The 115,343-nt window shown below is 55.9% G+C and carries 91 protein-coding genes and 1 tRNA gene (1 of these 92 running past the window's edge); 44 read left to right on the forward strand and 48 right to left on the reverse strand.

Annotated elements, in window-relative coordinates; all coding sequences use genetic code 11:
- The 7 genes from VH413_05650 to VH413_05680 form a co-directional block, all read left to right on the forward strand.
- On the forward strand, nt 1-275 hold a 275-nt coding region (locus VH413_05650), incomplete at its 5' end, for a hypothetical protein (protein HEX3798168.1).
- A complete protein-coding gene (locus VH413_05655; GenBank protein ID HEX3798169.1) occupies nt 196-1,197 on the forward strand; it encodes a sugar-binding protein in 1,002 nt (333 codons plus the stop codon). The genes VH413_05650 and VH413_05655, both read left to right, overlap by 80 nt.
- Before the next feature lie 137 nt (nt 1,198-1,334).
- Nucleotides 1,335-2,279: an ABC transporter permease gene (locus VH413_05660; GenBank protein ID HEX3798170.1), complete on the forward strand. Its 945-nt coding sequence runs from the start codon at nt 1,335-1,337 to the stop codon at nt 2,277-2,279.
- Between the two features lie 321 nt (nt 2,280-2,600).
- The gene (locus tag VH413_05665) at nt 2,601-4,025 is read left to right on the forward strand and encodes a HEAT repeat domain-containing protein (GenBank protein HEX3798171.1); all 1,425 of its coding nucleotides are present in this window, start codon (nt 2,601-2,603) and stop codon (nt 4,023-4,025) included.
- The gene (locus VH413_05670; GenBank protein HEX3798172.1) at nt 4,025-5,173 is read left to right on the forward strand and encodes a response regulator; all 1,149 of its coding nucleotides are present in this window, start codon (nt 4,025-4,027) and stop codon (nt 5,171-5,173) included. Before VH413_05665 ends, VH413_05670 begins: the two co-directional genes overlap by 1 nt.
- A 7-nt stretch (nt 5,174-5,180) precedes the next feature.
- Complete coding sequence (locus VH413_05675) at nt 5,181-5,537, forward strand: hypothetical protein (protein ID HEX3798173.1); 357 nt, start codon at nt 5,181-5,183, stop codon at nt 5,535-5,537.
- A gap of 18 nt (nt 5,538-5,555) precedes the next feature.
- On the forward strand, nt 5,556-6,251 hold the full coding sequence (locus VH413_05680; GenBank protein HEX3798174.1) for a hypothetical protein: 696 nt from the start codon (nt 5,556-5,558) through the stop codon (nt 6,249-6,251).
- A gap of 264 nt (nt 6,252-6,515) precedes the next feature.
- On the opposite strand, the gene VH413_05685 is transcribed toward VH413_05680, so the two are convergent.
- The 7 genes from VH413_05685 to VH413_05715 form a co-directional block, all read right to left on the reverse strand.
- Nucleotides 6,516-7,151: an urease accessory UreF family protein gene (locus VH413_05685; GenBank protein HEX3798175.1), complete on the reverse strand. Its 636-nt coding sequence runs from the start codon at nt 7,149-7,151 to the stop codon at nt 6,516-6,518.
- A 243-nt stretch (nt 7,152-7,394) separates the two neighbouring features.
- The gene (locus tag VH413_05690) at nt 7,395-8,093 is read right to left on the reverse strand and encodes a DUF1361 domain-containing protein (GenBank protein HEX3798176.1); all 699 of its coding nucleotides are present in this window, start codon (nt 8,091-8,093) and stop codon (nt 7,395-7,397) included.
- Nucleotides 8,094-8,134: 41 nt separating this feature from the next.
- Nucleotides 8,135-8,860, reverse strand: a complete 726-nt coding sequence (locus VH413_05695) for a ferritin-like domain-containing protein (protein ID HEX3798177.1) — start codon at nt 8,858-8,860, stop codon at nt 8,135-8,137.
- A complete protein-coding gene (gene ispH / locus VH413_05700; protein ID HEX3798178.1) occupies nt 8,857-9,735 on the reverse strand; it encodes a 4-hydroxy-3-methylbut-2-enyl diphosphate reductase in 879 nt (292 codons plus the stop codon). Before ispH ends, VH413_05695 begins: the two co-directional genes overlap by 4 nt.
- Nucleotides 9,736-9,791: 56 nt before the next feature.
- On the reverse strand, nt 9,792-10,103 hold the full coding sequence (locus VH413_05705) for a transcriptional regulator (GenBank protein HEX3798179.1): 312 nt from the start codon (nt 10,101-10,103) through the stop codon (nt 9,792-9,794).
- Nucleotides 10,100-10,732, reverse strand: a complete 633-nt coding sequence (locus VH413_05710; GenBank protein HEX3798180.1) for a hypothetical protein — start codon at nt 10,730-10,732, stop codon at nt 10,100-10,102. Before VH413_05710 ends, VH413_05705 begins: the two co-directional genes overlap by 4 nt.
- Before the next feature lie 63 nt (nt 10,733-10,795).
- A complete protein-coding gene (locus VH413_05715; GenBank protein ID HEX3798181.1) occupies nt 10,796-11,185 on the reverse strand; it encodes a hypothetical protein in 390 nt (129 codons plus the stop codon).
- Between VH413_05715 and VH413_05720 the strand changes: the two genes are divergently transcribed.
- Both VH413_05720 and VH413_05725 read left to right on the forward strand, forming a co-directional pair.
- Nucleotides 11,172-11,432, forward strand: coding sequence for a hypothetical protein (locus tag VH413_05720; GenBank protein HEX3798182.1), 261 nt, complete (start codon nt 11,172-11,174; stop codon nt 11,430-11,432). The two genes, VH413_05715 and VH413_05720, sit on opposite strands and share 14 nt — an antisense overlap.
- Nucleotides 11,425-11,970 (forward strand): GNAT family N-acetyltransferase, encoded by a 546-nt coding sequence (locus VH413_05725; GenBank protein ID HEX3798183.1) that lies wholly within the window; start codon nt 11,425-11,427, stop codon nt 11,968-11,970. The genes VH413_05720 and VH413_05725 overlap by 8 nt, the downstream gene beginning before the upstream one ends.
- Here the strand turns inward: VH413_05725 and VH413_05730 are convergent.
- Nucleotides 11,967-12,386, reverse strand: a complete 420-nt coding sequence (locus tag VH413_05730; GenBank protein ID HEX3798184.1) for a hypothetical protein — start codon at nt 12,384-12,386, stop codon at nt 11,967-11,969. The genes VH413_05725 and VH413_05730 overlap by 4 nt on opposite strands.
- A gap of 94 nt (nt 12,387-12,480) precedes the next feature.
- On the opposite strand from VH413_05730, the gene VH413_05735 reads away from it, so the two are divergent.
- A complete protein-coding gene (locus tag VH413_05735; protein HEX3798185.1) occupies nt 12,481-13,011 on the forward strand; it encodes a hypothetical protein in 531 nt (176 codons plus the stop codon).
- Nucleotides 13,012-13,015: 4 nt separating this feature from the next.
- Nucleotides 13,016-14,302, forward strand: a complete 1,287-nt coding sequence (locus VH413_05740; GenBank protein HEX3798186.1) for an AMP-binding protein — start codon at nt 13,016-13,018, stop codon at nt 14,300-14,302.
- A gap of 83 nt (nt 14,303-14,385) precedes the next feature.
- On the opposite strand, the gene VH413_05745 is transcribed toward VH413_05740, so the two are convergent.
- The 6 genes from VH413_05745 to VH413_05770 all read right to left on the reverse strand — a co-directional run bounded on the left by VH413_05745 (nt 14,386) and on the right by VH413_05770 (nt 21,205).
- A complete protein-coding gene (locus tag VH413_05745; protein ID HEX3798187.1) occupies nt 14,386-15,690 on the reverse strand; it encodes a glycosyltransferase in 1,305 nt (434 codons plus the stop codon).
- 67 nt (nt 15,691-15,757) lie between these two features.
- Nucleotides 15,758-17,038, reverse strand: coding sequence for an NAD(P)/FAD-dependent oxidoreductase (locus VH413_05750; protein ID HEX3798188.1), 1,281 nt, complete (start codon nt 17,036-17,038; stop codon nt 15,758-15,760).
- Nucleotides 17,039-17,617: a hypothetical protein gene (locus VH413_05755; protein HEX3798189.1), complete on the reverse strand. Its 579-nt coding sequence runs from the start codon at nt 17,615-17,617 to the stop codon at nt 17,039-17,041.
- Entirely contained in the window at nt 17,610-18,956 is a 1,347-nt protein-coding gene (locus VH413_05760; GenBank protein HEX3798190.1) for a coproporphyrinogen-III oxidase family protein, read from the reverse strand. The genes VH413_05755 and VH413_05760 overlap by 8 nt, the downstream gene beginning before the upstream one ends.
- A gap of 9 nt (nt 18,957-18,965) precedes the next feature.
- Entirely contained in the window at nt 18,966-20,069 is a 1,104-nt protein-coding gene (locus VH413_05765; protein ID HEX3798191.1) for a PQQ-binding-like beta-propeller repeat protein, read from the reverse strand.
- Between the two features lie 215 nt (nt 20,070-20,284).
- Entirely contained in the window at nt 20,285-21,205 is a 921-nt protein-coding gene (locus tag VH413_05770) for a prepilin-type N-terminal cleavage/methylation domain-containing protein (GenBank protein HEX3798192.1), read from the reverse strand.
- Between the two features lie 266 nt (nt 21,206-21,471).
- On the opposite strand from VH413_05770, the gene VH413_05775 reads away from it, so the two are divergent.
- Entirely contained in the window at nt 21,472-23,799 is a 2,328-nt protein-coding gene (locus VH413_05775; GenBank protein ID HEX3798193.1) for a tetratricopeptide repeat protein, read from the forward strand.
- A gap of 86 nt (nt 23,800-23,885) precedes the next feature.
- On the opposite strand, the gene VH413_05780 is transcribed toward VH413_05775, so the two are convergent.
- Together VH413_05780 and VH413_05785 are read right to left on the reverse strand one after the other, a co-directional pair.
- Nucleotides 23,886-24,869, reverse strand: a complete 984-nt coding sequence (locus VH413_05780) for a helix-turn-helix domain-containing protein (protein HEX3798194.1) — start codon at nt 24,867-24,869, stop codon at nt 23,886-23,888.
- 250 nt (nt 24,870-25,119) lie between these two features.
- On the reverse strand, nt 25,120-25,932 hold the full coding sequence (locus VH413_05785) for a prepilin-type N-terminal cleavage/methylation domain-containing protein (protein HEX3798195.1): 813 nt from the start codon (nt 25,930-25,932) through the stop codon (nt 25,120-25,122).
- A gap of 181 nt (nt 25,933-26,113) precedes the next feature.
- Here VH413_05785 and VH413_05790 point away from each other — a divergent pair, with 181 nt between their 5' ends.
- From VH413_05790 to VH413_05800, 3 genes are all read left to right on the forward strand, one after another.
- On the forward strand, nt 26,114-26,347 hold the full coding sequence (locus tag VH413_05790; protein HEX3798196.1) for a hypothetical protein: 234 nt from the start codon (nt 26,114-26,116) through the stop codon (nt 26,345-26,347).
- Nucleotides 26,348-26,352: 5 nt separating this feature from the next.
- A complete protein-coding gene (locus tag VH413_05795; protein HEX3798197.1) occupies nt 26,353-30,486 on the forward strand; it encodes a DNRLRE domain-containing protein in 4,134 nt (1,377 codons plus the stop codon).
- 199 nt (nt 30,487-30,685) lie between these two features.
- On the forward strand, nt 30,686-32,269 hold the full coding sequence (locus VH413_05800; GenBank protein HEX3798198.1) for a hypothetical protein: 1,584 nt from the start codon (nt 30,686-30,688) through the stop codon (nt 32,267-32,269).
- 58 nt (nt 32,270-32,327) lie between these two features.
- Here the strand turns inward: VH413_05800 and VH413_05805 are convergent, their stop codons facing one another.
- The 3 genes from VH413_05805 to VH413_05815 all read right to left on the reverse strand — a co-directional run bounded on the left by VH413_05805 (nt 32,328) and on the right by VH413_05815 (nt 38,720).
- Nucleotides 32,328-34,883, reverse strand: coding sequence for a beta-L-arabinofuranosidase domain-containing protein (locus VH413_05805; GenBank protein HEX3798199.1), 2,556 nt, complete (start codon nt 34,881-34,883; stop codon nt 32,328-32,330).
- A 2-nt stretch (nt 34,884-34,885) separates the two neighbouring features.
- On the reverse strand, nt 34,886-37,465 hold the full coding sequence (locus tag VH413_05810) for a DUF4965 domain-containing protein (protein ID HEX3798200.1): 2,580 nt from the start codon (nt 37,463-37,465) through the stop codon (nt 34,886-34,888).
- 319 nt (nt 37,466-37,784) lie between these two features.
- The gene (locus VH413_05815; GenBank protein ID HEX3798201.1) at nt 37,785-38,720 is read right to left on the reverse strand and encodes a hypothetical protein; all 936 of its coding nucleotides are present in this window, start codon (nt 38,718-38,720) and stop codon (nt 37,785-37,787) included.
- A gap of 184 nt (nt 38,721-38,904) precedes the next feature.
- Between VH413_05815 and VH413_05820 the strand changes: the two genes are divergently transcribed.
- Nucleotides 38,905-39,969, forward strand: coding sequence for a PA0069 family radical SAM protein (locus tag VH413_05820; GenBank protein HEX3798202.1), 1,065 nt, complete (start codon nt 38,905-38,907; stop codon nt 39,967-39,969).
- Between the two features lie 133 nt (nt 39,970-40,102).
- Here VH413_05820 and VH413_05825 read toward each other — a convergent pair whose 3' ends face one another.
- The 3 genes from VH413_05825 to proC form a co-directional block, all read right to left on the reverse strand.
- Nucleotides 40,103-41,158 (reverse strand): low specificity L-threonine aldolase, encoded by a 1,056-nt coding sequence (locus VH413_05825; protein ID HEX3798203.1) that lies wholly within the window; start codon nt 41,156-41,158, stop codon nt 40,103-40,105.
- 159 nt (nt 41,159-41,317) lie between these two features.
- Entirely contained in the window at nt 41,318-42,643 is a 1,326-nt protein-coding gene (locus VH413_05830) for an AI-2E family transporter (GenBank protein HEX3798204.1), read from the reverse strand.
- 110 nt (nt 42,644-42,753) lie between these two features.
- Nucleotides 42,754-43,566: a pyrroline-5-carboxylate reductase gene (gene proC / locus VH413_05835; GenBank protein ID HEX3798205.1), complete on the reverse strand. Its 813-nt coding sequence runs from the start codon at nt 43,564-43,566 to the stop codon at nt 42,754-42,756.
- 367 nt (nt 43,567-43,933) lie between these two features.
- On the opposite strand from proC, the gene VH413_05840 reads away from it, so the two are divergent.
- The 8 genes from VH413_05840 (at nt 43,934) to VH413_05875 (ending at nt 53,133) form a co-directional block, all read left to right on the forward strand.
- Nucleotides 43,934-44,806 (forward strand): phosphate ABC transporter substrate-binding protein, encoded by an 873-nt coding sequence (locus VH413_05840; protein HEX3798206.1) that lies wholly within the window; start codon nt 43,934-43,936, stop codon nt 44,804-44,806.
- 100 nt (nt 44,807-44,906) lie between these two features.
- A complete protein-coding gene (gene pstC / locus VH413_05845; protein HEX3798207.1) occupies nt 44,907-46,076 on the forward strand; it encodes a phosphate ABC transporter permease subunit PstC in 1,170 nt (389 codons plus the stop codon).
- Nucleotides 46,073-47,041, forward strand: a complete 969-nt coding sequence (gene pstA, locus VH413_05850) for a phosphate ABC transporter permease PstA (GenBank protein ID HEX3798208.1) — start codon at nt 46,073-46,075, stop codon at nt 47,039-47,041. The genes pstC and pstA overlap by 4 nt, the downstream gene beginning before the upstream one ends.
- Nucleotides 47,038-47,877 carry a phosphate ABC transporter ATP-binding protein PstB gene (gene pstB, locus VH413_05855; protein ID HEX3798209.1) on the forward strand — a complete coding sequence of 280 codons (840 nt, stop codon included), beginning with the start codon at nt 47,038-47,040 and terminating at the stop codon, nt 47,875-47,877. The genes pstA and pstB overlap by 4 nt, the downstream gene beginning before the upstream one ends.
- Nucleotides 47,878-47,916: 39 nt before the next feature.
- Entirely contained in the window at nt 47,917-48,594 is a 678-nt protein-coding gene (gene phoU, locus VH413_05860) for a phosphate signaling complex protein PhoU (protein ID HEX3798210.1), read from the forward strand.
- A gap of 121 nt (nt 48,595-48,715) precedes the next feature.
- Entirely contained in the window at nt 48,716-49,114 is a 399-nt protein-coding gene (locus tag VH413_05865; GenBank protein ID HEX3798211.1) for a hypothetical protein, read from the forward strand.
- Between the two features lie 30 nt (nt 49,115-49,144).
- Nucleotides 49,145-49,417: a hypothetical protein gene (locus tag VH413_05870; protein ID HEX3798212.1), complete on the forward strand. Its 273-nt coding sequence runs from the start codon at nt 49,145-49,147 to the stop codon at nt 49,415-49,417.
- A gap of 65 nt (nt 49,418-49,482) precedes the next feature.
- On the forward strand, nt 49,483-53,133 hold the full coding sequence (locus VH413_05875; protein ID HEX3798213.1) for a DNA polymerase III subunit alpha: 3,651 nt from the start codon (nt 49,483-49,485) through the stop codon (nt 53,131-53,133).
- A gap of 99 nt (nt 53,134-53,232) precedes the next feature.
- Here VH413_05875 and VH413_05880 read toward each other — a convergent pair whose 3' ends face one another.
- Both VH413_05880 and VH413_05885 read right to left on the reverse strand, forming a co-directional pair.
- On the reverse strand, nt 53,233-54,018 hold the full coding sequence (locus VH413_05880) for a dienelactone hydrolase family protein (GenBank protein ID HEX3798214.1): 786 nt from the start codon (nt 54,016-54,018) through the stop codon (nt 53,233-53,235).
- Between the two features lie 179 nt (nt 54,019-54,197).
- Nucleotides 54,198-55,085 carry a dihydropteroate synthase gene (locus VH413_05885; GenBank protein HEX3798215.1) on the reverse strand — a complete coding sequence of 296 codons (888 nt, stop codon included), beginning with the start codon at nt 55,083-55,085 and terminating at the stop codon, nt 54,198-54,200.
- Nucleotides 55,086-55,330: 245 nt separating this feature from the next.
- Here VH413_05885 and VH413_05890 point away from each other — a divergent pair, with 245 nt between their 5' ends.
- Nucleotides 55,331-56,515, forward strand: coding sequence for a M20 family metallopeptidase (locus tag VH413_05890; protein HEX3798216.1), 1,185 nt, complete (start codon nt 55,331-55,333; stop codon nt 56,513-56,515).
- A gap of 24 nt (nt 56,516-56,539) precedes the next feature.
- Nucleotides 56,540-57,847, forward strand: a complete 1,308-nt coding sequence (locus VH413_05895) for a hypothetical protein (protein ID HEX3798217.1) — start codon at nt 56,540-56,542, stop codon at nt 57,845-57,847.
- A 27-nt stretch (nt 57,848-57,874) separates the two neighbouring features.
- Here the strand turns inward: VH413_05895 and VH413_05900 are convergent, their stop codons facing one another.
- Nucleotides 57,875-58,984: an aminopeptidase gene (locus tag VH413_05900; GenBank protein HEX3798218.1), complete on the reverse strand. Its 1,110-nt coding sequence runs from the start codon at nt 58,982-58,984 to the stop codon at nt 57,875-57,877.
- A gap of 175 nt (nt 58,985-59,159) precedes the next feature.
- On the opposite strand from VH413_05900, the gene VH413_05905 reads away from it, so the two are divergent.
- The 4 genes from VH413_05905 to VH413_05920 all read left to right on the forward strand — a co-directional run bounded on the left by VH413_05905 (nt 59,160) and on the right by VH413_05920 (nt 64,538).
- Nucleotides 59,160-60,020 (forward strand): TIM barrel protein, encoded by an 861-nt coding sequence (locus VH413_05905; GenBank protein HEX3798219.1) that lies wholly within the window; start codon nt 59,160-59,162, stop codon nt 60,018-60,020.
- A gap of 87 nt (nt 60,021-60,107) precedes the next feature.
- On the forward strand, nt 60,108-61,541 hold the full coding sequence (locus tag VH413_05910) for a glycoside hydrolase family 71/99-like protein (protein ID HEX3798220.1): 1,434 nt from the start codon (nt 60,108-60,110) through the stop codon (nt 61,539-61,541).
- Between the two features lie 71 nt (nt 61,542-61,612).
- On the forward strand, nt 61,613-63,187 hold the full coding sequence (locus VH413_05915; protein ID HEX3798221.1) for an alpha/beta hydrolase: 1,575 nt from the start codon (nt 61,613-61,615) through the stop codon (nt 63,185-63,187).
- 94 nt (nt 63,188-63,281) lie between these two features.
- On the forward strand, nt 63,282-64,538 hold the full coding sequence (locus tag VH413_05920; protein ID HEX3798222.1) for a hypothetical protein: 1,257 nt from the start codon (nt 63,282-63,284) through the stop codon (nt 64,536-64,538).
- 37 nt (nt 64,539-64,575) lie between these two features.
- On the opposite strand, the gene VH413_05925 is transcribed toward VH413_05920, so the two are convergent.
- The 3 genes from VH413_05925 to VH413_05935 form a co-directional block, all read right to left on the reverse strand.
- Entirely contained in the window at nt 64,576-65,622 is a 1,047-nt protein-coding gene (locus VH413_05925; GenBank protein HEX3798223.1) for an RNA polymerase sigma factor RpoD/SigA, read from the reverse strand.
- A 57-nt stretch (nt 65,623-65,679) separates the two neighbouring features.
- The gene (locus VH413_05930) at nt 65,680-65,895 is read right to left on the reverse strand and encodes a hypothetical protein (GenBank protein HEX3798224.1); all 216 of its coding nucleotides are present in this window, start codon (nt 65,893-65,895) and stop codon (nt 65,680-65,682) included.
- Between the two features lie 296 nt (nt 65,896-66,191).
- Nucleotides 66,192-67,265, reverse strand: coding sequence for a putative zinc-binding peptidase (locus VH413_05935; GenBank protein HEX3798225.1), 1,074 nt, complete (start codon nt 67,263-67,265; stop codon nt 66,192-66,194).
- Between the two features lie 328 nt (nt 67,266-67,593).
- Between VH413_05935 and VH413_05940 the strand changes: the two genes are divergently transcribed.
- Both VH413_05940 and VH413_05945 read left to right on the forward strand, forming a co-directional pair.
- On the forward strand, nt 67,594-67,749 hold the full coding sequence (locus VH413_05940) for a DUF3309 domain-containing protein (GenBank protein HEX3798226.1): 156 nt from the start codon (nt 67,594-67,596) through the stop codon (nt 67,747-67,749).
- A gap of 137 nt (nt 67,750-67,886) precedes the next feature.
- Nucleotides 67,887-68,432: a hypothetical protein gene (locus VH413_05945; protein HEX3798227.1), complete on the forward strand. Its 546-nt coding sequence runs from the start codon at nt 67,887-67,889 to the stop codon at nt 68,430-68,432.
- A 385-nt stretch (nt 68,433-68,817) separates the two neighbouring features.
- Here the strand turns inward: VH413_05945 and VH413_05950 are convergent, their stop codons facing one another.
- Nucleotides 68,818-69,465 carry a hypothetical protein gene (locus tag VH413_05950; GenBank protein ID HEX3798228.1) on the reverse strand — a complete coding sequence of 216 codons (648 nt, stop codon included), beginning with the start codon at nt 69,463-69,465 and terminating at the stop codon, nt 68,818-68,820.
- Nucleotides 69,466-70,033: 568 nt separating this feature from the next.
- Here VH413_05950 and VH413_05955 point away from each other — a divergent pair.
- Both VH413_05955 and VH413_05960 read left to right on the forward strand, forming a co-directional pair.
- Nucleotides 70,034-70,684 carry a hypothetical protein gene (locus VH413_05955; protein HEX3798229.1) on the forward strand — a complete coding sequence of 217 codons (651 nt, stop codon included), beginning with the start codon at nt 70,034-70,036 and terminating at the stop codon, nt 70,682-70,684.
- 39 nt (nt 70,685-70,723) lie between these two features.
- Nucleotides 70,724-73,009, forward strand: coding sequence for a hypothetical protein (locus tag VH413_05960; protein HEX3798230.1), 2,286 nt, complete (start codon nt 70,724-70,726; stop codon nt 73,007-73,009).
- Between the two features lie 25 nt (nt 73,010-73,034).
- On the opposite strand, the gene VH413_05965 is transcribed toward VH413_05960, so the two are convergent.
- The 3 genes from VH413_05965 to VH413_05975 all read right to left on the reverse strand — a co-directional run bounded on the left by VH413_05965 (nt 73,035) and on the right by VH413_05975 (nt 77,301).
- A complete protein-coding gene (locus VH413_05965; GenBank protein ID HEX3798231.1) occupies nt 73,035-74,174 on the reverse strand; it encodes a DUF748 domain-containing protein in 1,140 nt (379 codons plus the stop codon).
- A gap of 150 nt (nt 74,175-74,324) precedes the next feature.
- On the reverse strand, nt 74,325-75,455 hold the full coding sequence (locus VH413_05970; GenBank protein HEX3798232.1) for an AI-2E family transporter: 1,131 nt from the start codon (nt 75,453-75,455) through the stop codon (nt 74,325-74,327).
- A 163-nt stretch (nt 75,456-75,618) separates the two neighbouring features.
- Nucleotides 75,619-77,301, reverse strand: coding sequence for an AarF/UbiB family protein (locus VH413_05975; GenBank protein ID HEX3798233.1), 1,683 nt, complete (start codon nt 77,299-77,301; stop codon nt 75,619-75,621).
- Between the two features lie 305 nt (nt 77,302-77,606).
- Here VH413_05975 and VH413_05980 point away from each other — a divergent pair, with 305 nt between their 5' ends.
- Nucleotides 77,607-77,927 (forward strand): BON domain-containing protein, encoded by a 321-nt coding sequence (locus VH413_05980; protein HEX3798234.1) that lies wholly within the window; start codon nt 77,607-77,609, stop codon nt 77,925-77,927.
- A gap of 176 nt (nt 77,928-78,103) precedes the next feature.
- Nucleotides 78,104-78,997 (forward strand): serine hydrolase, encoded by an 894-nt coding sequence (locus VH413_05985; GenBank protein ID HEX3798235.1) that lies wholly within the window; start codon nt 78,104-78,106, stop codon nt 78,995-78,997.
- 37 nt (nt 78,998-79,034) lie between these two features.
- Here VH413_05985 and speD read toward each other — a convergent pair whose 3' ends face one another.
- The 7 genes from speD to VH413_06020 form a co-directional block, all read right to left on the reverse strand.
- Nucleotides 79,035-79,409 (reverse strand): adenosylmethionine decarboxylase, encoded by a 375-nt coding sequence (gene speD, locus VH413_05990; GenBank protein ID HEX3798236.1) that lies wholly within the window; start codon nt 79,407-79,409, stop codon nt 79,035-79,037.
- Nucleotides 79,410-79,413: 4 nt separating this feature from the next.
- Nucleotides 79,414-81,072, reverse strand: a complete 1,659-nt coding sequence (locus tag VH413_05995; GenBank protein HEX3798237.1) for an NAD(P)-binding protein — start codon at nt 81,070-81,072, stop codon at nt 79,414-79,416.
- The gene (locus VH413_06000) at nt 81,073-82,584 is read right to left on the reverse strand and encodes a polyamine aminopropyltransferase (GenBank protein ID HEX3798238.1); all 1,512 of its coding nucleotides are present in this window, start codon (nt 82,582-82,584) and stop codon (nt 81,073-81,075) included.
- Nucleotides 82,585-82,588: 4 nt separating this feature from the next.
- Entirely contained in the window at nt 82,589-82,735 is a 147-nt protein-coding gene (locus tag VH413_06005) for a hypothetical protein (GenBank protein HEX3798239.1), read from the reverse strand.
- 3 nt (nt 82,736-82,738) lie between these two features.
- Complete coding sequence (locus tag VH413_06010) at nt 82,739-84,682, reverse strand: DUF4178 domain-containing protein (GenBank protein HEX3798240.1); 1,944 nt, start codon at nt 84,680-84,682, stop codon at nt 82,739-82,741.
- A 169-nt stretch (nt 84,683-84,851) separates the two neighbouring features.
- Complete coding sequence (locus tag VH413_06015; GenBank protein HEX3798241.1) at nt 84,852-85,553, reverse strand: DUF899 domain-containing protein; 702 nt, start codon at nt 85,551-85,553, stop codon at nt 84,852-84,854.
- A gap of 120 nt (nt 85,554-85,673) precedes the next feature.
- Nucleotides 85,674-85,750, reverse strand: a tRNA-Arg gene (locus VH413_06020).
- 219 nt (nt 85,751-85,969) lie between these two features.
- Between VH413_06020 and VH413_06025 the strand changes: the two genes are divergently transcribed.
- Nucleotides 85,970-87,088 (forward strand): alpha/beta hydrolase-fold protein, encoded by a 1,119-nt coding sequence (locus VH413_06025; GenBank protein HEX3798242.1) that lies wholly within the window; start codon nt 85,970-85,972, stop codon nt 87,086-87,088.
- Between the two features lie 81 nt (nt 87,089-87,169).
- Here the strand turns inward: VH413_06025 and VH413_06030 are convergent, their stop codons facing one another.
- The 3 genes from VH413_06030 to VH413_06040 form a co-directional block, all read right to left on the reverse strand.
- Complete coding sequence (locus tag VH413_06030; protein HEX3798243.1) at nt 87,170-88,030, reverse strand: prepilin-type N-terminal cleavage/methylation domain-containing protein; 861 nt, start codon at nt 88,028-88,030, stop codon at nt 87,170-87,172.
- A 73-nt stretch (nt 88,031-88,103) separates the two neighbouring features.
- Nucleotides 88,104-92,381: a LamG-like jellyroll fold domain-containing protein gene (locus VH413_06035; protein ID HEX3798244.1), complete on the reverse strand. Its 4,278-nt coding sequence runs from the start codon at nt 92,379-92,381 to the stop codon at nt 88,104-88,106.
- Nucleotides 92,382-92,748: 367 nt separating this feature from the next.
- Nucleotides 92,749-95,124, reverse strand: coding sequence for a tetratricopeptide repeat protein (locus tag VH413_06040; protein ID HEX3798245.1), 2,376 nt, complete (start codon nt 95,122-95,124; stop codon nt 92,749-92,751).
- A gap of 274 nt (nt 95,125-95,398) precedes the next feature.
- Here VH413_06040 and VH413_06045 point away from each other — a divergent pair, with 274 nt between their 5' ends.
- The 5 genes from VH413_06045 to VH413_06065 all read left to right on the forward strand — a co-directional run bounded on the left by VH413_06045 (nt 95,399) and on the right by VH413_06065 (nt 104,767).
- Complete coding sequence (locus VH413_06045) at nt 95,399-98,476, forward strand: two-component regulator propeller domain-containing protein (protein ID HEX3798246.1); 3,078 nt, start codon at nt 95,399-95,401, stop codon at nt 98,474-98,476.
- Entirely contained in the window at nt 98,473-99,105 is a 633-nt protein-coding gene (locus tag VH413_06050) for a response regulator transcription factor (GenBank protein ID HEX3798247.1), read from the forward strand. Before VH413_06045 ends, VH413_06050 begins: the two co-directional genes overlap by 4 nt.
- Before the next feature lie 4 nt (nt 99,106-99,109).
- Nucleotides 99,110-101,440 carry a glycoside hydrolase family 2 TIM barrel-domain containing protein gene (locus VH413_06055; protein ID HEX3798248.1) on the forward strand — a complete coding sequence of 777 codons (2,331 nt, stop codon included), beginning with the start codon at nt 99,110-99,112 and terminating at the stop codon, nt 101,438-101,440.
- Between the two features lie 319 nt (nt 101,441-101,759).
- A complete protein-coding gene (locus tag VH413_06060) occupies nt 101,760-102,530 on the forward strand; it encodes an enoyl-ACP reductase (GenBank protein HEX3798249.1) in 771 nt (256 codons plus the stop codon).
- 449 nt (nt 102,531-102,979) lie between these two features.
- Nucleotides 102,980-104,767: a gamma-glutamyltransferase family protein gene (locus tag VH413_06065; GenBank protein ID HEX3798250.1), complete on the forward strand. Its 1,788-nt coding sequence runs from the start codon at nt 102,980-102,982 to the stop codon at nt 104,765-104,767.
- Nucleotides 104,768-104,810: 43 nt separating this feature from the next.
- Here VH413_06065 and VH413_06070 read toward each other — a convergent pair whose 3' ends face one another.
- Together VH413_06070 and VH413_06075 are read right to left on the reverse strand one after the other, a co-directional pair.
- Nucleotides 104,811-105,548, reverse strand: coding sequence for a class I SAM-dependent methyltransferase (locus VH413_06070; GenBank protein ID HEX3798251.1), 738 nt, complete (start codon nt 105,546-105,548; stop codon nt 104,811-104,813).
- On the reverse strand, nt 105,545-106,939 hold the full coding sequence (locus tag VH413_06075; GenBank protein ID HEX3798252.1) for a glycosyltransferase: 1,395 nt from the start codon (nt 106,937-106,939) through the stop codon (nt 105,545-105,547). Before VH413_06075 ends, VH413_06070 begins: the two co-directional genes overlap by 4 nt.
- An 86-nt stretch (nt 106,940-107,025) precedes the next feature.
- Here VH413_06075 and VH413_06080 point away from each other — a divergent pair, with 86 nt between their 5' ends.
- Complete coding sequence (locus tag VH413_06080) at nt 107,026-109,317, forward strand: hypothetical protein (protein HEX3798253.1); 2,292 nt, start codon at nt 107,026-107,028, stop codon at nt 109,315-109,317.
- Nucleotides 109,314-111,602, forward strand: a complete 2,289-nt coding sequence (locus VH413_06085; GenBank protein ID HEX3798254.1) for a hypothetical protein — start codon at nt 109,314-109,316, stop codon at nt 111,600-111,602. Before VH413_06080 ends, VH413_06085 begins: the two co-directional genes overlap by 4 nt.
- Nucleotide 111,603: 1 nt before the next feature.
- Here the strand turns inward: VH413_06085 and VH413_06090 are convergent, their stop codons facing one another.
- From VH413_06090 to ilvB, 4 genes are all read right to left on the reverse strand, one after another.
- Nucleotides 111,604-112,032 carry a biopolymer transporter ExbD gene (locus VH413_06090; GenBank protein ID HEX3798255.1) on the reverse strand — a complete coding sequence of 143 codons (429 nt, stop codon included), beginning with the start codon at nt 112,030-112,032 and terminating at the stop codon, nt 111,604-111,606.
- 3 nt (nt 112,033-112,035) lie between these two features.
- Complete coding sequence (locus VH413_06095; protein HEX3798256.1) at nt 112,036-112,632, reverse strand: MotA/TolQ/ExbB proton channel family protein; 597 nt, start codon at nt 112,630-112,632, stop codon at nt 112,036-112,038.
- Between the two features lie 45 nt (nt 112,633-112,677).
- Complete coding sequence (locus VH413_06100; GenBank protein HEX3798257.1) at nt 112,678-113,694, reverse strand: hypothetical protein; 1,017 nt, start codon at nt 113,692-113,694, stop codon at nt 112,678-112,680.
- 228 nt (nt 113,695-113,922) lie between these two features.
- Nucleotides 113,923-115,343, reverse strand: partial view of a biosynthetic-type acetolactate synthase large subunit gene (ilvB, locus tag VH413_06105; protein HEX3798258.1) — the 3' portion only. Its footprint extends 448 nt past the window's final position; the window shows 1,421 of its 1,869 coding nt (coding positions 449-1,869); the start codon falls outside the window, past its right edge; its stop codon occupies nt 113,923-113,925.

Raw genomic sequence — 115,343 nt, forward strand, 5'->3', positions numbered from 1 at the left:
TAATAGACCGCCGCTACAGGTGGAAATATTTCACGCTTCAGGAACTTTCCGCTTTTTTCCAATTGGTGTTTGTTCCATGTTCAATCCGTGGCTATGAATTTTTTCGCCGCGTCTCGGCGTCTTCCGCCAGGAATTGCGTTGGAATGAAGTTTACTACGGCGCCAAGTTCTGAAAATAATTCACGAACCAAAAATCATGAAAACAAAATCTCTCAAGTTCGCATTTGCATCGCTGTGCCTCGCCGTGTTGCTGCCGGGGTGCGGGCAAAAGAATGATCAGGCCTCGGTGCCGTCCAGCAGCGCTGCTCCGGCGGCGGGGAAAAAATTGAAGCTCGCCTTTGTATCGAACAGTGCCGCGGAGTTCTGGACGATTGCCCGAAGCGGTTGCAACGATGCGGCGGCTGAATTGGGAAATGTGGAGGTGGATTTTCGCATTCCTTCCGCGGCGACGGCGGCGGAGCAACAGCAGATCCTGGACGATTTGCTGGCGCGCGGTGAAGATGGAATTGCGTTGAGCCCGGTGGACCCGAAAAACCAGACCGAGTTGCTGAACAAGGTGGCGAGCCAGGCGTTGCTCGTGACGGCGGACAGCGACGCGCCCGACAGCAAGCGCGTGTGCTACATCGGCACGGACAACACCGCCGCCGGCACGGAAGCGGGCAAGTTGATCAAAGAAGCATTGCCGCAGGGTGGAAAAATAATGTTGTTCGTCGGCACGCTCGACGCCCAAAACGCGAAGGACCGTTCGCAGGGAATTCGCGATGCGCTGGCCGGTTCGGGTATCACGATTATTGATGTGCGCACCGACGATGCCGATACCGTGCGCGCGCAAAAGAATGCCGAGGACACGCTGGTGAAATATCCCGACGTGGCCTGCCTGGTGGGATTGTGGAGTTACAATGGCCCGGCGATTTTGAACGCGGTCAAAGGCGCGGGAAAAAGCGGCCAGGTAAAAATCGTGTGCTTCGATTCGGACGCGCAAACGCTCGCGGGCGTCGCGGCGGGAGATATATATGGAACCGTCGTGCAACAGCCGTACGAATTCGGCAAGCAAGCCATTACGCGCATGGCGAAAAGTCTGCGCGGAGATAAAGACGCCTTCCCGGCGGGTGGAAAATTAATCATCCCCACGATCAGCATCAAGAAAGACAATGTCGCCGACTTTCAGGCGAAGATGCAGAAGCTGTTGGGGAAGTGAGCGAGTTTAAACCGCGGAGGCGCGGAGACGCGGAGTTCGGAAAAAGAGAGCGCGGGATTTTTCCGAATAAGTTTTTCTTGTTTCCTCCGCGCCTCGCGCCTCCGTGGTTAAATACTGATTTGAAAATCGAGAAGTGAATGAAAAAAGAGCTGGGTATTTTTATTTTGCTGGTGGTGTTGTGCGGCGTGACGGCCGGGATGAATCCGCGATTTTTGTCGGCGGCGAATTTGTCCAACATGGCGAACATCATCGGCATGTTCGGCATTTTCAGCATCGGCACGGGCCTGGTGATCATTACCGGCGGGATTGATCTTTCAGTCGGCTCGATGGTGGCGTTGCTGGGCGTGTTGCTCTCGATGGCGTTGGTGGAATGGCATTGGGCGTGGCCGGTCGCAGCGGGGTTTGTTATTTTGGTGGCAATCATCCTCGGAAGCCTGCACGGATTTTTGATCACGCGGTTCAACATGCAGCCGTTCATCGTGACCTTGTGCGGGTTGCTCATCTATCGCGGTGCAGCACGGTTTATCGCGCATGATTCGACGAAAGGTTTTGACGGGACAGGTTTTGAAACTTTGCACGACCTTGCGCATGGAAAATTATTTGGCGTGCCCGCGCCGTTCATTATGCTGCTGGCTGTCGCGGTCATCATGTGGCTGGTGCTGCATCGTTCCGTGTATGGGCGTTATCTGATGGCGGTCGGCGGCAATGAAGTCGCGGCGCGGTTCTCGGGCATCAACACGCGCTGGGTCATCGCGAGCAGTTATATCATCGCGGGATTGCTGACGGGCGTATCGAGCGTGCTCTTCGCGTTTTATTCGATGTCCGTAGCGCCGTCGAACGCGGGAAATTTTTATGAACTTTACGGCATCGCGGCGGCGGTGCTCGGCGGGTGCAGCTTGCTCGGCGGTGAAGGCTCGATCATCGGCATCGTCATCGGCACGGCGCTGCTGCAAGTGCTACAAAACCTGGTGAACCTGCTGGGCATTGATAGCTCGCTCAACTTCGCGGTGATGGGTGCGGTGGTGTTGCTCGGCGTATTGACGGATCAGGTGGTCAAGGCGCGGGCCGCGCGGCGGGGGTAGGAAAAGTTTTCAATTCAGGTTTCAAGTTTTCAGTCCGGAGGCGGAGTTTGGAAAGCGCGTGGATCTTTTTCCGAACTAAAAATTTCAAACTGAACACTTGGAACTTTCCCTGGGCACATGAGTTGCTTTGTAGGAGTCGTTCGCGATAGGGCGATTTTAAGGCGACTGGATGGTCACGAAGTTGAGCGGGGCGCGAACTAAAGCCTTAATTGGCAGATATTTATTTAAAACTTGAGCGGATTTTCGTTCGCAGGGCGTTTCGTGCCTTGGGTGAATCCGAGTCAGGAAACTGTCAACTTATGTGGCATTGAAGCGCGAAACATGTTGTGGTGGAAATTACATCGGCTGAAGTCCAAGGACGCGAAAACACGCCGGCGCACCATTGAAGAAATGGTCGCAAGCGAGGATTCTTCAGTCGTTGAACCCATTCTCGAAGCGTTGCAGGATGAGGAGCCGGAGGTGCGCATCGCCGCCGCGAAGGGTCTCGGAACTCTCTCCGACGAACGCGCGGTCAAGCCGCTCATCGCTTCTTTGCGCGATCGCAATCCCGAGGTTCGCGCGGCGGCCATCACGTCGCTTCGGCAACTCGGCGATCCACGCGCGATCAACGGCATCGTTTCCACGTTGGAAGATGGCGACCACAGTGTGCGCTGGCAGGCGGCGGGCGCGTTGAACACTTTGGGTTGGCGTCCCGGCAATAACACCGAAATCATGTTGCGCTCGGTGGCGATGGGCCAGCATGAGAATGCGGCCACCGCCGGTCCGGCTGCGGTGGAAATTTTGGCGAAGGCTTTGCAGGACCCGACCTCTCCGCGACGCCACGCCGCGGCCTCCGCTCTCGGCAAGACCGGCGATCCGCGCGCGGTGAAGCATTTGGAAATTGCCTTGCGTGACGAAGACAGTCATGTGCGCGTGGCGGCGGTCGAGGCACTTTCGCAACTGGGCAATCTTCAATCCGGTTCGGCGCTGCTCACGCTGCTGCGCGACCGCAATCATCTCGTGCGTTCGGCGGCCGTCGAAGCGCTTGGCCGCATGGGCGATGCGCGCGTCGTCGAAGCCATCGCCGACGGTTTGTTGCACGACGAATCGTGGGACGTCCGTAAACTTTCCGTTGAAACGCTGGGCCGAATTCGCGACGAGCGCGCCACACAGTTGTTATGGAAAGCGCTCAAGGATGCCGACCATGACGTGCGGCAAACAGCGGCGCATTCGCTGGGGCAAATTCCCGATTCGCGCAGCATCGGGCCGCTCGTGCTCGCATTGAAGGATGAAAACAGCGCCGTGCGGCAGGCGGCGAAGGGCGCGCTGCGGCAGATTGACCGGCAATGGGAAATTTCCCCAGGCGCGCAAAGCGTGATGGCTGAACTCGAGGCCGCCGTCAACGACAAGGAATATTGGGTGGCGCAATCCGCCGCCGACACGCTCGCGAAAATCAACGACGTGCGCCAGAAATTGCTGGATGCCGACGCCGTGATTGACCCGATGAAACAACGGCTCGCCCAGGGCGCGGCGATTCTTGCGGACACGTTGAATGATTTTGATCGCGATCTTCGCCAGGCGTCGGCGGAGGCGCTGGGACGGCTCAATGATTTTGCCGCCATCCCGCCGCTGGTGGCCGCGCTGGAAGATTCCGACATGTGGGTCGGTCGCGCAGCGGCGTTTGCGCTGAATCATTTGAACTGGGTTCCCGCGCCTGAAGATGTGCAACGCATCGAACGATTAAAATCCCTCATGCTTCGCCACTGATGTCCCTCTCACCCGCCAACGTAAAAAAAGTTTTGTTCGTGGACGACAATCTCCAGTTCCTGGAGATGATCGAGCGGCTCATGGGCAACTGGAGCCAGGGCGAATGGCAAATTTTTCTCGCGCAAAATGCCGGCAAGGCGCTGATCATTTTACAGGAGCAGGCGATTGACCTGGCCGTGATTGATGTGCAAATGCCCGTGGTGGACGGCATTCAATTTCTCGCGCTCATCAATCGCAAATATCCCGCGGTGCAGAAAGTCACCTTGAGCGCGTACGCCGATGATGCCTCGCGCGCTGCTTGCCTGGCCCATGGCGCGGAATTGTTTCTGGAAAAACCGCGCGATCCGTCCGACTTGGAAATTATTTTCGCGACGTTGCGCGAACTGGCGCGGCACAAGCCGACCATCAGTGGTTTTCGCGGCGTGTTGCGGCAAGTCAGCTTGCAGGACGTGATCCAGATGGAATGTTTGAATCGCAATTCCTCCATCTTGCAGGTCAACGCCGGGCAATGGCAGGGCGAAATTTTCATCAAGGACGGCTCGATCATCCACGCGCACGCGGGCGACCGGAATGGCGAAGCGGGCTTGAACAAAATCCTTGGGCTCAAGGGCGGCGAGTTCAATCTGCGTCCCTTCACCGAGCCGCCGATCCAGACGATTGATGGCTCATGGGAATTTCTTTTGATGGAAGCTGCCCGCGCGCGCGACGAGGAAAGCGAAAACGAAATTCCCGAGGCGCCGCCGAGCGTGGCCGACCTTCCGCCCGCGCCGGCCATCATGCCCAAGCCCGCGCCGCCGCTGCGTCCGCCGGTCAACGTCGTTGCACCCGCGAAACCGATTGTGCCGTCCGCGCCCGTGGTTTCATTGCCCGCGCCGGCGGAGAATCGTCCCGCCCGCATTGACGAGATGGTGGTTTGTTCGGCCCGCGGCGAAGTGCTTTACGAATGGCAATGCGCGAATGCCGGCGACCGCGTGAGTTTTCTCGAATTTCTTTCGCGTAAATCGCTGCAACTCGGAGAGGGCCTGGGCCTCGGCGTATTCGACCGGCTCGAAATCGAAGGCGATAGCTCGCGCGTCGTAGCGCAACTTAAAAAAGATCGCGGCGTCTTCGTGCGTGCCACGAAAACCGCGCCGCGCAGCATCGAATAATTTTTCCATGCAAGAACAAGTTCACAACTGGCTCAGCGAAAAAACGAAGATCTCCGGCGTGCTCGCCTGCGGCATCCGCGCGCCCGACCGCAAAACCTTCACGCGCAGCCTGACGCCGCAGTTCACGCAAATGGCGCTCGAAAATGCCTGCCGCTGCCTGAGCGATACCTTTCAAGTGCTGGGCTCAAATCGTTTTCCCGTCCGCCTCGTGCGCTGGGTTTATGAGAATTATTTTTTCTACGGTTTCATGCGGCCCGATGGCCATTGCTTCGCGCTGCTGACGCGCCGCAACGCCGCCCAACCCGCGCTGCAACAACACGATCTTGAAACCATCGTCAGTGAATTCCACGCGCTCGAAACCTGACGGACGAATCCATTTGCTATGAACGAAACCCAACCTTCGGTGACGCCGCTGTCCTCGCTGGAAATTTCCGGCGCGATTTGCGCGCGGGTGATCCATGACCTGACGAACCTGCTCGCGGGCATCCTCGGCAATGCCGAATACGCGCAGAGCGCGGACGCGAACCCGGCCAATTTGCAGAAGGCGCTTCAGGCGATCACGGTGTCGGCGAATTCCGCCGGGAAACTGCTCGGCCAATGTTTGCCGTTGCAGCATATCATTTCGCGCTCGGCGTTTCCGTATCCCGTGACGGAACTGGCGGCGGACCTTGCCGAGGCGGCCTGCCTCGCGCCCGGCTGGCACGTCAATGCGCCGCCGCCGCTCGCGGGTGATGTTTCAGTTCAACCGCGCTGGCTCACCGCCGCCATCTGGCAACTCGCGCGCGAGGCGGAAGTCACTTCGGGCGAAATTGATTTCATCTGCGGACCGGCGGTTTTTCCCGTCGTGTGGTCGGGCGCTGGCGCTAGCGGGCAGCCTAAACAACTTTTTCAGATCACCTTGAGTTACCGCTCGGACCATCAGCTTCTGCAAAACAACGTGCCGGTGAGTCCGGAAAAATTTGCGCTCCTCGCGGCGCAGGAAATCATCCGCCGTTCCAAAGGCCAGATCCACTCGCGCCCCAAACCTCCCGGACGCCAGGAAATTTCGATTCTGATTCCAGTGGCGCAAGGTTTTTGAGAGCGCGAAAGAGCGCCCGCCAAGTCCCACAGAGCCAACAAATATTTTACAGCCCGGCAGGGCGGAGTTGCCGCTCCGCCGTCCGAAGTCCCGCAGGGACGGCAGATATTAGCCCAGCAATTTATTGCTGGGTTTTAAGTTATCTCCAATCAAGTCCCGTAAGGGACGAAAGAAATTCCCGTAATCATTCCGGCTCACGCACTAAAATATTCGTTCGCTTCTTTCGTTCCTGCGGGACTTCGGCCACGCGACGGAAAGAATGGATTAAGCGAGGAGGGAGTCCGCGAATAAGGATTCAATAGTCGCGGGAATGGTGGCGGAAAAACCGTTGAGAATTTGATTCGATTCCGTTTGTGAAAGTGCGAGCGTGCGCGCGGCGGAATCAATGAAGCCGCGGGTGATTTGATTGGCGTAAGCGCAGAGTCCCTGGCGCAACGGCAGGGAAAAAACGGAAAGCGTCAAACCATAGACGAGTGTGTGCCAGCCATTGGCTTCGCCTTGCTCGACGGCGGCGAGGTAACGCTGCACGAGGCGATGGTCACGCAACGGACGAAGCCGCAGCAACTGATTTTGCCCGGCGCGCCGACTCGCGTGCGAGAAATTTTGGAGGAGCGATTCGCCGGCGATCTGGCGGTCGTAGGCGATCAGTTCGCGGAGTTCGTTGCGCGCGGCGTGGTTAAAGGCGCGTTGAATCGCGGGAAGTTCGAGCGGCCGCAAAATTTTCGCATGATAATTTTGCAGGAAGGATTGCAGGTCCGCCGCGGCGTGGAGTTGAGAAAGTGAGGCGAGCGCGTCCGTGAGCGAAGCCAGGCCATCCGTCGAGCCAAGCTGCTCGATCAGCGGCGCGAGGTCACCGAGTAATTCCGCCGTTGCCGGCGCGATTTGAGTTTGATGCGACATGTTTTACGGCTAAATCTTTTCCCGCATTTATCACCCTTTAACGCTGCCCCGCTTCATGCCGGAATGCCAGCAGTAAAAATGCCAACGGAGGGATTAATAGCTTGCTTTTAATGGATTTTTGCGGCTATTCTGCGGTGCATCCTCTCGCCGAATTTCTCCAATGCAGATCGGTGATTTTATCCTGTGAAGATTTTCGGCCGCTCACTTTTTGACGTGGCTGACTTCGGCGTTCCGCTCAATAAATTACGGCTCGATTTTTTGCGAACGCAACACCGGCAAATGCGTCAGCGCGTAGAGCATCAGATAGCCGAGCAGCACGAAGGTGGCAAAAAGCGCGGGGAATAGAACGAAGGCGGGATTGGCGCGCGGGTGCGCGGCGAGGCGGCCGATGGAATAGCAAAGGCCAATCGGGTGCACGACGACATCCCAACTGTTCCAGCGGAGGACGCGCCCCAGGTAAATTCCAAAACCGCTGGCAGCCGCCGTGGCGACGATGAAGAGCCAGCTTGCCGCGCGGCCGAGACGTTCGGCCACGATGGATTGCATGAGATAAAGCGAAATGAAACCGACCAAAAATCCGGTGAACGCAAACAACAGCACGAGGCACAAGTCCGCCCAGAACGCGCCGCCAAAACGTGATCGGACGTGAATCAGATCTGTGAAGATATACGGTGCATTCGGAAAAAAGAGCAGCCACAACGACGCGAAACTAAAAAATTTCCACGAGCGCCAGCCGCCGCGCTGATGATGCCGGTGTGCGACGCTCGCGAACAATAACGGCAGCCAGGCGAGGAACAAATTCCAAGGCAGATACAAATAATCCCAATCATGAGACCAACGGATCCGGCACGCGGTGAGCGCCGCGCCGGCAAAGGAAACTAGCAGCAGCGCCATCAATGGCACCGCCGGGATGGGTGATGAAAGTGACCTCCGATCATTCATAAAATCAAACTAACAGAGAAGAAAAATTTCGCACGTATTTTTTAGATCGCGGGGCGGGCGAACACGGGCGTTGGCGCATAGCTGAAAATAGCGGCGGAAACTTCGTCGAAGATCAAGCCGCAGTCCCACCAGAATTTCGCGGATGAAACGCCCGCCGCGCGGAGGAGTCCGCGATGGTCCCACATGACGACGAGACAGGACGCGCGAAAAAGCATTCGCCAAATCGCGCGGTGCAGCACGCGCGAGAGAATGGACATTTCAGCCAAGGCGCGGTGCAGGAATTCGACGTGGAAGGCCACGTGCCCTTCTTCATCATGCATGATCTGGGCGCATACGGCGCGGATGACGGCGTCGGTCGCGCCATCATGGGCGGCGCGGAAAAATCGTTTCGCGATCATCTCGGGCATGAGGAGCACGAGCAATTCCTGGTTCAAGCCGAACAGTCGGCGCAGCAAAATAAAACAGGCGTCGCTCCAATGATGCGTCAGCAGACGCGCGCCGAGGCGGCGAAGAATTTCCGCCATGAGCCGCGCGTGCTCTTGTTCCTCCTTGATGAATAAATCAATGCTCGCGATGTAAACGGGGTCGTTGGTGGTGGCGGCTTGTTTGCGCAGGTGGCGGCCTTCGCCCGATTCACCGACCTGAAAGCGCTGAAGCGAATGGATAAGTGGCGCGCGGGCGGCGGGCTCGACGTTGACGCCGCGTTCCCACGGAATGTCGAGGCGATGCTCGCGATTGTGTTCAAAATATTTCAGCCACTTTTTCATAAGATGGTTTCAAGTTGTGGTGGATTTTTCGTGAGGACTTGGGCAGAGAAATTTTTCAGCCACTGTTCGACTTCATCCACGGTCGCATCCGGTGTGGAAGTGCCCGCGGTGAGGCCGGCAAGCTGCGCATCCGTGAACCATTCCGCACGGAGATCGTGCGCGTTTTTCACATGGTGGACACGCAAGCAATAACGGCGGCAAGTAGCGACAAGTTCGCGGGTGTTATTGCTTTGCGCGCCGCCGATGACGATGACGACCTCGCATCGGCGCGCGAGTTCGACGGCGGCGTTTTGGCGTTGCTTGGTGGGGCGGCAAACAGTGTCAATGAACCGCACTTCGGAATCAGGAAAACGCTCGCGAATTTGCGCGACAAGTTTCTCGACTTTGTTCTGCGGTTGGGTGGTTTGCGCGGCGACGCCGAGGCGCGGATGCTCACCAAGTTTTGCGAGATCGTTTTCGTCGAGAATTACATCGAAGTTATCCAGATCACCGGTGAGACCGCGCACTTCGACGTGGTCGCGCTGGCCAATGATCACCGGGTGGAAGCCGCTGGCCGCGAGTTGCAGGATGGCATCGTGGGCGAATCGGACGAGCGGGCAAGTGGCTTCGAGCACGTTCAAACCGCGGCGATGCAATCGTTCAACCGCGCGTTGCGAGGCTCCGTGAGCGGTGATGAGAACATTTGCGGTCGCGATGTCCTCGTCGAACGATTGGAGACGAACACCTTGCGCGCGCAAATCGGCGAGGACGGTTTCATTGTGGACGAGATCACCGAGAATGGTCAGCGGCGCGGCGGCGTTTTCGCGCAGGGCAAGCGCAATGGCATCGCGCACCCCAAAACACATTCCGAGATGTTCAGCTTTAATAACTCGCATACATTATACTTTGTATCACAAAGTAACAGACCAGCCGGTTTGATTTTCGTTCAAAATCATTTCGAGGGCTTGTTTTGCTTGACGATTTTTTCGAGGAGATTGATGTAGGCGGTGAAGGCTTTGTGGCCTTCGGAAGTGAGCGAGCAGGTGGTGAGCGGGCGCTTATTTTGATACGACTTTGCCACGGAGATATAACCGGCTTCCTGCAAGGTGCGGATGTGCGTGGTGAGGTTGCCGTCGGTCATGGAGAGCGTGTCACGCAACTCGGTGAAGGACAGTTCCGGTGACGCGGCAAGCAGCGACATGATGCCGAGGCGGCCTTGCTCGTGGATGATCCGATCAAGATTGAGAAACGGTTCGAGATTCACGCTGCGCTCTTCCGCGGTTCGGTGAAGTATAAATAAATACCGCAGGCAAGATGGGTTGCGCCGAAAATAACGCCCATGAAAAAATGAGATGAAATATTAGTCCCACTTGATTGAGTAATGAGAAAATGAATGAACAAAAGCAAGCCTTCGCCGAGAAAACCCCAGCCCAGCAAACGAATTCCACGCGGCATAAAGAACCCCGCCGAATGCAGGGCGAGTCCGTAGAGGACGGTCCAAATCAGGACGACCGGTTCCGCAATTTCTTCCGAATCCGAAGTTGAGGCAGTGGCCAAGGTGGTTAATCCCACGATCAACCCAACGAGTAACGCGGGTGCCATGGCTTGCGCCACACGCCGCGTGGGCGGCGACCAAAATTTTTCGCCGTGCCGCGATGCCTGGCGTCGCACAAGCAAGAGAGAGCCGGCCAGCGCAAACACACCGACGAGCATCCAATAAAGAGAGAAATAACTGAGATTCTCGAGTTTGAGCAAGCGGCCCACAACGGCGGCAATAATGCCGACGCCGCCGACGAAGGTGGAAATTGGAGCGAGCGCGCGGCGATAAAGCGCCGAGCGTTCCATGAGGGTGCGAATTGTTTCGAGGTTTTGGGCAGCCCAATTTGTTTCCATGAGGACACTTTGTAAGACAAAGTAGTTTTGTCAAGGCAGGACTTTGGATGCGGGTTTTCAGTTTCAAGTGCCAAGTTTCAGTGAGGAATGGCGGAGATAACACGAAAGCTGATTTTTGGGGTTAATGAGAAGTGATGGGTGAGCGGGTGGGCATTGAACTTTCACGTTTTTCGATTGCGGTTGACGGGAGCTTGCATCTGGGCGAGTTTGGCGGCGAAAGGAACGTGACCCATGAATGGAATCTTTTTGCTGCCAATCTTTTTCGGGGTTGTATTTTTTGCGCTGTTCGCCGGCATATTCGTATTCATTGTTTACAGCACAGCGAAAACACGCGCGTTCAAGCGTCTTCATGAATTGCGGCGCGCGGAATATTTGACGGCGTTTGATCCGAATGATCCCGAGAACTTGCATCATCCGGGCAACGCAATGAACCACGGTCATGGCCAGCATCATCCTGGCCTGGTGGTGGTTGATGTTTCCGCACCGGATTTATCTTCGCCACCGCATCAATCGCATCAGCCGCATCACCATCATCATTCGCCCGATTTTTCGCACTCGCATCATCCACATCATCACCAAGACATGCCGCCCGCCGCGCCGCCGCCAAGTTTTGATGGCGGAGGGCATCATCACGGCGGGGACATGGGTGGCGGGCATCATCATTGATTGCGCGAAAGCGGTTCATGAAAATTGTGGCTAGCGGAAATTCCATGTGCTTGCGAGTGGCGCGGGCGGAAGACGTGCCCGCGCTGGAAGAATTGATTCCGATTTCCGTGCGGGCATTGCAAGCGGCGTATTATTCAAAGGAGCAGATGGACGCGGCCATCGGGCCGATCTTCGGCGTGGATCAGCAACTCATCGCGGACGGAACTTATTTTATCGTCGAGGACGCGGGGGAAGTCATCGGTTGCGGTGGTTGGAGCAAGCGCAAATCTCTTTGCGGAAGCGGACCCGCTGGTGAAAGTACGGCGACGGAATTGAGTTCCGTTCACGACGCGGCGCGGGTACGCGCGTTTTTTGTGCACCCAAATTGGGCGCGACGCGGCGTGGGAAGCTTGATTATGAAAGCGTGTGAAAGCGCAATCAGGGCGGCGGGTTTTCGGCGGGTGGAAATTTTAGCGACGCTGGCGGGCGAGCCATTGTATGCGTCGTTCGGTTACGTCGTGGCGGACCGGTATGAGCTTAAATTATCCAATGGGCTTGCCCTGCCGGTCGTAAGCATGGCGAAGAAATTTTAATATCCCGAGGGCGCGGGAAATTGCTGCCAATCCTTGGCCACGCCATTGACGAACACCACTTGTGCGCGCACGTAAGTGATCGGGGTATAGGAGTCATACATGCGAAAGCGTCCCCAGGAACGCGTGTCCTGAATATAGCTGCCTTGATAAATCCAAGTGACAGATTCGCCGGCAGAATTGCCACCGGAAAGAACCTGGCTGGGTTTGCCCCATGCGATCATCACGCCGTCCATGCTCATTCCGACCTTGACCTGACCGGCATCAACCGCGGCGCGCATCTCGGGAGTGAGAGCATCGTAAGCGGCAGGACGGGCTTGTTTGCGCGCGGCGATGGTATTTTGCGTGGCGCAACCGGCGGCAAACAAGGACGCGACCGCGAGCAGCACGGAAATTTTCAAGTGAAGAAAGCGTTGCATAAAAGCGTCAATCAATAATCACGTTGGACACGCTTTGAGCTTAGTCCGATAAACCCTTGCTGTAAAGTGAGGCAAACGCTAGAGTCGAAAATATATGAAATGGCTAGTTTACGCACTGATGACGGTTGTCGCCTGGGGGTTGTATGGCATTTTTCTTCATAGCGGCCAGGTGGGAATGGCAGATAAAAACAACGCGCTTTATAAATCATTTTTGTTCGTCGGGCTGGCGTATTTTTTGACGGCGGTGCTCGCGCCGCTGGCGATGTTGAAGGCCAATGGTGCGACGTGGGTTTTCCCAATGCAAGGGATGAAGTGGTCGCTCTTGGCGGGAATCGTCGGCGCGGTGGGGGCATTTTGCGTGCTGCTGGCGTTTGCGAACGGCGGCAAACCGGGCGTGGTGATGTCCATCGTGTTCGGCGGCGCGCCCATTATTAATGCGATCGTGGCAATCGGGATGAATCCGCCGGAAGATGGCTGGGGCGCGATTCCGTTTCAATTTTACGTCGGTATCTTGCTGGTGGCAGTGGGCGCGGTGATGGTGACTTATTACAAACCCGCGATGGCGCGCCATGCGCCGGTTCCGGTTGCGGCGCAAAGCCCGATAACTCCGGCGAAAGCCGATTGACCGCGTGGCCGGCGGTCTTCATCCCGCGCGTGCGGAAATCCGGGCCGGCCAGCTTGAGGAACTTCGCTCGCTCGTGGCGGAATTATTTCCGGGCAATTCCTTTTACGCGAAAAAATTAAATGCGGTGGGCGTGACCTTCGACGTCGCATCGCTGGAAGATTTTTCCCAGCGCTTTCCCTTCACCACCAAGTCCGAACTCGTCGAAGATCAACTCGCCCATCCGCCGTATGGCACGGGGTTGACTTATCCGCTGAGCCATTACACACGATTTCACCAGACGAGCGGCACGATGGGCACGCCGTTGCGCTGGCTGGACACGGCGGATAGCTGGGAGTGGATGCTTGAGAGTTGGGGAGAAGTTTTTCGCGCGGCGGGAGTGACGGCGAGCGACCGGATTTATTTTGCGTTCACGTTCGGGCCGTTCATTGGGTTTTGGATGGCGTTCGAGGCGGGCTCGCGGCTGGGGGCGTTATGTTTGCCGGGCGGGGGATTGAGCAGTGCGGCGCGGCTGCGAATGATCGTGGACAATCAGGCGACGGTTTTGTGCTGCACGCCGACTTATGCGATCCGCCTGGCGGAAGTCGCGGCGGAAGAAAAAATTGACCTGAGCCGCAGCAAAGTCAAAACGATCATCGTCGCGGGCGAGCCGGGCGGAAGCCTGCCTTCGGTGCGGGGACGAATGGAAAAATTGTGGAACGGCGCGCGGGTGTTCGATCATCACGGGATGACGGAGGTTGGGCCGGTGACGTTTGAATGCCCGCAGCGACCGGGAGTTTTGCACGTCATCGAGAAAGCGTATTACGCGGAGATCATCGAGCCGGGCACGGGAAAAGCGGCGGCGCCGGGCACGGCGGGGGAATTGGTTTTGACGACGTTGGGACGGACGGGCTCGCCGCTGCTGCGGTATCGAACGGGCGATTTGGTAAAGGCGGATGCGCAGCCTTGTGTATGCGGACGAAATGATCTGGCGTTGGTCGGCGGGATTTTGGGCCGCACGGATGACATGGTGGTGGTGCGGGGGGTGAATGTGTATCCGAGCGCGATGGAGGAGATCATTCGCGCGACGGATGGCGTGCTGGAATATCGCGTGCATGTGAGCACGGTGCAGGCATTGACGGAATTAAGTTTGGAAATCGAGCCGCGGCTGGATTGCGCGGACACGGCGGATTTGAAGCAGCGATTGGAAAAATATTTTCAGACCAATCTTGCGTTGCGGATTCCGGTGAGGACGGTGGCGAGCGGGTCATTGCCGCGATTTGAAATGAAGGCGCGGCGGTGGGTGCGGGACTGATGGAAGTGCGGAATGCGGAGTGCGGAGGGTGGAATTGATGAGGCAGCGGCGGGGGTTTTGAGCGTAGGAGATGGGGTTACGGGTTAATAGGTTAAGGCTCCTCGCGTGGTTGTGACTTCTTCATAGGCGCGCAGGACTTCGGCGGCCATGAATTCTGAATTGAATTTTTCAAGCACGGCTTTGCGGCCGGTCGCGCCGAGTTCGCGGGCGCGCGTGGAATCAAGGAGCAGCGGTTCGAGGGCATCAGCCAGGGCGCAGGGATCGCCGGGTTCGCACAAAACACCGCCACCAGTGGCTTCGATGAGTTCGGGAAATGCGGCGTGGCGCGGTTGCACGATGGGCACGCCGCTCGCCAGCGCTTCGATGACGTAAAGGCCGAAGGCTTCACCATAAAGCGCGGGCACGGAAAAAACCGATAGTGAACGGAAGAACGCGAGCTTCTCTTCGCGACTGACGTTGGGGGAAAATTCGACGTCGTCCAAAAAAACTTTTGCGCGGAGACGATCGCGCAGGGAATTGACGAAGGGTTGATCCGCCGGGCCGCAACCGCCGCCGATTTTCAATTTGAGATTGGGGATGCGATGGCGCTCTTTCAAAATGATGAAGGCTTCGACGAGTGTATCCAAACCTTTCTCGCGGCACATGCGCGCGAAAAAACCGAGCGTGGGATTCGCGGGCGCGGGCGCGGCTTCGTAGCCGCTGAGATTGATGCCATCGTGAATGACGCGCACGCGGCTCGCGGGCAGGCGGAGGCGCTCGCTCATGCGGTCGCCGAAATAACGCGAGGGCGGGATGAACAGGTCAATGTCTTTGCAACGCCCGGCGAGGGTTTGCCAGGTGAGCGCGCGATGAGAATCGGGAAGCGCGTCGAGAAAATAATCTTCGCCCTGCAACACACACGCGATGGGCGCGCCGAGTTCGGATTTGAGGCGGCGAGCCATGCCGGCTAGCAGGGCGTTGGAGAGGCAAATGATGTCGGGCCGGGGTTGCGTTTTGAGAAAGGCGATGAGTTGTTCGAGCTCGCGCGCTTGATGGCCTTGCTCGCCGCGAATCATGGAGAGTGTGAGGTCGCCGAGATCGGTAGCGCGGGTTTTGGCGGCGCGACCAGCGGCAAATTTCAGCAATGCGGGCGAATTAAAAAGGTTGTGAAGCCACGCGGGCGCGTTGCGAAAGAGCGCGGATTTTTGTTCGAGATAAACGGTGATGCCGTTGAAAAAAATGGGCAGGCCGCGCGTTTCATCGGCTTCATCGAGCGTGAGCGGGAGATAGAGGGGAATCATCGTCACGTCGTGGCCGCGGCGGCGGAGCGAGTGGACGAGGGCGTTATCGCGGAAACAATTTCCGCAATACATGGCCCCGGCGCCGGGAGTGATCTGGACGATGTTCATTATGCGCGCGTCCGGCGGTCATAGACCGCCGCTACAGTTTATGAAGTCATCGGCCTGTGCCCGTCAATTAAGCTTTCGCCAGTTCTTCGGAATGCGTCAGCGGCTGGCCAACGGGGAGATCGTCGGGGAGCGGGACGAATTCGGAAACCCATTTCCACAGTTGGCTGAAATCCTTGTTCACGTCGCCGGAGAGGCAATCGGTGATTTCGCCGGCGGCGTCGGGATATTTTTTGATGACTCTGCCGAAGGAAAAATCGGGATTATAAAATGCGTAAACCAATTTGCGCATGTTTTCGACACCCTGACGTAAAGTCGCCGCGTAATTGGAAAAGATTTCCGGCGAAAAATCCTGCGTGACGAATGCCTGATGAACGGCATCCGCCGCCATGACACCGCTCTTGAGCGCGAGCATGACGCCGGACGAAAACACGGGATCGAGAAACGCAAAAGCGTCGCCGACGAGGAGCAAGCCTTCCGTGGCGCAATGTTTGGCGTGGTACGAATATTCGCTGGTGAGATAATAATTTCCGGTGGATAGGCCGTGCGAGAGATGTTCCTTGATCCAAAGATTTTCCTCGATCTCGCGTTTGAAAATTTCCTCGGGCGCTTTCACGCCGCCGCGCGTCAGATATTTTCCTTCCGCCACGACGCCGACGCTGATCATGTCGTTGTGCTGCGGAATATACCAGAACCAGCCTTTTTCAGGAACGTAGGCCACAGTCGTCGCGCCTTCGTCAACGCCGGCATCGCGTTTCGCGCCTTTATAGTAAGTCCACACCGCGATCTTGTTGAGGTAAGGATCGGGGACGCGCCAACCGTTGCGCACGGTGGAAAAAGCTTCTTTGCCCGAACAATCGAGCGTGATGGTAGCATGATAATCCTTCGTCTCGCCGTCTTTGCTGACGGTGCGAACGCCAATGACGCGCTCGCCATCGCGCAGCAATTCCTTCACGGTGATTTCCTCTTTGACCTCAGTGCCCTTGGCGCGCGTATTGTCGAGCAGCATCTGGTCGAACTCGGAGCGTAGCACCTGCCAGGTTTGCGCGATGCTTTCGCGGTCGTAACGGTTGAAAAAATAAAATGGCAAACTCGCGCGACCCGAGGGTGAGACGAATTGGACGCTGTATTTTTTAACGAACGCAGATTTTTTCATGCGGCCGATGAGGCCAAGGCGTTCCAGCGGCTGGTAAGTGAAAGGCAGCAGCGATTCGCCGATGTGATAGCGCGGAAATTTTTCGCGTTCCAGCAGGAGCACGCGATGGCCTTGTTCAGAAAGCAACGCGGAAGCGGAAGAACCGGCGGGACCACCGCCGATCACGATGACGTCGTAGCTATTTTTAGGTTTCATTTATTTTTCAAGATGAGTGGGGAGAATTTCGACGATTTCCGCGAGTGATTGTTGCTCAGGATTATAAAGCGTGTTGCGGCGGCCAAAGAGCACCTGAGCGCCAGTGAGTTCGAGAACCTGGTTGATCAATTTGTCCGAGGCGAGACGCAGGTAGGCGCGCGGGCGGCTGGTGTGGGGAATTTTATATTTGTGCAGGATGTGGCCGAGCGGCAGGCGCTCGGTGAGAATTTGTTCGCGAGCCTCGGGCGTGAAGCGGTCGAGATTGATTTTGATGGCGCCAAATTCAACGGGCTGATTCTTGCGGTCGAGGCGGAGGACGACTTCACGGAAATAGGCGTCGTCCTTGCGGCGGCGGCCGAGCACTTGGAGATGAATGGCCGAGCGATGAAATTTTTCGAGCGTCGGCGTCATATCGTGCTGATGAACCAGCAGGGAGCGATACGGCTCGGGCATGGCGTGGCCGTCAATCTCGGTGAGCGGCGGAAGCGTCTGCCCGGCGGCGGCATAAAATTCATCGAGCGGATGGACGACAGAACCGGAGCGCGGCTCCGGCACGACGGTGAAAATTTTTTCAGGCATAGCGGACATTTTTGTGCTGGGGCAGGAAAAATTCGTGGAGCAAGCGGTCCACCTGGAGCAGGCCTTCGCGATTCAGGCGGATGGCATCGCCGTCAATGGTGAGGAAGCCCCAGTCTTTCAAAGTTTGGAGCGGCACGGCGAAGCGTTCGGCGGGATCGGGTCCGAATTTCTTTTTGAAATAATCGCGGCTAAGGTGGCCGAGCTTGAGTTGGAGGACAAATTCACGGATGAGACGCTCATCATCGTTCGGCGTGAGCGCGCGGTGAATGGGCAATTCGCCGGCCTGAACGCGCGCGACGTAGGGATCGAAGTCGTGATGGTTCTGATAATGCGTGCCGTTGATGTGGCCGAACGACGCGACGCCGAGCGAGAGCAGATCCGCGCCCGCCCACAGACGATCGCGATAAATAAATTTGGTGCGCTGGGGATTTTTGACGGCGGTGTAGGCGCTGGTGATCGTGTAGCCGACTTTTTCGAGTTCGTTGAAGGCGTAGTTGACCCAACCGCGCTTCGTTTCCCAATCCGCCACGGGCGCGACGAGTTTGCCCTCGGCTTTCATCTGTTTATAGATGGTGGTGTTGTAAGGAATTTCCATTTCGTAAATCGTGACGCTGTCCGGCGACATGGCGATAGTTTTGCGGATGCAATCCTGCCAGTTGGCTTCAGTCTCCTCGACCATGCCGGCGATGAGATCAATATTGATTTGCGGAAAATCCAGTTCGCGCGCGTAACCGTAAGCACGGGCGATTTCCTTGCTGTGATGCGCGCGGCCATTGATTTCGAGAATATGATCGTCGAAATTTTCCACGCCCAAACTGAGGCGCGTGACGCCGAGTTCGCGAATGGCTTTCAACTTATGATCGGTCAGCGTGCCGGGTTCGGCTTCAAAGGCGACTTCTTCAATATCATCCCATGGCAGGAGCGCTTTCATGCCGCCAAAAAGATGTTTGAGCTGGTCAACCGAAAGATACGAAGGCGTGCCGCCGCCAAAATAAACGAAGTTCGGTTTGCGGCCGCGAATGGCGGGCTTGTTGGCGTAGATGGCGAGTTCCTTCAGCGTGGCGTCAATGTAAGCCTTGATCGCGGCGGAATCTTTATCGGTGTAAACGCGAAAGTAACAGAAGTGACAACGCTTGCGGCAAAAAGGAATGTGCAGATAGATACCGAGCGGGTTGCCGGGACGCGACGGGCGTTCCAGCGCGGCATAGAGATCGCCAACATCTTCCTGTTTCCAGAACGAAAACGGTGGGTAATTGGAGACGAAATAATTGCCGACGGTGGTTTGTTTTTCCAGCGGCGGAGCGGTGACGGGCGGCGGTGTGGGAGTGGTGGTGCTCATGGTAAAATATCAGTTGGACGACACGGGAGTTGATTTCGATTCACTGGCGGCGCCGAAAGCGTAGATGTTGCCGTCATCAGAGCCGATGATGAGTTTGCCGTCAGCGATGGCGGGCGAACTGCCGACGGCCTGGCCGATTTCGTAAGACCAAAGTTCTTTGCCATCGGCGATTGACACGATGTAGAGGCGGCCATCGTCGGAACCGACGGTGACTTTATCGCCGCAGACGACGGGTGAACTGTCCACTTTGCCGCGCGTGGCGAAGGACCAGATATTCGAGCCGTTGGCGCGGTTCACGCAGTGCAGTTGTTTGTCGCGTCCGCCAAAAAATACGCGTTCACCCGTCACTGCGGGCGAGGAAAAATAGGGAAAATCGCGGTCGTGAAAGGCCCAGATTTTTTTCCCAGTGGCGAGGTCAATACATTGGAACTCGTTTTCGTAATGGCCGAAGTAAGCGCGGTCATCCACCAGCGCGAGCGAGCCGGCCACGTAAGCGCCGGCTTCGATTTGCTTGAGTTCCGTGCCGTTCGTCAAGCTGATGACGTGCAACATGGCGTCACACCCGCCGAACGCGGTGATGCCCGCGGCAACGGCGGGGGAGCCATTGATGTAATTGCCGCTTTCGTAAGTCCACACGGGTTTGCCGGTCGCGCGATTGACGCAGTGCAACTTGAAATCGTAACTGCCGACGAGGACGCAATTCGTTCCGTTAGACGTAACGTAATTGGGCGCGCCGAGGATTTTATCGCCGGTCTCGTATTTCCACGCGAGCGCGCCGGTCTTGGCGTCGAGGGCGTAAAGCATGTCATCGGCGGAACCGGCGAAGACTTTGCCTTCGAGCACGAGCGGGGAGGAATCAACCGGACCGCGTGTGGTGTAGGCCCAGGATTTGTGGCCGTCGGCGAGATTGAGGCAGTAGATATTGCTGTCGCCCGAGCCGATGAAAACCTGGTGATTGACGATGGCGGCGGAGGAACGAACGGGCCCAGCGGTTTTGAAAGTCCAGAGCAGTTGCGGATGATCAGGCAGCGAGCCGGGAGCGACGCCGTTAAGAGCGGGACCGCCACGGAACATCGGCCAGTCCCCGGCAGCCTGGGCGGCCAGAGCAGTCAAAATCAGAAGCCCGGCAACTGGATAAACCACATTCACACAACGGCTTGATTGAACGCGGAGTGAATATGGCGGAGAAAAAGGCGGTTGGCAACAGGATAATACTTATACGTATTATTGAGGGTATTTAAATAACTGTGGGAAGGTAAGTCAGGGCGGAAAACGAAACGGACGGCTGTTTGGCCGTCCGCGTGTAAAAGGAGTTGGAGAATTTGAGACTACGGATTGATGTCGCGATTCGGATTCCACCAGATGTCGGGGTTAAGCAGTTCATTTCGACTATCTGGGGTGGGATGGCTGTTATAGACGTAATCATATCTGAAATGAGCTGAATGGCCGTCAAGAAAAGCGATATTTCCGCCAATCGAATGACGTTGGGAAAAGTAAGTCCAACGCACGGAGGGCATCAACCCATTTGCATCCGCATTGCCGCCGTTAGCGGTAGTATAAGCTTCGGTTTCTGGATTGGTCGCCTGTTCGGTTATCATGACCTGAGCTGAGGGGAAACGAATGTCTCCCATTTTTGGCATTGCCGGATAAGTAAAGTCATTGCCAATGACACCGTTTTTAATGCCGCTTTTGAGTTTGAGATCCAGATCAAACGCATAAGAGAAAAATCCGAATGAGGCCCCGGTAGGAAGCCAGTTGGCGGCGTTCTTGGGAGCGGTAGCGGTAGGGCAGAGCCAGATCTTTCCAATTCCATTACCGGGGTAAGGATACTTCAGTGCAGGGTTGGCGCCGGGTTGTTGATTATAAGCCTGCAATGTCTTATCTGCGACGTTCGGGGGCAACACGTTATACCAGGCATAGGGATCAAAAGGGGTGCCGGCATTGAAGGTTGCGCTTTGGCCCAAGGCCCCGGCAGAGCTGGTGTAGCAGGAATAACTGCCCGAGAGATCGGTTCCGTCCCGGGGCATGCTATCGCCGCTATCACTGGCATAGACCTGTTCCGCGATTCCCCATTGGTGGAGATTATTAAGGCAAGAAATGCCCTGGGCCTTCGCCTTGGCTTTTGCAAGAGCGGGCAAAAGCAAACCGGCAAGAATGGCGATGATGGCGATGACGACGAGGAGTTCGATCAACGTGAATCCACTCGGATTTTTTTTGGCGGAACTCGAAATGGATTTGGATGACTTCATGGTTTGCTTTTGGATTTTCAACTCGCCGACCGGGTTAGGCCTGAATGGAAGTTGATAGTAATTCGTAAGACGATTAACGCAAGAAATATCTTGTATTTCTCGTGTAAAAAAACGGTGAAATTGTGGTGTCGTTTGCATGTCACTCAATTAGTCACTATACGTATTAATTTCGCCGAGTTTCACTGGCGCTTTTCGCTCAAGGTGTGCAAAAAATTTACGCCGGATTTGCCATTGAATTGGATGGGCATATCACACCATTCTGAGGGATGCGCGAGCGCATTTATTCCCGGCGATTTGTGGCCGTGGTGGGCATGGTCTTGAGCCTGAGCACATTGGTGCTCTATCTGCCCGCGTTGCGCCATAGTTTCGTCGAGTACGACGACCAGCAATATGTCACGGAGAATCCCCATGTGCAGGCTGGCTTGACGTGGAGCGGGGTGAAGTGGGCGTTTGGGTTTCATGCGAGCAACTGGCATCCGCTGACGTGGCTTTCGCACATGCTGGACTGCCAAATCTATGGCGGAAACGCGGGGGGGCATCATTTGACGAATGTGCTGCTGCACGCGGCGAGCACGCTTTTTTTGTTTTTGGCGTTGAACCGGTTGACAGGCAAATTGTGGCGCGCGGCGGCGGTGGCGGCGTTGTTCGCATGGCATCCGCTTCATGTGGAGTCGGTGGCGTGGATCGCGGAGCGAAAGGATGTTTTGTGCGGATTTTTCTGGATGCTCACTCTATACGCTTACGTAATATATTTGGAGAAGAAATCCGTCTTTAGATACGTGATGGTGGTTGTGATGTTTGTGCTGGCGTTGATGGCAAAACCGATGGCGGTGACGCTGCCGTTTGTGCTGTTACTCATTGATGTTTGGAAGGACCAGTTAGCAGGAGTGCGGAGCGAATTAAATGCGGAGCGCAGAGTGCGGAGTGCGGAATTAGGGGATTGGGGATGGTGGAGTTGGGTAGTTGTGGAAAAAATGCCGCTGTTTTTGCTTTCGGTTGTGGGGTGTTGGTTGACGATGGGGGCGCAGCGGGACGCGATTGTTTCGACGGGAGGGTTGCCGATTGGGGAGCGGGTGGCCCATACGGCACTGGCTTACTGGCATTATTTAATCGCGACGTTTTGGCCGTGGCCGATGGCGGTTTATTATCCGTATGACGCGGGGAGATCATTTGTGCCGGCGATTGTGGCGGGGATGGGTTTGGTGGGGATTACGGTTCTTATATGTTTGGCAGTGATGAAAAATGGGGCTCGCGGGTACGCTCGCCCTCTCGGGAAAAGTAAAGCCTACCTATTGGTGGGGTGGTTGTGGTTTTTGGGGACGTTGGTTCCGGTGATTGGATTGGTGCAGGTGGGGGATCAGGCGTGGGCGGATCGTTATACGTATCTGCCGTTGGTGGGGATTTTTATCGCGGTAGTATGGGGAATTGGAGAGTTCAGTGCGCAGTGTGGGGTGCGGAGTGCGAAATGGGGAATTGCGGCGTTGGTGGGTGCGGGGATGATGGTGGCGACTTCGGTGCAGCTGACTTATTGGCGTAATACGACGGCGCTTTTCGAGCATGCTTACAAAGTAACTCATCAAAATTACATGGCGCTTACGGTTTTGGGCAGCGTGCTCGCGAGTGAGGGGAAATTGGATGCGGCCATCGCGGATTATCGGCAGGCAATAAAATATAAGCCGGGTTTTCCCGAGGCGTATTTTTTTCTCGGCAATGCGCTGGAACAACAAGGGCACACGGAGGAGGCGATTGCCGATTATCGAGTCGCGCTGTGGTTCAAGCCGGTCACGGAGCAGGCGCATATTTTTCTGGGGATGATCCTTGGGAAACAAAATAAATATGACGAGGCGGCGGTGGAATATAGCGCGGCGCTGGCGGCCAATTCTGATTCGGCGATTGCGCATAATAACCTGGCGCGCATTTTACATACGCAAGGCAAGCTGGACGAGGCGATCGAACATTATCTCGCCGCGCTGGCGATTGATCCTAAGCTCACGCTCGCGCAAAATAATCTCGGCATTTTACTGCTGCAAAAGGGCCGCACGGATGAAGGCGTCCAGCATTTGCGCGAGGCGTTGCGGTTGAAGCCCGGCGATGCGGAGACGGAATATAACCTCGCGCTGGCGCTCAATCAGCAAAGTCAATGGAGCGAGGCGGCAGAACTTTTTGCGCGGGTGGTGACTAACACATCGCAGGATCCGAATGCGCATTACGCCTACGGTGTGGCGCTGTATCATTTGCAAAAAACGCGCGAGGCGATAGCGCAATACGCGTCGGCGCTGTTGATCAAACAGGATTTTGCGGATGCGCTGGACGGGCTTTCGTGGATTTTGGCGACGGCCTCGAACGCGGATTTTCGCAACGGCGAACAGGCGGTAAAAATGGCGCAGCGGGCGTGTGAATTAACCAAACACAAAAATCCCGGGAAGCTCAAGACGCTGGCGGCCGCGCAAGGCGAGACGGGGAAGTTCGATGAGGCGGTGAAGTCAGCGCGCGCGGCGATGGATCTGGCGCGGGCGGCGAATAACCCGGAGTTAGTAAGTGAGTGTCAAAAGATGCTGGAGCAATTTCAGGCGGGCAAGCCGTGGAGGGGTTAGTCAAAATGCAAGAATACTGGAAGGCGTTTGATTTACATTAAATTTAAAAAAAAGGGCTCCTGACAAACGCGCAATCCTTTACACGACTACGCCGAAACAAACCGTGACCGGTTGTTTTCCAAAAGTGGCGGCGCAAACTGAGCAATCTCGAGGTTGATCAAGCCGACCGAATGGCTATGTCTATATTCTTGCGGAGTCGTGCTGAACTCGCGGCGAAAGGAGGCGATGAAATGGCTGGTGGTTTTGAAACCCAATTCAAAGCTGATTTCCTTGATGGAAAGGGCCGAGTCGCCCAGCAAATCAAGACCGCGTTCCAATAGCATCCGGTTATAAAAATTCGCCGGGGTGTTGTTCGTAGAGGCCAGAAACAAACGCGTAAAACGCTCTTCGCTGATCCCCAAAATACCGCACAAGTGTTGCAGGCGAAAAAGTTCCTTGCGGCAGCGGCGCATGAAATCATAGGCGCGAAAAAAATCGCGCTGGCTCAGACGCTGGGTGAAATTCGCCGCGATTTGTCTTATCTGCGGACGCGGCCAGGAACGAAAGGCTTCGACCAATAAACGCATCGCCAGATGTTCTAGGGCGATTTTGTAGCCCGATTTGCGGCCAGCCAGTTCGCGGCGGATTTCTGACGCGCAACCGTGAATCGTATTGTTAATCATTTTCCCGTGAAAGGCGGGACACGCATCGGCATTGACTTCGGGAAGTTGAAAGTTGGGCGCGAGGTCCGTCAGCAGGCGGTGATCGAAAGCCACGCAGGCCGCTTCACAAGGTTGCGAGAGGCGGCTGGAAAAGCGAATGGAGTGCGCAACCCCGCCGTTGACCATCACTGCCTCTCCGGTGCCGGCGACAACCGTCTCGCCGAAATGATTTAGGGTCAGCGCGCCTTGCAGACATATAAAAACAACATACTCCGCATGGACGTGCGCGGGATAAGCATTGTCCGCTTCGATGGAAAAACTGAGGTTTTGAACGCCCAGACGATTGTCCGCGCGCGACCAAAATGCGCCGCCGGAACTTTCGTTCGATTTTGTGATACTGAGCTTTCGGTTATGAGGTTCGCCAGACATCGGGACTTTGAGGCTAAGTGAGTAATTGAGTTACTCAGGACTGTGAATACGTTGTAACTACTCTACTGAGTGAAATATTTTTGGATACGGTTTTAATGTTACAAAATGGAAACGGGGGAGAAAAACCATCTCTCCCCGGCTTTTCCCCCCGCGAGCGGCGGAAAGGGAGAAGAATCTAGTGCGCGAATCTGAAAGCAAGTCGCGAGCTTTGGGTGGTTGTACGATTTCGCACGGCGAAACAGGCAACGCGTCAGGGAACGGGTGGAACGCTGTTTCCGTCCTGGCTGGTATTGAGGACATCCAAATAATTATAGATGGGAATCCACGAGGCGTGGCCGTCGCAGAAGCCCATGCAAGTGCCCGCAGCGCCGTGGTTATTGCCGGGATCCGGCCAGTTATTGTTGGGATTCGTGGCGTCGGCTCCGCCACCGTTATCATCACCGTCCAAAAACAAGTTCACCTGGGACGGTCCGGGGCGCATGCCGAGTTTGGCTTTGAAATTCGTTAGGGTGTAAACTTGAAGCGACTGTTCGGTTTTCTTGACGGTCTTGCCGTCGGCATCGTAAGTCCCGAATATCTCGTAACTCGTGCCGGTGGTGTGGCCTTTATTTTGCGCGTTGTTCGTCAGGTCAATCAAGACCGATTTTCCGTTCGGACCGGTCTCGGTCGTCACCGGGGACGCGGAGCGAATAAAGTTTTGGGTTGAAGGGCAATCGAAGCTTCCGCCCGCACTCCCATTCGCGATGGTAGAAATATAATTTGGATAAAGCCAGCTGGCATCGTCATCGGAGCCGGTGCGATCACTGCTGGCGGTGAGGTTCTTGAGTTCGCCAGAAACCCAGGTGGGCGCGGTCAGATTTCCATTGAAGTCCGACGCATACATCATACTGCCCAGCATCAACTGTTTGAGATTATTGACGCAGCCGATCCGATGGGCGCGTTCCTTGGCCCGGGCCAACGCCGGCAGGAGCAGTGACGCAAGAATGGCAATGATCGCAATTACAACCAGTAACTCGATGAGAGTAAATCCCGCGGGCTGGCTGCGGCGGTTTTTTTGAGTCATCACAAGGGCCGGGTCTTTCATTAAAATATTCATTTCAAATTCAGGAAGGTTTCGGGGTTGAGAAACCAAGGCCAAACTTTGCTTGGAACGCAAAGGCGCATCAAGGCGGGCGCGTGTTCAATTCCAGTCGAATTACTTTTGCCGTTCGATTTTCTGACGACCAATTTCACGGAAACGTAACGTGACGGAATCGCCTTTGCTGCCAGCAAGTTTCGCGAGGGTGATTATTTATCCGGATTTTGGCAGTCGTGTGGCGGCATGGTTACGGTTTCGTAAAATCAATCTTCAAAAATTTGCGCGCGGAGAAAAAAGAAACTGGAAACGAACACTGCGTTCCATTGTTGACGAAAGGGCCGCCGCCTTAGGCTTGGGGTTCACGGTCCGGAAAAGAACGATCAACGACAATCAACTTTGAAAACTATGACTCATCACAGATACCAGCGGAATGATTGGAGGCCTCGAAATTCAGCGGCGGCGAAAATTAAAACCATTATCGCGTCCCTCGCGCTGGCCACTACGAGCTGGTTTGCGGCCCAGGCGACGCCAGTTCTTCACGGCATTTCCGCGGCCAATATCAGCGTGCAGCAAAATGATACGAGTAACAATGCAGTCTCGGTTACGCTGACTACGCCGGTTGCGATCAACGATTTTCAAGTCATCAATAACACCCAAACCAGCCGCGCGGATTATTTCGTAAAGATCGGCGCGAGCGCCACGGACGACGTGGCCAACGGCATCCTGATCAGTTCCATCACCGATAATGGCCGCGATAACGGCGAAGGAGATGGCACCAACTGGGGCACGTCCGCCATTGATAGCAATGCTTCCGGAAGCCCGGGATCTTCCGGGCAGTTTTGGATTCCAGTTTTCGGCACCACGGACGATACGAATTATCCGGAGTATAACTTCGACGTGGCCGGCGCGTATTTCCCTTACTCGAACGGCTGGTATGGCGGTTGGATCGTCAATGCCACGGGCGTCAATAACGGTGTCACGGCGACCCTTGCGTCCGATAAACTTTATGCCAACCCGAACATGGTATTGGGCACGGACGTGATTCCCACAGGCGGCGGAAAAGTCACCGTGAACCTGCTGCGATTTGGTTTGGATTCGCGGACGAACGCGCTGTTGTTGTGCTGCGGTGGCAAGAACGAAGAAAATTTTGCCGATTCCCAGCCGAACGCCGACGGCACCTGGACGGTCACCTGCCGCGATGACGCGACGGGCAGCGCCGAGGGAGACCCGGTGGCTTTCGTGTGCGTGCCGATCACGAATCATTTGGTCGTGTCCGGCCGGTTCTTCGGTGATGCGAGCCTCGGTTTGCACAGTTCAGCATTCAGTGTGACGAATCCGGCCGCGGGAGTTTATCATCTCACCATTCCCGGAGTAACTCCCGGCCACGGTGTGCTGATCATTTCGGGAGAAGAAGGCGGCTCGGTCAACGGAGATAATATTGTCAGTTACCAGGCGACCGCCGACGGCTGGGACATCCAGACTCGCGACGTAGGCGCCGGCAATAAGAAACCGAATCTGCAATCATTACCCGCGAGCGACGCAGTGGTTTCATTTGTGTATATCCCCGCACCAACGGCGGGATTCACCGTCACGCCCACTAATGGTTTGGCGACGACCGAAGGCGGTGTCGCGGCGACTTTCTCCGTGGTTTTGGATGCGCCTCCGAGTGCGGAAGTGGATGTCAATTTTGCTTCGAGCGCACCCGCGGCGGGCATGCTTTCCGTCAGCACGCTTGCGTTTAACGCGTCGAACTGGAATGTGCCGCAAACCGTTACGGTCACCGGTCTCGATAATGCTTCGACCAATATCGAGCCGTATTCGATCGTTTTTTCGCCAGCCACCAGCACGGACACTAATTACAACGGCGTGCAAGCGCCGAGTGTTTCTCTCATTAATGTGCCCAACGGCCAGCCGGGAATCTTCCTGGTTCCGACGCAAGGACTTGTCACAACTGGTTCCGGCGGCACGGCGACTTTTGAGGTCATCCTGAACGTCCAGCCGGCCAACGACGTGAGCATCGGTTTCTCTTCGAGTGATTTGACGCAGGGAACCGTTTCACCCAGTTTGATCACCTTTAATAGTGTTAATTGGAGCACGCCCCAGGTTGTCACCGTCACTGGCGTGGACGATGAAATTGAAGATGGCGACATCGCTTACCAAATCATCGGCGCGCCGGCGGTCAGCACGGACACGAATTACAACGGCCTCGCTGTGGGCAATGTCAGTGTGTTGAACCAGGAGAATGACGTCGCGAATTTGGTGCTGAGCTTCAGCGGCTCAATCAAAGTAACTGAAGGCGGCACGACTAATTTCACGGTCGCGCTCTCCGTGAAGCCGCTTAGCAATGTAACTGTGACTTACTCATCGAGTGACACGACGGACGGAACCGTTTCGCCTTCGATATTGACGTTCACTCCCGATAATTGGAACGTGCCGCAAACCGTTACGTTGAGCGGCTTGAATGATCCCGCGCTCAGTGGCAACGCGAGTTATACCATTAGCACCGTCGTGAGTTCGACCAACCTGGGTTATTCGACGCTGGTGGTTCCCGATATTACTGCAACCACGATCAAGGCGGTTGGCTTGCCTTCCGGCCCGACGGTCTATGGTCTGGGAATGCCTCCGGTGGGCGTGGATGGTTTGGCCACGGTCAATCAGGCGATTGATTTCAGCGGCGCAACTTTCACGTTCGCACTGACGGTTCATTCGGATTCGACTGATATATTGAGCGTTCGCAATGATGTGGCCAACGGCGGCCAAATCAGCGTTTCGGGAAATACGATCAGCTACGGCGGCACCGCGATCGGTTCGTTCAGCGGCGGTTCAGCAGGCACGCCATTGGTGCTGACGATTCAAAGCGGCGCGGCGGCGAATGCGGTGCAGGCGTTGGTGGAGGTCGTGACCTTTGCTAGCACGACAACCAACAACTTCGCGACGCGCACGCTTCAAGTCACTTTGAATTACGGAGCGGGCAGCGTCAGCACCGTTAGTAAGAGCATCCGAGTCGGCCAGTTGCGAGTGACGCAATACCAGGACGGCGCGGATTATGGCTACGGAGTTTATGCCGATGAAGCGGACATCGAGATTTCTCAAGCTGTTCCCGGCACCGCCTATCCGGCAGGGTCGAATCCCGCGAACGGAATCTTTGTGCAACTCAACAGCAGTTCCAGCGACCACCAGGTTTTGTTGCGGTTCGATAATTTGATCGGCACCAACGCGAATCAAATTCCGCCGGGCTCGATCATCGTCTGTGCGGACCTGAACCTGAACATCGTCAACTCCGGTGATGGTTTTGCGCTGAACCGGATGTTGATCCCGTGGGACGCGACCAACTCCACCTGGGGTTCTTTCTCGGATCAAGTTGGAGATGGCGGCGTCGGCGTGGTGGCGGATGATTTCACCGCGAAGGCGACGAACTACTCGCAGTTGGGAATGTTCACGGAATCTGCGGGACCCAATGGCGGCACGGTGTTCACCACGACCACCACGGGCGCGGGGAATGTCACCATCGGAGTGACGCCGGACGTGCAGGCGTGGGCCAATGGCGAGACGAACAACGGCTGGGTTTGCGATGCCGAAGGCGTTCTAGATGCCGCAGGCAATCAGCCGTGGAATAACCTCACCGACGGCACGGGATTTTCGCCGTCGGAAGATCCGACGGTGGCAAATCATCCGCGCTTGCGCGTGTATTGGCTGCCGGCTGGAACTTTGGGCACGAGCTTCCGCTACGGTGTCAATGGCTACACCAACGTGTCGGATTGCGAGATCGTCCAAAGCTCGCCGAATGCGAGCACGGCGCGTGGCATTGAATTATTTAGCGACGGCGCGGATCAAGGCCAGTTGGATGCCACCGAATCGCTGATTCAATTCGGCAATATCGTCGGCACGGGCGCGGGCCAGATTCCTGCCAACGCGCACATTGAAGTGGCCATGCTGAATCTCGCGAGCTTGAATTCATCGGCGGCGGTCGGCGATGGCGGTGAATTCTACGCGATGCTGCAACCGTGGCAAGATACTACTACGACCTGGAATCAATGGGGAGCTAACGGCATCCAGACCGACGGAGTTGAAGCCGCGGTGACGCCGACCGCGACAGCGGGTTCGCCATTGCTGGTTCCCAATGAGCAGGGTGGTTATCACGCGTTTGAAGTGACTGCCGATGTGCAGAATTGGGCGAACGGCACGCTGCCGAATTACGGCTGGGGAATCCTTCCGTGGCCGAAGGGAAGCGATGGCTGGGGCATTGACACGTCGGAGTCGGCCAGTGAAGCGAGCCGTCCGCAGCTCGTGGTTTATTACACGCTGGTCAACAGCGGGCCGGCGCAGCCGAAACTTCTGCCACTCACGGTTTCCTCCACGCAAGTGCAGGTGAAGTTCAGCGGCACGATCGGGACGACCTATAGTGTCTGGCGAACCGGTTCGTTGGGCGGCACGTGGAGCATGATCGGCACGGCGCTGGTGGGTTCGGATGGCACGGCGACGTTCATGGATAACGCACCGTTGCCGACCGCGGCGTATTATCGCTTGTCGAATCCGTAATTAGTTAAGATGAAATCAGCGCACCGGCGCGGGCGAAAGCTCGCGCCGGTTTTATTTTTGGTAAAAAAAATTTCACGCCAATCCGCTCGTTAATTTTTCTCAAGGCGTCGTTGAGCGCCCGTTTCCAAATACAACTGCCCGCTTTCATTTTCGCTTGCGGCTTTGGTGGACAGCGGCCAATCTCCGGCTCTATCCACCTATGAATATAAGCAAATTTTCATGCGTTATTCTAGCTATACTCATTTCCATTCCCTCACAATTAATTGCCGCCAATGAATCCTCCACGCCCAATGCCGGCCCGCTAGCTTTCAAAACTACCAGCACGGGAGACCTTTCCTTCAATACAGGAGTGGTGAAAGGAACACTGGCGAAAGACGGGCTCGGAGAGGGATTGAAATCAATCACGTTTGTTGAAGGCAATGTCGCAATAGATGAGAACCACGGCTTGCTATGTCCGTATCGCTTTCTGACCCCACAGCGCCGCTATGGTTTTGGATCGTGGGAATGGCCGCGAACCGGCAAGGTGCTGTCAAACGGCGCGGCACAACTGCTATGGGGCAGCGCGCCGGATCGGCCATTTGCTTTCTCCATTGTTTATCGCTGGCAAAGCGCCGACACGCTTGATTGCACCGTCTTTTTTGCTCCGCAAACCAACCTCAATCAATTCGAGCTGTTCCTCGGCTCTTATTTCGACAAGTTCACGATTGGAAAAGCATACGTTCAAAGCGCGAGCGATGGCTTGCCCGGCTTGCAGGAAGCAACCAGCAACAAAGGTGAAATACAATTATTTCCCGGCAGCCAACAGGTATTGCCGATAATCAATGACGGACGGTGGAAATTTCCGCCTTTTCCAATGAATTTTGCGATCAAAGCTCCGCTTGCGAGTCCTTTGGGCATGAGAACCCAACCGGGAAGCGGCGTGAGTGTTATCTTCATGTCGCCGCCAGAAGATTGTTTTGCATTGTCCATGTGGACGAAGGGTTGGTCGCAGTGCGGATATTATCTTAGCCTCTTCGGCAAAGACATGAAGCCACGCCAGACCGAGGTGGCACATGCGCGACTTGTCTTCGGCAAAAACTTCACCGATTCACAGACCCTGGAGAAATACACCGCCTATCTCAAAGACCGACAGAACAACCACGATGACGCGTTGCTGACTTCGTCCGAAACGGCGGCGATGCAACAGGTGTTCACCGCGCCGCCCTCCGAAGTCAACGCCGTCAAACCGCCGGCGTGGCTTTCTTCCGAGATGCCAAAACCAGATGCCAATGGCTGGATTCAGTTGTTCGACGGAAAACATTTATTTGGATGCACGCCGTTGAGCGCGGATTTGGAGGCGCGAAAAATTGATCTTCAAGACGGTGCGCTGCGATTGGATTCAACGGCCCTCAGATTTAATGTGAATTGCAGCGACGTTGATATCCGCGCCCGTATTAAGAAGGTCAGCGGGACCAGCAATATTGACATTCGCTGGACCAAGGACGCGAACGGTTGGAACGGTTATGCAAACTGGTTCAGCGGAGAAGATTCTTTCAACGCGGGCAAGAACCAGGAGAAAAAGTGGAAGGGACTGATTAACACTCATGGCCCGAAGAAATACGACGGTTTCTTTGAAATGGAAGTTACGGCAATCGGCGACACACTCACGCTCAGGGCGGATGGTCAAACGATCGGCAGCGCGCAGGATAATTCCATCGCCAGCGGAAGCTTTGGCATCCTCGGAGCAAAAGGAACGACTCTGGTGGAACGCCTGGAAGTTCGCATCCTCGATAAGAAGCCGTGAGTCCGGAATCCCAGAGCGATTTCCCAAAGAATGTCTAAAGAAGATTTGAGCCTACGCTCTAATTCGCGCCGGGTGTTAGTTCGTTGACGCGCAGGTTGGCGAAGCTGGAGAGCGAGCGGTTGCCGTCGGCGCAGTAATCGCGCACGCCGACCATGCCGGTGGAGGCATCGGTGTTTTCAGCGGCAATGGCGGGGGTTTTTGAATGGTTGAGGTAGATGCGGATTTTTGGGCCCTGCGCTTCGATTTTTAGATGGTGAAATTTATTCGCGGCCAGTGGCATGGGGACGTGGATGATCGGGTGCCAGGAGTTGCTGGCGTAACCGAATTCCAACTGATTGTGTTCCGCGTTGATGCCGGCATAGTAGCCGCAATAGGCGTCGGGGCCGATGTCGGGCTTGCTGGCGCGAAAGATCAAGCCGGCGTCGCCGGCCGGGCCGACTGAGATGTCGGCTTCGTAAGTGAAGTTAGTGAAGGCGGTCGCCAGGGCGAGGGCTTTGGCGCCGTTCGCGGAGCCGGGCACGGTGCTCATGGCTTGGTTGCGGACCACCCAGTTTCCTCCGAACACCGTCCAGCGGCGGGGCCAGGTGGAATCGAAATTTTCTGTGAAGGCGCCGACAGCAGGATGGGGCGAACCGAGATAAGGAAACCAGCTTATGCGCAAATGTTGGGCGCCGAAGGGAACGAGCGTCACGGTGGTTAGTTCGTTGGTTGAAGCGACTGGGCTTGCGGGTGGCTCGAATGCCTGGTCGCCGCGCCAGCCGATGGTCCAGTCGGGAATTTGGCGCGCGTGGGCGAGCAAGGCAACGGAGGGTTGCGCTGGATCGAATGGATTTGGTGGCGGGGGAGAATTGCTGACGGTGAGCGATGCGGCGGGATTCGCCGGATTTAATTCCAGCGCGTAGTTCCACGGGGTCGTGGGGCGAATTTCGAATTCATCAAAACCCATTTTGTGGGCGTCGGGCGTGCGGACTTCCCATTCTTCGCCGATGCGCAGGGAATAGATGAGCGGGCCGCGGCTGACGGCGACGGAGTGGCCGGGGCCGGGTGTGGTCTGGATGGGCATAGGGAAATTCAACACGACGATGTCGCCGTCGGACCAGGTGCGTTGGAGGCGGAGGAAGGTGGCGGGTTTGAGTGCGCCCTGATTGCCGCCATTGATGGTGATGGAGGCGTTGGTGCACCAACCGGGAATGCGAAGTTCCAGCGGGAAATCAACCGAGCCAGTGAGCGTCATGCGCAGGCGGACTTGTTCTTCAAATGGATAGGCGGTGTCTTCGGTGATTTGAATTTGATGGCCGTTCGCCAAGGTGTTGACAACGGTGGGCGCGTAAACCAGCGCGGCCAAACCACCGTCGGCGGTGGCGGCCCAGGAATTTTGAACGAGCTTCGGCCAGCCCATGTGGAAGTTGTAGCGGCAGCAGGGATAGCCGGAGTCGGGCCCGGGCAGCGTGCCGTTGGCGTAGTCCTGGTTGAAACCGTGGCCGCCATGGATGGCGATGACGTTGTTGGGAACGGTATAATATTGGAGGCCTTTGATTTCGTTCGCGAGCGCGGCGGGCAGGGCGTTGAAGGAAATGGTTTCCAATCGGTCGGCCAATTTGGGATTGCCCGAGATGCCGACGGAAGTTTCCAGACTCAACATGGCTTCGACGATGGAACATAACTCGACCCCTTGCACGGTGGCATTGCCGGAGAGGAATTCGGTTCCGCTATTGATGTCGCAGGGCAGGGCGTTTTCGCGCATGAGATGATCCAGCCCGAGGGAGAGCGCGCGCAGGTCGCTGGGCTTTTTCGAGAGTTGATAATAGACGGCGGGAAACTTGAGCGCCTGCTCGACGTTGACGTTGTGCTTGGGTTGAAAATCCGTGCCGTAGAGGTCGAAGCTGTTGCTGGTGAAAATTCCGATCCAGTCGTAAGACTGTTTGCGCAACAGTTCGGCGAGCGCGAGGAGATTGGTGTCTCCATTGCGATTGTAGAGCCAGAGGGCGACGTCTATTTCATCGCCGGCGCGGGCCTTGCCCCATTCCTTGAGCGGATTGGCCGGGAGGTTATCGAGCATGTAATGAAAGTAATTGCTTAGGACGAGGGGCACGCGGGTGTCGCCAGTCGCTTCGTAGTAATCCCGCAGCGCATAAGTCGCGACCATGCGCGGCCACCAATCGCCGTTTGCGCCGGGTCCGATGTAGCCGTAAGTCCGCTGATGATCCAGCAACCAGTCCATCCATTTTTGCGCTTTTTGTTTTAGGCCCGGGTCATCCAGGACATAGGCGAGCGCGACGAGGCCTTTGAAATAATAAGGGCCGCGTTCCCAATTCTCGCCTTTGCCGCCGAGCCACGCGCTGTTGGTGCCGAGGTCGTTGGCGTAAAGGGTTTCAGCGTTGCCGGTGAGGCCGTCGCGTTGCAGTTGGCATTGGGTGAGCAGCCAGCCGAGTGGGTGAACGCTTCCGAGCGGAAGCGCGGTGAAAGGAGTTTTGAGCAACGGCGAGCGATTGCTTACGACCGGAGTCGGCGGAAGATTCGTGGGGAATGCAGCGGCGGGCGCGGGTGGCTGACTGCGGGCAACCAGAGAAAATCCGGCGGCCCAAATCATCAGCCCTGCCAATAGCGCGCGCATGCCTATTTGGCCCGGACGACCTCCACTAAACCAAGGTCCACGTATTGGCCGCCGGTGGTTTGATGGCAATGGACGGCGATCAAGTTCTTCCCGGGTCTAAGAGCGGCACGGCCTTCGGGTGTCAGCGGAAACATATCATAGCCGCTCACAAAGCCTCCGGCCTGAAGGGCGAGAACGCCGTTGATGTAAACCTCGGCATCCTCGTCGTGATGAAGCCACGCCTGGACATCATTGAAATCCGTGGCGGTCAAATCCACTTCGCGGCGAAGCCAGATGTCCGAAGTGTTCCACGTCGTGCCGACGATCGCGCCCGGTGTGCCGGACGTGCCGAAACCGCTCTGGCCATGTTTCCAATTTGAATCGTCGAAGCCGGGTTGCTGCCAGTTATTGCCCGGACGGTCGGTGGTATAATCCCACATCGCTTTGTGTTTGTCTGCGGCATTGAGAACCATTTTGATTTCCGGCGCTTTCGGCATGGCGGCCCAACCGGAAGCTTTGGTCTTATCGCGCCCGGCATATTTGTGCCACACCGCTTTGTCGTAAAGCATTTCGAGGAACACGCCGCCGACGACGGGGCGGGCGGTGAACCCAACCTTGCGCGCGGTTTTAGTTTGATACCAATCGGTCATGGGCGCGCGGTCGGGAGTGGCGTTCAGGAAAGCAATGATCGGGGCGACCAACGCTTCAAAGTCGTCGCGATTTTGCGTGAGCGTCGCGGTCCAGGTGATCCAATCCAGCTTGGTATAAGTTTCGCGGTTGTCCAGCGGGAGGCCGTATTGGTTTTGTATCTTGCGATAAAAAGCCATTTCCTTTTGCGCGACTTCGGCGGGAAATAAATTCAAGCCAAGGATGCGGTCCCAAACCAAATTATATTTCTGGCTCCAGGTGTTGGGCCGGTCAAACGCGAGGCGGAAATGATCGCCTTCAGCCGCCTCTTTTACCCAGCGCTCGGCAAAGCCGCGGGCGAGTTTCATGTATTCCTCGGACTTCTGTTTGTCGCCACGCATTTCACAAAGCTTGGCAAAAGAGCCGAGGCCGCAAATGGCTTTGGCGCTCAAATTCACATTGTGCGCGAGATGGCCGGCGAAGTCATCCGTGCAAAGCTGGTTCTCGGGATCGAAACCCTTTTCTTTCAGATACTCGGCCCATTGTTCGAGTTGTTTCCAATAAAGTCCGGCGAAGTCCGCGTTGCCGTCCATTTGCGCGACCGCGCCGAAGAGACACAGTAGATTGCCGCTTTCCTCGACCGGCATCTGATTGTTCACGCCGCGCTCGCCATCGCCATAAACCTGGCCGTTGGCTTGAGGATACGTGCCGAGATCGTGAGGGGCGAAAGGAAATTTCCAGCGGTCGCTCGCGGCGTAATTCATGAACGGCACGATGAAGGATTTGGCGAGGCTGGGGCCGAACAAAAGGAACTGCGGGGACATCGGATAAAAAACATCCGAAGTGCTGATGCAGCCATTGGAATGGTTCTCCTTGCAGAATTGCAAAGGCTGGCCGTTGTCGTCGGCCACGAACATGCCGGCGGCAAAACATTGGCGATAGGCGAGCGCGGCGAGTTGCGCATAATTTTCTCCGCCCGCGTTACGCAAATCGCCCATCAATTCGGTGTCGAATTTGACGCAGCGTTTTTTCAAGTCTTCGTAATCCTTCGCGGACTTGGTGAGCAGGGCGGACGCGTCATCGCCATTGCGCCGCCAATAGGGGCGCAGGTTTTTCTTCATGTATTGAATCGAATAAAGGTCGTCGTAAGCGAGCATCAGCCAGCAGGAGACGGGCTTGGCGCGCACGGAGCCGAGCTTGGTTGCGAAAGCAATGACGGTGTCGTTTTTTCCATCGCTTTGAAGAACCGACGCTTCACCGGGATTTCCATTCGCGACGAAACCGGCGCGAGCGGCAGCGGCGGGGGCGACGTTGGACAGGGTCTTTTTATTCTTCTCCATCGCAACATAAAAATAACCCCAGTCAATGCGGACGTCGTCACCCTTCCGGCGCAGGATGGGTTGCTCGACCGTGCCGACGCGCCAGGCGGTGAGGCCGGAAGTGGTGGCGGATTGAAACGTCACCGGCTGATTCGGTTCATTGACGGCGATTTCAGAACGGGCATCGAAATAAATTTCCACTTCGTGCGACTTTTGGTCTTTTGATTGCGCTTCCCACGACACATAAGTGACCGGGCGCGAGAGAACATTCAGATCGTCCGGCAGTGCGGCCGTCATGAAGGTGAGGGTGAGGTGGATGGTTTCGTTTTCGAATTCGTAAATGGTGCGCGTGGGGAGGACTTGCAAGCTGGTTTGCGCCAGCGCGGGCACATCGGCCGGCTGACCGCCCATGAGGCGAAACGATTTTCCGTCAATCCGCGCGAGGCTGGTGAGACGCTGGGCTTTGCCGGTCCAGTGGGTGGTGTCGGTATCGGTCAGTTTGTCAGCGGGCGACCAAATGCTGAAGTAAGGATTGCAGGCGACGAGCGGGACCGACGGCGGACGCAATGGTTCGGATTGCGCCGCGAGGGAAAAGTGAAGCGACCATAATATCAGGAATACCGTCCACATCGCGGGCCGAAGAAGTAGTTTTTTCATATAAGCGCCCCCACCATGTATAGCATGGGACGACGAAAGGCGATTAGCATTGTATGTGAACATCTCAGAAATATAGACCAGCGACCCGGTGTGTCATGTGGCATGAATTGGCCACTTTGTTCAGTTTGAACGGTTGGTGTGCTGAGGACGCATCTCATTATTTTGAGTGAGCTTGTATCGGTTTCTCGGACAGGTTGGGATAAGGTGTGGCAAGCCCCCCACCAACCCAGAAAAAAAATATCCCCAACCGCACCCACCACCACCTCGCTGAAAACTTGAAACTTGAAAACCGAAAACTTTCTACATTTCCAACACTAAATCACGCCCCCTCCGCCCGGCACAACCCATCCATCGTCCCCCTTACATCCTCCAACGTCCCCACCATCACAAACATCCGGCACGAATAATCCCCCGGCGCAATCCCCTTCGCGTCATTAATCCGAAACACACAATTCCACTTCGTCACCTTCGCCCAATCAAACCGAAACCGCCCGTACGTCCGTTTCGGCAACTTCGCATCCGGCGGCGAATAAATCCCCATCGCATAAGCCCCGTCCTTCGTCGAAAAAACCAGCGGCAAAACATCTTCCCGCAAATCCTTGCTCACCGAAATCAACTTCCGCGACCCCAAATCAAACACCCAAAAATCGTCAAACTCAATCGGCATATAACCCGTCAACGCCTCAAAAACCCCATGCACATGCCGCTCATCCTTCGGCAACGTAAACGTCACCCGATACTCCAGCGCATGCGGAAAGTTCGTCACCCCGATCCTCACCCGCTTCGACAACAAATGATTTGAAAGCGCCGTCGTATTCTTCGCCAAATTCCCCTCCGACTTCTCCCCCGGCAACAACCAAAACGCCATTTGATTCGTCGTCACCAACTCCGCCCCCGCCGCGTGCAGATACAACAACCGGCTCGTCGAAGATGGCCCCGCGCTATCATCCCGCGAGCCCCCCTCCGTCGGATTAAACGTCTCCCCCTTGATCTCCCCATCCACATCAAAATTCGAAGCCGACTGCAACTCCCGCCCATGATCCGTCGCATCAATAAACTCCTTCCCGCGCCAAACCACCGAACAAATCGCCCCCGCCGTCCGCGCTGAAGTCCGCACCACAATCTCCGACCCACCCGCCATCCCCCGAATCACCCCATCCCCATTCGGCAACCCCAACGACTCCTCCGGCTTTGCATCCAGCACCCCCAGCGGACTCAATCCCAACACAACTAGCAAAATAAACAAGCGCTTCATAAACAAGTTAGAGAATAAAAAAACTCTAAATCCTCCACCGAAAACTTGAAACCGAAAACCTCGCCCTTCCCGAATAGTGGCCGTCCACAAGGACCTCCGCGCCTCCGCGCCTCCGCAGTTAAAAAAATCGCGAAAAATTTTCCAGAAAACTTGAAACTCCCTCCCCATCGGCGATGTTCCTTTCATGCAACCGAAGTCCACACTCCTGCGCGGCCGCGGCGCCGGAGAAAACCCCGCCAACCGCTTCGAAAAAATTCACCTCGAACCCTTTGAAGACTACGACCCCGCCGAAGACCCCGCCCCCCAAACCATTTTCCTCACCGACAACACCCAAACCGCCATCACCTACAACAACAGCCCCGACGTCGGCTTCGATGCCAGCATCAACCCCTACCGCGGCTGCGAACATGGCTGCTCCTACTGCTACGCCCGGAACACCCACGAATACCTTGGCTTCAGCGCCGGCCTCGATTTCGAAACCAAAATCATGGTCAAACCCCGCGCCGCCGAACTCCTCCGCGCCGAACTCAGCTCACCCAAATGGCAGCCCCAAGTCCTCGCCATGAGCGGCGTCACCGACTGCTACCAACCCGCCGAACGCCGCTTCCAAATCACCCGCGCCTGCCTCGCCGTCCTCGCCGAATTTCGCAACCCCGTCGGCATCGTCACCAAAAACCACCTCGTCACCCGCGACCTCGACCACCTTCGTGAACTCGCCGCCCACGATTGCATCGCCGTCAACCTCTCCATCAACTCCCTCGACCGCGAACTCGCGCGACGCCTTGAACCCCGCGCCTCACTCCCCGCCCAGCGCCTCGCCGCCGTCGAAACCTTGGCCAACGCCGGCATCCCCGTCGGCATCATCATCGGCCCCGTCATCCCCGCCCTCAACGACCACGAAATCCCCGCCGTCCTCGCCGCCGCAAAAAACGCCGGCGCCCAATGGGCCGGCAAAGTCGTTCTGCGCCTCCCTTGGACCGTCCGCCCCGTCTTCGAACAATGGCTCAAGCGCACCTACCCTGAAAAAGAAGAAAAAATCCTCGGCCGCATCCGCGCCATCCGCGGCGGCCAGCTCAACGACCCCCGCTTCGGCACCCGCATGCGTGGCGAAGGCATCTTCGCCGACCAAATCAGCCAAATCTTCCACGTCGCCCACCGCAAAGCAGGCTTCACCACTGAAGACCGCTTCCCCCTCACCACCCAAAACTTCCGCCGCCCCCAAGGCCCCCAAATGGAACTTGGCCTCTAATCTTAAGTAGGGCAGAGTTGTGGACGCCATCGGCAATGATGGCTGACGGATTATACCGCCCAGCACCCTTGCCCCCGTCCTTCCGAACTAAAAACTTGAAACTGAAAACTTCCCCCATTCCGCGCTCCGCACTCTAAACTCCGCACTGGGCCAGCTCCTTCACATCCTTCACAAACGCATCCACGTCCTCCGCCGTCGTGTCCCAACTGCACATCAGCCGCGCGTCATCCGGGCTCACGTGCGTATAAAACTTCCACCCCTGCTCATGCAAACCCTTGATCATCGCCGTCGGCATCTTCGCGAACACCCCGTTCGTCTCGCACGGAAACGCGATGTTCACCCCCGGCACCTGACGCAACCCCGCCTCCAGCCGCTGCGCCATTTTATTCGCGTGCGCGGCGTGACGCAGCCATGCCCCGTCCTGCAACATCCCCACCCATGACGATGCCAAAAACCGCATCTTCGAAGCCAGTTGACCCGCCTGTTTGCAGCGATAATCAAACTCCTTCGCCAAATCCGGGTTGAAGAACACCACCGCGTCACCCACCGCCATTCCATTCTTCGTCCCGCCAAAACACAACACATCCACCCCTGCCTTCCACGTGATCTCCTTCGGCGCCACGCCCAGCGACGCCACCGCATTCGCGAACCGCGCGCCATCCATGTGCACGCGCAGGCTGAACCGCCGCGCCGCCTCCGCCAGTGCGCCCAATTCCGCCACCGAATACACCGTGCCCATCTCCGTCGCCTGCGTCAGGCTCAGCGCGCGCGGCTTCGGGTAATGCACATCCGTCCGCCGCATCACCATCGGCTCGACCGCCGGCGGATGGATTTTTCCGCCCACGCCCGGAACCAGCAAAACCTTCGAGCCATTCGAGAAAAATTCCGGCGCGCCGCACTCCGCCGTCTCCACGTGCGCATGCTCGTGGCATAAAATACTGTGATACGACTGGCAGAGCGAAGCCAGCGCCAGCGAATTCGCCGCCGTGCCGTTGAACACAAAAAACACCTCGCACTTCGTCTCGAACACATCGCGGATCATGTCCGCCGCCTTGGCCGTCCACGCGTCATTGCCGTAACCCGGCGCATGCCCGCGATTGGACTCCGCCAGCGCCGCGAACGCCTCCGGACAAATCCCCGAATTATTATCACTGGCAAACTGCCTCCGCGAATGCGTTTCCGATTTCATAAATATATTTCAGATCATTTCAGGTCATAGACCGCCGAACCTATTAGCCACAGATGGAACACCGAAAAAACACGGATGATATTCAACCAATGCGTGACGCCGCCATTCCCTATTCCGCACTCCGCACAGTGGCCGTGCGCAAGCACCACTCCGCACTTCCTAAATTTCCACCACCTCATCCGCCTCCTGATGCCCGTACGGCTCGCGCGTCCAGATATACCGGAACATCAGCGTGCGCAAAACCGCCGTCAAAGGAATCGCCAGCATCGCGCCGAGAAACCCGCCGAACAACGTCGTCCCCACCATCACCGCAATGATGATCGTCAGCGGATGCAACCCCGACCGTTCCCCGATGATTCTCGGCGAGATGATAAAATCCTCGAGCAACTTCACCACCGCCGCGATGCCCAGCACCATCAGCGGATGCGCCCAATCCCCGAACTGCATCCCCGCCACAATCAACGCGAACACCAAACTCGTGATCGTTCCCAAATACGGCACGATGCCCAGCACCCCCGCCACCACGCCGAGCAGCACCGCATAATTCAATCCCAGCAAAAGATAACCCGCCGCCAGCAGCACGCCCACGCACAATGCCACCAGCACCTGCCCACGAAAAAACACGATCAAACATTCATTGATCGCCTTCAGCACGAAAATCACCTCGTCCTTCGCCCTGCCTTCCTTGATCGGCAGATAATCCGTCCAATGCCGCGTGATCTCCTCCTTCTCCAGCAAAAAATAAAACAGATACACCGGAACCAGCATCAGCCCGATCAAAAATTCCATCCACGTCGAAACTTTGCCCAGTTGCGCCGTGAACCAGCGCGCCGCAATCACCATCGCGTGCGACAACGCCGGAATCATTTCATCGCCGCCGATCATTCCCGAATTGAACATCGGTTCTTCATTGTTGAGCGGCGACGGCGCGTTTGTGCCGACGCTCACCTCATTCACCGAATTCGTCACCGCCGATGCCGGCAGGATTTCCGCGCTGTTGGTTGACGGCGGAATCCGTTTTGCCGGGCGCAAAGCCTCGCGCCAGGTTTCCGGCAGTTGTTGGCCGAGCGAGCCGTCGGCAAAATCACCGAGTTTCGCGCCGATCTTTTCCATATAGACCGGCGCCTCATGCACCAGCTTGCGGCTCTCGCGATTCAACCCCGGCAACGCCGAGGCCAGCACCGACAAAATCAACAGCGCGGCGAGGCCGAACACAAAAGTCACCGCCCACATCCGCGGCATGTTCCGCCGGTGCTGAAGAAATTCCACCACCGGGTTCAGGATATAAGCCAGGATCAACGCCACCGCCATCGGAACCATCACCGCCGACAACCGATGCAGCACAATGCTCACCCCCCAGACCAGCAATCCGAGCAACACCATCACCACCGCCACCGAAAACATCGTGAGCGAAAACCACAACACCCGCGCCTGCCTTTTCGTCGGCGGCGGAAAGCCCAAATTTGTTTTCTTAGGTTCGCTCACAAGTTAAATTTATTTGCCCAACCGTGCCTTATCTTAGAGGACTTATCCTATACGATTATAATTACTATCAGTACCTCCGCGTCTCCGCGCCTCCGCGGTTAAAATCCAGCTCAACTCTGCCCGAGCTTCCTCGACTTCTCCGCCGCCGCCCGCACCGCGTTCATCAACGCCCCGCGCACCTTGCCCTTTTCCAATTCATGCAACCCCTCGATCGTCGTGCCGCCCGGACTCGTCACCATGTCCTTGAGCGCGCCCGGATGCTGGCCCGTCTCCAAAACCATCCGCGCGCTGCCGAGCATCGTCTGGGCCGCCAGCTTCGTCGCGATGTCCCGCGGCAAACCCGACGCCACGCCGCCATCGCTCAACGCCTCGATCATCAGATACGCATACGCCGGGCCGCTCCCGCTCAAACCCGTCACCGCGTCCAGCAGTGATTCCTTCACTGCAAACGCGATGCCCACCGCCGAAAAAAGTTTTTGCGCCAGCATGCCGTCCTCTGGCAGCGCCGCCTTGCCGAGCGCATAAGCCGTCGCCGAAGCGCCGATCAAGGCCGGCGTATTCGGCATAACCCGGATCAGGCGCGCTTTCGGCAAGCCATGTTCCAGCTTCGCCAGCGGCACCCCCGCCGCGATGGAAATCAACAAATGTTTTTTTGAAAACGCGCCGCGAATTCCCGCCAGCACTGCTGCTACCTGGTCCGGCTTCGTCGCCAGCACCAGCACATTCGCGAACTTCACCACCTCGGCATTGCTCTTCGTGATCTTCGCGCCCACCTCGCGCCCGAACGCCGCGCCCGCCGCCTCCACCGGATCGCTCGCCATGATTTCATCCGGCGTCACCAACCCCGCATGGACAAACCCGCGCGCCAGCGCCGTCGCCATCTTCCCCGCGCCCAAAAATCCGATGGTAATTTTCGCAGCCATGCCTCTTTCTAACACCCTTCCCGCCCAAAACAAAAGCCAAAACCATCCGCCCTAGCGAACCTATACCAAGCCAAATTGTGAGCCACGGATGGAACCCAAAACCGAATACCGATTAAATCACCCGCCTGTTCTACCGCGCTCAAATCGCCCGCCGCTTCTCATTAACCCCCAGATTCATCTGGGGGGATAACAACTATGACACACCCAAAACCGCTTCAGCGGTTTCCTCCCCCACTGAAAACTTGAAACTTGAAACTGAAACTTTTTTCTTTCTTGTCACCCATTTGTAACCATCCCGCCCTGCCTCCGTAACACCTTGCCTTTACCCTGAACTCGAAGTAAGTCGTAACTCAGATATTTAAACACGATGCATAAGTTCATCAAAAACCTGGCCTTGATCGCGGCTCTTTTGTCCGTCGCCGTCTCCGCGCGCGCGGCCAATGTCACCGTCAAAGGCTCCGACACCCTCGTCATCCTCGCGCAAAAATGGGCCGAGGTTTACATGAGCGCCCATCCCGACGTCAAAATCCAGGTCACCGGCGGCGGTTCGGGCGTCGGTTTTGCCGCGTTGCAAAATCAGGGCACGGACATCGCCGATGCCTCGCGCCAAATCAAAGCCAGGGAAAAAGAAGCCTGCATCAAGGCCTTCGGCAAAGTTCCCCGCGAATACAAAGTCGCCATTGACGGCCTCAGCGTCTATGTCAACAACGCCAACCCCGTCAAAGACCTCACGCTCGCCCAACTTGAAAGCATCTTCACCGGCCAAACTCGGAATTGGAAAGACCTCGGCGGCCCCGATGCCCCCATCACCATTTACAGCCGCGAAAACAGTTCCGGCACTTACGAGTTTTTCAAGGAGCACGTGCTGAAAGGCAAAGACTTTTCCGCCAGCGCCCAGACCATGCCCGGCACCGCCGCGCTCCTTCAAGCCATCAACAAAGACCCCAACGGCATCGGTTACGGCGGCGCCGCTTATGGCGAAGGCGCCCGCGCTTTGGGCATCAAGGCCAATGCCTCGTCCCCCGCGATTTTGCCCACCGAGGAAACCGTCCTCAACCAGACCTATCCCATCTGGCGTTATCTGTATAATTATGTGAATCCCGCCCTGGACAAGGACGCCATCCACGCCTACCTGGATTGGATTCGCAGCCAGGACGGCCAAAAAATCGTAAAGGAAGTCGGCTATTATCCGCTGCCGGAAGCCTTGCTGTCCCGGCAGGGATTGGCCGCGCAAAAATGATTTAGTGTTGATAGTTACAGTTGGTAAGTTCCTGCTAGCATAGTGCGCGAGCGGGCGAGAGGTCAGATCGTTCGATCCTTCGCCCGCTTTTTATTTTAACATGACGGACAAATCAAAACGCAGCATCGGCTGGATGGGCTTGCAACGCGGCCATCAGGCCCGCCCGCTTGAATGGCTTGTCGAAAAAGGCATCCTGCTCGTGTCCTTTTCGGCGATTGCGATGGTCTTTCTCATCTTCATTTTCGTCGCGCGCGAATCGCTGCCCATTTTTCTCGGCCAAATGAACAGCGCCTCCGTCCAGAAAGTCATTCCCGTCGCCGACATGGACAAACTCACTCCCGCGCAACTCCAGGATTACCTCGGCCTCACACCCAAACAATTCGCCGACATGGATGACGATACCAAAAAAACCTTGATGGAGGTCAAGGTGGATGCCGCCGCCGAAGCTTCCAAGGACAAGGACGCCGCCATCAACACCACCTCATGGCGTTATCTCCTCAAGCCCTATCAATGGACCGGCTACGACAAACCCGTTTATATCTGGCAACCCGTTTCGGAAATCCAAAAATATAACATCATCTCCCTCGTCATCGGCAGCCTCAAGACCACCCTTGTCGCGCTGCTGTTCTCCATCCCGCTCGCGCTTGGCGCGGCCATCTACGTTTCGCAACTCACTTCGCCCCGCAAACGCGAATTCCTCAAGCCCGCCATCGAACTCCTCGCGGGCATTCCCTCGGTCGTGCTCGGATTTTTCGCGCTCATCGTCATGGCCACCGTCCTGCAAAATATTTTCGGCTACCAATCGCGCCTGAACGCCTTCGTCGCCGGAATCGCGCTCGGCCTCGCGATCATCCCCGTGGTGTTCTCCATCGCCGAAGACGCCCTCACCAGTGTCCCGCGCAGCTACACGCAGGCCGCGCTCGCGTTGGGCTCCTCCAAATGGCAGGCCGCGTGGAAAATTGTTTTGCCCGCCGCGATTCCCGGGGTGTTCGCCGCGTTCATCCTTGGCTTCGGCCGCGCCATCGGCGAAACCATGATCGTGCTCATGGCCAGCGGCAACGCGAGCATCGTCTCCTGGAATATTTTCGACTCCACCCGCACCATGACCGCCACCATCGCCGCCGAACTCGCCGAAACCGTTTTCGGCGGCCAGCATTACCGTATCCTGTTCATGCTCGGCGTGCTGCTGTTCGTCGTGACTTTCGTTTCCAACATGGTCGCCGAACTCGTCATCAACCGCCTCAAGCACAAACTCGAAGGCAAACGATGACCCCCATCGCTCCCTCTCCCCATCCGCGCTCAAGCCGCTCCTTCGAGAGCGAGCGCTTTGATTTCGTCTCCTTCTTTTTTACCGGCCTCACCGGCCTCGCAACCTTTCTCATCATCGCCACGCTCGCCGTGATCTTGATCAACGTCCTCGTGAACAGCGCCGGCGGCCTTTCGCTGCGTTTCATCTTTGCCGGCACGGAAAAAGACATGTTTGACGTCAATCACGCCGGCGTCCTCCCCATGATCATCGGCACCTCCGCCCGCGTGCTGCTCATGACCATTTTCGTCATCCCCATCGGCGTGATCACCGCCGTGTATCTCACCGAATACGCCCACGCCTATTCCATTTACACCCGCATCATTCGCGGCGCAGTCAACAACCTCGCGGGCGTGCCCTCCATCGTGTTCGGCCTCTTCGGCCTCGGCTTCTTCATCAACTTCATCGGCCAGCACATGGACGCCATTTTGCACCCGCACAATCCCGAACCCATCTGGGGCAAGCCCGCGCTGATCTGGGCGTCGCTCACGCTCGCCGTGATGACGCTTCCCGTCGTCATCATCGCCACCGAAGAATCGTTGCGCGCGATTCCGCAAGGCCTTCGCGAAGCCAGCCTCGCTCTCGGCGCGACCAAGCTCGAAACTATCATCCGCATCGTCGTGCCGCAGGCGCTTCCCGGCATCATGACTGGCGGCATCCTCGCCGTGAGCCGCGCCGCCGGCGAAGTCGCGCCTATCCTTTTCACCGGCGCGGCCTATTTCATGGCCGACCTGCCGCACTCACTCCACGACCAATTCATGGACCTCGGCTATCACGTTTTCATCCTCTCCACGCAATCCCCGAATGTTGACAAAACCAAGCCCATCCTTTACGCGACGGTGGTGGTGCTGTTATTTTTAACCTTTGCTTTGAACATCGTCGCTATCTTCATCCGCTCGCGGATGCGGAAAAAATTGCGCGCGTTATGACCGAAACTCCACGAATCGTTACTGCGCCGCCGGCTGCCACTCCGGCCGTCAATCCCCCGTCGCCCGCCACTGCCACCGCCGCGGCTCCTTACATCGAGACCGAAAAACTCTCGCTCTTCTACGGCCAATCGCAGGCGCTCAAGGAAATTTCCATTCAGATTCGCGAAAAGCTCGTCACGGCGTTCATCGGCCCGTCCGGCTGCGGCAAATCCACATTGCTCCGCTGCTTCAACCGCATGAACGACCTCATTGATAACGTGCGCATTGATGGCCATATCCGCATCGCCGGGCACGACATCAACCATCGCCAGGTGGACGTCATCGAACTCCGCAAACGCGTCGGCATGGTGTTCCAGCGCTCCAATCCCTTTCCCAAATCCATCTACGAAAACATCGCCTACGCTTTGCGTTTGCAAGGTATCAAGAGCCGTTCCGAACTCGATGGCATCGTCGAGAACAGCCTGCGCGGCGCGGCGCTTTGGGACGAAATCAAGGATCGTCTCCACACCAGCGCGCTCGGTTTGTCCGGCGGCCAGCAACAACGCCTCTGCATCGCCCGCGCCATCGCCATCCGCCCGGAAATCATTTTGATGGATGAACCCGCGTCCGCGCTCGATCCCATCGCCACCGCCAAGGTCGAGGAATTGATCCTCGAATTGAAACGCGAATTCACCATCGTCATCGTCACCCACAACATGCAGCAGGCGACGCGTATCTCGGATTACACCGCGTTTTTTTACCTCGGCGAATTGATCGAATACGACCGCACCGCGCGCATCTTCACCAACCCCGCCCGCAAACAAACCGAGGATTATGTCACTGGCCGTTTCGGTTGACAATCACATGGAAAAGCCGACATTCATTATTGAAACGCCATGACCATCCACTTTGAACACGAGCTGGTGGAGTTGAAGGAAAAGCTGCTGACGATGGCCAGCCATGCCGAGAGCGCCGTCACCCGCGCCATCAAGGCGCTCGTCGAACGCGATGACGAACTCGCCCGCCGCGTCATGGCCGATGATGTCATCGTGGATCAATTCGAGAAGGAGATTGATGAGATGGCCATTCATCTTTTGTCCAAGGCGCCGCTCGCCAGCGACCTCCGGCTCATCACCGTCGCGATGAAAATTTCCCACGACCTTGAGCGCGTTTCCGACGAGGCCACCACCATCGCCCGCCGTTCGATCGAGTTGAGTCTGGAACCGCAACTCAAGCCCTACGTGGATCTCCCGCGCATGGCCAGCATGGCGCTGGAAATGTTGAAAGAAGCGCTCGATTCCTTCGTCAACCGCGAACCCGCCAAGGCCCGCTCCATCATCCCGCGCGACAAGGAAGTGGACCTGCTCAATAAACAACTTCACCGCGAACTTTCCAGTTACATGGTCGAACGCCCAAGCACCATCACGCGCTGCCTGAACCTGATGGTCATCTCGAAAAGTTTGGAACGCGTCGCCGACCACGCCGCGAACGTCGCCGAAGAAGTCGTCTATCTCTACGAAGCCCGCGACATCCGCCACAGCGGCCAGGCCCCCGCCACCGCGGCGACGAGTTAAAGAAAAAAGCCGCAGCGTTTTTCGCAGCGGACTTCCCTTCCTAATGGACCGCGGTCTATGACCCGCAGCATTGTTAAAAGAAGATTGCCGCGCAAGACTGGGCCGAGGCCGGTTTGACCTTATGCACCTGGCTGCGGGGCGTAGACCCGCGGTCCGTAGGGAAAGATTAAGCGTTGAAAAAATCTTCCCTCTGCATCATCATGGGCTCGTTCAGACAATCAACGGATTTCGCATGATGAACACATTCTCAAGACACCAATTTGGCGCACTGATTCTTTTCGCCTGTTTCCTGAATCGCCTGGGAATGGCCCTGTTCCGCGTAAAGCTCTACACCTTCAACAAATCCGTCCTGCTCAACACCGCTAACGGCCATTTTGACTACTCGTTTTCATGGTCTGCAACCGCAACCTGGTCTCTGATGATTTTGACGGCGCTCACCATCATCGGCCTTTGGCTGCTGCTGATGCCCGCCCGCAAAAAACTGCCGCCAAAAATCCAGTCCCAAACCAATCCGGATTAGATTTTTGAGACTTCAAACCGAATGAAATTTTTGTCACGACGCCGTCTTGGCATTTTCATTATGGGTTTATCCATTTTGATTGGCCTGCTCTTATGGTTGTCGGGTGTTCAATTTTTTACCGTGTTGCGATCAGACGAGATAAATTCAGGAGCAACCAACACCGTTCCCGCACAGACATTCGCCCATGCAGAAATAATTCGGATGCATTGGCCGATGAAAATCCTGCCATTATCCTTGCTTCTTGGTCTTGTTTTAACCGTTATACCTTCACGTAAAAATACTCCGCCAAAAATCCAATCGTAGCCGCGCGTTTATTTTCTCCGCGAAACCTTGCTTGCGCTTCCTCCGTCGCGCTTTAAAATGGAAACATGTCGCACGCTGACTTTGTCCATTTGCATTTGCACACCGAGTATTCGCTGCTCGATGGCGCCTGCCGCCTTGACCGGCTGATGGAGAAAGCCCACGAGTTGAAAATGCCATCGCTGGCCATCACCGACCACGGCGTGCTCTACGGCGCGATTGATTTTTACAAGGCCGCCCGCGAAAAAGGCATCAAGCCCATCATCGGCTGCGAAGTTTACGTCGCGCCCGGCAGCCGTCTCGAAAAGAAAAGTTCCAGCGGCGGTCGCGATGTTTATAACCATCTCGTCCTGCTCGCGAAGGACGAGGCTGGCTATAAAAACCTCATCAAGCTCACCACCGCCGCGCATCTCGACGGTTATTATTACAAGCCGCGCATTGATAAGGAACTGCTCGCATCGCACAAGGAAGGCTTGATCGCTCTCTCCGGCTGTCTCGCGAGCGAAATTTCGACCTGGATCACGAAAGACCAACTCGACCGCGCCCGCGATTCTGTGGACTGGTTCAAGCAAACTCTCGGCGCGGAAAATTTTTATCTCGAGTTGCAGAACAACGGCATCCCCGAGCAGGTTAAAGTGAATGACCATCTCATTCTTTGGGCGAAGGAATTCGGCCTCAAACTCGTCGCGACGAATGACGTGCATTACATCGAGAAAGGCCATTCGCACGCGCACGATTGCCTCGTCTGCATCGGCACGCAAACCATGTTGAGCGATCCCAAGCGCATGGGCGCCGGTTATCCCGCCGAGCAGCTTTACCTGCGCTCCGCCGAGGAAATGAAGGCGCGCTTCACGGACACGCCCGAGGCGATTCAAAACACGCTCGAGATCGCTGAGAAATGCAACGTCGAAATCGAGTTCAATAAATTGCATTACCCGGTTTTTCATCCGCCGGAACATTTCACGCGCGAAGGTTTTTTGCGCAAGCTGCTCGCCGAGGGACTCGAACGCCGCTATGGAATGGACGTCCTCGCCGAAGGCGAGAAATTCATCATCGAAAAAATCTCCGACGCGCGGCGCTTGCCGACCTTCATTCCCACGCCCGAACAAAATCGCGAACCAAACACACCCATCACGGACTTGAACGATCCGGCGGTCGCGGCGGCGGTGAAGGTCGTGATTGATCGCCTCGACGTCGAACTCAAGGTCATCGAGAAGACCGGCTTCATCAGTTATTTTTTGATCGTCGGCGACTTCGTGCGCTACGGTCGCGATCACGGTATTTCCTGCGTGGCGCGCGGTTCCGCCGCCGGGTCCATCGTGACCTTCTTGCTGGAGATTTCCAACGTGGATCCGATTCGTTACGGCCTGCTCTTCGAGCGATTCCTGAATCCCGAGCGCGTGAATCCGCCGGATATTGATATTGATTTCGCCGATGATCGCCGCGCGGACGTGATCGAATACGTGCGCAAAAAATATGGCAACGAATCCGTGGCGCAAATCGTCACCTTCGGCACGATGGGCGCGAAGTCCGTCGTGCGCGATGTCGGCCGCGTGATGGGCCTTGGCTACGGCGATTGCGACCGTCTCGCCAAGATGATTCCCACCGATTTGAAGATGGATTTGAACAAGGCGTTGAAACAATCGCCCGACCTCAAGACCGCGTTCGACACCGAGGAAGTCACCCGCGAATTGTTCGATACCGCCTTCATCCTCGAAGACCTCACGCGCAACGCCTCCGTCCACGCCGCGGGTGTCGTCATCGGCGACCAGCCGCTCGTGAATTTGCTTCCGCTCAAACAGGACGAGGACGGCACGCTCGTCACGCAGTACGCCATGAATCCCGTCGGCGAACTGGGCCTGCTCAAGATGGATTTTCTTGGGCTCAAAACGCTGACCGTCATTCGCAACACCTGTGAAATGGTCAAGGCCAGCAAAGGCATCGAAGTCCCGATTGATAATCTGCCGCTCGACGATGCCAAGACTTACGACCTGCTCAACAAGGCGCAAACGCTCGGCATCTTCCAGTTGGAATCCAGCGGCATGCGCGATTTGTGCCGCAAGTTTCAGATCAGTTCGGTCGAACATATCACGGCATTGATCGCGTTGTATCGCCCGGGGCCGATGGAGCTGATTCCCGAATTCATCAAGCGCCGCCACGGCGAGGTGAAGATCGAATACGAACATCCCTTGCTCGAAGCGATTTGCCGCGAGACTTACGGCATCATGGTTTATCAGGAACAAGTCATGCAGGCGGCGCAGGTGCTGGCGGGCTACACGCTCGGCGGCGCGGATTTGCTTCGCCGCGCGATGGGCAAGAAAAAAGTCGAGGAAATGCAGAAGCAGCGCGAGACCTTCGTGAAGGGCGCTGCCAAGACGAATCAAATTTCTGCCTCGAAGGCGAACCAGATTTTCGATTTGCTCGAAAAATTCGCCGGCTACGGCTTCAACAAATCGCACGCGGCGGCTTATGCGATCGTGGCATATCAGACGGCGTATCTGAAGGCGAATTATCCCGTCGAATTCCTCAGCGCCATGATGACGAACGACATGAGCGACACCAAGAAGCTCGGCGAGTTCATCAACGAAGCGCGCGCAATGGGCATCGAAGTGTTGCCGCCGGACGTCAATGAAAGCCAGGTGGTCTTCGCGCCCGCGCGCGGCGGCAAAGTGATTCGTTTCGGCCTCGCCGCGATCAAAGGCGTCGGCGAAGTCGCGGTGTTGAGCATTCTCGCGGCGCGAAAGGAAGCCGGCGAGTTCCCCGCGCTCGCCGATATGTGCGAACGCGTGGACATCCGCACCGTGAACCGCCGCGTGCTGGAAGCCTTGATCAAATCGGGCGGTTGCGACGCCTTCAAGGAAACGCGCGCGACTTTGTTTGCGCAGATAGACCGCGTCCTCGCGCGCGCGGCGGGAATTATTTCTGATCGCCAGCGCGGGCAAAGCTCGATGTTCGGCATGCTCGAGGAAAAAGCGGAAAAGCAGGAGACCTTCGCGAAGTTGCCAGAGTGGTCGCAACATGAATTGCTCGCCGCCGAAAAAGAGTTGCTTGGATTTTACGTGACCGGCCATCCGCTCACGCCGTTTGCGCCGCTGTTGAAAAAATATGCGCTCACCAACACCACCGGCCTCACTCAACTCCCGAATCGCGGTTTGACGCGCATCGGCGGATTAGTGTCGGCGGTGCAACAGGGCGTGTCAAAAAAGAGCAACAAGCCTTATGCGATGGTGACGCTCGAAGACCTCGAAGGCACGGTACAAATCCTGTGCATGAACGAGAATTACGACAAATATCGCAGCCTGTTTGTGATGAACAAAGCCCTCCTCATCGTCGGCGAAGTGAACAACGGCGAAGACAAACCGAAAATCTTTCCGCAGGAAATCATGCCGCTTGAGGACGCGCCGCGCAAATATACGAAGCAAGTGCATTTCCGATTGCACACCGCTCATCTCCAACCGCAGCAAATGTTGAACCTGCAGGAGCTTGCCTCGGCTTACCCCGGCAAATGCCCGCTCTTTCTCTGCTTCATGCGCCCCGGCGGCGAAAGCATTTTTGTCGAGACGCACGAGAAATACTGCGTCGCGCCTTCGATGCAATTACAACAAGCCGCCGACGAGCGTTTCGGCGACGACACCTATTACGTCAAAGTGGACAGCGCCTTGCCCGAACGCGTCCAGCGCAAATGGGAAAAACGCGGCGGCGACAACGGCGACGAGTAATCAAAGGGAGGGCGGGCGTACTCGCGAGCCGTAACTATTTTTCAAGGCTGAACAATTTTAATTTGCCCGGCCCTTGGCAAAAAAGGAGGCGATTCTTCCTCAGTGAAAAATTTCCGCAAAAAATTGCTGCATGTCTGCCCATGAACGCCGATCGGCCTTCTCATTGTAAGCCGCGCCTTTTATTTTCATATCGTCAGCGTCCTTTTCCGTGAAGCTGTGGACCGCGCCGCCGTACAACACCATCTGCCAATCCACTCCGGCTTCGCGCATTTCATTTTGAAACGCGGCGACATCTTGCGGCGAACTAAACGGATCATCCGCGCCGTGAAGCACGAGCACCTTGCCCTTGATATTCTTTCCGTCCGCCGGGTTCCGTGAATCCAATCCGCCGTGGAAACTTACGATGCCCGCAAGGTCCGCGCCGCTACGCGCCAGTTCAATGGCCGTCGTGCCGCCGAAACAATAACCGATAGCCGCGACGTGTTTGCTGTCCGTGAGATCATTCTTTTCGAGCACGTCGAGCGCCGCCTTCGCGCGTTCACGCAAAAGACCGCGATCACCCTTATATTTCCCGGCCTGCTGGCCGGCTTCGGCGGTGTTTTTCGGGCGAATGCCTTTACCGTAAATATCCGCACAGAAAACCACATAGCCCATTTGCGCGAGCATCTCGGCGCGATGCTTTTCATAATCGGTCAGGCCCATCCATTGATGCACAACTAACACGCCGGGGCGTTTGCCCCTGGTGGAATCATCATAAGCGAGATAGCCTTCGAGCGTGGCAGCGCCGTCTTTATATTCGACATTCTCAGTGTGAACCGCGGCGTGGGCGCGCAGCACGCCGCCAAAAGTCAGGAATGCAATCAAGGTTGTGATTAAAATTTTCATGGCAGCAACTATGGCACGCGCGCGACCAAAAATCCAGCGGGAGGAGTTCTTCCTTACGGACCGCGAGCCTATGACTCGCAGCAACGTGCATAAAGTAATGCCGTTCTCGAATCAGCCTGACGCGACAATCTCAATCGTGAATTGCTGCGGGTCATAGACCCGCGGTTCGAGAAGTATCCTTAGAAAATTTGCAGCGCATCCAACACCGCCTTGATGCGCGGGACTTCGTGCGTGCGATATAAATCCGTCTTCCCCAGCGCCGCCATCACCGCGAAAAACGGTTCCGCGCTGCGCACTTCTTCGCCAAAAAATTCAAAAGCATGCGGCAACGCGTGGCAGGTCGGAAAACCCAGTTGCCGGAGACGGAAGGTGTTTAAAAACGTCGTCAACTGATGGCGCACGCGCACGGCACTATCCTGAAGATTACGATAATAAAATCCCAGGCCCGGATCTATGAAGATTTTTTCGACGCCGTTGCGCGTGGCCAATTCGATCTGCCGGGCAAAATATTCCTCCAGCATCGCCGTGGGATCGGTGGTGAAATTGAAATCGCTGACGTCGCGCACATTTTTTCCCTGCACATGGCAGATGATGACGGCGGCATCGTGCGCGGCCACCATGCGAAACAATTCTTCGCCACGCTCCACGCCAGTGAGATTCAACACACTCGCGCCCGCTTCAAGGCACGCGCGCGCCACTTCGACTTGATACGTCTCGACCGACACCAGCAAACCCGCCGCGCGCAAACCGCGAATCACTGGCAGCAGGCGGCTGTTCTGCAAACCCTCATCCGCCCGCGCGGCGTGCGCCAGGCTCGATTCCGCGCCGACATCAATGATGCGCGCTCCTTGCGCCCCAAGCACGCGCCCGCGCTGCACCGCTGCTTCCGCGCTAAGGCAAACGCTCTCGCGATACCACGAATCCGGCGAAAGATTGATCACACCCATGATCGCCGGTTGCGAATTGAAAGTGAACGGCTTGCCCCCGATGGAAAATTCCTTCACGCGCGCGTGCGCGGCGGCGCGATGCTTCTCCAACAACTCGGCCAGATATTCGAGTTTCAACATCGTCGCCATCCTACTGACACCTTGTGTAATTGAAACCCCATTTTTGCGGATCAAATGTGAAGGTGCGCATCCTATCACTGTTCTTAAAATTCCAGCCAACCGTCCAAGCGGAGACGACTGTCAGTCTTGTCCAGAGAAGCGCGCATCTCACGTGCAGTAGCCGGTGTTTCGTCAGCCACATCTTTTCCCTCCCTCTCAATCAATAATACCTAAACGGTTCTGACGGGGAGGACGTCTGTCAAACTTTGGGCTTTGAAGTTGGCGGCGGCGCGAACATAGTTACGGTGGTTTTTCGCGCCATGACCAAAACGGAAAAATTACTTTGCGAACTGATCGCGCTGCCGAGCGTGAACAATGCGCTTTTGCCCGCCGGACATCCGCGCGCGGGTGAACAACGCGTCGCCGATTTTCTCGCCGCGACGCTCGTATCCGCCGGTCTGGGTGTGGATTTGCAGGAAGTGTTTCCCGGTCGCAACAATTTGCTCGCGCGCCTTTCGCCTTCGGGAAAAGTTCGCCAGCGCATTCTGCTCGCGCCGCACATGGACACCGTGGACGCGGCGGACGCCAAACAACTTTCGCCGGAAAAAATCGGCGATCGCATTTGCGGACGCGGCGCTTGCGACACGAAAGGTTCCGTGGCGGCAATGGCAGGCGCGCTTTGTGAACTGGCCGGAAGCAATCGGCGTCCGCAAGCGACGGAAATTATTTTTGCGGGCCTGATAGATGAGGAAGTAGGGCAAGCCGGTTCGCGCGCGCTGGTGAAATCAAAATTAAAAGCGGATCTGGCCATCGTGGGCGAACCGACGCGGCTGGAAATCATGACCGCGCACAAGGGGAACTTGTGGCTCAAGCTGGAAACGCACGGCCAAGCGGCGCACGGCGCGCGTCCCGACCTCGGCAAAAACGCAGTGCATGAAATGGCGCGTGTGGTGGATTTATTGGAAACGGATTACGCGGCGCAACTGCGCCAACGGCGGCACGCACTTCTTGGCCGCCCGACCATCAATGTCGGCACGATTTCCGGCGGCGTGCAGGCGAATATCGTGCCCGACTATTGCGCCATCACGATTGATCGCCGGACGATTCCCGGCGAAACCGACGCGAGCGTGCTGCGCGAAATCAAGGCTCTCCTGAAAAAGAAACATTTGCGCGCCACCTTCGCAAACACCAAAGACGCTCCCTGTTTTCCAATGGAAACCGACACGCGTTTGCCGCTGGTGCGGGAATTCATGCGCAGCGTGGGCCAATCGCGCGCGCGGGGCGCGGATTATTTTTGCGATGCCTCGGTGCTCTCGCGCGGCGGCACGCCGAGTGTGGTGTTCGGCCCCGGCGACATCGCGCAGGCGCATACCGCGGATGAGTGGATTTCGGCAAAGTCGCTTGAACGCGCCCGCGAAATATTAGTCCATTTCTTGTCGGCGTTGCCGTGAAAGCGCGCTAATCTCATTACATTCATGCCTGCTGAAGCCATCGAATCGAAAACCGCCGTCTCGCAAAACCACCAGGGCTCGTTCTTCCGTCAAAGCGGCTGGATGATGATCACGGCGGTGGGCGGCGGCGCGCTGATGTTCGCGGTGCAAATCATCGCGCGCGGATTTTTGAAGGACGACGAATACAGCGCGTTCGTGGCCCTGATCCAGTTGACGAACTGGATGATGATTCCCTCGCTCGGTCTGCAAATGGTCTTCACGCAGCAAACCGCCGCGGCGCGAACCGAGCAGCAACGGCACGAACTCGTCGGCACCATGAAATCGGTTTTGCTGTGGACTTTTTGTCTGTGGCTGCTCATGGCCGTCATCGCGTTGGGCGGAATGAATCATTGGGTGGAGGTGCTCAAGCTGAAGAACGCAACGTCGCTGGTACTGACTTTGCTGGTGGGATTCACAATGTTGTGGCAGCCAATATTTCAAGGGCTGCTGCAAGGGCGCCAAAACTTTTTTTGGCTGGGCTGGGTGGCGGTTTTTAATGGCGTGGGCCGATTGGTCATTGGTGGATTTATCGTGCTGGCATTGCACGGGCAAGCCTCCGGGTTAATGACGGGCGTGCTGGCGGGTTTGGTCCTGGCGGTGGGCACAGGCGGGTGGCAAAACCTGGATTTGTGGCGGGAAACGAGCGCCAAATTCGACGTGGCCGGCTGGTTGAAACGGGTCGTGCCGCTGACCCTGGGTTTTGGCGCGAGCACATTTATTTTCAGCGCGGATGCGATCGCGGTGCAGGATTACCTCGGCGCGAATGGAGCGGCGGCGGATTATATGTTTGGCTCGACCTTGTGCCGCGCCATTGTCCTGTTCACCGCGCCGCTGGCGGCAGTCATGTTTCCCAAGCTGGTGCACAGCCGCGCGTCATCGCAAAAATCCGACCTGATGGGGCTGACCCTGCTCGTGACCGGCGGCCTGTGTGGCATTGCGGTGGCGGGATTATGGCTCGTGGGCCCGATCATATTTCATGTGCTGAAAAAAGATCCGAACGGCCTGATGCTTCCGCTCATGCCGATGTTCGCGCTCGGCATGGTTCCGCTGGGAATGGGAAATGTGCTGCTCTATAATTTAATGGCCCACTCGCGATTCAAGATCGTGCCGGCGACCGCCGCGCTGGCCATCGGCTATTGGTTCGCGCTGCAACATTTCCATGATTCATTCAAGATGGTCATCGAAACTTTTGATATTTTCACCGTTGTCTATCTTGGGATTTGCGCGTTGTTTAATTGGGTGCTGGATAAAGACCCGGGCATCGCGGTGGAAACCATCGCGACCCAACCATAGCCTCAACGCAAAAACTTCCCGCGCGTCCTATTTCAAATTCGCGGGATTCAGCGGCTTCAATTCCTTTGGCAAAAATATTCCGTCCTTGCGGATCAATTTATCGTCGAACCACACTTCGCCGCCGCCCCATTCCGGACGCTGGATGAGCACCATGTCCCAATGCACCGCTGAACGATTTCCATTATCCACGTCCTCGTAAGCCTGGCCGGGCGTGAAATGCAGCGACCCCGCGATCTTTTCATCAAACAAAATATCGCACATCGGGTTCAGGATATACGGATTGAAGCCCAATGAAAATTCGCCGACGTAACGCGCGCCGGCGTCCGTGTCCAAAATTTCGTTCAAGCGTTTCGTGTTATTCGACGTCGCTTTCATGATTTTGCCATCCTTGAATTCGAGGCGCACGTTCTCAAATTTCGACCCCGAATAAATCGTAGGCGCGTTGTAAGTGATCACGCCATTCACCGAGTCTTTGATCGGGCAGGAAAACACTTCGCCGTCGGGAATGTTGCGGTCGCCCTTGCACATCTTCGCGCCGATGCCTTTGATGCTGAACTTGAGGTCCGTGCCTGGTCCCTTGAGATGCACGCGGTCGGTTTTTCCCATCAGCTTTTCCAGCGGCGCCATCGCGCGTGCCATCTTCGCGTAATCCATCGTGCAAACGTCAAAATACAAATTCTCGAATGCCTCAGTGCTCATGCCCGCGCCCTGCGCCATGCTCGGCGTCGGCCAGCGCAATACGACCCAGCGCGTTTTGTTCACGCGATAATTCAGCACGGGGCGCATGATCTTGGAATACATCGCCAGCTTGTCCGCGGCCACGTCCGCCGTTTCGTTGGCGTTCGCGCTGCCGCGCACGGCGATGTAAGCATGCACTTTTTTCATGCGAAACATCTCCATGTCCCGCACCAGCGAGGCATGCGCCGAATCCGTGTCCTTCAAAATCTCGCGGCTGATGCGCGTGTGGCGCACTTCGATCAAGGGTGTCGCGCCCGTAGCGCGCACGGCGCGCATGAGCGCGATGGAAAATTCGTCCGGCACGTCAATCATGTCGAGCAGCACGCGCTCGCCTTTTTTGAGCCTGGTGGAATAACCGACGAGTAAGTTCGCCAATTTTGCGTAACGTGGATCAGTCATAGTTGGTTTTATAACTAACCATAGAACTCAAAAATGTCACCCTGCAAATTAGTGCCGTCCCGGCGAGGTTTCGGGGGCGCGGCCAATCTCCTCTATTTTGGGGAGAGACTAATTGCGCGAGTCCGGGTATTACTTGGGAAAGCCGATCCAAGCAATGCATCGAAAATCTATAATTATGAAAAATAATCACTCAGTAAGCCGCCGTAAATTTTTGCAAACCGGAATAATAGTGTCGGGATTTCTCGCGGTAGCGAGTCCTTCACCCGTGTTTGCCGGGGCGACCAAGCCGGAGCGCGATCCGGACGATGGCTTGAAGTTGGGAATCGCGTCGTACACCTTTCGCAAATTCACGCTCGACCAGGCGATTGCGATGACCAAGCAAACCGGCCTGAAATATATCAATCTCAAAGACACGCATCTCCCGCTCAATAGCAGCGCGGCGGATTGCGTGGCGGCGGCGGCGAAAATCAAAGCTGCGGGACTCACGCTGATGGGCGGGGGTGTCATTTATATGAAGAACGACGAACACCAAATCCGGCAGATCTTCGAATACGCGCGCAATGCGGGGATGCCGATGATTGTTTGCAGCCCGGAACCCGAGGCGCTGGACATCGTCGAAAATATGGTGAAGGAATTCAATTTACGCATCGCCATCCATAACCACGGCCCGTCGGACAAAAAATATCCGTCGCCCCTCGATGTATTGAAGATGGTGGAGCATCGCGACGCACGCATGGGCATCTGCATGGACGTTGGTCACACAGTCCGGCTCGGGCAGGACCCGGTGGAAGTGATTTCGCAAATCAAGGAACGCCTTTATGACTTTCACATCAAGGACATCAACCAGCCCAATGCCAAGGGCCGCGACATGGAAGTCGGCAAGGGCATCATTGATATTGTCGGAATCTTCAAGGAATTCCTCGCGATGAAGTTTCCGGGTCATATCGGTTTGGAATACGAAGCCAACGGCGATGCGCCCCTGCCCGGCGTGATGGAATCGGTCGCCTACATGCACGGCGTCCTCGCGGCGGTCTAAACTCGCGCATTTTGCCAGCCGCTATCGTATCCTCGCTTTCGGGGATAGTTGAAATTAATGCGGGGCGTTAGGATTGAGCGTCTCCTTATGCACATATTTCAAAAGCTGCGGCTGATGCGTTCCAATGCGCGACGATTCTTCACGTTTATTTTCGCGAGCGGCTGCGGCTTGGGGATGGGGTTAACGGTCTCGGCGCAAAGCCCCGCGTCGAATGTCGTGCATGCCGTTGAATCCGCGCCCGCGCATAATGAACCCGCCGCCGGTGACGCCGAACCTTATGATGCCAGCGCCGTGCTCGCGCCGTATCATGGCCCCGTGGTAAAGGGCGTGGATACGCAAACCCTCACCGGCAAAGTCATGTGTGGTTATCAAGGCTGGTTCGGCACGCCCAACGATGGCAGCGGCGACCGTAATTGGCGTCACTGGACGAAACATTTCGGGCCGCTTGGCGATGGCAATGCGAAAGTGGATTTGTGGCCGGACGTTTCCGAGTTGCCGCCCGGCGAGCGTTACGCGACGGATTTTAAATTGGCCGATGGACGCCCGGCGGACGTGTTCAGTTCGTTTCGCAGGCCGACGGTGCTGCGGCATTTCGAGTGGATGGAGCAGTATGGAATTGACGGCGTATTTGTGCAGCGATTCGTCAACGGCCTCAGAAACCCCGAAAGCCAGGAGCATTGCAATCAGGTGCTGGCCAACTGCCGCGAAGGCGCGAATACGCATGGCCGCGCGTACGCCGTGATGTATGACTTGAGCGGGCTGGACGAAGGCCGCATCCACGAAGTCATGGATGATTGGCGGATGCTGCGCCGCAAGATGGCCATCACGGAAGACCCCGCGTATCTGCATCATCACGGCAAGCCGGTCGTCTCGGTATGGGGCGTGGGATTCAGTGATCGCCGCCGTTACACGCTGGATGAATGCAAGCAACTCGTCGAATTTTTAAAACAGGATGGCTGCACGGTGATGCTTGGTGTGCCCGCGCATTGGCGCAATCTGAACATGGACGCCATGAGCGATCCAAAATTGCTCGAAGTGATTGCGATGGCGGACATCGTGAGCCCGTGGACGGTCGGGCGATACAAGAATTTGGAAGAGGCAGAGGATTATGCGGACAATTTGTTGAAACCCGATCAAGCCTGGTGCCGCCAGCGGAAGATTGATTTTCTGCCGGTGGTTTTCCCCGGGTTTAGCTGGCACAACATGTACACCTACGGGAAGTCCAACCAGATTCCCCGCCAGCGCGGGAATTTTTTGTGGAAACAATTTACCGATGCCAAGGAAGCCGGAGCTTCGATGGTCTATGTGGCGATGTTCGACGAAGTGGATGAGGGCACGGCGATCTTCAAGTGCGCCAACAATGTGCCGGTGGGAACGGAATCCAAGTTCATCACGCTCGAAGGTTTGCCGAGTGATTATTACCTCAAGCTGGTCGGCTCGGGGACGAAACTTTTGCGTGGGGAACTTTCGGCGGAGGCGCAAAATAAAATGACGGAATCCATGTCGGGTTCCGTTCATTGACGCAGCTTCTTCCGCGCTGAAGAACGCGCGGGAAAGCGGTGGGGAATTGTTGTACGCAACCAATAAATATTATGACGGAAGGAATGTCTCTGGTAACGCGGGCCGGTTTTCAAAAGGTGGCTAAATTTTACGCCGCGGGAATGATCGCGCTGGGCGTCGTGGGATTTATGCGAGTGGGCAACGCGGCGGACACGCCGGCGGCGTTCGAAACTTCATCGGCTTTCACCGGAGAAAAAACCTCGTGGCATGGCTTTGATCGCTATGACTTTTTGATGGACGAGCAAACGCTGGAGATCAAACCCATCAAGGCGCAGGACGATGAGAAGGACGGCATCCGCCATAATATTGACGGGCAGCGCCGCTGCATCGTCGTCGTGCCGAAAACGGCGGCGGCGGGCAATCCCTGGTCGTGGCGCGGCTGCTATTGGGACCATCAACCGCAAACCGAAGTGGAATTGTTGCACCGCGGTTTTCACATCGCCTACGTGGAGTCGAGCGCGACGTTGCGTCCCGGAAAGACGTGGGAAGCCTGGTACGATTTTCTCGTAAAACATGGGCTCGCGAAAAAACCGGCGTTCGTGGGCATGAGCCGCGGCGGGGAATTCTCCTACACCTGGGCGACGATGCATCCCGACGAAGCCGCGTGCATCTACGCGGATAATCCCGGCGGCAGTTTTCAGATCATGACGAAGCTCGGCGAACTGGCGACCAACAACGTGCCGTTGATGCATGTGGTCGGCAGCATTGATCCATTGCGGGGCCGCGTGTCGGACCCGATGGAAAATATTTACCAGCAATTCGGCGGGCGCATCAGTGTGATGATGAAGGAAGGACGCGGGCATCATCCCCACAGCCTGCACGATCCAAAACCCATCGCGGATTTTATTGAGACGAGTGTGAATGAAACGCTCGCAACGCCGCCTGAGTATACCGGTCACCGCTCGCGGCACAGTTTTTTTTACAGCATCGAAAACATGTATCGCGATTTTCCGAAAGAAGGCACTTACATCGCGTGTCGCGGCCCGGTGTTCACGAATTGTTATGACCGGTACGATTTTGAATTGCCCGGCGTGGAAGGCACGATTTGTGTCATCGCGCCAAAAACTTCCGCGGCGGGAATGCCCTGGGTTTTTCGCGCGGATTTCTTGCGGCGCGACGCGGCGGTGGACCTCGCCCTGCTCGCCAAGGGTTTTCACATCGTCACCGGGCCGGTTCCTTACAATTACGATGGGCCGCAAGTCGCGAACTGGAACATTGTTTATAAACATCTGACCGACGCAGGCTTTTCCAAAAAGCCGGTGATGGAAGGCGCGGGCGAAGCGGCGGGTGAAGTGTATGCGTGGGCGATTGAAAATCCCGACAAAGTCTCCTGCATCTATGCCGCAAATCCGCAGATGCGCAGCAATCTCGCGAAGACCCAGCCGCTGGCGAACCTGGAACCGCTGGCGAAAGCCGGCGTGCCGGTGTTACACATTTGCGGCAGCCTGGACCCGTTTCTGGCGACCAATACGCGCGTGGCCGAAGAGCGTTACCAAAAGTTCGGCGGGCACATCAACGTCGTGATCGAAGACGGCGCTGGACATTATCCGCTGGAGCCGAAGGATCCGGGCGTGGCGGTGGATTTCATCACCCAACACGCGAACTGATTCGCAAAAATATTTTATGAAAGATTCGTTTGTGAGTGGAGCGCGGATATCGGCGCGATCCATTGGAAAGTGGAAAATATTTTTTTGCGCAGCGATGCTCGCAGGCAGTTTTATTTTAACGAGCATCACGGCGAGCGGCGAGGATATGAAATCACCGCCGGCAACCGCCCGTACCGGCGGTTACGCTTTTGACAAAACCATTTCGCGCGAGGTGTTGGAAAATTATCTGGCGCGTTCCATCACCATGCAGGGAATGTTGAATGGCCAGGGCGACCTGAAGGAAAATATTCGCATGCTCAAAGACATGGGCGCGAAATATATTGGCCGGAGCATTTGCCTGTGGGGCGGGGAAGCGAACCTGTTGAGCAACTTCACGCGCGCGAAGGAGCAAGTGCCGCTGGTGCATGCGGCGGACCCGGACATTGTTCTCGAAGCGTGCATCTTTGAAATCGTGAGCCGCCAGGTAAAACAAGTGCCGGTTCCCGCGTGGGCGTTTGAGGCCTTTAACCTGCCGGTGGAAAAAAGAAATTTCCGCTACGAAGACATCATTTATCCCGAAGGCCAGGGCCGCAAATGGAACCAGAACGCGGCCGTGCCGGACGTCAGCAAGCCCGAGACGAAGCTATGGTTTTATTTCCTCGCTCGCTCCTATATTGATCTTGGTTTCGAGGGAATTCATTGGGGGCAGGTGGAGTTGATGGCAAAAAATGATCGCGGAAATGCAAGCTGGGAACAGGTCCTGACCATGACGCGGAATTACGCGACGGAACATGCGCGGCGCCACATGGTTTTGTGCAACGGCCACACGCCCAGCGGCGGCCTAGCGCGACAAGGAAAATTGTTGTTGGACTTCCACGCGTTTCCCTTGCGCGTGATGGAAGTTCCCGACAAACCGGAGGAAGCGATTTTGAAAGTCGGATTCTCGGATGGAATTTACGGCCACAGCAAAGGCGGCCTGACCTACAGCGGTTGGTCCTGCGAACATTTGCCTTACCTGGTTGAACTGGATAATTACGGCGTGAGTCGGCATCCAAGCAAGCCGAACGAGCCGGGAAGTTTCAACTGGGTTTGGGGCTACGACGAGATTAGCTGGTTTGCGCATCAGAACGCCGAATATCGCAGTAATTGGCTGAACTACGCCTGGGACTGGGTGCGCAAGACCGATACTAACGGCTGGCTTGAAATGCCTGGCAGCCGCGTGGTGCGTTCGCCGCTCGACCATCGAAACTGGTATTACGCGAATAATCCAAGTCCAACCGTTCCCAATGGCCTGGGCGATGAGTCTGTGATTCGCGCCATTTGGTCAAAAGATTCCGCCAAAGATGCGTCCGCAGTTTCCGCGCGTCAGTGATCATGAGCTTGTCAAAAAGTTGATGGTTTAAAATTCGTCACGCGGCGAAACGAATGCCGCCCTCAAGTTTTTCCACGCTCTTGCGAAGTTTTTTCAACGCCACGTTTTGAATCTGGCGGATGCGTTCGCGCGTCAGGCCGAATTTGTGGCCGACTTCATCGAGCGTTTTTTCATTCTCGCCGTCCAGGCCGAAACGGCAGCGAAGAATTTCCAATTCACGCGGTGCGAGCGTCGAAGTCAACTGACGAACCATATTGGTGTTCGTCTTCTGTTCAAGCTGCTCGTAGGGCGTATTGGCATTTTCGTCTTTGACCGTCTCCGAGATTTGGTTGGAATCTTCGTCGCCATCGAAAGGAGTTTCGAGCGAGATGGGGCGGATGGCCGCGGTGCGGAGTTGCGCGATCTTGGCCGGGCGCATGCCCAACTCGCCACCCAATTCTTCATCGGTCGGTTCGTGTCCGAGTTCCTGTTGCATCTTCACAGCGGCGCGGCGGATGCGAAACAGTTTATCCACGACATGAATCGGCAGGCGGATGGTTTTGGATTGATTGGCGAGCGCGCGCTTGATGGATTGCTTGATCCACCACGCGCTGTAGGTTGAAAGTTTGGCGCCCTTGGTGGGATCAAAACGCTCGACCGCCTTCATCAAGCCGACGTTGCCCTCGCTGATCAAATCGAGCAGCGGCATGCCGCAATCCTCGTAACCGTGGGCGATTTTTACGACGAGCCGCAGATTGGCTTTGATCATCTGCTCGCGCGCGACCCGGTCGCCGCGTTTGATTCGGCGGGCGAGCGTCACTTCTTCGGCGGGCGTGAGCAGGCGGGTTTGGCCAACCTCGCGAAGGTACAGTTTGAAAGCAGTGTTTCCATCGTAAGGACGGCGGTCATCGCGGCGCACGGCAGGTTCCGCGGGTGCGAGAGTAGGCGCTTCCGGCTTCAACAGGCGCGTCAGATTGATGATTTTTTCTTCGTTCGGCTGCGGAGAAAATTTCGGCCGGCGCGAAAGAGATTTTACCGGTTTAATTTTAAGCGAGCTTTTACGTTTAAAATTGACGCGCGACACTTTCATGGATGTTTTTTTCATGATGCCCTTAATGGTTCATACGCTATTGAGATCGAAGTTGAATGCGACCGTTGCGATTTAGCCAAGCTGCGAATTGAAAGCCGAAACGGGCATGGCTCCCGGACCGTAAATATGGGAGAAACGACTCTTCCTGGCGCCGCCCGATTTAGATTTGAGGTTCGTGGGAGTGGAGAGATTGTTCACGATCTGGTTCTGAAGCAAACGCGAGAAGTGGGTCTTCATCGTTTCCACGAGGTTGTTCCAACGGCTGGCTTTGCCGAAATGAGGGACCATATTTGGACCGTCACATCTGCTGGAAATCTGGTATCGAGAATTGTTCGTCATGCTATCATTTAACGCTAGAGATGTGCCACGAGCCTGGCTGACAGCGATTGGCAAAAATATTAGGGAAATGAAACATTCCTCGCGCGGGCCGATTTCCGCAGAATGCAAGATGCGAAGATGGGGGTTTTAGTGAGTGGCAGAATGCGAAAAGAGGAAAAGTTAAGGTTTACGTTTTCGGTTTTCAGGCCCCATCCTGAAATAGATTGGTACTTTGGGAATAAAAAACCGGAAACGCTTACCGATTGTTATTTTCCGATGCGGGAATTGCGGAAGACTTCGTGGACAAATTTTAATTTCTCAATCGCGGGATCGGATAAAACGAAGGGATAGGCATCGAGCAGACCCATGCCGCGATTAAGGGAGTTGAGCGCGTGGGTCAACGGAAACCAACTGGCGAGGATGGTTTCAAAATCGGCGTCGCGGTCGTCAACGCGCTTGAGATCAGTGGACATGGATTTGGCGGCGGGGTGATTCGGCTTGAGCGAGACGCCGAAACTGTGCGCCGTCTCGACCATATCCACGATATGAAAATAATGCGCGCCGGTCTCCGCCCAGTCTTCCCACGGATGCGTCGTCGCATACGCGCTGACAAAATGGGTTTGCCAATCGGGTGGTGGCCCTTGCGCGTGATGACGCTTGAGCGCGGCGGCGTAATCGGTGGTTTCATCGCCGAATAATTCACGAAAATGCGCGAGCCATTGGCTGTTCGCGATAAGCCGATCCCAATAATAATGCGCGACCTCGTGCCGGAAATGGCCAAGGAGCGTGCGATAGGGTTCGTGAAAACCGACGCGGCGGCGCTCGCGTTCGGCGTCGTCCGCTTCGGCGATATTCAAGGTGATCAAGCCGTTCAAATGACCAGTGAGGGCTGGCGGTCCGCCGGGTACGTCGGCAATAAATTTAAAACGCAATGAGGGACGATTTTCGGCAGGCGCGCCTTCGGTCGGAAGTCCCAAGTGCATTAAGGTATAAACCAGTCGGCGCTTGGCCTTTTCGAGTTTGCGCCAGCGCTCGAGATTTTCGGCGATAGACAAATCGGGAATCATCTCGTTGAGGCGGCAGGATTCGCAAAAGGGATTGGGGTCAGCCATTAAGACCATCCAATTACACACTTCATGCTCGCTGCTGTTTTGGCATTGGCGATAGAGCTGATTTCTAAAAGCGCTAGCAATGGGCCGCCAGGATTGGCCGCCTTCAGGCACAAGCGCGCCCAGTTCGCCGGCAGCCGGTAGGAAACCGAGAACGTGGCCGCATTTGACGCACTTGACGTTCTCGAAAAAAACGAGGCTGCCGCAGTTATCGCAATGAAATGTTTTCACCGTAGAATTTTGTCACGCTGCTTTAGCACTCGAAATGCCAGCTTAAGAGAAGAATTAGAGACGAGTTTGTGCGGAGAAAGCTCGGCCAAAATAATTTACGCAAAAAAAGAAATTGCGAAATGCAGCTAGGCCGTAGGTTGTGCGGCAAATTGCGAGAGGCAACAATTCAAACGTGTTCGCGGCAATTTGCTTTCGAAATAATTGCGTTTTGCTTTCTAAAAATGGGGAATTTGATTTAACCGGGGCGAATAGACATAAATTGGCGTCAAAACGCCGTGGTTATGGTTGGCATCGCGCCAGCTTGATAAGAATTAATGAAAGGCAAAATATGATCGGCACGATATTACTAATTGTTCTAGTGCTTCTTCTCATCGGTGCACTACCGACCTGGCCGCACAGCCGGTCATGGGGATATGCGCCCAGTGGCACCTTGGGAACCGTTGTCCTCATTCTATTAATGATGGTGATGCTCGGCTGGATTTGAACACCATTTTCTCAGCGCGAATTTAAATTTATCAAGCAAGTCAACCCATCGTCGCACCTCGCGATGAATAACCAGAAAGCAAAATGAAAACTCAAACTATATTCAAGAGGGCCGCTTCAATGTGCGGAGCCGCGCTTGTGACTTTTGGTCTTAACGCCTACGCGGCGCCGGGAGTTGTTGTAGGCGGTGGAGCGGCGGGCACGCCGCCGCGCACTGGAACACCGATGAGTCCAAACACGACAGTGCCCAATACGCCGGTTCCCAATAGCCCGAACCTGACACCGCCGAGTAATCCAAATCTGACGTCGCCCACGAGTCTTAACCTCACGCCGCCAAGCAACCCCAACTTAACGTCGCCGAACAATCCTAATTTGACGCCTCCAGCGAATCCAAATCTGACGTCGCCCAATAATCCCAACCTGACTCCTCCGGGTTCTTTAAATAATCCGAATACACCAGGGACGATCAACACGCCGGGTTCGATCAATCCGAATAATCCTATCTCGTCGAATCCAAATATTCAAAACCCAGCGGTCAATAATGGCAACGGTGGAATCCGGGGCGGAGTGACCAATGGATTTAATCGCACTCCTAACGGTGGAAATGGCACGAATGGATTTTTTATTCCCGCGACTTCCAACGGTGTTCCGGTAGTTGGCCCCGGCGCTGGCACGCAGCACTAATCTTTCGGTAAAACGTCCGTTCAAAGCCCGGCGACTTTTGGTCCGCCGGGTCTTTTTTTAGCCACAGGTGTAACACGAATTAAACACGGGTAAAAATGTTCCGAGAGGATAGTAAACGAATGATCACTGTAATAACGTGCTTCATCCCAGAGATTCCATAATTCTCAAAGGTTAATGGTTTGTACCGATCACAAGCTGATTTGATCCTCCTTCTTGCCACTTGCGAGAAGAAGCTTGGTCAGAATAGAAGCGTCAGAGTGCAGAAAAAATTCTTCAATGGACCGCAGGTCAGGATAAAACCACGAGCGCGTTTTATATAAAAGAAGACCCCGGCGGTTCTCTTTCCGCCGGGGCGTAGGGGGATTTTAGCGGGTTTTGTAAATTTTTAGAAAGCGACACGCACGCCAGCCCGGCCCAGGCCATAGTCGCGGTCGCGGTCGGTCCATACCCAGCGGGCATCCACGAAGATGCCGACATTATGGATGAAACGGTATTCCAAGCCGCCGCCGACATGGCCGAAACTAGCGATCACCGGGTCAAATTGATGACCGCCACCAGCGAACGCATAAGGCGCAAAACCGGAATTTCCGATGGGAAGGCGCCCGATCAAACTGCCGGAGACATTATCCACGAAGTTGTGGCGGGTATCTTCCGAGTAAGCCTCAGCGCCCACGCCCAGGTAGCGGAGGAAAAAATAATTAACCCCAAGACCCGCGCCGAGCCGCGAATCGTGCCGGATACGATGGCCGGAGGGATGATCAATGGTATGTTTATCCAACGCATCCGTTCCGAACAAATCCACCGAGAATTCGTTTGCTTGATAGAGATCATCAGGGTTCTTGTAGAAGAGACCCCGATCAGTTTGGCCAGAGGGTTGGCCGGAAGGTTGTGCATGGACTTGATCGTAGGCCAGAGTAGGAGCCGGCGCATCAGGAATGGTGTTTTGATTTGCCGCGGCGGGCTGATTGTCGGCCAGCAGCGGGGTGGCGGCGGCCATCAGAATCGTTCCTCCCAGTATAAGTTGCTTTCTCATATTTCGATGTGGTTAGTTTGTTGGTGCATTTAGTAACTCGCGTTTACGGCAATCTCATTAGCTGATGAAATGCCAAGAGAAGTAATATATTTGTAAATTGCTTATTATTAGTGCATTGCGAATTTGTGGCCGGCAAAAATTTCCGATGAAATAACCCGCCATTGCTGATTATTCGCGAAATAAGAAAGGCAATTTGCGGGAGCGTGCCAATCCCTCGAAACATAAAAAGATGCGGCAAAATTTTTGGACGAACGATAATCGCTTGCCCTCCAAGTGACGGTAACGCCCGTTGATAATTCCATGAGGTGCCGAATCCGGACAAAACAACGAATCGGCCAGAATTCTTCAGTCCAGCGTTTGTGCTTATAGGGATTTAAAGAAAAATTCTGCCACAACTAGACGCCACTTAAGATAGACATTGACGGAAGCGCATATTCCCGCTGGCAAACTCTTTAAAATGTTCGCTAGATGGAATTAATAAGAAAACAAAATGCTTGTCATTATCTAATGGTGCGCTAAAACTTCGCCCGGGTTTTCCAAGTGGCTTAGAACTATTTTTCCAAACAAAATGAAGCCTTTTAAAAACAATAAAAAGGTTTTTAACCGGCCAGCCAGCATGCTCTTGAGGCTGGGTCTATCCGTTTTTCTGCTGTCGGCGATTTTATTTGAACTCGGCTGCGCCAATGTCTCTTACCGCCGTATCACGACTAAAGCAGACGACGAAGCGGGCGAAGGAATCCGTTATTACGATACGTCGCCGTATATCCTGGTTCAGCGGGATACGAATTCAAATTGGGCCACTTCAGTGCTCTACCTTGCGGACCACACCAAGAAAAATCAGGCGAACGCCTTCTCTTTTCTGGCGGTAAACAATACGAGCCTCATTTTCACGAACGGCGTGATGACCGATTCGACTGCTGCCACAGATTCTTCTGCGGTTCCCGCAGCTATTGTGCAAGCGGCGGCCCAGGTGGCTCTTACTGCTACTAAAGCGGTTTCTTCTAATCCCGCTCTCATCGAATCTACTTCATCTGAACTTGGAGAAGCAGAGAGAGTTCCAATCACGCTTAAAGATTTCCTAAACCTAAATCCGATGGAAACCAATCTAACTAAACCGACGGTATTTTTATTTAAAATTGTGAAAGTAAATCACGACTGGGGTTTGGTGGGCGCATCCGCTCCCGATCTTGATCGGGTTGATGTTAATGCGGCGAAATAATGTAAACCCTGCGCTATCTCTATCCGGCTCTTAGCCCAAATGAAAATTGCTTCGATTAAAAACTGCGTGGCCGCAATCGCTGGATTCCTTGCGATTCTATTGCTGGCGGGTTGTTACACGAGTGTCACTATGCAAAAAGTCGGCCCGGACCATCCCAATCCCGAAGGTGTGCGGGTCAATCTTCCGGCTTCATTTTTAGTGGGCAGGCTGGATACAAACTTTGCCACTATTTCACTCACGTTGACGACCAATGATGTCAAGAATCCTCGCACATTTGTCACTACTCTTTTGTCCGGGGAAAGTCCGGTCATGGCTGATCTCTTGAATAATTCAAAGGCGACAGCCGCAGCGTTGGCCAAAGATCGGGAAGCGTATGAAAACCAAAACGATCTATCGAATGCCCTTCATGACGTCGTGATCAAAGCGATGGATAATTTTATCCAGTTACCGGTCGCGGAACTGAGCCAGTTGACTAATCATCTGGATGCGAATGGTGTGCCCGTAGGACTGCTTAAGCATGCCGCCGATGGAAGCCCCAATGCGCAATTTGTGGCGCACGGGCTTCTGATGACGGGTTTTCCACAAGTTCTAAGTCCTTTAGCCACGGACATGAATCAGTTTGGTTTTCGGGATTTCGATGCCTTTGCCCGGCAGCTGCAATATCCCACGAACGCAGTGGCGATAAAGTTGTTTCAGTTGGTGGCGGAAGCGGACAAGCAAGCCAGGGCGGACCGCCAGGCGCCGCCAGAGCTGGCCTATGCGTTGACAGCCTATATTGAAAACAGCGACAAGGTAAATGCGCTGCCGTTTGATTTGGTAAAGCTCCTGAACAAATTGGTCCAGGGGAAAAAAATTGACCTGAGATTGGTATCCGAGGTGCGCCCGGTACGCATTAACGATGTGGTCGGACTTGTTTCGGCTCTGACAGAAAAGCGCGAAGATAACCAACCCCTTGAACAATTATGGACCGGTTTATTGGAGCCAGATCAGCAGACACTAAATAGTTTTCAAACTAAGCAATTCGATTCTGATCGGGCTGAGAGTATCCTGCTCGATGCCGTTGAACGGGCTTTGACTTCCTATGAAATTGGAAACAGAAAGCAAATGGTTGATGCGCTTGCCCCGTTTGTGTCGGCGAAGACCCTTTCTCCCGAAACGATTAACTTAGATAAATCCACGATTGGCGCCACTTCTCCGGCGCGTTTGAACCGCTGGGTTTTGCGCGATGCTTATCCTGATTTTTTGGGCCAGCCTGATTTGGCGAAAGTCATCTATGATGTGGAGACGTTGCCCGATCCCGACGAGGAATATGCCATTTCCGCCGTGCAATTCCTGGCCAAACAAACCGTGGCTATTCATCGCACTCCCGAAATGTATTTGGCGGAGATTGATATGAATCAGGATTCCACGACGATCGCCGCAGCCGTCGCCGCGGGCACAGGCCAATATTTCCAAAGAAATCAAAGTTCTCAGGTCCAGCAAGCCACCAATACCAACGGCGTTACCACGACTACAGTAACCACGACTACCAGCACAGGTTCGGGTGGTGGTGGAGGCGGCGGTGGCGGAGGGGGTGGAGGTGGGGGCGGTAACAGCGGCAGTAGTGGAAGCGGCGGCGGTGGCAGCGGAAGTAGTGCCAATAACGGAGGCGGCAGCGGTTCGAACAGCGGCGGCGGTGGCGGTAACAATGGCGGTGGCGGCAGCACAACCAAACAGACGGTCACCACTGCGCAAAGCAATGCTGCCCCGGCCGGGCCGATTGTCATCGTGTACCGGATGGTTGAGACTTCTTTGCCTGAGGATGATTTAGAGGCTTTGAAATTTTCAAAGGACAATTTTGTAGAGATTCAAGATCTGGTAAATAAACTAAGCCGAGACACGAACCAGTTGGCCTCACCATTGCAGGAAGTTGTGATGAAAATCACCGAGCATCTTAACCAGGATGAATCTATAAAGTCTCTGGAGCATAAGCCTGTGCTCGAAAAACTGACCGCCATATTCAATCTCTTGCTGCTGGATAAAAAATTATGCACACAAGAATTGCTTAATAAATTCCACGCCTCGCCGCAGACGTTGAAACTCATGGCAGCGCGCACTCATGCGGCGCAGTCCCCAGCCGGCAAAGACCATGTGCCATTCGGCGTGGCGAATCTCATGCGGTTGAATCGAAGCTTTCTGCAAGATGTGTTTCCAAATTCTCTCACGACGGCTGGCAACGTGAAGTTAGAGCAAGTGGGTTTTAAACTTTTCAACCTCTCCGACCGGGAAACGCCAGTGACGCCACCGGCAGCCACTTTAACGGGCTTGTTGCATCAACAGAAATAACGCCGCTAAACTGTAAATTACGTCCTCACTTCGCTTTGGACGGAAGCGCTTCGCCACTGGAGGGCGATGGGGAATTTCCCACCTTCTTTTCCACGTCCTGCACCTGGACGGGCTTGCCGATGTTCGGCACCAGCGCGCGGATGAAGGCATTCTTCAACAAATTGCCCACAGCGGGAAAAACTCCCACGTGGCTGTTCGTGTAACTTCCCGAAATCGGAATCTGCGTGGCGAGCTGATCATGCGGATGATTTTTAAATCCGGCGCTCAAAGTCCCAAGGATTCCTTCCCAGAAAATTTGCAAAATGTTTTTCTTCCGTTCTTTGTCCCACGCGAACACATCCAGGTTTTGAAACAGGACTTTGATGAAGCCCTGATAATTTCCATCCACCGACGCCACAGAAGTGAAAAGCGAAAACCGCCCTTTCTCGACATCCGCTTTTGCGTACGCCCGGAGAAAATCATTCAGCGCGGTCAGGTCCACATTTGTGAGCGTGGCATTGATTTCATAAGTCGGGCGCAATGCCAGCGGGTCGAGCTTCACCGCCATGGTAAACTGGCCATCGCCCAGCGCCTGCGCGCGCGCGGTGACGCCCGCCGGAAGTTTTTCCTTTTTATCGCGCGTATTGGTGAGGTTTGTCGCCACGAGATAAAGATTGGTGATGTAAATATCCACCGGCTTGGATTTGAAGAAATCTTTGAAATGCACGTTGCCATTGCGGATTTCAAATTGGTTCAAATCGAACGGATAAAAACTCTGCACGGTTTTTTCCCAGGGCTGACCTTTGCCGGATTGGCTTTCCTTGTCGGTGGGACCGGAGACGAAGTTTAATTGCGGTTCTTCCACCGCGATCTCGCCCACCACCGAGCCGTGAAAGAGTTCGCGCCATTGTAATGAAATATCAATCGCGGGCGCAGAAAAAAACGGGACGGGCACGGCGCCGCCGGTTTTGGAGATTTGCAGGTCGCGGATTTTATACGCCCCGCGCCAAAGATGAATATCAATCGCGTTCACGTGGCCGGTATATTCGGGCAACTTGGCGAGTTGTTTATTGACGTAATCCCTCACGATGTAAGGCATCGCGATGCGCAAGGCGCCGAGCAGAACAATGATGGAAATTATTGTGATTTGGATCTTGAGGCCCAGATGTTGCCAGCGTTTCTTCAACCCGCGCGGTTTTGATTTGTTGGCGGGCTCGGAATTTTTTGAGGGAAGTGGCGCGTCACTGGAATCACTTCTGCGAAAAGTCAATTCTTCAGAACGGCGATGGTCAGACAAGTGCGTTTTATCTGTTTTCACGAGAGCAGGGAGGTTCGTTTATAAAAACCGGCAGCCAAACGAGAACGCGGGCACCCGCTGGCAAATGACTTTCATCGAGATCAAGATGGGCACGGCGAGCAGCGCGCCCAGCACGCCCCACAAACATATTCCGAAAAGCAGCGCGACAAAAATGACCAGCGGACTCATCGTGAAATGTTTTCCCAGTAAAATCGGCGTGATGAAATCCGCTTCAGCGATGTGCAAAATCAAATACCACGCCGCCGGCAACAGGCCTTTCGGCAACGAATCCGCCGTGAGCACGCCGACTGCGGCGATGATGATGATCCCGACGATGGGGCCAAAATAAGGAATGTAATTCAACAGCGCCGCGAGCAATCCCCACAGCGCCGCGTTGGGAACGCCAAGAAAATACAATCCGGTGCCGACACAAATTCCCAACGTGAAATTGATCCACGAAACCGTGAAGAGATAATTCGAGATGGTCTGCTGGACTTCCTGGGCGATGCTTACTGCGCGATGCTTGTCACGGATGCCATCGCCGTCAAAGATCTTGTTCAAAAAAGCGTCGCCCATCGCGAGAAACATATAGAGCAAAATCGTGGTCTCGATAAAGCCGCCCAAAAACCCCGCCGTCCAGTTGATGGCCTTGGTCGGATCGGAAGCTTCCTTAACCTGTACCGGGGCTTGTTTGGTTGTTGATTCGCCGGTTTGACTGAGCATATCCGTGGCCTGTTTGATTTTTTCCGTGGGCAGCATTTTATCCATGCGTTCGCGCAACTGCCCGATGCTCTGCGGCGCGTTGCTGATCCACTTCATGGCGGGCTGGCTCAATTCCACAAATCCGAAAGCGAGGATCGCGAGCAGGACGCCGACGATCACGCCGGCGCCGACCACGCGCGGGACGCGCCACCGCATCTGCCAAAGGAGAAGCGGCTTGAGCGCCATCGCGCCGACTGCGGCCAGCGACACCGGCAAAAAAACCGTGCGCGCAAAATATAGAAACCCGATAATGCCCAGCGCCGTCAAAATGCTCACGTGGGACGCGAGCGAATGGGCGGGTGCGCGGCTGGTTAATTTATCTTCGTCAAGGTCTTCTCCCTTATGCCACGTGCTGAAACCGGATGAAACCGATTCATCGTGAGCACTGACTTTTTTTACAGCACGCATAAATTTTTTCGATTATCCATTCAGACTCGCGGACCGTTGTATCTTCGCAGGAGAAGTGCCAAGCGCTAACGCGCGATAACCAGTTGAGAGCATGGACTAAATTTTTCTGAACCTCTGGCTTGGGGTGCAAAATGCGGCTTCATAGGCAATTTGCCGGGGCAGGTCATTCATTGCGGCGCTTGCGCTTGTCTTTATAATCTTTGATGAGGATCGTCAAAATCAACCAGCCGGACCCTATCAAGGCGATGAGAAAACAGACCATTGCCACCCCCGGATAGCCGAACAGCTTGAAGCCCGCGCTGTTCACTTGCATGAGCAGCGAGGCGCCGATGATCAGGGCGGCCAGGATGACGCCGGTGGTGATGCGGTTGGCGATTTTTTCAAAACCGTTGAGCAAATGATGGGCATCGGGAGTCTTGACGTTCAGTTGCAATTCCGCGTTGGCGGCGGCATCGAGGAGTTTGTTGACGCGTTCCGGCAAGCCGCCCACAAAATCCTTCATCTCCAGGAATGAGCCGAATAGTTTCGCGGGCGACGCATTCCTGAGCAAGCGATTCGTCATGATCTTTGTCGAGTTGCGGCGGATCGAGGCGTTTGGATTAAAGTTTGGCGACAGAATTTTTCCGATTTGGTCGAGCTGCATCAGCGTCTTGCCCAGGATGGTCAGTTCGGATGGGCAATAGAGGCCGGTTTCGGCGGAGATGCGTCCCACCTGCAACAGCGAAAGGCCAACGTCTTTTTGCTGGATGCTTTTGTTGTTTTGCTCCGCGACCAGGAGCCCGACTTGTTTGCGAAAATCCGTATCGTCGAAGTCGTCCGTCGTCTGACTGACGCGCAGGACAATTTTGGCGACGTCATCACCGTTGCCATCGCTGACCGCAAGCAGCAGCCGCAAAAGATTTTCCTGCATGCCAGGCGTTACGCGGCCGACCATGCCCAGATCAAGCAGGGCGAGTTTGCTATCTTCAGTCAAAAAAACATTCCCGGGATGCGGATCCGCATGAAAAAAACCGTCCACCAAAACCTGCTTGAGATAGGCCTCGAATAATTGTTCAGCGAGGGCATCGCCTTCGATGTCGAGGCGCACGAGCGGACTGAGGCTCGTGATCTTCGTTCCGCTTACGTAATCCATCGTGAGCACATCGCGCGAGCAATAACCCTGGACTGGCAAGGGCACCAAAATGCGATCGAACTCGCGAAGGTTTGCGGAGAGCGTCGTAAGGTTCGCGGCTTCGCGTTGATAATCGAGTTCCTGCATGAGCGTGACCTTGAACTCAGAAAGAACCTTTACGAATTGATAACGGTGGCCGACGTCGGTGTGCTCGTCAAAAAATGCCGCGATCTCCTCCAACGCCTCAAAGTCTTCGGCGATTTGCGTACGAATATCCGGCCGCTGCACTTTCACCACTACGGGCCGGCCATCGCGCAACGCGGCGCGGTGGACTTGCCCAAGCGAAGCCGCCGCCATTTGTTGTTCTTCAAAAAATGAAAATGCCTTGGAGATGCGCGTGCCCAATTCGCCCGCGACGATGCGTTCCACGTCCGCATACGGAAATGGTTTTACTTTGTCCTGGAGACGCGAGAGCGCTTTGAGATAGGGCTCAGGTAAAAGATCGGGGCGGCTGGAAAGCAGTTGACCAAGCTTGACGAAAGTCGGTCCCATCTTTTCCAAATCATCGGCCAGCTCGTCTGGTCGGGGCTCGCCCGGTTTTGAAGGAAGCGCCCCAGCCCCGGCAAGGCTTTCCAAGTCGAATTCCTTAGCCAAGTCGGATCGGCCATATTTGAAAAGCAAAAGCGCAATATCTTTATAGCGCTTCAGATGATGCGGTTTAAAGGACAGCTTCATAAATGATGTCTTACAGGTAAACCTTGGTTCAGCAGGCAGTATGCCGATGGGCGCTTTTCCGCGAGCACTAATTATCCCCCTAAAACAAAGCTATTCCCGCAAAACAACTTTGCGTGAAAACCAAACCGGCGCATTTCGCAACCGGGCGGTGCTGCAAAATGCGAATGGAACTAAGTCGAAAATGTTTGTTCTACAGTTTAAACGAATAAATTCAGGCTTTTTGCCCGCTTGTAGAGTATGCGCCTAGTTGGCACGATGAGAGCTAATAGACTCACGATACGCAAATAAATTAACAACCTACTAATATGAAAAGAATTAACTGCTTAACCGCCGCCCTGTTTCTTGCCACGGTCACCGTTGTGGGAGTCACCGGCTGTGCGGGCGACCGTTATAATCAAAGCACGGGCGAACACATTGACGACGCGGCCACGACTTCCCGGGTGAAGGGTTCGCTGGGCAACGACACCATGTACAAATATCCCGATGTGCATGTGACTACTTTCAAAGGCACCGTGCAACTGAGCGGTTTCGTGGATACGCGGGCGCAAAAATCGCAGGCCGGAATCCTGGCAAAAAGTACCGAAGGCGTGAAGGATGTGGTGAATAACATCAGCGTCAAAGAATAATTCGCACGACTAATCTCGCAAGCGCGGATGACTTCACGTCGTCCGCGCTTTCTTATTTGTGGAGGGCGACAATGATCGAAATGTGACCAAGCCACTCTACTTCAAGAACAGTGCTCAGATGCCCGCACTTAGGGAAGTTCACAACTTGAGATTGCGAGGGAAACGCGTATAACAAGATGATGACAAATCAGTTTGTGTTTCTGGCGATGGTTTCGGCGGGGGCATTGGCGATGGCGGGTTGTGCGCTTGCGGCTCCGGGTACGAACGCGAATTTCGAGAATTATGTGCTCGATTTCAACACGCCGGTGGATCCGGCGCTGCAATCGGCATTGGAAAAAATAGACGCGGAGATCCGCGCGAAATATGGATTGGCCACGGAACAAACTTCGGTGGGCGTGCTGGATTTGCGGACGCTGCGCTGGGCGGCCATTCATCCCGATCAGGAGGAGTATGGCGCAAGCGTGCCCAAGATCGGAATCCTGCTCGCGTATTTTCAACTACATCCCGGCGCGGCGACGAACCTCGATCAACCGACCCGTCACGAGCTTGGCCTAATGGCCAAGGCTTCGGACAATGACCTGGCCGCGAAATTTTCGCAGCAACTTGGCCTCAAGGAAATCCAGCGCGTATTGCAGCAATATAATTTATATGACGCGAACCACGGCGGCGGCATTTGGGTTGGCAAACATTACGGCGTGACGGGCGAGCGTTATCCCGACCCGGTCGGCAATAATTCCCACGCGGCGACGGTGCGCCAACTCCTGCGTTATTTCCTGATGCTCGAACAGGGCAAGCTCGTTTCGCCCGCGGCATCCAAAACGATGCGCGAGATTTTTCTATCGCCGGATATTCCGGCGGATGACATCAAGTTCGTCAAGGGTCTCGATGGGCGCGGCTTGGAAATTATTCGCAAATGGGGTTCCTGGGAGGATTGGCTGCACGACAGCGCGGTCATCACGGGTCCGGGACGGCATTACATTCTAGCGGCGCTCACGAAGACGCCCAAGGGCGATGAGTATCTCGTGGACTTGTCGAAGGCGGTGGATGATTTGATGGCGGCGCAACCCTGATCAAAGGAAATGCGCGCCCCGCTTTTGTAAACCCTTATTAAGCGGGCATTGCGCGGGCTTTTTTGCTGCGCGGGCCGCGGGAGAAAGATTTTGATTTGACGCGCGCGGAGGAAAGACCGCGTTTCAAGGCGTCGCGAATCGCGTCGTGGTCGAGCTTCGCGCTGCACGAAAAAATATCCACCGCCGCGTAACCATGCTCCGGCCACGTGTGAATCGTCACGTGCGATTCGGTGATAACGATGACCCCGCTCACGCCGTAAGGACTGAAATTGTGAAACACCTCTTTGACAATCGTGCCGCCGCCTTTGAGAACGGATTCGTGCATGAGCGTTTTGACCTGGCGCGAGTGTTTTAGCTCGGCCGGATTGCAGTCGTAAAACTCCAACAACGTGTGCAGTGAAAGTGAGCGCATTTTATTAAGTGTGTTTTGCAGCGCGGGATAAATTATCGAAAACAAAATCCGCCGCACGATAACCTCGCGTGTAAGCCTCCTCGAAAATCGAAATGCCACTTAGATCTGAGTGCGCAAAGGCAAGGTTCCCGATGGGCTGCTGCATGGATTGGCGCGCATGTCCCCAAATAAAACCGGGCACTGGCCGCACCATCGCGTGGCCCCAAAGCCAAACGTCGAGTTGCTTTACATGCTTCGGAAGTTCGGGGTGCGCCTTGCTTAAATCGGAGAGAATGCGCGCGGACCAATCGGCGTAGGTGCGTTGCAAAGCTTCCTGCCGCGCGGCGGCGGGTTCGGCGGCATCGAGCGGTTGATAATAAGTGATGACCGTCGCGCGCGGAACGGGCGTGAAATTCTGGTGCGTGGCGACCACGTAGCCGAGCGAGTCGCTATCGTGAATCACATTGTCCCAGCAAAGTTCCATGCCGGAACCGGCGGGCATGGCATCGAGAGTGAGATTGGCAACCATCCACGGCGAATAAACTGTGGCAGACTCGCTATTGGTTTTCTCGCGCAGTTCACGAATGACACGACGCGCGATAAAATTTGGCGCGGCCCAAATCATTCCGCGTGCGCGCAGGCGAATGCTTTTCTGCCGGGTGTTGTCGAAATAATCCACGAGCAACGCATCGCCGGAATGCTCGACGTTCCACACCGCGCAGGAACTTTTAATGTGCGCGGCGATCGGCTCCTGCAATTTGTTGGCAAGCCAGCCGTTGCCTTCGGGCCAGGTAACGACCGCGTAACTCGCGGCGTTCGCGGCGCGCCCATCGCGCGAGGCAAAATAATGCACACCCGCCCATGCTGAAATCTGTTCGATCCCCGCGCCGTAATCATCGCGGCAACAATAATTCACATACCACCGCAACGGCGCGCAATCGCTCCAGCTTTTCTCGCGCAAATAATCGGCCATCGTCATCCGGTCAAGGCGCGTGAATGCTTCGTCGCGCGAGCTGGCATCCACGGGAATCGTGAAGGCGCGGCGGCCATCGCTGCCACGGGCATTTTGCAAACGCTTCATCTCGTCGAAAAATGTTTCGATGACATGCTGGTCGGCGGGGCTCACACCGAGTTGCGGAACAAAACCTTCCTGCCAGCGTCCTCGAATAAACAATCGCTCCATCGGATCGGCGCAAAGATATTCTTCGTCATAAATCGGCAGGCCGTTCATGTCGTGGCCGCGGATGATTCCGAGTTCGCTGAAAAGTTGCGCGACTTCGGGCATGTCGCTCCCCGCGATGGGAACGTAATGCGCGCCCCAGGGAAATGCGGAGGTTTCATTTCGCCCGCTCATCGCATTGCCGCCCGCGCGCGATTCCAATTCCAGCAACACAAAATCCTCGCAGCCGCGCCGTTGCAGTTGGCGCGCCGCCGCAAGCCCACCGATGCCGCCACCCGCGACGACGATGCCCGCTTCGCGCGTCTCGGACACTGCGGGAAATTTTCCATCACGCATTGCATGGCCGAGCGCGGAATTGGCGCCGACGATCGAGCCGGTGATCATCCGCGTTTTGCTCTTGCGAATAAAAGGCGCGGTCATGACCACGCCCGCGCCCGCCGCAGCGGTGGCCACGAAGGCGCGCCGGGAAATTTTTTGCGAATGCGATTTGTGCGGGGCGTTCATCTAGTGGACGTAATGCGCCCATTCCTCTTCGAAATAACGCACGAGCATTTGGTTGTTGAGCCGGTTCGCCTCTACCTGCACCGGCCCCATGTCGGGCGGGAAATGAAACATGTCGCGCGTGCTGGCATCGCTGACAAATTTCAAGCCTTCGGGAAGATGAAGCGCTTGCGGCAGAGGCTCATGCGAGGCCAGGATGAAACCCCATTCGCCAAACGACGGCACATAGAGATGATACGGTTCAGTCACGAAACCGCTCGCGCGCAACGTCTCGTCCACGCACCAAAAAGATTTTCGCGCGACCCACGGCGAGGTGCATTGCACAACCATCGCGCCATGCGGACGCAACGCAGGTTTTACGCGCTCGTAAAAGGCGGTGGTGAATAGTTTGCCGAGCGAAAAATTCGACGGGTCGGGAAAATCGGCGACGATATAATCGAATTGATTGGTGTTCGATTTCAGCCACGTGAACGCGTCGCCGTTCTTGACATGCACACGCGGAGAGAGCAGCGCCGACTCGTTGATCTTCAGCAACATTTCCTGCGTCGAAAACAAATGCGTCATCTCGGGATCAAGATCCACGAGGACGACGTTGGTGATGGATGGATATTTTAAAAGTTCACGCACGGCGATGCCATCGCCGCCGCCGAGCACGAGGACATCGTGCGGTTGCGCGAGCCGCGCGAGCCCGGGATGCACGAGCGCTTCGTGATAGCGATATTCATCGCGCGAACTGAATTGGAGATTGCCGTTGAGATAGAGCCGCAGATCTTCAGCCTCGCGTGTGATGACGATGCGTTGATAAGGCGTCGAGCGCGCGAAAATGACGGTGTCCACGTAAGCGGTTTTTTCCGACCACGCGAGCAAGCGTTCCGAATAAATAAATCCCACGGTCAGCGCCACGAAAATCACCACGCCCGCACTGAACAATGAGCGCGCCCAGGCGACGTGCTTTCGCAGGAGATGAAGCGTGGTCATCGCGACAATGACATTGAGGCCGCCGAATAAAAAACTGGAGCGCACCAAACCCAGATGCGGCACCAGCACGAGCGGAAAGAGGAGCGAGGCGAGCAACGCGCCGATGTAATCGAAAGTAAAAACTTGCGAGACAAGTTCCTTGAATTCAAACCGTCCTTTGAGGATGCGCAGGAGCAAGGGAATTTCCAACCCCACCAGCGTGCCGATGATCGTGACGATCGCATAGAGCAGGACGCGAAATGAATCCACCTCGGCGAACAACAGGAACAACAAACCCGCCGAGCAGCCGCCAACCAGACCGATAATCAATTCAACCTGGATGAACACGGCGACGGCATTTTTGTTGATGAACTTTGAGAGATAGGAGCCGATGCCCATCGCGAACAGATACGTCCCGATGATGGTGGAAAATTGCGTGACGGAATCGCCGAGCAAATAACTCGCGAGCGTGCCCGCGATCAATTCGTAAATGAGCCCGCACGTCGCGATGGCGAACACGGAGGCGAGCAGCAAAAATTTGATGCGGCGATCAGTCACGCGATCATTTGTGCTGGGTGGCCGGGTTGGTGCGTTGCCACGTATGCGCGGCAACGGTGCGGATGAGGCTCCAGCCATTGTGATTCGCAAGCGCGAGTCCGCCCATCAGCACGAATGCGAATGGGATAAAAAGTGGATGGTGTATTTTCATAAATTAATCATCGTCATCACTGCCGCCGAAAGTCGGAAAGGGAGAAAAATCGCTGTTCGCCCAGCGCGCGCGCTCGAAGGCGATGGCCCGCGTCCAGCGGTAAAGCGGATAGAGGAGCAATACACCGAGAGCGATCCAAAAATTCGACCAGACGACGACATCCCGCACTACGGTGATGGTGAATGGCATTGTCTGGACCGAAGAATCCGCCGAGACATCCAGCGTAAAATAATACACGCCGGGCGCGATATTGGGAACGAGCACTTCCTCTTTCTGTTTGCCTTCGTGCCACGGGCCATCGTCGTAGCCGGAATAATATTCTACGCCCTGTACGAAAGTGGCGGCGGCCACGAGCGTGTTCGTATTGACAAGTTCGGCGTCAAATTCGATCCAGTTATTATTTACCGGCGCAGTGAACGTCACGTTCAACGCCTGGTTGCCGCCTTTGATTTCAAACGGAGGCGTCACAATCGTGGCATTCGTCGTGCCACCTTGATAGGTGAACGAACCTTCGTAAATATTCCGGCGGGCGGCGCGCAGGCTGGAGATCATTTGAATCGCCGCGAGGATCACGATAAGCACCGGCACGAGCCAAAATAACTGCCGTGCTTTCTCCCAATGCGGATTCAACTGGTTCAGATAGACGCCACTCCGTTCGCGTAGCGGCCCTTCAAGATTGAACGTCTTTTGGATGATCTCGGGAGAAATGTATTCGCCCTGTGACCAGGTTTCTTCGTCGAGGCCGGGATAGGATTCGCGCGAAAGAATTTGGGGCGGCTTCACATAATCGGCGACTTGAACTCTCTGGCCGACGCCCACCTTCCAATAAAATTCGCCCGCGACGTAATCCGTCGTGACTTCAGTTTTATCGAAGAGGCGGTAACGCTCGTCTTCAAAGATTGCGTGTTCCGAATTGCCGAAACCGGCGGCCTTGGGCCGTTCGTAAAGGCGATTCACCAAAGTCCAATGGCCATTATAACTCACGAGCCATATAAAGCCCTGCCACGGGTTGAAAAGCAGATATTCAAACCAGCCGCTAAAACTGTCCCTCACGTGCTGGAAACCGATGACTTCATAATTCGTGCCCGACAAAGTCCCCCGTCGGCCGATGGGAATTACCGGCGTCATGCGCTGATTTTTTATCGCCGTGCGAATGAGCCGCAAGTCGGGCGTCGAAGTATCAATGAGTGAACCGCACGAACCACACGCGGCGGACATCGCCGCGCCCGGCGCGCGCAACTGCACGGTCGAGCCGCAGTTCGGGCAATTCAACGCTGTGGTTTGGTTGTGGATCGGTTCGATGATTTCTTCCGACCAGCCGGGAACAGGCCGCAGGTTGGAAAAATTTAAATCATTGAACCGCGCGTAACGTCCGACGAACAACCGGATTTCGCCATCGGCATATTCCGCGCTGGCGAAACGATTTTCTGAACCGGTGAGATCAATATTTGTGGCCTCGCGTCCCGGCTTCGCGACGAACGGCAATTCGCCCTCGCCCCAGAGACAGGTCGTCTGCTTGCGATCAGTAACGATGTAGGCGTGATTTTCGATTCCGGCCGGGCTGCGCAATTTCAAACCGCCTTCGCGGGTGGGAAAGCCTTGCGGCAATTCGATTTCAAAACCGATGGTGAAAAATCCCTGCGTCTCGCCGAGCCAGCCAATCTTGCCGTCCGAAAAAGACGCGCACCATTCCGTCCAACTGCCATCGGCATACGCGAGGCGGACGCGCCCGATCAGCGTAAAAGGGCGGCCAGCAAATTCACCCTTCGTGCCGATTTGCAAGGGGCTGAGATCGGGCGGAAGAGCGGCCATCTGGCCGATGGCCTCCACGTTCACATCGTGGCGCACGACCATCGAGCGGCAATACGGGCACACCGCAAAGACGGCCACGCTGGACTGGAAAAGCAGAGCGCCGCCGCAGTTGGGACAATCGTATTTCTGGTTCACCTCAGTGCCATGGGCCGGTTGCGAAAAATATTTTTCTCACCGGCTGCATTTATCCTCATGGCGCGAGGAATCACAATTAAAATTTCCGACTGATTTTATAATGGCATGGCGCGGCAAAAATTTTGCCGCGCGGTTGAGCCACTATATTACTTTTTTGCGCCGATAGAATTTATGCGCGTTTGCGTTTTGGGGTTTGTTCGTATTCATCATGCAGCCGCCACCATTTATATGGCGGAGTCTGCGGCCAGCCTTTGGGCGAGTCTTCCCACGTTTCCTGGCGGCCAAGCGGGGTCAGGTCGAGCAGGTTGAAATCGAACCGGAGCCGGTCAACGCCGCGGCTGGTGGTGAAATAAGTTTGGAAGACCGAATCGTCCGCGCGCAGAAAAATGCTGAGGCCGAAACTGCCTTCCTCCACTCCGCAATCGCGATTGAACGTGGTGCCTTGCGACGAATACCACGGCAGCGTCCATCCCATGCGTTTCTGGAAGGCCTTGATCTCTGACCAGGGGCCGTCGGATACCTGCACGAGAGATGTGTTCCGGGCGTGCAGATGTTCGAGCCGGGGAAAATTATCCACTATGGACGCACATCCGCTGCAATAATCCGGCGCGCCCAGCCACATGTGATGGTAAATCACAAGCTGACGCCGGCCTTCAAACAGATCGAGCAGATTCGCCTCGCCCGCTGTATTTTTGAAGGCGTAATTTTCCGCAACCGGTGTCATGGGCAATCGCCGGCGTTCGGCGGCGAGCTTATCGAGCGCGCGCGTGAGTTGCTTCTCCTTCACCAGCAATTTTTGCCGGGCTTTCTTCCAGATGGCGCGTGGAACAATGGCTGGAAGCGCCGTCGATTTTTTGCTCTTTGTTTTCATTGGTTTGAATCGTTTGTTTTCTAATGAACGAATCGGCACGCTGATTCAGGACAAGGTAAATGGGATTTTTTTATTTTTTGGTCCAAAACAAAAAAGCACCACTTCGGGAAGTTGTCAAAATGGTGCGCTCGGCGGGATTCGAACCCACGACCGCCTGCTTAGAAGGCAGATGCTCTATCCAGCTGAGCTACGAGCGCAAAAGTTGCGAACATATTGACATCAGCAGAGGCCGTTTCTGAAAACTTCCAGCTTGCCGCAATATGTTTCCACCTTTGTATTTTAAGCTCGGATTAAAGTTCGGGGCAAGCTCGTTTGACACCGCTTAAAGACCGTGCCCGGAGTTCGCCATCTCCTGAACGGCGTATTTACAAGTAGCGCCCGGATGTTTATCTTTTGACCGTTCACCACGCAACCTTATGAAGAAACTTTTATTTTCAACGCTCTTCAGTCTCGCGCTGACTTCGGTTTTTGCGCAACCCACCAACGCCATTCGCCGCGGGCCGCCGCCGATGACGCTCTCGCCCGATATCGAAGCCGGCCGCATGGTCACGTTTCGCTTGCGCGCGCCCAGGGCGCAGGAAGTTTCCGTGAACGGACAATGGCCCAATGGGCGCGCCGCGATGAGCAAGGACTCGAATAGTGTCTGGAGCGTCACGGTGGGGCCGGTCGAACCCGGCGTCTGGGAATATAGTTTTCAAGTGGACGGCTTGACGATGATTGATCCCGGCAATTCGATGATCAAACCGATGCGTCTGCCAGTCACGAGTATTTTGCAAATCCGCGGCGAGCCGCCGTTGCTCTGGGATTTTCAGGACGTGCCGCACGGGACCGTTCACGAGCACACCTATTTTTCAAAATCACTCGGACGCATGCGGGCCTTCGATGTTTACACCCCGCCCAATTATGAACACGAGCCAGACAAAAAGTTTCCCGTGCTCTATCTGCAACACGGCTCGGGCGACAACCAAATGACGTGGACCGTCCACGGCAAAGCGAACTGGATCCTCGACAATTTAATCGCCCAGGGACGGGCGGAACCAATGATTATCGTCATGATGGATGGACACGCAGTGCGTCCCGGCATGGGCACAAACGGGCCGCCGCTGGATCAAAACACCAAATTGTTCGAGCGCGATTTGCTGGAAGATGTCATGCCGTTCGCCGAGCAGGAATATCGGGTCAAAGGCGGCGCGGCAAACCGGGCGATTGTCGGACTGAGCATGGGCGGCGGCCAATCGTTGACGATCGGATTGAATCATCCGGATCTATTTGCCTGGATTGGCGGTTTCAGTTCTGCCGCTCCGTCTGACGATGCCATCGCCTCCGCTTTAAACGACCCGGCGATCAATCAGAAATTGAAACTGCTTTGGGTCGGCGATGGCAAAGATGATTTTCTGCGCAAACGCAACGAAGATTTTATCGCTACGCTGAAGGCGCACAACATTCAATACCAATGGCATCTTAGCGAGGGTGGCCACACGTGGCCAGTCTGGCGAAACTATCTGATAGAACTCACGCCGAAATTATTTCGTTGAGGGCGCCGAATTTGGAGAAGACCGGCGTTCAACCATAATCCGCCCGATGGGCAGGAAGCTCCGCCTTGCCGGGTGGGAACTTTATTGTTCCAGAGCGGTGGTATTGGGAACGGTCCAGCTCGCATCGGCCAAATGGGGGTTGTGGTCATTGCACCAGTCGGCCCGCCAATTCTGGTTGTTGGGGTCAATCACATCGCTGCGCAACGGACTTTCGGCATGACCATCGGCGAAGTTTATATCCGTGTGATAATTATGCCGGTTGCAGGGACATTGATTGTGGACGGTGGGATTTTGTTGATTGCTCACTTGCGGATCCACGTTGGCGCCAAATTCAATCGAGGTAACATCGCTTCGAGTTTCACCCATCGCGATCATTTGGGATGGGCTTACCAAGGTGCTGTCAGAGATGGCGCGACTGCCCACGTCTCCGCCCATTCCCAGCGCCAATGACTGGCTCAATCCCCAATCGTTATAGCCGATCGAAAAACGCGTTCCGTTTCCGCTCCCGTCGCCGGACGAAATGGCGAAGGAATCAATTTTTCCGTTTTCGCCGATGCGCGGCACCAGGGTCTTATTCGCATTGGTATCCCAGGCACTTTCCGGCTTGGCCGCCGGACAATAGAACACTCCGCGATTGTTGCCGACATAGGGCAATAACCGTGGAGCCCAAACGTAAATCTGGAGATTCGGCGAGTAACAACTCGGATATTGGTGCGCATCCCCCACATACATGGCCGATGAGTAGCCCAGTTGCCTCATGTTATTGACACAGGCAGTCTGTTTGGCTTTTGACTTTGCCCGGGCAAAGGCGGGTAACAGCAGTCCGGCCAGAATCGCAATAATCGCAATGACCACCAAAAGTTCGATGAGGGTGAATGCCTGGGAAACCTTTACGGCGCGCCGGCCGTTCGGACCACGACGGATGTGAGAATGGATGTTCATTGTTGGAAATGGCAGCCGGGGCCGAAGCCCCGACCGCCGTTGAATTGTCTTTGCTAATCGTTACTGCCGCATTTTAGTGGCTAACCAATACTTTATAGAATTCGGTCCCACTCGCCGCCGAGGTGGTGAACGGAGAGGTGGCGGAATTCGTCGTCCACGGACCATTCACTGTCGGTGCCTGCAAGAGGACGCCGGTTGGCCAGGTGATGACGACATTCTGGCCGGAACGCGTAATCGTCAACGACACCGGGGCGGTGAATACGCCGTTGTAAAGCCCCTGAATCGCCTCCGCCGAAAGGGCATGAGCGAAAATGGCGCAATGCGCGATCTCAGCCGGGATCAAGCGCCCGCTGTTGCCGAGACCATAATCAGGCGCGCCGCCGATCCACACGTCCAGATTGTTTCCAATCGGAGGAGCCGTGAAGTCTTCGGTGCCCACCGGCGCGCCGTCCACGTAGAGAGTGCCAAGACCGGCACCCACGCCGCCAGTATAGGTGTAGGCAAGCATGTGCCAGGCATTGAGAGAAATCCCGGTTCCGTCGGTCACATCGGGCGCGCTGCCGTCGGCGGCGCCGGGTTGCGGCGGGGAATTTTGATTGACGCTTATGCGCCAGGAGGTATCGCCGTGTCCGAAGGCGTCTGTGAAATGGGTCGGGCTGGCCAGCACGTTCACCCAGGTCACGACCGTGATCGCGTTCGTAATATTAAACGGACCTTCGGGAATATCCACGATGCTGGTTGATCCATCAAAGAACGCCGAGAGACTTGAATCACCGAAGAACGCATTCGTAGGCCCGGGTTGACCTTGAGTTATTTGGCCCTCGTAGGTTCCATTATAAGAACCAGCGGCGTCATACGCGATGGTTCCGGAGGTTTCGTTCAGCGGCCAGTAACCGAGTGGGCCGAGTTGCAACAAGGCCTGCTGATAAGTGGTCGGCGCGGTGACTGTCAGGACCAGCGGAGTCGTGCCGATCGTGCCGATTTGATTACTGACCAAGCAAGTATAACTGCCGGCATTGGCCAACTGCACGTTTGGTATGGTCAAAGTGGGCGAGGTGGAAATGCTGATGGGTTGAGCGCCATTATTGAAGAACCAGAAGAACGTGATGGGTTCGTTGCCCACCACGCCGATGGTTGCGTTGAGCGTGCCGCCCACCAAAAGACTGTCTGAATCCGCCGGCTCGGTCACGATGACTGGCGCACTCGCCGGAACCGTCACGGCCGTGCTCGTTCCCGTTACACCGGCCAAGGTGGCGCTGATGGTAGCGGAGCCGCTGGAAACAGCCGTGATCACACCATTGCTATTCACCGAGACGACGCCCGGTGCGCTGCTGACCCAGTTGGTGATAAATGGCGTCACCAGGACACCCGGCGCACCGGCGAAGTTCGCCGTGGCGGTCGCGATTTCAGTTTGACCGACGATCAACGTCGCGTTCGTCTCGGTGACATCCACTTCCGTGGGCGTCAGATTCGTCGCGATGACACTCGGACCGGCGACGCTGCTGACCGCGAGATAGAGCGGAGAAACGACGCCCTTCCAGATACGCAGTTCATTGATGGTTCCGTTGAATTGGGCGTCACCGCCAAACGGATCCGACCCAAGAGTATCCAGAGTCGTGTTATAAGTGCCCGGCGAATAAGTCGCATTTGGCAACACCGTCGAGGCATTGAGCGCGCCATTGAGGAAGAGGCTGCCGGTCAGATTGCCATTGTTGTAGGTGACCGCGACGTATTGCTGCGAACCCACCGGCAGCGAGATCGGCGAATTGATGTCATTCTCTCCACCGTTCGGAGTGAAAGCCACTTTGATATTCGGCGTTGGGCTCGAAGGAATTAATCCGAAGTTGACCGAGCCGCCGTTGACGCCGAAGGACCAGATTTCCGCCCAGGTGTTGGCCTGATTTTCCGTCACCCAGCATTCCACCGTCACCGAAGTGTCGCCGGAAAGAAGATTGTTGGGGAGAGAAACGTAACCCGAAGGCGTGCCGGACGTGCCGGTGCCCGGAAGCATCAAACCGTTGCTGATGGTCGCCGGATTATTGCCGGGAACCAGCGTTCCATTTGCATTACCCACGGAGTCCGAGGCGTCACTCACGAAACTATAACGATGTTGCAAAACCGAAGGCACAACTGTGAGGACCGAAATGGTGCTGTTGGTGCTGCCGAGCGAATTGGTGACGAGCACCGTATAATTGCCGGCGCTGGAAACCTGCACGTTGGTCAGAGTCAGCGTGGCGTTGGTCGCGCCTGCAATGGCATTCGCGCCATCACTCCATTGATAGGACAAATTTCCACCAACGGCCTGGACACTGAAGTTGGCCGTATCGCCAACCACCAAACTCTGCAAAGTGACCGGCTGGCTGGTAATTCTCGGAGCCGTCAAGGCTACGGTAATGGACGGGCTGGTGGCCGTTACGCCGCCGACGGTGGCGCTGACGGTGGCTGTGCCGCCGCTTTGAGCGGTGATCAAGCCGGTGGAACTGACCGTGAGAATATTCGTGCTGCTGCTCGTCCAGTTAGTGGCCGCGCTGGTGACAGTGACGCCCGTTGCATCAGCAAAGTTGGCCGCAACCGTCGCCTGCTGCGTTTGCGTTCCGATCATGGTCGTATTCGAAACCGAAACCGTCACTTGAGAAGGCGTCAGGTTTGCCACCACCACGCTGGGACCGGCAGCCGCGCTCACCGCGACATACAATGGTGTCACTGCGCCGCTCCAGATGCGGAACTCTTTGATCGTGCCGTTGAACTGATCATCGCCGAACACATCATTGCCGAGCATGTTTTCGGTCGTGCCATTGGTTCCACCGTAACTACCGGGAGAATAAGTGGTGTTCGGGAAAGTGGTTGATCCGTCAAGGAGACCGTTCAGATAGAGGCGTCCATTGAGGGTGGAATTGTTGTAAGTCGTGACGAGATATTGTTGCGAACCGGAAACCAAAGCGGGAGCCACCACATCGTTTTCACCGCCGTTGGGTTCAAAAGCGACGCGCATATTTGGCGTGGGGCTGACAGGAATCAGGCCGAAGTTAATTGAGGTGCTGCTGCCGAGGTCCCAGATTTCCGCCCAGGTATTGGCTGCGTTCTGTGTCACCCAGCATTCGACGGTAACTGAACTATCGCCCTGAACGATTCCATTTGGCAAAGAGACATAACCGGAAGCGCCAAACCCACCGGTCGTAGTGCCGGGCAGATTCAAGCCGTTCGAGATAGTGGCTGGGCTCCCGTTGGTGGGCGCAACCAATGTTCCATTGGCGCCGCCGACGGAATCCGTGGCGTCGGTGGCAAAGCTATAACGATGCGTGAGCGTTTGAGGAGTGACGGTGATGCTGCCGCTGGTTGCGGTCGTGCCATTGATAGTGGCGCTCACCGTGGTCGTGCCCGCACCGACGCCGGTAATGAGGCCGCTGGAGTTCACCGAGAGGACATTTGGATTGGCGCTGGTCCAATTAGTGGCATCGAGAGTCGCGAGCAATGCGTTCGTGCCGGTTTGCTGCAAGGTCACGTTAGCTGTGGCTTGTTCGGTTCCCGTGATCACAATCGCGGGAGTCGTTTTAAGAGTCACCGACGTGGGAGTTACATTTGAAACCAGGACGCCTGGCCCCAGCAAAGCGGAGGCGGACAAATACCGTTGCGAAACCACGCCATTCCAAATGCGCAATTCAGCAATGGTTCCGTTGAACTGGGCATCGCCGCCGAACGGATCCAGGCCGAACGTATCCAAGGTGGTCTTGTAAGTGCCGGGCGAGTAAGTCGCATTAGGCAACACCGTCGAGGCATTCAGAGCCCCGTTAAGGAACAGGCTGCCGGTAAGATTGGCGTTGTTGTAAGTAACCGCGACGTATTCCTGCGTGTTATTAGGGAAAGCAAAAGTTGTCTGCAAATCGCGTTCATTGCTATTGGGCGTGAAGGCCACTTCCATGTTATTGCCATTGTTGCCGGGATGCGGGATCAAGCCAAAGTTGACTGAGCCGCCGTTGACGCCGAAAGACCAGATTTCCGCCCAAGTGTTGGCGGTGTTCTGGGTCACCCAGCATTCGACGGTGATTGAAGTGTCGTTGGTGAGAAGTGCGTTGGGCAGGGAAACATAGCCCGAAGGATTGGCGGAAGTGCCCGTTCCGGGAAGCATTAAGCCATTGTTAATGGTCGCGGCATTATTGCCCGGGTTCAACGTGCCATTAGCACCGCCAACGGAATCTGTGGCATCAGTGGCAAAGCTATACCGATGCACTAGGGTCTGGGCTGAGAGTGGGCTGGCCAAAGCGATCAAAGGCAACGCCAGGGCAATCAAAAATCTGGAAGTTGCGCGCGCAAATCCAGTTTGCGATGAGTTACAGGTCGGTTGTTTTTTCATAGTTGGTCGGCGGGTTTTTTATCTGCTATCCACGGTCGAGTGCTCGAGCTGTTTAATGTCCGGTGCTTGAATTCTAGTTTTACGCGTGCCAGTTGCCTCTGTGGGGCGCAAAGATGACGACGCTTCACAGAACGATTCATGTAGGCTTTGAAAAACCATAGCACGGAAGCCGATTCCGTCATGTGGCATGAAATGGCCACAAAGTTTCAGCGGAAAATATCCTTTAAAATCCGGCGTCAAACCGGGGGGGTGCTTATGCGGAATTTGTGTAGTAACAGAAACTTAGCGGCGTTAAACCGGTTTGACTTACTAACTTCGAAGCGACCCGAAAAAGTGGAGAAGGGGCCCAAAATTCGGGTCGGCCTAATTACTGGTTTGCGGGCTTATCCAAACGTGCGCTTATTTTTTTAATCTGAGCCAGCGCGATGGGATTGTTCGGATCGCGGCGCAATACTTCATTGAATTGTTCCATCGCCTGGCGATTGTGTTGTTCATTTGCCAAAGCGATTCCCAGATTCAAACGCGCTTCGATCAACTCTGGTTTCAACCGGACGGTTTCAGTAAATTGCGCGGCGGCTCCGGCGGCATCCCCGTCCTGGCCAAACTCCAGCCCAAGGCAAAAATGCGCCTCGGTGAGATTCGGTTTTAATCGGATGGCTTCCTGATAATGCTCTTTGGCTTCCGTGCGACGGCCCAGCTGGTCCAAGGCCAAACCGAGATTCACATGAGTTTCGGGATCGGAAGGATAGAGCTTGAGCGAATCGGAATAATTTGTGACGGCAGCAGCATACCAGCCGCGCAAAAACGAAAACTTGGCCAGCGTATTGAATGATTCCGGGCTGATGATTCGGTTGCGAAGCGCTTCCTCGAATTCGTGATTGGCTTCGTTGGTCTTGCCCATCAACTCAAGTTCTTTGCCCAATCCTAAATGAGCCGGACCCCAGTAAGGTTTCCTCCGCAAGACTTCCTGAAATTCTGCAGCGGCTTGATTCGTTTTATTTTGACGCGCGTAAAGCTCGGCCAGACTGTTTAGGCTGACCACGGATTCAGGGTGCAAGCGAGCCGCCTCTTGAAATGCCGCGACGGCTTCGTCATCACGCTTGGCCGCTTCCAATCCCAAACCCCACGCCTGCCAATTATCTGGATTTTGCGGCTGAAGATTCACAACGCGGTGCAACGATTCGATCGCGTCCGCATTGTCTCCGGTCTGCTGCTGCAAAATCGCGAGGTTGCGTTGAAGAATCCAATCGCTGGGCGCGGCGTCGGCTGCGGTTTTGGTGCGTGATTCGTCTTGTCGCAACGCATCAGGAAGCATCGCCGGTTGAAGCTGTTCGATTTGCTGAACCAGCCGTTCGTAAATTTCCCGATGATTGGCTTGTTCATTGAATGGCGGATTGCTAAGGCGGCTGAGAATTTCCATGTCCGCCTTGCGCCGGGTGAAATCGTTCCAGCCAAGGCGGTCGGCACATTGGTCGGCGGTCAGCCACGGATGCGTATCGCCACCGGTAAATGCGTTGCCTACCGATTCCGCGAGGACGCGCGCCACGGCATAATTTCCTTTGAAGTTCAGGTGAACATGCTCGTAAAGAAATTCTTCGCCAGATATTTCATTGGGACTTTGCGCGCAAATCGCCGCATCCGAATCGGCCAACTGCACTCCCGCCGTTTTTGAATTGGCCGCCACGTCGCGAATGATTTTATTGATGCGATCATCCGCGCGAAACCGGAGGGTATCGTCATCGCAGGCCAGTTTGAATTGTTGCTTCGCGTCCGCACTTTGTCCCGCAAGCAAAAGACATTGGCCAAGGCGGAAATGAATTTCGGCAAATGTGTCGTCAATTTTCAAAGCTTGCTGATAGTTACTGATGGCATCGGCGATGCGCTTCTCCTGTTGGGCGCGAATTCCTTCTTCGTAAAAATTTTCCCAATGCGCCAGATCTTTCGCCGACAGCCCGGGTTTATGATCAGACGCGAACGGCCCGCAATCCTTGAGGTTGCGCGCCACCGTGCTTACCACCACTTTTGCGCCGCTGCGAACGCCGACGTCAATGATGTCAGCCAGATTTTTTTCAAAGCTATCATAAACCGTGGCCATGCGTGGGTCGTCCTGCCGGACATGATTTTGCTCGAACATTTTCATGCCACCCCACTCGCTGTCATTGGCGGTTCGGTTTTGCGCGTGGCGAGCCAGAGTGCCGAACGCCTGCCCGATGCGCGTGCCTTTGAAAGCCACAGCGGCACGAACCATCGCGAGGCTCGGAGCTTTGGCTCCGAAAACTGTGCCCGCGCCGTAAGGTCCCACGACTTCATTGTTGCCGATGTAAAGCACCCAGAAATCGCCGTGCTGTTTGGCACTGTCGCGAGCGATGGGCAGGATGACATGCGAATTGATCGCGGTCATGGCGGTGTTGATCACTTCAAAATGACGATCAGGAAAACGCGCGTTCAACAAAGTTTCCAGGATGCGGCTCATCCCAAATTCCGGCTGCGGATCGCCGAAGGCCGCGGATTCGCCGAACACAAATACCCGCGTGGTATCCGGCGGTTTGACTTTTGACATGACGAAGGGAAACGGTGTGCGCGCCATCTCCGGTCCAAAAAAACGCCAGCCGAACCGGTCATTTTCGACGAGTGAACTTTTGCCGTTGATTTCCATCGGAAGAAAAAACGACAGATCATGTCCGACGCCCGCCACGTGCAGACCGCCTTCCAACGCGGCGAGCATCAGCAATGGTACCAGCATCACCGCCACGATCCGAAAAATCCAGCGGCGTGCGGGTGAAATGGAAATTTCCGCAGCCTTCGTTGGTTGAGTTCGTTTCGAAGGGCGTTTTGAACGGGACTGTTTCATTTCCTGGTTGGCTGCCTTGCCATCTAAAAAGCCGGTATTAATTTAGAACAAACACGAAAAGTGCGGGACTGGCAAAGGAAATTGAAAATCGTGCGGCCTCGTGAAATCCCGCGCAGGATAGCTTAATACTTTACGCATCTGCTAAATTGATTGATATGTTTTCAGTATGAACCGGCAAATTCATAAACTTTTGCTTTTTTGCCTGCTCTGGATCGCGGCCCAAACCGGGCGCGCCGCCGGTTCGGAATCGGATTTGTCCGCGACCTCCGGCGCCATGCGGATTTGGCAAAAGGCGGATGGCTTGCCGTCGGAGGTCGTGACGACTGTGGCCCAGACCAGCAACGGTTTTTTGTGGGTCGGAACCAGCGCGGGATTGGTCCGGTTTGACGGCGCCAAATTTACCGAGATTAAATTAGAACCGGTTGCGGACAGCAATCCCGTGTATGTGACCGCCTTGTGCGCGGACAGCAACGGCGGTTTATGGATCGGCACACAACAGCAAGGTTTGTTTCAATTCTTCCAAGGGAAACTGCGGCACTTCACCAAAGAACAAGGTTTGCTGGACGATGATGTCACGTGCCTCGCGCTCGATAAAAAAGGCCAGCTTTGGGTCGGCGGAAAAGTTGGCCTGAATTTATGGACGGGCCAAGCTTTCAAGCGCTTCACGGAAGCGAATGGTTTGTCGGATGAATATATTTCCAGCGTTCACGTGGCGCGCTCGGGAACGGTGTGGATCACCACGCGGTCGGGCATGTGCCAGTATGTCGAAGGACGAATCATCCCCTACGACTTTCAAGCCAAGAGCCAGGGACGCAGTCCTGAATATTTGGGCGCGTATGAAGATCAAAGCGGAAATATTTGGGCGTTCGGCGATACTTATTTGATCAACCTAGCGGAAGGCAAACGCTTTAATTATTTTCACAGTTCGGCTTCCGGCTCGGTGCGCATCTGGAGCTTGTGCGAAGGCCGGGATGGACGCCTGTGGATCGGCACGAGCGGGCGCGGGTTGCTTTGCTTTGAGGACGGCCGGTTTCAACCGCTGATCCTTGGAGAAAATCGCTGGCCGTACGATGTTCGTTCCATCTGCGAAGATTCGGAAGGAAATCTTTGGCTGGGAACTTCGGGCGGAGGGCTTTTGCAATTACGCCCGCAATCGGTTCATGTTTTTCAAGCCGGACAAGGTTTGCCCGCGGGTTCGACCACGGCACTCGCGTTGGATTCGCGCGAGCGAGTTTTTGTCGGGCTCTTGCGCAGCGGACTTTTTGTCGGCGAAGCCGGAAGATTCGAGCGCGTGGACAGCGCGGGGTTGGCGGTTCAAAATCTCATTTCCTCCATTTGCGTGGCGCGCGATGGGACGATTTGGGCCGGCACTTTGGGCGATGGATTGTATGGTTTGCAAAACGATCGCGAGATTCATTTCACTACTGCCAACGGCCTGGCCAACGATAGCGTTCTGGCCGTGAGTCTCGACGGCGAAGGCACTTTGTGGACGAGCACTGCGGGCAACGGCCTGCAATATTATACGAATCAAAAAATGATCCAGCTCGACGCCGCCACACCCGGGCTTCCGACCGCGCCGGTGACAGCGATGATTCCCGCGACCGCCGGCGGCCTTTGGCTGGGGACGGAAGAAGGTTCCATTCTTCACGAAGACAAAAATAAATTGTCCGCCGTCAAATTGTCGCAAAATATCGGCGCGCGTCCGGTGCTGGTTTTGCATGAAGGTGAAAAGTCGCGTCTCTGGATCGGCATGGATGAAGGCGGCCTCACTTGCCTCGATCACGGCGCGACGATTCATTGGAATACCCACAACGGTTTGCCCAACACCACCGTCGCCGGCATCGTCGAGGACAACGCAAATAATTTATGGCTTTCAACCGGCGGTGGGATTTACCGCGTCAGCCGGAGCGATGTTTCCAAAGCGCTCGGCGATCCCACCATCCCGCTCGAATGCAAATTGGTTTCTGAATCGAAGACTTTGCCCGAACCAGCGACGGCATTTTGCGGAACGCGTTCGGTGCGTTCGCCAGAAGGCATATTGTGGTTCGCCACTTCGGAAGGCGTGCTCAAAGTGGACCCGCACCAATCGGAAACCGTCGCCGCCGCGATTCCGCTCTATCTCGAAACCGCAACCTTCAACGGCCAGACACCCATCTCACTTTTGGAAGGCGGCATGTGGATGCCCGCTCCCACCAACGATCCCGTCGTGCGCGCGCCCATGCATTTGCGCTCGCTGGAAATTCGTTTCACCGCCCTGGATTTCACCGCGCCGTCGGAAGTTCGGTTTCGGCATCGGCTGGATGGCTTCGACTCCGATTGGGTGGATGATGGCTCGGCTCGCTCCGCCCGTTACAGCCGCCTGCCCTATGGCGATTATCGTTTTCGCGTGGCCATTCGCGATCCCGACGGCGAATGGCAGGAGGCGCAAAGAACCTTTGCGTTCATCGTTCCCACGCCGCTTTATTTTCAAGTGTGGGCGATTTGCTTATACGTCCTCGCAGTGGTCGCGGTGATCGTGCAAATCGTCCGCGTAGTTTCGCACCGGCGTTTGCGCATCACGCTCGCGACCCTCGAGCAGCAGCAATCCGTCGAACGCGAGCGCATGCGCATCGCGCGCGATCTCCATGATGAAATCGGTTCCAAGCTCGCCAAAATTTCCTTCCTCAGCGAGCATGCCCAAGTCGCCGCCGAGGCGACCGGTCCTTTGGGAACCAAGATCGCCTCAATCGCGCATACAACGCGCGAATTGCTACGCACCATGGATGAAATTGTCTGGGTCGTGAATCCTCACAATGATACCTTGGAAAATCTAGTAACTTACTTGAGTCACTATGCCGCCGAATATTTTCAAAACACTTCCATTCAGTGCGAAGTCCAACTGCCGCGCGAAATGCCCAATCACTTGCTCTCGTCCGAAGCCCGCCATAATTTGTTTCTCACTTTTGAAGAAGCGTTGAACAATGTCCTGACTCATTCCGGCGCGACAAACGTAAAAATTGATATGACCGTAAAGGCGCTCGAATGTGAAATCACCGTCACCGATAACGGCCGCGGATTCGATGCCCAAAACGTCTCGCCGTCCAGCAACGGCAAGCGCGGCAAACGCGGCGGCAATGGGTTGGTGAACATGCGCCAACGTCTCGCAGACATCGGCGGCGAATGCCGTATCGTGAGCACCCCCGGCGCCGGCACGAGTGTCAAAATCCACGTCCGGTTGAATTCCAAAATAAGCGGCAAGCCATGAAAAAAATTATCAGTGTTTCCATCGTTGACGACGAAGCCGATTTGCGCGAGCACATCAAGGATTACCTCGCCGAGGCCGCCGAAATCCATTGCAAGAGCGTCTATGCCAGCGCGGAGGAAGCGCTCGAACATCTGCCGCACGATAAACCCGACGTCGTGCTCATGGACATCAATCTCGGCGAAATGGACGGCATCGAATGTGTCCGCCGCCTGACCGCCATCGTGCCCGATGCCCAGGTTTTGATGCTCACCGTGTTTGAGGATTCCGAAAAAATTTTCCGCGCCCTGGCCGCCGGCGCAAAAGGTTATCTCCTCAAACGTCTCTCGCCGAAAAAATTGATCGAAGCCATCAAGGACGTGCAGGACGGCGGCTCGCCGATGTCCGCCTCCATCGCGCGAAAAGTCGTGCAGTCGTTCAACACCGTCGCGACTCGCGGCGACAATACCACCGAACTTTCCCCGCGTGAACGCTCCGTGCTCGACGGCCTCGCGGGCGGCCTTGCCTACAAGGAAATCGCTGACCAACTGGGCGTCAGCATTCATACCGTGCGCAATTATATCCGGCGCGTTTACGAAAAACTGCACGTATGCTCGCGGACCGAAGCCGTCGCGAAGTTCATGCGCAAATAAAAAAATGTCAGCCGAAATAAAATCCAAACACCGAATCACGCATTCCCTCAAGGCACATTCGCCCTGCCAATTACCGGCCTTGCGCGAACCCAACTCATTATTCGCCATCACCATTTTTCTCCTGCTCCTTCTCACCAGTCCTCGTCCCACCCAGGCAGCCGACTCCAACTCCTGGCACGCCGCGCGCGCGCCGCTGATGACCCGTTGGGCCAAGGAAGTCAGCCCCACCAATGCCCTGGTGGAATACCCGCGCCCACAACTCGTCCGCCCCGATTGGCAAAACTTAAACGGCCTTTGGGATTACGCCATCACGCCCGACACGACGAACAACTTTTCCTCGCCAGACGGAAAGATACTCGTTCCCTTTCCCGTCGAATCGGCGTTGTCCGGTGTCATGACGAATTTCGGCGAACACAGCAAATTGTGGTATCACAAAATGTTTGCCGTGCCGCCTTCCTGGAATGGCCGCCGGGTGCGCTTGAATTTTGGGGCGGTAGATTGGCTTTGCCACGTGTGGGTCAACGGCCATCTCATCGGCGAGCATCAAGGCGGATACGATCCCTTCACCTTCGACATCACCGACGCCCTCACCTGGAAAGGCGCCGAGGATATTTTAGTGTGCGTCACCGACCCGACCGAGGGCGACCAGCCGCGCGGCAAACAATCGCGCAAACCGGAAGGAATTTTTTACACCGCCACCTCCGGCATCTGGCAAACCGTGTGGCTGGAACCGGTGCCGGTCATGTGCGTGGACCGGGTAAAAATTGTTCCCGATGTGGATACCAAATCCGTCCACCTCTGGGCTTCCGTAAATAGCTTTACCGAAAACCTGACGGTCGAGGCGGTCGTATCCGCCGGGGGAAAAGAAATCTCCCGCGGCACGAGCGCGCCCAACGCCGAGTTGGCGATCAATTTGCCCGACGCCCATCTTTGGTCGCCGGACGATCCCTTTCTCTACGATTTGAAAGTCACTTTGAAAAGCGGCGACCGGACACTGGATTCCGTTTCCAGTTATTTCGCCATGAGAAAAATCGCGTTGAAAAAAGATGCGCAGGGCTTCACCCGCATCGCGCTCAATGACCAATTTATTTTTCAGATCGGCACACTCGACCAGGGCTTTTGGCCGGATGGAGTTTATACCGCGCCGACCGATGCCGCGTTGCGTTCCGACATCGAGTTCCTGAAAAAAACCGGATTCAATTTCACTCGCAAGCACGTGAAAGTGGAACCGGACCGCTGGTATTATTGGTGCGACCGGCTCGGACTCATGGTTTGGCAGGACTTTCCCAGCGGCAACAACGCCACGGTGGCGAGCCAGCGCGATTTTGAAAATGAAGTGCTGCACATCGTCAAGAGTTTGGAAAATCATCCGTCCATCGTGGTCTGGGTTTTATTCAACGAAGGCTGGGGCCAATACGACACTGAGCCTTTGGCCGGCTGGTTGAAGGAATTGGATGCGTCGCGCCTCGTGGACAATGCCAGCGGCTGGACCGATATGCGCGCCGGCGACCTCATTGATATGCACAGCTATCCCGGGCCGGATTCTCCCGCCAACGAACCGCATCGCGCGTCTGTGCTCGGCGAATTCGGCGGACTCGCGGTGCGCGTGGATGGTCACATGTGGTCATCCAATTTTTGGGGCTACGTCCTGCTGACCAATACCACCGAGCTTGCCGATCAATATACCCGCATGCTCAAACGAGTTTGGCGTTCGCACAATCTTCGCGGGTTAAGCGCCGCCGTGTACACCCAAACGACCGATGTGGAAACCGAGGCCGATGGTCTTTTGACTTACGACCGCGCCGTGGCCAAGGTGGACCCCGCGCAGTTGCTGGCCGCGAACCACAGTGGTTTCAACGAAATTCCCAAGAAGGTCGTCCTGGCCGATGCCTTGTACGATCGTGTCGTTTGGAAATACACCATCGAGCAGCCGGAAGAGAACTGGTTTAAACCCAAGTTTTACCCCGCCGGCTGGCGGGATGGCGCGGGCGGTTTCGGCACGGACGGAACCCCGGGCATCTATGTCGGCACGATCTGGAACTCGCCCGACATTTGGCTGCGGCGGGATTTCAACCTCGCGGCGGAAGATATTCCCGGAATGAAATTCCAGGTCTTCCATGATGAAGACGTCGAAATATATCTCAACGGCGTCCTCGCCTTGAAACAGCCCGGATTCATCACCGACTACGATGATTTTGACATTTCCAAAGAAGCCTTGGCCGCGCTGCACCCCGGCAACAACACTATCGCCCTCCACTGCCATCAAACCACCGGCGGACAAGGAATAGACGTCGGAATTTTAGCGCCCCTACCGCAAACCCCAAAGGAAAAATAACCCACGAACGGTTATGACTTTTCCAAATAAGCGCGTGCTCTCCCCGGACAAAAACTGGCATTCTTTCACTGGCGAATTTTGATACCGTCCGAGGTAAAGCCCGACCCCGAAGTCCCGCAGGGACGACAGATCCTTAGCCCAGCTATTTATGCTGGGTTTGCATCCGTTCCACCCAAGTCCCGCAGGGATGAAAGAGTTCAGCGATCCTGAGGTTCCCCCAATTCCGCGTTCCGCACTTTCCCAAATTTCCCCATTCTTTCCCCCTTGCCACCGCCCGCAAATTTGGCTCTGCTAATGTCCGATAATTAAAAATATCGCTATGTCACAACTCACCGGAAAACTTGGGATCGTCTTCGGCGTCGCCAACAAACGCTCCATCGCGTGGGCCATTGCGCAAGCCTGGCACAAAGCCGGCGCCCGCCTCGCCTTCACCTACCAGGGTGAACGCCTCAAGGAAAACGTCGAAGAACTCGCCGGCACCTTCGGCCCCGACACCCTCCTCATGCCTTGCGACGTCACCAAAGACGAAGACATCGCCCGCGTCTTCGCCGAAGTCGGCCAAAAATTCGGCAAACTCCATTTGCTCCTCCACTCCGTCGCCTTCGCCCCCAAAGACGCCCTCGAAGGCGAATTCGTCAACACCACCCGCGAAGCCTTCCGCATCGCCCACGACGTCAGCGCTTATTCACTCGTCGCCCTTGGCCGCGCCGCTGCTCCCCTGATGACCGAAGGCGGCAGCCTCGTCGCCATGAGTTACTACGGCTCGCAAAAAGTTGTGCCCCACTACAACGTCATGGGCGTCGCCAAAGCTTCACTCGAAGCCAGCACCCGCTACCTCGCCTACGACCTCGGCCCCAAAAAAATCCGCGTCAACTGCATCAGCGCCGGCCCCATGAACACCCTTGCCGCCCGCGGCATCGCCGGCTTCATGGACATGATGAAACACTACGAAGCCCATTCCCCGCTCAAGCGCAACGTCGCACCTGACGAACTCGGCGCCACCGGCACCTTCCTCGCCAGCGACGGCGCCGCCGCCATCACCGGCCAAGTCCTCTACGTGGATTGCGGCTACGAAATCATGGGCATGTAAGTCCAACCCGCGCTCCGTCCCTTTTCTAATTCCGATGCCTTATCCAGGAACCTCAACGAGGTTCAGGCAACAAAGCCCAGCGGTTGGTTCGTCTTCGAACCTACCCTGGGTCAGCCACCAAAAAAATCCCCCCACCATATAGAGCGAAGCGAGTCGCGCCTTAAGCGCGTTACCGCCTTCCCACCCCTGCGTTCAATTACCAGCCGAAGGAATAAAAAAACCATCACGCAAAACAAAACCGCCAGCCCCTTTCGAGACTGGCGTCGCCTAATTTTATCCACCTCACCGTTTCAATACTACATCGCCACGCCCGGCAAAAAACCCAACTGCCGAAATGACTACACCCAATCTCCTTCCTCTCCTTCACGGACTAGCCGGCCTCTAAATAAATTGTTGCTCCAACCATCATGAAGCCCGACCCTTGGTCCGATAGAAAATCTCATACCAAAATGAAACAACGCATCCTCACGTTAATCGCCTTGGTGTTGTTTGATTCAATCTCAATCCACCCCGCCACCGCCCAAATCAATCGCGGCGACCGCTACTCCGGTGAAACCTGGGCCACGCGCTCCCCCGTCATCGCCGAACACGGCATGGCCGCGACCGAGCAACCGCTTGCCTCCGCCGCCGCCATCGCCATCCTGAAACAAGGCGGCAGCGCCGTGGACGCCGCCATCGCCGCCAACGCCATCATGGGCGTCATGCAACCCGTCCTCAACGGCATGGGCGGCGATCTGTTCGCGATTGTTTGGGACCCCGACACTCATCAACTCTACGGCTACAACGCCTCCGGTCCCGCCGCCCGCTCGCGCAGCCTCGAAAAAATGCGCGCCGAAGTCGCTGCCGCTTATCGCAAAGCCGGCTTGCCGCAAACAAACCACATCCCCTCTGTCGGCTCGCTGCCCGTCACCGTTCCCGGCGCGGTGGACGGGTGGTTCGCGCTCCACCAGAAATTCGGCAAGCTCCCCATGACCGATGTCCTCGCTCCTGCCATCGGCTATGCCCGCGACGGCTTTCCTGTCACCGAACTCATCGCCAAATATTGGAAAGGCGGCATGATGGCCTTCGAGCGCCGCCGCAATTTGATCGAGGAACTCGACAACGCCCGCCACACCTATCTCATCGCCGATGACCATGGCGGCCACCCGCCCGAGCAAGGCGAAATTTTCAAAAACCCCGACCTCGCCCACACGCTCACGCTCATCGCCAAAGGCGGACGCGATACCTATTACAAGGGCAAAATCGCCCACACCATGGACGCCTATTTCAAACGCATCGGCGGCGACCTCAACTATTCCGACTTCGCAAACTTCCACGGCGAATGGGTCACGCCGCAATCCGTCAACTATCACGGCTACGATGTCTATGAATTACCGCCCAACGGCCAGGGCTTTGCCGTGCTCGAGATGTTGCAGATCCTCAAACATTTCGATCTGAAAAAAATGGGCATCGGTTCCGCCGATACCTTGATCACCTTGCTCGAAGCCAAACGTCTCGCCTATGAAGACCTCGCAAAATTCTACGCCGACCCACACTTCGCCAGTGTGCCAATGAAAGGTTTGATCTCCGAAGCTTACGGTGCTGAACGCGCCAAAGAAATTAATTCCTCACAAGCCAATCCCGCCATCGGCCCCGGCAATCCACAACTCTTCAACGGCGACACCATCTACCTCACCACCGCCGATAAAAACGGCATGATGGTTTCCCTCATTCAATCGAATTATCGCGGCCTTGGCTCCGGCCTCGTCGCCGACCATCTCGGTTTTATGTTTCAGGATCGCGGCGAACTTTTTTCGCTCGATACCAATGCGGCCAATGTCTATGCGTCCGGCAAACGCCCCTTTCACACCATCATTCCCGGTTTCGTCATGAAAGACGGCCAGCCTTTCCTGAGCTTCGGCCTCATGGGCGGCGACATGCAATGCCAGGGTCACGCCCAGGTCCTGACCGACATCATTGACTTCGGCCTCAACATTCAGGAAGCGGACGACGCCGCGCGCTGGCGCCACATCGGCAACGCCGAACCGACTGGCGAAGCCTCCACCGGCATCGGAACCGTCGAAATGGAATCCGGCTTTGACCCCACCGTAAAAGCCGCCTTGCAAACGCGCGGCTACAAAGTTATGCCGGGCACTGGCGGCTTCGGCGGCTACCAGGCCATCATGTGGGATGCCCAACACCACGTCTATTGGGGCGCCTCCGAAATGCGCAAAGACGGCGAAGCCATCGGTTATTAGAGCATTCGGCTCACTCACGTTTTGGCCGTAGTCGGTGCCAAAATTATTTCCGTTCGAGACTGATGAGGCAGCGCGCGCCGAACAGACGCGGCCATTGCGAAAGAAATTCGTCAAGTTGTTGAAAAAGTTCGAGACCGCTCGCCGGATAAAGCGCGGGTTTGCTGTAGCCGCCGCTCAAAAGATAACTGAAACTGCTGAGCGCGCGCGCCTGAAGCAGATTCCAGCCGTCAAACCAGCCCGGGAATTCCTCGCGAAAAAAGAGTCGCGTGGCGTTGCCTTGCGCGGCGTAATAATCGCGCGGCCTCGGCAATTCACTGGTGAGATCAATGGATTGTTTCCACGCCACCGGTTCGTGATGCAGCAATCCGTAAACTGGGAAACTGCTCAGGCTGATATACGGTTCAAATAAAATCACACGCCCGCGCGAAGTCAGGACGCGACGCGCCTCGCGCAGAAACGCATTCGGCGCGCGCAGATGATGAAACACATCGAAGAGAACCAGATGCGAAAGCGTGCCGCTGGCAAAGGGCAAATCGTATCCATCGCACGCGAGATCGAGCCACGGGTTTGGAAATAAATCGGTGGCTATGGCTTGCGGCAAGTGCTCCTTCAGATTGCCGATGCCTGAGCCGATCTCGACGATTTGCCCAGGAATATTTTGGTCAATCAGCGGAAGGATCTGGCGATAGAAACCGGCGTAAATATTTTGCAGCAGCGGCTTCGCGTGCCACGCGCGGAGATTTTTTTGGATCTCAAGCTGGTGTTGGTCGAGCGGGATCATTTCAAAAACTTCATGCGCCGCGCCGCGAACAGCACCATCCGCAGCAGAAGCCAGCCGTGGCTCCAGCGATGAATATTCGTCGAGCCGTAGGTGCGCGCGCGATAACGGATCGGCAAATCCACCATGCGCAGATTCAATTTCGCCGCGCCGAAAATCAAATCGAAATCGCCGAACGGATCGAAGTCGCCGAAGTAGGCGCGGTTGCGGGCGATGGCTTCATAATCGGCGCGGAACAAAACCTTGGTTCCGCAAAGCGTGTCCTTGAGGTTCTGGCCGAGCAGCCAGCTAAAACTCAGGCCAAAAGCTTTGTTCGCGATCATGTTGAGAAATTGCATCGCTTCCTCTTCCATCGGATAAACCAGCCGCACGCCGTTCACGAATTGCGCCGTGCCCGAACGCGCGACTTCGTAAAACTTGGGCAACTCCTCCGGCGGCATCGTCAGGTCTGCGTCGAGAATGAAAAGAATATCGCCCGTGGCAACGGCAAACGCTTCGCGCACCGCGCCGCCTTTGCCTTTGGTCTGTTGCTTGAGAATTTTAATTTGCCGCTGCGGATATTTCGCGGCGACGCGCTGGATTTCCTCCCACGTATTATCTTTCGAGTGGCCTTCGATGAAAATAATTTCCGTGCCCAGGCCCATCTCCGGCGTGCGCTGCACGGCGGCTTCGATGTTGCCAGCTTCGTTGCGCGCGGGAATGACGACCGAGCAACGATATTCGGGACGTTCAGCGGGACGCGGTTTTGGCCGCGCAACGATGGCAACCGTCACACAAAAATGCGGCACGATCGGCGCCGCCCAGCGATTCAATAATGGCGCGACAAGTGGCGTGCCCGCGGGCCACAGCAAACGCGTGTCGGTCTTGATGACTTCCCACCCGGCGAGATGCAACAGGTTCACCATGTCATCGGTGGAAAGCCAGTTTTGCAAAACGGTCGGGGCCTTCGCGCCGATTTTTTCCGCGCTGCCCAGAATCGGCCGCCACAGGTTGTTGAAGAAATTCAGGACCAGCCGCGTGTCAGAAGTCGAAACTTTTTGCAGATGCTCGAGCAACGCCTGGACATCCGGCAGATCGTTCACAAGATCGGACAGGATGATGTAATCGAATTTTTCTTCGGACGAAAATTCCGTGGCATCGGCGAGTTGAAATTCCAGATCGGGATGGCGCTCGCGCGCGAGCTTCAACATGGCGGGACTGAAATCCACGCCGAGGCCGCGTGAAGGTTTTACCGCCGCCAGCAGATCACCGATGCCACAGCCAACTTCGAGCACGCGCAAATTCGGCGGCACGAGAAACGTGAAATAATTCCGCAACGCGCGTTGATAATAGCGGTCCGTTTCCCGCACCCGGGCGGCGGCGCGCTCTTCGTAAAACGCTCGGCGGTCAATCATTCTCCAAGCTGGTAGCGCAAAAATGCGCTGCTGGCGAGCGGCATTTTTTTCTTGGGTTCAAGTTCAGGTATGACACATTGACGGCGATGACTGCACCGGTTCCCGCCAATGCCGTGCCGGAAAACGCCGCCGACGGCTGGTTCACTCCGGGCCGGTTTGCGGCGCTGCTCGCGATTTTCCTCGCGCTGGCATTTCCCGGAATCCTGCTCGGCCAGGAAACTTTTTTTTATCGAGACTTCGGACTTTTTGGCTATCCGCTGGCGCATTATCAACGCGATTGTTTTTGGCGCGGCGAATTGCCCTTGTGGAATCCGCTCAATGACTGCGGCCTGCCGTTCCTCGCGCAGTGGAACACGCTCGTGCTCTATCCGCCTGCGTTGTTTTATTTAATTTTTCCGCTGTCGTGGTCGCTTGGCGTGTTCAATCTCGGCCATCTTTTCCTCGCGGGCATGGGCATGTATTTCCTGGCGCATCGCTGGACGGGAAATCGCCTCGCGGCTTCGATCGCGGGACTCGCCTTCGCCTTCAACGGCCTCACCTGGCATGCGCTGATGTGGCCGAACGACATCGCCGGGCTGGCCTGGATGCCCTGGGTGGTGTGGGCCGCCAAACGCGCGTGGCGCGAAGGCGGAAGACGCATTGCGATCGGCGCGGTGATCGGCGCATTGCAGATGCTGACCGGCGCGCCGGAAATTATTTTGCTAACGTGGCTGTTCATTGGCGCGTTGTGGCTGCCGCAATTTATTTTGGAAAAAAAAGTGCGCGTGAAATTTCTGCTGCGCGCTGTGGCGATGGGTCTGCTCGTGGGCGGAATCGCCGCCGCCCAACTGCTGCCGTTTTTGGATTTGCTCCACCACTCGCATCGCGACACCGGTTTCAGCAGCGGAGCGGACTGGGCGATGCCTTTGTCCGGGCCGGCGAATTTTCTCGTGCCGTTGTTTCATACTTACGCGGGCAGCCAGGGAGTTTTCGTGCAGTATGATCAATATTGGATTTCATCGCATTACCTTGGCGTGGGAATAATCGCGCTCGCGCTCGCGGGCGTGTGGGGCGTGCGCAGGCGAGGCGTCTGGTTTTTATTTGCGGCGGCGGTGGCCAGTGTGTTGATGGCGCTGGGCGCAAACGGGTATCTTTACCCGGCGGTGAAAGCAGTGCTGCCGCAGTTAGGCTTCATTCGCTACCCAATTAAATTTGTCGTCGTAGCGATGCTCGTGATTCCTTTGCTTGCCGCCTATGGCGTGGCCTGGTTTCAGAATGGCCCCGAAACCATCGCTCGCAAACGGATCACGTTTGTGAATGTGATGTTAATCCTGCTGGCCTTGATGGCGCTGATTGTTTGGGTGGAATACGAGCATCCCTTGGTTCGCGATGATTGGACGGCGGTCTGGCACAACGCGATTGTTCGCGCGGTATTTTTAATTTTGGCCGTGCAAATTTTCCTGGCGCTGAACCGTTCGGAAGCTTTCCAGACGCGCCTGCTTGCACGCGTTGGTCTGTTGCTGGCGCTGGGATTGGATGTCTATACCCACGCGCCAAACTTGAGCCCGACCGTGACGCGCTCGGTTTATCAAACGGGAATTATCCAAACGGAATTAGGCCTGCCGCAAACTCCTTACAACGGCGGCCCGCGTTTCATGGAGACGCTTGCGGCGATGGACAAGGTTCACTACACCGCGCTCGCCAAACCTTCGGACGATTATTTGTGCCGCCGCGTCGCGCTGTTCGATAATTGCAACTTGATTGATGGCGTGCCGAAGATTGACGGTTTTTATTCGCTGTATTTGCGCGAGACGGAGCAGGTCATCGCCGCGCTTTACGGACTCGACGGGCCCAAGACGGATTTGAAACCGTTGAAGGATTTTCTGGAAATCGGTTACAGCAATCCGGTGGGAAACGCGCGCGAAAATCCGCTGGATTGGGTGGCCCGCACGAATTTTATGCCGCTCGTGACCGCCGGGCAAAAACCGATTTTCGTGGATGAAACCAATTCCCTGATCGCGCTGGTGCAAACTAATTTCACTCCGCGCGAGATCGTTTACCTGCCGCTTGCCGCAAAAAATATTGTTACTGCAAAGCAAACCACGGCGCACATTCTTAATCAAAATATCCAGTCACAACGGCTTGACTTCAAAGTGACCGCCGACGCACCGGCGATGGTCGTGATCGCGCAATCGTTTTATCATCCATGGCGGGCATACGTGGACGGCGCGCGGGTCACGCTCTGGGAAGCGAACCACGCGTTTCAGGCGTTGGAAATTCCCGCGGGCGCGCATGAAGTGAAATTGATTTATCGCGACCGCGCATTGGAATTGGGCGCGCTTATTTCGCTGGTGTCGTTTGCGCTGGCGAGTTGTGTGTGGATTCGTGATCGCGCATGAGTGCGAAAACAAAGGACGTGCGCGGAGAAGCGGTCGCGGACGCGTGGCTGACGCCGGGAAAGTTTGCCGCCCTTTTAGGCATATTGTTTTTTGTTTGTTTTCCGCTGGTGGTGATTGGGAGCGAGACATTTTATTTTCGCGACTTCGGATGCTTTGGCTATTCTCTGGCGTTTTATCATCGCGAAGTATTGTGGCACGGCGGGATTCCGCTCTGGAATCCGTATAACGAATGCGGCCTGCCATTCCTGGCGCAATGGAACACGCTCACCCTTTATCCGCTCTCGTTGTTCTATTTGATTTTTCCATTGTCATGGTCATTGGGAATGTTCTGTCTCGGACATCTGTTTCTCGGCGGGATGGGAATGTATTTCCTCGCGCGCCGATGGACGGGAAATAATTTTGCGGCATCGCTGGCCGGCGCGCTATTCGCATTCAACGGCTTGACCTGGCAGGCATTGATGTGGCCGAACAACAGCGCGGCCCTGGGATGGATGCCGTGGGTGGTGCTGGCCGTGGAACTCGCGTGGCGCGAGGGCGGGCGGAAAATAATTCTCGCCGGGCTGGCGGGAGCGATGCAGATGCTCGCGGGCGCGCCGGAAATCATTTTACTGACGTGGCTGGCGGCGGGGGCATTTTGGCTGGTGGAAATATTTCACTCGAAGGTTCCCCGCAAAAAAATAGTTTGGCGATTCGTCCTGGTGATTCTCCTGGTGGCGGCGCTGGCGGCGGCGCAATTATTTCCTTTCCTCGACCTGCTTCAACATTCGCAGCGCGACAGCAATTACAGCGACTCGAATTGGGCGATGCCGCCAACCGGCTGGCTGAATTATCTCGTGCCGCTATTTCGCACGTTTTTTCAGAAAGGAATTTTTTCGCAATATGGACAGTTCTGGACGGCATCGTATTTTGCCGGGATCACCACGATTGCCCTGGCCGGTTTCGCCGTGTGGCGGGCGCGCGAACGGCGAACCTGGGTCCTCGCCGCACTGGCCGCGCTGAGTCTGCTTCTTTCGCTGGGCGACAAGGGGGTGTTATATGGAGTGCTGCGCCGGGTCATACCGGCGATGGGCTTCATGCGTTTCCCCATCAAGTTCGTGACGCTCGCCACGTTTGTTTTGCCGTTGCTGGCCGCCGTGGGGTTGGCTCGATTTCAAAATTCCCGGGATGCGGAAAGGGATCGGGAGCGAAAGAGACTTTGGTATATCGGTGGAATTCTGGGCGCGGGAATAACCGCGGTGGGGTTGTGGACCTGGGCCGTTCCGATGTGGCCGGGCGCTCCATTAACGGTGGGGAAAAATGCGGCGGTGCGAATCATTTTTCTCTGCGCGTCGCTGGCGTGCATTGTGTCGCTGCATCGCGCGACTGAATTGCGGTGGCAGCGGGCGCTGCGGGTTGGCGTGATCGCGTTATGCTGGTTCGATGTGTTTACCCATGCGCCGAATTTAAGCCCGGCATTTGATCGAAGCGTTTACGAACCGGATTCCGTGCGGGATTTTTACAAGTGGGACGGCGAATTACGGCCCGGGGTTTCGCGCGCGATGTCGTCCCTCGCGGCCCGGCGCTGGATTTCCCTTCATTCGGTCGCCGATCCGATGGCAGACGTGAATGGCCGGCGATTGGGCCTGTTCGCAGATTTCAACCTGCTGGATCATGCGGCCAAGGTTGATGGTTTTTACTCGCTCGATTTGCGGGAGTATAGCCTGGTAGCGCGTCTGCTGGATTCCACGACGAACGATTTTCCAAAGCTGGAGGATTTTTTATGCGTGTCGCGGATGAGCAATCCCACGAACCTGGTGGATTGGCTGCCCCGCGAGACGGCCATGCCCTTTCTCACCGCGGGCCAATCGCCCGCAGCCCTGGATGATGAAGCGGCGTTGCGCGGGATGTTGAGCGCGAATTTCAACCCGCGACAAATTGTGTTTCTCGAACCCGCCGCCAGCGGACAAATCAAAGCCTGGCCGGCGAAAGCAAGCGTAACTCCAAAATCAATCGAAGCCGAAAAGGTGGTCGCGGAAGTTACGGCGGACGCGCCCACAATGTTTGTGGTCTCCCAGGCTTTTTACCATGACTGGCGCGCGTACGTGGACGGCCTGCCTGTGCGATTGTGGCGGGCGAACGTGGCATTTCAAGCGCTCGAAGTTCCGGCGGGAAAACATGAAGTGCGGTTGGTGTATGAGGACTCGGCGTTCCGGTGGGGCGCGATCATTTCAATGGCTGCCCTGCTTGCCGCAGCCGCGAGCTGGTTTGGGCTGGGAAAAATGGCGACGCGACCGGGGGCAAAATAATTTACTGGGCGGCGGCGGATTTGGTGTCGGCGTCGAGCGACTTGATGTTCGCGCCTTTGGCGGCATCCATCACGCGGACGACCTGGCCCCACGGCGCTTTTTTGTCAGCCTTGAGTTCCACCTTGAGCGAGGGATTTTTCGCGGCTTCGGCTTGCAATTCGCTTTTTAGCGCATCCACGGTGATCGGCCTGGCTTCAGGGCCAAAACGCAATCCGCCATTTTCCTCGATGACGATCACCAGCGGCGGCGAATCGGTGGCGCCGGGTTTGGCCGCGTGAGAGGATTCCGGGAGCGCGAGGCGGAGAGAATTTTGCGGTTTCTTGAACGTGGTCGTGACCATCAAAAAAATGAGCACGACGATGAGCACATCAATCATCGCGACGATGATGACCGCGGGCGGCGAATTTTTTTTGCGGACGAAGAAGCGCATGGCTCAGTGTTTGGACAGCGCGCGATATTGCCGGCGCAAAAATTCCGAGCAGATGGTTTCCATTTCCACGGCGAGCATCTCAACTTTTTTATTGTAGTAACTCCACGCGATGAGCGAGGGAATGGCGATGAGCAAGCCGGTCATCGTAAAGCCAAGGATGAACGAGATGCCGCGCGCGAGCACGCTGTTGTCGGTGGCGGCGGCATCGCCCAAGCCGCCGAAAAGCGTGATCATGCCGTAGATGGTTCCGACCAACCCGAGCAGCGGCGCGATGCCCACGATGATTTCCAGGATGACCAGCCCGCGTTCGAGATAGACGACTTCCTGCCGCGCGCGCGTTTGCAGCGCAGCTTCATTTTCCTCCTGCGGAAGATCGAGATGATCCTCGGCGGAGAGCAGCAGCCGCGCGAGCGGCGAATGGGATTGTTCGCACAGCCGCTTCAATACTGGACGGTCTTCGGGCGTGCGACAGGCGTCGGCGGTGCTTTGCAGCGCGGAGGGCATGACGCGTTCGGCGCGCAGGGCGAAGCCGCAATAGACGATGAAGGTCAGGCTCGTGACCGACGTGAGGAACATGATGCTGATAAAAAAAGTTTCCATCTTGATTCAAATTATGACTCGCAGGGCGGTTGTTTATTCAGGACTTCATTCGTAATAAAAAGCGAAACGCACCACGCGGGTGTCCGTGTTGTAATATCGCTGCATGTCGGGCGGCCACTTCCCGAACGGCGCGGGTTTGCTGATGGCGCTTTCGCAAACATAGGTTAGCAGGTCGCCGACGTCGCTTTCAATCACGCGCATATCACTAACCCGGCCGTCGGAATGCAAAGTGAATTCCACCACCGCCCGGCCGGTGCGATCGCGAGAGAATTCCTTGCTCTCAAGCTGGCTGTACCATTGGGTCGTGATGGCCTCGATGATTTCACGGTCGTATTCACCAAAGGGAGTGCCGATGGCGTTGAGCGACGAACTGACGGCGTGATGTTGGACGCCGCCATCCTGTTTCATTTTTTCGCCGGGCAAGGCTGAGGAATGCGAAACGTCGGCCAACCGGCGCGCGCGCTGATGGGCCGGCGGAGTTTCGGATTGGCCAGTGTCGTTCTCGGCCTGGCCTTCGCCGGTTTGGGGCGCGGGTTTGGCCATCGTGAGATCGCCGACAGGCGGGCCACCTTTGGGTTTGGGCTTGGACTCAGCTTCATCGGTTTCGGCGGGTGTGGCTTTGGGCGGCGAAGGTTGCAATGGGGAAATTTTGGCGACAGTGGCCGTCTGGGTTTTGATCACGTGAGTTTGCCGGCCATCAATTTTGGGTGTGTCGCTAGCTATGGTGGCGTCGGGATTGGCGGCCTTGGAATTGTGTGAGGAATAATATTTGGCGTCCTTGGGCGCTTCCACGACGGCGGTCGGATCGGTTTCAACAAATACCAACTCGGGCATTTGCTGTTGTGGTTTCAAAACTTGTTTGGCGAGTTCCGCTTTTTTCAATTCGGCAGCGGTGGGTTTGTGATGGAACCAGAACGGGTGAAGTTCTTTTTTCCACCAGCCGTAACGCTGACCGAGCGCGAAGCAACCGTAGAAAAGAATGTGAGCGACGACGGAGATCACCAGCGCCCGGCGGAGCAAATGCTCGGCGGGATGCAGCGGGCTTTCGGTCGTGCGACTCACAGACATGCTGTCCAACATGCCGCAGTAAATCGAGAGCGGCAACTTATTAGGGGGAGATTCAAGTTTTCAGTAAAAATGACTCAGGGATTGCCAGAACCAAAGGCTGAGCCGTAAACAGCAATCTTTTCTTGTGTTGCTGCGGCTCACAGAGCCGCGGTCCGTCAAGAAAAATGGCAGCGACGTTTTGCATCGCTGCCATTTGAAGTTCAAGGAATGCCTTTTCGCGCGTTACGGTTTCCAGATCATTTCGGCGACGGATTTGCCCGCCGGGATGAACGGAAGCACGTGCTCGGTGTAGGGCACGATCACGTCCAGCACGTACGGCTGGTCAGAATCGAGCATGCGCTGCAAGGCCGCGCGCAAATCTTTTTTATACATCACGCGTTCGCAAGGCACATTGAACGCCTTGGCCATCGTGATGTAATCGGGATAGATTTGTTTCATGTTCTCAGGATCGCCGAGGTAGGTGTTGCCCCGGTTGCCCTGATAGAACTTGTCTTCCCATTGCACCACCATGCCGAGATGCTGGTTGTTCAAGATGAGCGCCTTCGCGGCGATTTTTTCGATGTGCGCCGTGGCAAGTTCCTGCACGTTCATCAGGAACGAACCGTCGCCGTCAATGTCCACCACTTGCTGGTTGGGGCACGCGACCTTCGCGCCGAGCGCGGCGGGATAACCGTAGCCCATCGCGCCGAGGCCCGCGCTGGTGAGCAACTGCCGCGGGAATTTGTATTTGTAATATTGCGCGGCCCACATCTGATGCTGGCCCACGCCGGTCGTGATGATCGCGTCGCCCTTGGTCAACTCATACAACATCTCGATCGCCATCTGCGGCAGGATCACTTCGCTTTCCTTGCCGGTGAGATGATCCTTCATGTGCTGCGACGTCACCACTTCTTCCGTCACGCGATAGCTGAACGGCGCCTTGGCTTTCCAATCGGCAACCTGCTTTTCCCACGCGGTAAATTTTTTCGTGATCGCGCGTTTGCGGACAAGCGCATTGAGCCGCTCCAACGCATATTTGATATCGCTCACGATCGGCAAATTTGCCGGCTTGTTTTTGTTGATTTCGGACGGGTCCACGTCAATGTGAACAATCGTGCCGCGCTCGCAAAACTTTTCCACCTTGCCCGTCACGCGATCGTCAAAACGCACGCCGAACGCCAGCAACAAATCCGCTCCCGGCGCGATGAGTTGCGGGATCTCCGCGTCCGATTTCTTCGGCGCGAATTCCCCGCTCACCGCCCAATTCGCGTATGCCGCGCCGTGCATCCCGAGCCAGCGCAACGACAGCGGATGCGTCTCCGGGAAACAACCACAACCCATGATCGTCGTCGTCACCGGAATCTGCGTCGCCTCCGCGAACTTCAACAACTCCGCGCTCGCCTCGCCGCTGATGATGCCTCCGCCCACATAAAGCAACGGCCGCTCGGACTTCTCGATCAAGCCGATGATCTCATTCAACTCAATATCACTCGCCTGCTTGAGCGGTTCGTAACCACGCAAATGAATCTCCGTCGGATACACCGGTTGCGCCTTCGCCTGCTGAATATTCTTCGGCACATCCACCACCACCGGACCCGGACGCCCCGTCTGCGCGATATAAAACGCTTCCTTGATCACCCGCGGAATATCATTGATATCCGTCA

The sequence above is a fragment of the Verrucomicrobiia bacterium genome, from assembly GCA_036268055.1.
In the GTDB taxonomy this organism is placed as follows: Bacteria; Verrucomicrobiota; Verrucomicrobiia; order Limisphaerales; family Pedosphaeraceae; genus DATAUW01.

Excerpts from the sequence above, each read along its gene's own strand:
- pstB (HEX3798209.1), top strand. The coding sequence starts at position 47,038 with ATGACCGAAACTCCACGAATCGTTACTGCGCCGCCGGCTGCCACTCCG.
- VH413_06070 (HEX3798251.1), bottom strand. The coding sequence starts at position 105,548 with ATGATCCCGCTCGACCAACACCAGCTTGAGATCCAAAAAAATCTCCGC.
- VH413_05980 (HEX3798234.1), top strand. The coding sequence starts at position 77,607 with ATGAAAAGAATTAACTGCTTAACCGCCGCCCTGTTTCTTGCCACGGTC.
- VH413_05730 (HEX3798184.1), bottom strand. The coding sequence starts at position 12,386 with ATGCAACGCTTTCTTCACTTGAAAATTTCCGTGCTGCTCGCGGTCGCG.
- pstC (HEX3798207.1), top strand. The coding sequence starts at position 44,907 with ATGACGGACAAATCAAAACGCAGCATCGGCTGGATGGGCTTGCAACGC.
- VH413_05910 (HEX3798220.1), top strand. The coding sequence starts at position 60,108 with ATGCACATATTTCAAAAGCTGCGGCTGATGCGTTCCAATGCGCGACGA.
- VH413_05885 (HEX3798215.1), bottom strand. The coding sequence starts at position 55,085 with ATGTTGAAACTCGAATATCTGGCCGAGTTGTTGGAGAAGCATCGCGCC.
- VH413_05920 (HEX3798222.1), top strand. The coding sequence starts at position 63,282 with ATGCTCGCAGGCAGTTTTATTTTAACGAGCATCACGGCGAGCGGCGAG.
- VH413_05900 (HEX3798218.1), bottom strand. The coding sequence starts at position 58,984 with ATGACTGATCCACGTTACGCAAAATTGGCGAACTTACTCGTCGGTTAT.
- VH413_05800 (HEX3798198.1), top strand. The coding sequence starts at position 30,686 with ATGAATATAAGCAAATTTTCATGCGTTATTCTAGCTATACTCATTTCC.
- VH413_05715 (HEX3798181.1), bottom strand. The coding sequence starts at position 11,185 with ATGATGCTGGCCATGACCGTGGTTCATTGCGTTGCCCGGATGATGCAA.
- VH413_05770 (HEX3798192.1), bottom strand. The coding sequence starts at position 21,205 with ATGAAGTCATCCAAATCCATTTCGAGTTCCGCCAAAAAAAATCCGAGT.
- VH413_05840 (HEX3798206.1), top strand. The coding sequence starts at position 43,934 with ATGCATAAGTTCATCAAAAACCTGGCCTTGATCGCGGCTCTTTTGTCC.
- VH413_05760 (HEX3798190.1), bottom strand. The coding sequence starts at position 18,956 with ATGAGCACCACCACTCCCACACCGCCGCCCGTCACCGCTCCGCCGCTG.
- VH413_05940 (HEX3798226.1), top strand. The coding sequence starts at position 67,594 with ATGATCGGCACGATATTACTAATTGTTCTAGTGCTTCTTCTCATCGGT.
- VH413_05895 (HEX3798217.1), top strand. The coding sequence starts at position 56,540 with ATGCCTGCTGAAGCCATCGAATCGAAAACCGCCGTCTCGCAAAACCAC.
- VH413_05815 (HEX3798201.1), bottom strand. The coding sequence starts at position 38,720 with ATGAAGCGCTTGTTTATTTTGCTAGTTGTGTTGGGATTGAGTCCGCTG.
- VH413_06035 (HEX3798244.1), bottom strand. The coding sequence starts at position 92,381 with ATGAAAAAACAACCGACCTGTAACTCATCGCAAACTGGATTTGCGCGC.
- VH413_06080 (HEX3798253.1), top strand. The coding sequence starts at position 107,026 with ATGACTGCACCGGTTCCCGCCAATGCCGTGCCGGAAAACGCCGCCGAC.
- VH413_06005 (HEX3798239.1), bottom strand. The coding sequence starts at position 82,735 with ATGAAAATACACCATCCACTTTTTATCCCATTCGCATTCGTGCTGATG.
- speD (HEX3798236.1), bottom strand. The coding sequence starts at position 79,409 with ATGCGCTCACTTTCACTGCACACGTTGTTGGAGTTTTACGACTGCAAT.
- VH413_05675 (HEX3798173.1), top strand. The coding sequence starts at position 5,181 with ATGCAAGAACAAGTTCACAACTGGCTCAGCGAAAAAACGAAGATCTCC.
- VH413_05670 (HEX3798172.1), top strand. The coding sequence starts at position 4,025 with ATGTCCCTCTCACCCGCCAACGTAAAAAAAGTTTTGTTCGTGGACGAC.
- VH413_05665 (HEX3798171.1), top strand. The coding sequence starts at position 2,601 with ATGTTGTGGTGGAAATTACATCGGCTGAAGTCCAAGGACGCGAAAACA.
- VH413_06055 (HEX3798248.1), top strand. The coding sequence starts at position 99,110 with ATGTCAGCCGAAATAAAATCCAAACACCGAATCACGCATTCCCTCAAG.
- VH413_05745 (HEX3798187.1), bottom strand. The coding sequence starts at position 15,690 with ATGAACATCGTCCAGATCACTCCCGGCGCCGGGGCCATGTATTGCGGA.
- VH413_05955 (HEX3798229.1), top strand. The coding sequence starts at position 70,034 with ATGAAGCCTTTTAAAAACAATAAAAAGGTTTTTAACCGGCCAGCCAGC.
- VH413_06050 (HEX3798247.1), top strand. The coding sequence starts at position 98,473 with ATGAAAAAAATTATCAGTGTTTCCATCGTTGACGACGAAGCCGATTTG.
- VH413_05655 (HEX3798169.1), top strand. The coding sequence starts at position 196 with ATGAAAACAAAATCTCTCAAGTTCGCATTTGCATCGCTGTGCCTCGCC.
- VH413_06085 (HEX3798254.1), top strand. The coding sequence starts at position 109,314 with ATGAGTGCGAAAACAAAGGACGTGCGCGGAGAAGCGGTCGCGGACGCG.
- phoU (HEX3798210.1), top strand. The coding sequence starts at position 47,917 with ATGACCATCCACTTTGAACACGAGCTGGTGGAGTTGAAGGAAAAGCTG.
- VH413_06030 (HEX3798243.1), bottom strand. The coding sequence starts at position 88,030 with ATGAACATCCATTCTCACATCCGTCGTGGTCCGAACGGCCGGCGCGCC.
- VH413_05930 (HEX3798224.1), bottom strand. The coding sequence starts at position 65,895 with ATGGTCCCTCATTTCGGCAAAGCCAGCCGTTGGAACAACCTCGTGGAA.
- VH413_05690 (HEX3798176.1), bottom strand. The coding sequence starts at position 8,093 with ATGAATGATCGGAGGTCACTTTCATCACCCATCCCGGCGGTGCCATTG.
- VH413_06065 (HEX3798250.1), top strand. The coding sequence starts at position 102,980 with ATGAAACAACGCATCCTCACGTTAATCGCCTTGGTGTTGTTTGATTCA.
- VH413_05795 (HEX3798197.1), top strand. The coding sequence starts at position 26,353 with ATGACTCATCACAGATACCAGCGGAATGATTGGAGGCCTCGAAATTCA.
- VH413_06060 (HEX3798249.1), top strand. The coding sequence starts at position 101,760 with ATGTCACAACTCACCGGAAAACTTGGGATCGTCTTCGGCGTCGCCAAC.
- VH413_06075 (HEX3798252.1), bottom strand. The coding sequence starts at position 106,939 with ATGATTGACCGCCGAGCGTTTTACGAAGAGCGCGCCGCCGCCCGGGTG.
- VH413_05810 (HEX3798200.1), bottom strand. The coding sequence starts at position 37,465 with ATGAAAAAACTACTTCTTCGGCCCGCGATGTGGACGGTATTCCTGATA.
- VH413_05685 (HEX3798175.1), bottom strand. The coding sequence starts at position 7,151 with ATGTCGCATCAAACTCAAATCGCGCCGGCAACGGCGGAATTACTCGGT.
- VH413_06095 (HEX3798256.1), bottom strand. The coding sequence starts at position 112,632 with ATGGAAACTTTTTTTATCAGCATCATGTTCCTCACGTCGGTCACGAGC.
- VH413_05775 (HEX3798193.1), top strand. The coding sequence starts at position 21,472 with ATGCGCGAGCGCATTTATTCCCGGCGATTTGTGGCCGTGGTGGGCATG.
- VH413_05710 (HEX3798180.1), bottom strand. The coding sequence starts at position 10,732 with ATGGAAACAAATTGGGCTGCCCAAAACCTCGAAACAATTCGCACCCTC.
- VH413_06015 (HEX3798241.1), bottom strand. The coding sequence starts at position 85,553 with ATGAAAACAAAGAGCAAAAAATCGACGGCGCTTCCAGCCATTGTTCCA.
- VH413_05780 (HEX3798194.1), bottom strand. The coding sequence starts at position 24,869 with ATGTCTGGCGAACCTCATAACCGAAAGCTCAGTATCACAAAATCGAAC.
- VH413_05875 (HEX3798213.1), top strand. The coding sequence starts at position 49,483 with ATGTCGCACGCTGACTTTGTCCATTTGCATTTGCACACCGAGTATTCG.
- VH413_05915 (HEX3798221.1), top strand. The coding sequence starts at position 61,613 with ATGACGGAAGGAATGTCTCTGGTAACGCGGGCCGGTTTTCAAAAGGTG.
- proC (HEX3798205.1), bottom strand. The coding sequence starts at position 43,566 with ATGGCTGCGAAAATTACCATCGGATTTTTGGGCGCGGGGAAGATGGCG.
- VH413_05785 (HEX3798195.1), bottom strand. The coding sequence starts at position 25,932 with ATGACTCAAAAAAACCGCCGCAGCCAGCCCGCGGGATTTACTCTCATC.
- VH413_06045 (HEX3798246.1), top strand. The coding sequence starts at position 95,399 with ATGAACCGGCAAATTCATAAACTTTTGCTTTTTTGCCTGCTCTGGATC.
- VH413_05905 (HEX3798219.1), top strand. The coding sequence starts at position 59,160 with ATGAAAAATAATCACTCAGTAAGCCGCCGTAAATTTTTGCAAACCGGA.
- VH413_05825 (HEX3798203.1), bottom strand. The coding sequence starts at position 41,158 with ATGAAATCGGAAACGCATTCGCGGAGGCAGTTTGCCAGTGATAATAAT.
- VH413_06025 (HEX3798242.1), top strand. The coding sequence starts at position 85,970 with ATGAAGAAACTTTTATTTTCAACGCTCTTCAGTCTCGCGCTGACTTCG.
- ispH (HEX3798178.1), bottom strand. The coding sequence starts at position 9,735 with ATGCGAGTTATTAAAGCTGAACATCTCGGAATGTGTTTTGGGGTGCGC.
- VH413_05925 (HEX3798223.1), bottom strand. The coding sequence starts at position 65,622 with ATGAAAAAAACATCCATGAAAGTGTCGCGCGTCAATTTTAAACGTAAA.
- VH413_05995 (HEX3798237.1), bottom strand. The coding sequence starts at position 81,072 with ATGAACGCCCCGCACAAATCGCATTCGCAAAAAATTTCCCGGCGCGCC.
- VH413_05755 (HEX3798189.1), bottom strand. The coding sequence starts at position 17,617 with ATGCCTGAAAAAATTTTCACCGTCGTGCCGGAGCCGCGCTCCGGTTCT.
- VH413_05865 (HEX3798211.1), top strand. The coding sequence starts at position 48,716 with ATGCACCTGGCTGCGGGGCGTAGACCCGCGGTCCGTAGGGAAAGATTA.
- VH413_05660 (HEX3798170.1), top strand. The coding sequence starts at position 1,335 with ATGAAAAAAGAGCTGGGTATTTTTATTTTGCTGGTGGTGTTGTGCGGC.
- VH413_05970 (HEX3798232.1), bottom strand. The coding sequence starts at position 75,455 with ATGCGTGCTGTAAAAAAAGTCAGTGCTCACGATGAATCGGTTTCATCC.
- VH413_05820 (HEX3798202.1), top strand. The coding sequence starts at position 38,905 with ATGCAACCGAAGTCCACACTCCTGCGCGGCCGCGGCGCCGGAGAAAAC.
- VH413_05695 (HEX3798177.1), bottom strand. The coding sequence starts at position 8,860 with ATGAAAAAGTGGCTGAAATATTTTGAACACAATCGCGAGCATCGCCTC.
- VH413_05680 (HEX3798174.1), top strand. The coding sequence starts at position 5,556 with ATGAACGAAACCCAACCTTCGGTGACGCCGCTGTCCTCGCTGGAAATT.
- VH413_05720 (HEX3798182.1), top strand. The coding sequence starts at position 11,172 with ATGGCCAGCATCATCCTGGCCTGGTGGTGGTTGATGTTTCCGCACCGG.
- VH413_05960 (HEX3798230.1), top strand. The coding sequence starts at position 70,724 with ATGAAAATTGCTTCGATTAAAAACTGCGTGGCCGCAATCGCTGGATTC.
- VH413_05975 (HEX3798233.1), bottom strand. The coding sequence starts at position 77,301 with ATGAAGCTGTCCTTTAAACCGCATCATCTGAAGCGCTATAAAGATATT.
- VH413_05735 (HEX3798185.1), top strand. The coding sequence starts at position 12,481 with ATGAAATGGCTAGTTTACGCACTGATGACGGTTGTCGCCTGGGGGTTG.
- VH413_06040 (HEX3798245.1), bottom strand. The coding sequence starts at position 95,124 with ATGCTGGTACCATTGCTGATGCTCGCCGCGTTGGAAGGCGGTCTGCAC.
- VH413_05805 (HEX3798199.1), bottom strand. The coding sequence starts at position 34,883 with ATGCGCGCGCTATTGGCAGGGCTGATGATTTGGGCCGCCGGATTTTCT.
- VH413_05985 (HEX3798235.1), top strand. The coding sequence starts at position 78,104 with ATGATGACAAATCAGTTTGTGTTTCTGGCGATGGTTTCGGCGGGGGCA.
- pstA (HEX3798208.1), top strand. The coding sequence starts at position 46,073 with ATGACCCCCATCGCTCCCTCTCCCCATCCGCGCTCAAGCCGCTCCTTC.
- VH413_05950 (HEX3798228.1), bottom strand. The coding sequence starts at position 69,465 with ATGAGAAAGCAACTTATACTGGGAGGAACGATTCTGATGGCCGCCGCC.
- VH413_06090 (HEX3798255.1), bottom strand. The coding sequence starts at position 112,032 with ATGCGCTTCTTCGTCCGCAAAAAAAATTCGCCGCCCGCGGTCATCATC.
- VH413_05880 (HEX3798214.1), bottom strand. The coding sequence starts at position 54,018 with ATGAAAATTTTAATCACAACCTTGATTGCATTCCTGACTTTTGGCGGC.
- VH413_05750 (HEX3798188.1), bottom strand. The coding sequence starts at position 17,038 with ATGAAACCTAAAAATAGCTACGACGTCATCGTGATCGGCGGTGGTCCC.